This window comes from Mesobacillus persicus, assembly GCF_900109925.1.
In the GTDB taxonomy this organism is placed as follows: Bacteria; Bacillota; Bacilli; order Bacillales; family Cytobacillaceae; genus Mesobacillus_B; species Mesobacillus_B persicus.
Window position 1 is genome coordinate 1 of the sequence record NZ_FOBW01000003.1, and the last position, 115,343, is coordinate 115,343.

Below are 115,343 nucleotides of genomic sequence, written 5' to 3' on the forward strand. Positions count from 1 at the left end.
AAATGAAGAGTAACTTTGAAAAACTGTCCCCAATGAGAGATGCCTAACTGCCATCCCCTGCATCTATTAACCAAGACTAATACTCCATAGAAATCACTAGCATTAAAGGCACTACCTAGTTAAACCAATCCCCAACTTTAATAGAAATCCCCAATAGTCTCTAGATAAAATGTGACAAATATCGGATAGAAAAGTGAAAATTTTCGATGGTTTGTATACAGAAAGTGACACACTTCATTAAGGAATGTACGTTATACTTTGTCGTAAGCATATAGTAGAAAGCTGAGGTAATGGCAATTAATCGTGCACAATGAACCAAGTCAAGGAGCTGAGGTTGGCAAAAGAATGTATGGGAGTTTAGGAGGGTAGGGACTTTGACTGTCTATCTTGATGTGATTTGGGCCTTGAATTTGTGTTTTGACTCCCTTCTTCTCTATTTAACGGCTGTGATATTAAAGCGAAGGGTGAAACCTTGGAGGGTGTTTTTAGGAGGACTAATAGGGTCACTATTAATTTTATTAACAATCACTCCGTTCGAGCATACGGGGCACCCAGTCGTAAAAATGGGCTTTTCAATTATGATGGTCCTAGCTGTTTTTGGGTTTAAACGGTTGCGGTTCTTCCTAAAAAGCTTAATGACGTTCTATATGATGACCTTTTTAATCGGTGGTGCCTTAATCGGTACCCATTATTTTATCCAGTTTGACCTAGATATGGCAACATCCGTTGCTATAGCAAATATTAAAGGGTTTGGGGATCCGATTAGTTGGTTATTTGTATTTTTAGGGTTTCCGCTGGCCTGGCATTTTTCAAAGCGAAACCTAGAAGGTATTGAGATAGCAAAGATTCAATACGACCAGATTGTCGACGTCAGTATTTCATTTAATGAAATAAAGTTAAACCTAAAAGGACTTGTGGATAGTGGCAACCAATTATATGATCCAATTTCTAGAAAGCCTGTCATGATTGTTTCATTGGAAGCATTGCCGCCTGAATTTCCAGATGAAATCAGGAGAGTAGCAGAGAACCCGGAGTTAATTATGACTGGAGAGGCAAGCCTTCCTGGTGAATATGAAAGTAGAATGAAAATTATCCCATATAAGGTAGTCGGACAAGAGCATCAATTGATTATTGCGATTAAACCAGATCTACTTAAGATTCATAGTAAGGGAGAAACCTTTGTCGTTGACAAGGCATTGGTTAGTTTTAACGCCCAGAAGCTATCCTCTGATGACAGCTTTGAGTGTATTGTTCACCCTAAAATGCTCTCGGGAACATCCACTCAGGAAACTGGTGTAATGGTAAGTTAATATTACTATACTCAAAAAAACAAAAATTAGAAGGAGGACAATTCATGAAAAGTTTACGGCTGCGCTTATCCTATTACTGGTATAAACTATTACACAAGCTAGGGCTAAAAACAGATGAAATATATTATATCGGCGGTAGTGAAGCCCTGCCTCCTCCTTTGAATAAAGAAGAAGAAGAGCTACTACTTAAAAAATTGCCAAATGGAGATAAAACGGCAAGATCAATTCTGATTGAAAGAAATTTAAGGCTAGTTGTTTATATTGCAAGGAAGTTTGAGAATACAGGAATCAACATTGAGGACCTCATTTCCATTGGTACAATTGGACTCATTAAGGCGGTTAACACATTTAATCCTGAAAAGAAAATCAAACTTGCTACATATGCTTCACGTTGTATCGAGAATGAAATCTTGATGTATTTAAGGCGGAATAATAAGATTCGTTCCGAGGTTTCATTCGACGAACCGCTTAATATTGATTGGGATGGAAATGAGTTGCTATTATCTGATGTTATGGGAACAGATGATGATATTATTACAAAAGACTTGGAGTCCAACGTAGATAAAAAGCTTTTGATTAAAGCTTTAGAGCAGCTATCAGACAGAGAAAAACAAATCATGGAGTTACGTTTTGGGCTTGGAAGGGATGAGGAAAAAACCCAAAAAGATGTAGCCGATATGTTAGGTATTTCACAATCCTATATTTCTCGACTTGAAAAAAGAATCATTAAACGGCTTCGAAAAGAATTTAATAAAATGGTGTAAAAATTTTTAGAGGATTAGAGTCAATGATGGCAATGGTTTCGAGCCTATATTTTCCTTTTTAGGAAGAGCTAGTCCAATTGTCATATGCATATTTTTCCTTCCTGCGGAGATACTGAATTTTGTACAGCAGCTCCTGTAAGGAGGGAAAAGGATTGACTCGAAACAAAGTAGAAATTTGCGGTGTGGATACTTCAAAATTGCCAGTTTTGAAAAACGAGGAAATGCGAGAGCTTTTCAAACAGATGCAAAGTGGTGAGTTAGCAGCAAGGGAGAAGCTAGTAAATGGAAACCTACGGCTAGTGTTGAGTGTCATACAGCGCTTTAACAACCGTGGAGAATTTGTAGACGATCTATTCCAGGTGGGCTGTATAGGACTTATGAAATCAATAGATAATTTTGATTTAGGCCAGAATGTTAAGTTTTCAACTTATGCTGTCCCAATGATCATTGGGGAAATCAGAAGGTACCTAAGGGATAATAACCCGATTCGAGTTTCACGCTCACTGCGCGATATCGCCTATAAAGCATTGCAGGTTAGAGAAAAGCTTATGAGCGAGAGATTAAGAGAACCAACTGCCGAAGAAATTTCTAAAGTACTTGATGTACCACATGAAGAAATCGTCTTCGCGTTGGACGCTATTCAAGATCCAGTGTCACTATTTGAACCCATCTATAATGACGGTGGAGACCCAATTTATGTGTTGGACCAACTTAGTGATGAGCGAAACAAAGATGTCAACTGGATTGAAGAAATTGCCCTTAAGGAAGGGATGCGTCGTTTGAATGAACGCGAAAAATTGATCTTGAGGAAGCGATTCTTCCAAGGGAAAACCCAGATGGAAGTTGCTGAAGAGATTGGTATTTCCCAAGCTCAAGTATCAAGGCTTGAAAAAGCGGCAATTAAACAAATGAATAAAAATATTCAAAACTAGTCTGGTTTTGGGTGAAAATTAAGCTGCCATATGGCGGCTTTTTATTTTGTTAGGGCAAAGCTAGTCATGAATGGCTTACCTACTCTCATATATTCTAATAAGTGAGGGTGGGGAGGAATATAGATGTTGAAAGTCTCGGAGTTTCAAATAAAAGATGTGGTAAACGTCTCAGATGGAAAACGGCTTGGAAATATAGATGATATTGAAATCAATTTAGATACGGGCAAAATAGAAGCGGTTATTGTTGGTGGGGCTGGCAGGGTCCTTGGTTTATTTGGAAAAGATGATGAAGTTGTCATTCCTTGGCAACATATTTTAAAAATTGGCGAGGATGTAGTTCTTGTTCGATACAAGGGGTTTGGCGATATTAAGGACGAAAATGAAAAGGAATAGAATATGATTTGCAAGCTGGATAGTGGTTTATGTAAACTAGTAGTAGCTTTATTAAAAAATAGTTCTGTAGGATATCGATTTTTCACTTAATAAAAGTAGATTGAGGTACGCAATGGAGCCTTTTGTTATAAAAGAAAAAGAGTATTTAGAAATTGAATCATGGATGAAGGAGAATCCAGGGTTGTTAGCTGGATTCTCTACGAAGAACGGGGGAATTAGCCGAGGAGCAATCTCAGGGTTAAACTTCGGATTCCATGTTGGGGATGACCCTTTATCTGTGTGTAGGAATCGCGAACTCCTTGCAACACAAACGGGGTTCCCTTTAGGCGATTGGGTAGGTGCGGAGCAAACACATGAAAACAAAATTAAAAAGATAACGAGGGCGGACCAGGGAAAAGGCTCTGATCGGTATGAAACCTCATTTCTAGGCACTGACGGTTTCTTTACTGATGAAAAAGGGGTATTATTGACGTTATGTTTTGCAGACTGTGTGCCCCTTTATTTTCTCGATAAAAATAAGGGGTTTATTGGTCTGGCTCATGCCGGGTGGAAAGGAAGCGTTAGCGGGATTGCGAAGGAGATGGTATCCGTTTTTGTTCAAAATGGGAGTAATCCTGCGACGATTTCTGCCAAAATTGGTCCCTCTATATGCAAAAAATGTTATATTGTAGATAACAGAGTTATCACTTTCGTACAAAAAATACTAGAAGGTGTCGAAAAAAAACCATATAATCAAGTTAACAATGATCAGTATTCACTTGATTTAAAAGAATTGAACAAACAAATTCTTTTAAGTGCCGGGTTACGAGAAGAAAATATCTCTCAAACCAACTATTGTACGAGTTGTCATGGTGAACACTTTTATTCACATCGAAGGGACCAAGGGAATACTGGACGAATGATTGCTTTTATTGGTTGGAAGGAGGATCTTCATCCATAAAATGAATGTCAAAGAAAAGCTTAGTAAGATTCATTCAAACATTGCAGAGGCCTGTCAGAATGTAGGTCGTAATCCAGAAGAGATAAACATTATTGCTGTCACAAAATATGTCAGTGTCGAAAGGGCCTCTGAAGCGATTGATGCAGGAATCGTTCATCTGGGTGAAAATCGAGATGAAGGATTGCTACAAAAGTGGGAAGTGTTAGGGGACAAGCCAACATGGCATTATATTGGGACTCTGCAAACACGTAAGGTGAAAAATATCATTGATAAAATTAGTTATCTCCACTCTTTGGACAGGTTGTCTTTGGCTAAGGAAATAGACAAGCGAGCCAGCGGAGTCGTAAAATGCTTTGTCCAAGTGAATGTTTCCGGAGAAGAAACGAAGCACGGACTTGAACCTGATTCCGTTCTTACATTTATTGAAGAGCTAAAGCCGTTTCAACACATTCAGGTTGAGGGGTTAATGACAATGGCACCTTATACCGATAATGAGGCTCAGCTACGTAATTGTTTTCAAACATTAAAAAAGCTACAACTGGAAATACAGAATTTGAATCTAGCCTATGCGCCATGTAGCGAGCTTTCAATGGGAATGTCGAATGATTACCAAATTGCAATTGAGGAAGGAGCTACCATGGTGAGAATAGGCACCGCACTGGTGGGTGAGGAATCGGAGGTGGAGTAGAAAATGAGTCTAAAGTCAAAAATCAAGACATTTTTCTTTCTTGAAGATGAATATGACTATAAAGAAGAGGATAACATCGAAGAAGAAGCCGAGCCTGTTAAACAAGCAAAACAGCAGCCCCAGCAGAAACAAAATGTAGTAAGTCTTCAAAGTGTTCAAAAAGCTTCAAAGGTCATATTAATGGAACCCAGGGTCTATGCTGAGGCCCAAGAGATTGCCGATCACTTAAAAAATCGGCGTGCTGTTGTGGTAAATCTGCAGCGCATTGAACAAGATCAAGCGAGAAGAATCGTTGATTTCTTAAGTGGGACTGTGTATGCCATTAGTGGTGACATTCAAAAGATTGGGGCAAATATAATTTTGTGTACGCCGGATAATGTGGAAGTTTCAGGGAATATATCTGAACTGATGCAGGAACGGGATTTACAAGAATCGAGGTGGTAGATTTTAATGGATTTTCTTCTAGGGATTTTACTTCAATTAGTCCAACTATATCAATGGGCGTTAATTATTTATATTTTTATGTCATGGTTTCCGAACGCGCGTGAATCAGCAATCGGGCAATTTCTTTCACGTATTTGTGAACCATATCTTGAGCCATTCCGGAAATTTATTCCGCCACTTGGCATGATTGATATTTCTCCAATTGTTGCTTTCTTAGTCTTACGCTTTGCGGCATCAGGACTTCAACAACTTTTCATGTGGTTCTAATTGAATTGACGAGTAAAGGGTCTCTTGTAGGCCCTTTTTGTATTAAAGGAGAATAGTACAATGAACATCTACCAGCATTTCCGTCCGGAAGAACGAGATTTTATTGATCAAGCGCTTGGATGGCGTGATTATGTCGAGCAAACTTATGCACCAAAGTTAACGGATTTTCTCGACCCACGAGAACAGCAGATTGTTAAAACGATAATCGGAACAAGGGATGTAAAGTATAGCTTATTCGGTGGCTATGAATCAGCAGAGCGACAAAGAGCGTTGCTATACCCCGAGTATTTTGAAGCTAGCCATGAGGAATTTCAGATAAGCTTATTTGAACTAGAGTATGCGAAAAAGTTCATATCGATTGAGCATCGGCAAGTTCTAGGGAGCCTCATGTCTTTAGGCTTAAAGCGTGGAAAATTTGGAGATATTGTATTAAAGGGCGATCAGGTACAGTTCTTTGCAGCAGCAGAAGTTTCTGACTATGTACGTCTTCAGCTTGATAGTATTGGGAGAGCTGGGATTACTTTAAAAGAAATTCCACTACAGAACGCTATTCAACCGGAAGTAAGTTGGCGCGAAGTTTCAACAACGGCCTCGTCACTACGGTTAGATACAATCATGTCAGCTGTTTATAATATATCAAGGCAAAAATCCCAAACCTATATTCAGCAGGGAACCGTTAAGGTGAATTGGACAACCATTGAAAATACGGCTTTTGAATGTGGAGAAGGGGATATTCTTTCCGTTCGCGGGCTAGGGCGCGCGAAGATTGTGACAATTGAAGGAAAAACCAAAAAAGATAAATGGCGAGTTATTGCCGGACGACAAAAATAAAGATATAGTAGAAATTAGCAGGATTTTTTGTTTTCCTGTCGAATTATCCTCAATACATAATGTCTATACAAAATAGGAGGTGGCGTCATGCCTTTAACGCCGTTAGATATACACAATAAAGAGTTTACTAAAGGGTTTCGAGGTTATGATGAGGATGAAGTAAATGAATTCCTCGATCAAGTCATTAAAGATTATGAAATGATTATACGTGAGAAAAAGGAACTTGAAGAAAGACTAAATGATATGAACTCCCGTCTGGGCCACTTCACTACTATTGAGGAAACGTTGAATAAATCAATTGTCATAGCTCAAGGAGCTGGAGAAGAAGTGAAACGAAACGCCCAAAAAGAAGCAAAGTTGATTATTAGAGAAGCAGAAAAAAATGCTGATCGAATCGTCAATGAGTCCCTATCGAAGGCGCGGAAAATTGCCATAGAAATTGAAGAGCTGAAAAAACAATCCAAGGTTTTTAGAAATCGGTTTAAAATGCTAATTGAAGCCCAACTAGATATGCTGTCAAATGATGATTGGGACCATTTGCTTGAATATGAATTAGATTCCACTGAATTAAAATCAGCTACCAAGGAAGAAGAAGATTCACTAGCTTGACGCTCTTATAGTAATTATCATATAATTTCATAAAAGTACATTACATGATGAAACCATGACAGGGACAGTACGATTTTTTCTAATGCTTATTAAAAGCGAATGGGGATGGTGAAAGCCCATAGTAAGCGAAAAATCGGAAGATCACCCTTTAGTTCCGAGCTGAACGTCTTTTAACGACTATTAAGTGTAGGCGAGTCATTCACGTTAAGAATGCTTAAGTGGACATTTATATGTCTTAACTAGGGTGGTACCACGGGAAACCTTCTCGTCCCTTTCCAGGGATGGGGAGGTTTTTTTATTTGGTTGTTTTCTAAAAGATTATTGCGGTTCATTGTCTCTATGAATAAGAACTTTGGATGAACCGGTTGATTGGAGCGGAAGGCGCTTGACTCCTCGAAAATGAAAGTACGCATTTTCTCGTGCGTGGGCGTAATCGAGGGAGCCATTCAGTGTCCTGCGGGAGCAGCGGGACAGGTGAGACCCCGCAGGAGCGAAGCGACGAGGAGGCTCAGCGCCCGCCCCGCGGAAAGCAAGCGCCTGGAGCGGAAATCAACCTCTCATGGTTCAATAGCAACAAAGTTTACGAAAACAGCCTTTTATCTTGTCAGATTGAATCATGATATTTCGTAGGAGGAAAAGAAATGGATTTTAAAGATACATTATTGATGCCAAAGACAGAATTCCCAATGCGCGGGAATTTGCCTAAGCGCGAACCGGACCTTCAGTCTAAATGGGAGGAAATGAACATTTACGAAAAGGTTCAAAAGCGTACAGAAGGTCGACCACATTATATTTTGCATGATGGACCTCCATATGCAAATGGCGATATTCATATTGGTCATGCTTTAAACAAAATTTTAAAAGATATGATTGTTCGTTATAAGTCAATGAGTGGTTATTCTTCCCCTTATGTTCCTGGATGGGATACGCATGGTCTTCCAATTGAGCAGGCTTTAACGAACAAAGGGGTAAAAAGAAAGGAAATGACGATTGCTGAATTTCGTAAGCTCTGTGAAGAGTATGCGTATGAGCAAATTGAGAGCCAACGCTCACAATTCAAACGTCTCGGTGTTCGTGGCGATTGGGAAAACCCTTATATCACTCTAAAGCCAGCCTATGAAGCACAACAAATTAAGGTTTTCGGTGAGATGGCGAAAAAAGGATATATCTACAAAGGGTTAAAACCAGTTTACTGGTCTCCATCAAGTGAATCTGCATTGGCGGAAGCGGAAATTGAATACCAGGATAAACGTTCCCCTTCAATCTACGTTGGGTTTAAAGTGAAACAAGGCAATGGCGTTCTAACCGATGATGTTGAAATTGTCATCTGGACGACGACTCCATGGACGATCCCTGCTAATCTCGGTATTTCTGTACACCCGGAACTAACTTATGTAGTTGTCGCGGTTGATGACAAGAAATATCTAATTGCTGAAGCATTACTTGAATCCGTATCAAAAGAGATTGAGTGGGAGAATCCTTCCATCGTTCAAAAAGTACAAGGGAAAGAATTAGAAAATATTTTAGCAGAGCATCCGCTATATGGTCGGGACTCCCTGGTGATGTTGGGTGAGCACGTAACGACTGATGCTGGTACGGGTTGTGTCCATACAGCACCTGGTCATGGGGAAGATGACTTTATCATTGGGCAAAAATATGGCCTTGATGTGTTAAGTCCGGTTGATGATAAAGGTTGTATGACAGCTGAAGCTGAAGGGTTTGAAGGGTTATTTTATGACGAAGCCAATAAGCCAATTACTGAAAAACTTCAGGAAGCAGGCAAATTACTTAAGCTTTCGTTCATGACTCACTCCTACCCACATGACTGGAGAACGAAAAAGCCAGTTATTTTCAGAGCAACAGCGCAATGGTTTGCGTCAATCAAAGATTTCCGTGGTGATTTGCTTCAGGCAATCAATGATACTAAATTTGTTCCGGCCTGGGGTGAAACTAGACTCTACAATATGGTCCGTGACCGTGGGGACTGGTGTATTTCTAGACAGCGTGCTTGGGGTGTTCCAATCCCGGTATTCTACGCTGAAAATGGCGAACCAATTATCACAGATGAAACCATTGACCATGTTTCAGACTTATTTAGAGAGCATGGGTCTAATATCTGGTTTGAGCGTGAAGCACAAGAATTGCTTCCTGAAGGTTTCACACATCCTAAGAGCCCGAACGGTCAGTTCACTAAGGAAACGGACATCATGGACGTTTGGTTTGACTCTGGTTCATCGCATCAGGCAGTTTTACTTGAGCGTGATGATTTAGAACGCCCAGCTGACCTTTATCTTGAAGGTTCTGATCAATACCGTGGATGGTTTAACTCATCGTTATCAACAGGAGTGGCTGTGACTGGAAAAGCACCGTATAAAGGAATTTTAAGTCATGGGTTTGTTCTTGATGGGGACGGCCGAAAAATGAGTAAATCACTGGGTAATGTTGTTGTCCCAGCGAAAGTAATGAACCAGCTTGGAGCAGATATCCTTAGACTATGGGTAGCTTCTGTTGATTATCAAGCAGATGTGCGTGTATCAGATCCGATTCTAAAACAGGTTGCTGAAGTGTATCGCAAAATCCGTAATACATTCAGATTCTTACTTGGAAACTTATCTGATTTTAATCCACAAACAGATGCAGTCCCATTTGAAAAATTGCGTGAAGTTGATCAGTTTATGCTTGTAAGATTAAACAAATTAATCAAAAATAGTCATTCTGCTTATGATAATTATGAGTTCGCTAGTGTGTATCATGCAGTTAATAACTTCTGTACGCTTGAACTAAGCTCGTTCTATCTTGATTTTGCTAAGGATATCTTATATATCGAAGCGGCAGATCATGCCGATCGTCGTGCCATTCAGACGGTTCTTCATGAAAGCTTGCTTGCGCTTGTTAAATTGGTGGCACCAATCCTTCCACATACAGCAGATGAGGTATGGTCGTTCATTCCTTCTGTTCAAGAGGAAAGTGTTCAATTAACGGATATGCCTGAGGCAAAAGAGATTTCTAATGGAAAGGAACTCGAAACGAAGTGGAATTCTTTCCTAAAGCTTCGTGACGATGTTCTAAAAGCACTTGAGGAAGCTAGAAATCAAAAAGTGATTGGAAAGTCATTGACTGCAAAAGTAACACTTTACGTAAATGAAAAGACGAAAGAACTTCTGAATTTAATTGAAGAAGATCTTGCTCAGTTATTTATCGTCTCAAGTTTTGAAGTAGCTGGCAATTATGACGCAGCCCCAGAAAACGCAATTAAGCTTGACCAAGCGGCGATTGTCGTTACAAAAGCGGAAGGTGAAACTTGTGAACGTTGCTGGGTCGTTACACCTGAAGTTGGGAAAGTAGAAGAATACCCAACAATCTGCCCACGATGTGCGAGTGTTGTTAAGAATCTTTCAGCAAAAGAGTAATTCCGCTACTGCATGAGATTTTTAAAAAAAGTTTGACGTGAATCAAATACTGATTCACGTCTTTTTTTTAGTTTGGAGTTGTCCTCCATATGTAGATGAGGGGAAATCCAGCCCCCGAAACGCAGAAACTTTCGTAATTTGGTTGGTGAATTTGAAATGGGGATGAAACTAATCGCTAATTTATTACTCCTGGCTAATGAAGATTAAAACGAGTCGTAATCCTGAGTCGGATGAATCTGTTAAAGAACACTGATGCAATTCAAATTGCATATATGATTTGTTTTTACCATAAAATAACGTTTGGTGATTTGGACATTAAGAATCACGTTTACTGATTAACGACTTATTATGTATGGAGAAACGATTTTTGCGGTACACTTTTACATTTAAATATTTCCTACTCCGACAATTCTTGTACTGCTTGTCAAATGTTTATCCGAGTTAACGGAATAGAACGGGTAATAATAGCTGTAAACAGGAACGGAGGCAGTGATATATGAAGCGATATCATTTTATCTATGAAGAGCTCCGTCGTACTAAGGAGGAACTGCTTAATCGTATACAGATGGCAGAGCAAAACAGTCCAATCCTTCTCTATATCAAAGCGGAGCTTGATGATGTGGAACGAGCGTTAGCGAAGATAGAAGCCGGAGATTTTGGCAGATGTGAGATGTCAGGTGAACTGTTGCCAGATGGATTGCTTGGAATGGTTCCAACAGCCAGGACAGAGGAAGATCTGAAACTGATGGAGGCTTACCTCCGTAAGCCGCTCTACTCGTAGTGTGATAAAGCCAAAGTATTGCTGTCGTTTTTTGATGCGTTATGCTAAAATGCAAAAGTAATCCATTTGATTTGGAGGTTACTTTTGTGTTTTATTACATAATTGCCTTAATAACCATTTTGGTGGACCAGCTGACAAAATGGTGGGTTGTGAAATACATGGAGCTGGGTGAAAGTATTAAAGTAATCGAGAACTTTCTTTATATTACATCCCATCGCAATCGTGGTGCAGCATGGGGAATTCTTCAAGGGCAAATGTGGTTTTTCTATATCATCACAGTCATTGTAATGATAGCCCTAGTTTATTTTATCCAAAAAGAAGTAAAAGGAAATAAGTTTCTTGGTGTTTCCTTAGGGCTAATGTTAGGTGGCGCCGCTGGGAACTTTATTGATCGTGTATTCCGAAAAGAAGTGGTTGATTTCGCAAACACGTATATTTTCGGGTATGATTTCCCAATCTTTAATGTCGCAGATTCAGCTCTAGTTATCGGAGTAGGGCTAATTATGGTACAAATGATTAGGGAAGAGAGAGAGGCGAAAAAAAACGCAAATGGAAAAAGTGGAAATAGTAATTGAAGAAAACAGCGTAGGCGATCGGATTGATAAAGCCATTTCAACACTCAATGGTGAATGGTCTCGTAGCCAGGTTCAGCAATGGATGAAAGATGGACAAGTTTTGGTTAACGGTAGGTCTGTCAAGGCCAACTATAAATGTGTTTTAAACGATGTCATCGCAATTGAAATTCCAGAGCCGGAAGCACTAGATGTTATTCCTGAAGAAATGGACTTGGAAATTTTTTATGAAGACGCAGATGTTTTAGTTGTCAATAAACCTAAAGGAATGGTCGTCCATCCTGCTCCGGGACATCTAACAGGAACCCTGGTAAATGGGTTAATGGCCCATTGTAAGGATTTATCTGGGATTAACGGTGTATTAAGACCAGGGATTGTCCATCGAATTGATAAGGATACATCAGGGTTGTTAATGGTTGCTAAAAACGACCTAGCTCATGAGAGCCTTGTAAACCAACTTGTGGCCAAAACCGTTAATCGGAAATATAAAGCAATTGTTCATGGGATTATTCCACATGATTATGGAACGATTGAAGCTCCATTAGGACGAGACCAGAAGGACCGTCAAAGCATGGCAGTGGTGGACAATGGCAAACATGCAGTCACTCATTTTAATGTTTTAGAACGCTACAAGGACTTTACTTTTGTTGAGTGTAAACTTGAGACGGGAAGAACGCATCAAATTCGTGTTCATATGAAATATATTGGGTATCCGCTTGTAGGAGATCCAAAATACGGTCCAAGAAAAACCCTAGATCTTGGAGGCCAAGCGCTTCATGCAGGTATCCTTGGATTTGAACACCCAAGGACAGGGCAATACTTGGAGTTTGAAGCACCTCTTCCAACCTATTTTGAACAGTTACTTGAGGATTTTAGAAATAATCGTTGACAACAAGGTAAGGATAGAATAAGATTGCTTTAGTTGAATAAGAACCTTTAAAACAGTCCCGTGAGGCTGAGAAGGAAACGGACCGTGAGCTAGGCTCTTAACTGAACCTACTTACATTTTGATGGTATTCGTCTATCCTCTCACCTTATAGGTGAGAGGATTTTTCGTTTTAACCGTTTCTTAACAAGGTTGAAAGGATGAAAGGAATTGACACAAAAAGCAGTTGTACTTGATGAACAAGCCATTCGAAGAGCACTAACGAGAATTGCTCATGAGATTATCGAGAAAAACAAAGGAATTGAGGGCTGTATTCTAGTAGGAATTCGCACGCGAGGAATTTATTTAGCTAGCCGCCTAGCTGAGCGAATTCAACAAATCGAAGGCAAAGAGATTGCAGTAGGTGAGCTAGATATCACGCTTTACCGTGATGATTTGTCGAAGAAAACAGCCGATCAAGAGCCTTTAGTAAAGGGCTCAGATATTCCTTATGATATTTCAAACCAAAAAGTGATTTTGGTAGATGATGTTCTTTATACGGGGAGAACTGTCAGAGCAGCCTTGGATGCATTAGTGGACATTGGCCGACCATCCGCTGTTCAATTAGCCGTACTTGTTGATCGCGGACATCGTGAACTGCCAGTGAAAGCAGACTATGTTGGGAAAAACATACCAACCTCAAGCTCGGAAAAGATTGTTGTCCAGCTAACAGAAGTAGACAAACAAGATCAAGTAAGTATTTACGAAAAGTAAACTTTTTAGCGAACCCGTTGATTGAAGCGAGCATCCTGGAGCGGAAATCAACCTCCCGTTCTCAATAACAACTAGGTTTGCGAAAACATCCAATAAAATAGATACCTTTTAAAGAAAGTCCAGAGAGGCTTTTAAGGGGAATAGTAAAAGCATTTTTACACTTTCCTTAGCCCTCTTTGTCTAAATTCAAAGAGGGCCTTTTAATACACTTAGGAGATGTGACAACTATGACGAGACCAATCTTGGATATTAACGAAAAACCAACGACACCACAATGGATAACATTAAGCTTTCAACATATGTTCGCCATGTTTGGAGCAACGATATTAGTACCTAAATTAGTAGGGTTAAGTCCTTCGATTGCCTTGTTAACCAGTGGAATTGCAACCATCATTTTTCTCTTGATCACACAGTTTAAAGTGCCGGCCTATTTAGGATCATCATTTGCCTTTATTGCCCCGATAATAATTGCCTCAAATGGCGGCGAGAATCCGGGGAATGCTATGATTGGAGCACTCGCAGTCGGGGTAACGTACGGAATTGTCTCCCTGATTATCTGGAAAGCAGGATATAAGTGGCTAATGCGTCTTTTGCCACCAATTGTTGTAGCACCTGTAATCATGGTCATCGGTTTAGGGTTAGCAGGTACGGCCGTAGACATGGCGATGAATGTTGAAGGTGAATATAATTTCTTGCATTTCTCTGCAGCGTTAGTTACCTTATTTTCAGCCATAATCTTTAATGTTTATTTTAAAAATATTTTAAGTGCGATGCCGGTGCTATTAGGATTGATTGTTGGCTATATCTACTCAAGTATTATTGGGATCGTAGACTTTACCGCGGTAAGAGAAGCGTCTTGGTTTGCAATGCCAGAATTCTTAATTCCAGGAATACATTATGAATTTAACATTACCTCAACCATCATACTTGCGATGGTGCCAATCGTTTTCGTAACAATTTCTGAGCATATTGGTCACCAATTAGTTTTAGGAAAAATTGTTAACCGCAATTATATTAAAGACCCAGGCCTGCACCGATCCATTGTCGCGGACGGTTTAGGTACATTTGTCAGTGCACTTGTTGGTGGACCGCCAAAAACAACTTATGGTGAAAACATCGGCGTACTAGCGATTACACGAGTATATTCCGTTTATGTCATCTTAGGAGCAGCAGTCATTGCGATTCTATTCTCCTTCATCGGCAAGGCAATGGCATTAATTCAAACTATCCCAACAGCTGTACTTGGCGGAATCTCCATCCTCTTATTCGGGATTATTGCCTCAAGTGGATTGCGGATGTTGGTTGATCAAAAAATTGATTTTGGCAATAACAGAAACCTGGTTATTTCATCCGTCATCTTGGTCATCGGGATTGGTGGTGCAGCACTAGAAATCACAGAAGCATTTGCACTTGAAGGAATGGCTCTTGCTGCGATTATTGGAGTAATTTTAAATCTTGTTTTACCAGGAAGAGACAAGTTAACTGAAGAGGATTTTGAAGAACAACCTACAGCTTAATAAACGATCACCTTTTAATTAAGTCCGAGAGATTTAAAAGGGTGGAAAATGAGTTAGCTCTATTTAACTGTAAAAGAGGGAGTCTTTTACATGGCTAACAATACTTTTATACACCCTGACCTTGTTCAGGGTGTTTTTTTATAGAAATGATCAATTGAACCAAAGGGGGCTTTAACATGAAACATTTGTTAACGACTGCAGAGTTATCCGTTGAGGAAATGAATGACATCTTGGAAGAGGCACAAAAATTTGCCGAAGGTGGTTCATGGCAGCCAAAGAAACAAACGTTTGTAGCCAATCTATTCTTCGAATCAAGTACACGAACCAAATCTAGTTTTTACATGGCAGAAAGAAAGCTTGGCTTGGATGTCATCCCCTTTGAAACCAGTACATCCAGTGTCCAAAAAGGAGAAACACTTTATGACACAGTACGAACACTAGAGTCGATTGGGCTTGACGCTGTAGTCATCCGTCATCAAGATGATCAATATTTTGATGAATTGGTCGGGAAAATTAACATTCCCATCCTAAATGCCGGGGATGGATGTGGGAATCACCCAACACAATCTCTTTTGGACTTATTTACGATAAAAAGCGAATTTGGAGGTTTTAGTGGACTGAAGGTTGCCATCATTGGTGATTTAAGACATAGCAGAGTAGCAAGGTCAAATGCAGATGCATTAAAAAGACTTGGAGCGGAAGTGGTCTTTTCAGGGCCGGAAGAGTGGTTTGATGAAGATTTGTTGAAGTACGGACTCTATGAGGAAGTCGATGAAGCGATGCAAACAGCGGATGTCGTGATGTTGTTACGTATCCAGCATGAACGTCATGGAGTTGGTGCAACTAATTCTCCTGAACAATATCACCGGGAGTATGGCTTGACCATCGAAAGAGAACGAAGGATGAAGCGAGGAAGCATTATTATGCATCCAGCTCCAGTCAATCGTGGTGTTGAAATTGCTGATTGTTTAGTCGAATGCGAGCGCTCGCGAATCTTTAAACAAATGGAAAACGGAGTTTATGCTCGAATGGCTGTATTAACAAGAGCACTTGAAAATATCAGAGGGGGTAATAAATATGTCATTGCTAATCAAAAATGGCCAGTTGCTTACTGAATCAGGTGAATTAACAAAGGTAGATGTTTTTATAGAGAATGGAAAAATCAGTGAAATCGGAACAGGTTTAGAGATAGAAGCGGAAGAAATTATCGATGCGGACGGCCAGTTACTTGCTCCAGGTTTTGTCGATCTTCACGTTCACCTTCGAGAGCCGGGCGGGGAGAAAAAAGAAACAATCGCTACTGGAACGATGGCTGCAGCAAAAGGTGGTTTCACAACGGTTGCTGCGATGCCGAATACTAGACCGGTACCTGATTCAAAAGAACAGCTTGAGAAAATTCAGGAGCGAATCAATGAGACAGCAGCAATAAGAGTCCTACCTTATGCTTCGATCACAATTAGAGAACTTGGCCAGGAGTTAACAGATTTTGCTGGACTGAAAGAAGCAGGGGCGTTTGCTTTCACTGATGATGGTGTTGGTATCCAGGAAGCTGGAATGATGCTGAAAGCGATGAAAACAGCAGCTGCTCTAAACATGTCGATTGTGGCTCACTGTGAAGATAATAGTTTAATTAATAAGGGTTCACTTCATGAAGGAAAGAAATCAGCTGAATTATGGCTAAATGGAATCCCTTCCGCATGTGAAGCCGTACATATTGCGCGAGATGTGCTGCTTGCTGAGGCTGCCGACTGTCACTATCATGTTTGCCATATAAGTACGAAAGAGTCGGTTCGTACGGTTAGAGACGCGAAGCGAAATGGAATTAAAGTGACAGCGGAAGTAACGCCACATCATTTATTACTTAACGAAGAACATATCCCAGGAAATGACGCCAATTTTAAAATGAACCCTCCTTTAAGAAGTAGAGAAGACCATGAAGCATTAATCGAGGGACTTCTTGATGGAACGATTGATTTTATCGCAACCGATCATGCACCGCATACAAGGGAAGAAAAAGCAGAAGGCTTCGAATTAGCCCCATTTGGAATCGTTGGACTTGAGACGGCATTTCCGCTTTTATATACAGAATTAGTAGAAAAAGATGTCCTTACTTTAAAACAATTGATTGACTTTTTAACGGTTAAGCCAGCAGAGACTTTCAACTTACCTTACGGAAAAATCGCTGTAGGTGCACCTGCTGATCTTGTTTTATTAGATTTAGAACAGGAAGAACAAATTGATCCGGAAACGTTTTTATCAAAAGGAAAAAATACTCCGTTCGCAGGGTGGAATTGTAAAGGCTGGCCAGTGATGACAATCGTAGACGGTAAAGTGGTTTGGAATAAAGGGAGGGTAACAGCATGAAAAGACAATTAATTCTAGAAGATGGAACGATTTTTAAGGGAAATGGATTTGGAAGTGAAACAGGTGTGATTGGAGAAGTTGTGTTTAACACCGGGATGACGGGCTATCAGGAAATTCTTTCAGATCCTTCCTATTGTGGGCAAATCGTTACTCTTACTTACCCACTTGTCGGAAACTACGGAATCAACCGTGATGACTTTGAGTCGATTACGCCTGCGTTTTCTGCTTTTGTTGTCAAAGAAGTCGCTGATTTCCCTTCGAACTGGCGGAGCAAATGGAGCCTTGATGAGTATTTAAAAATGAAAAACATCCCTGGAATCGCAGGTGTCGATACGAGAAAATTAACGAAAATTATCCGTCAACATGGAACGCTAAAAGGGGCTATCTGCAGTGTCGATGAGAATCCTTTAGAGATTATGGAGAGAATGAGGGCAACCAAGTTGCGCAGCGATCAAGTAAAGCAAGTTTCAACTAAAAGCGCCTATGCTAGCCCAGGTCGTGGAAATCGGATTGTGCTAGTCGATTTTGGAATGAAGCATGGAATTCTTCGGGAATTGAATGAGCGCAATTGCGATGTGATTGTGGTTCCTTATCATACAACAGCAGAAGAAATCCTTGCGTTATGTCCAGATGGAATCATGCTTTCAAATGGACCTGGAGATCCAAAGGATGTTCCAGAAGCGATTGAAATGATTAGGGGCATTTTAGGGAAGGTTCCAATGTTTGGAATTTGTCTAGGACACCAACTGTTCGCATTAGCTTGTGGTGCAGATACGGCCAAGATGAAGTTTGGACACCGGGGTTCAAACCATCCGGTCAAGGACCTCAAGACTGGAAAAGTAGCAATAACTTCGCAAAATCACGGTTATACAGTTGAAGAGGATTCAATCAGCGGAACGGAGCTTGAAGTAACTCATGTGGCCTTAAATGACCAAACCATAGAAGGACTTGCACATAAAACAGCGTCCGCCTTTACGGTTCAGTATCATCCTGAGGCATCACCCGGCCCTGAAGATGCGAATCCATTGTTTGACGAGTTTATTAGTTTAGTAGAAAAAGCGAAACAGGGGGATGCAAACTATGCCAAAGCGTAAAGACGTCAAAAGTATTCTAGTCATCGGGTCAGGTCCAATCATCATTGGGCAGGCTGCAGAATTTGATTATGCAGGTACGCAGGCCTGCATCGCCCTTCGTGAAGAAGGTTATAAAGTGATCCTTGTTAACTCTAACCCAGCTACAATCATGACGGATACCGAAATGGCAGATGTTGTCTACATTGAGCCAATCACTCTTGAATTTGTTAGCCGAATCATTCGTAAGGAACGTCCAGATGCACTGTTGCCAACACTAGGTGGTCAAACTGGTCTAAATATGGCGGTCGAACTTGCGAATTCAGGAATTTTAGAAGAATGCGGCGTTGAAATTCTTGGCACAAAGCTTGATGCTATTGAAAAAGCGGAAGACCGTGAGCTTTTCAGAAATCTAATGAATGAATTAGGGCAGCCAGTTCCAGAAAGTGATATTATCCACACACTTGATGAGGCATACAAGTTTGTTGAGCAGATTGGCTACCCAGTCATCGTCCGTCCAGCTTATACACTTGGCGGAACGGGCGGTGGAATTTGTAGCAATGAAGAGGAACTAATTGAAATCGTTACAAGTGGATTGAAATACAGTCCTGTTTCACAATGCTTACTTGAAAAAAGCATTGCTGGCTTTAAAGAGATTGAATATGAGGTCATGCGCGATAGCAATGATAACGCAATTGTCGTTTGTAATATGGAAAATTTCGACCCAGTCGGAATTCATACAGGGGACTCAATTGTTGTCGCACCAAGCCAGACGCTAAGCGACCGTGAATACCAATTGCTTCGAAATGCATCCCTAAAAATCATCAGGGCCTTAAAAATTGAGGGTGGCTGTAATGTTCAACTTGCACTTGATCCAGATAGCTTTAATTACTATGTGATCGAAGTGAATCCAAGGGTAAGCCGTTCCTCCGCACTAGCTTCAAAGGCGACCGGCTATCCAATTGCCAAATTAGCTGCGAAAATTGCAGTCGGACTTACACTTGATGAAATGATCAATCCAGTGACAGGTAGTTCCTATGCTTGTTTCGAGCCAGCTCTTGATTATATCGTGACAAAGATTCCGCGTTGGCCATTTGACAAGTTTGAATCCGCCAACCGTAAGCTTGGTACGCAGATGAAGGCAACTGGGGAAGTAATGGCGATTGGTCGGACGCTTGAAGAATCACTATTAAAAGCCATTCGTTCGCTAGAAGCTGGAATCTATCACTTTGAGTTAAAGGACAGTGCCAATTTTGATGATGCCATCATTGAAAAAAGGATTCGAAAAGCTGGAGATGAGCGCTTATTTTACATTAGTGAAGCCCTTCGTCGTGGCGTAACAATCGAAGCCATTCATGAATGGAGTAAAATTGACTTCTGGTTCCTTCATAAATTACAAAAGTTAATTCAGTTTGAGGAACAATTAAAGAACGCTGCTTTCGATGGAGAATTAGGAAGAAAAGCGAAGGAATTAGGATTCTCAGATAAAGCTCTTGCTAAGTTATGGAAGTCAAATGAAAAAGCGGTCTATCTATGGAGAAAAAAAGCAGGGATCATTCCAGTCTTCAAAATGGTTGACACTTGTGCAGCAGAATTTGAATCAAATACACCTTACTTCTATAGCACGTATGAGGAAGAAAATGAATCAATCAAGACAGACCGTGAGAGCGTGGTTGTCCTTGGTTCGGGCCCCATCCGAATTGGTCAAGGGGTTGAGTTTGACTACGCTACTGTGCACTGTGTAAAAGCAATTAAAGAGGCTGGGTATGAAGCGATTATCATCAATAATAACCCAGAAACCGTGTCGACGGATTTCAGTATCTCCGATAAGCTCTACTTTGAACCATTAACAGTTGAAGATGTAATGAGTATTATTGATTTGGAACAACCAAAAGGGGTTGTCGTTCAGTTTGGTGGACAGACTGCAATCAACCTTGCGGATGGTCTATCAGACTTAGGGGTTCAGATATTAGGAACATCACTTGAGGCGGTCGATCGTGCTGAAAACCGTGACAAATTTGAACAGGCAATGCTAGAACTAGATATTCCACAGCCTTTGGGGAGAACAGCGATGAGTGTCGAGCAGGCCGTTGCGATTGCCACAGAAATTGGCTACCCGGTCCTTGTCCGTCCATCATATGTTCTTGGTGGTCGCGCGATGGAGATTGTCTATAAAGAAGATGAACTTCTTCACTATATGGAAAATGCGGTAAAGGTAAATCCAGAGCACCCAGTACTGGTTGACCGTTATTTGACAGGAAAAGAAATCGAAGTCGATGCAATCTGTGATGGAGAAACAGTTGTGATTCCGGGAATTATGGAACATATCGAACGTGCGGGAGTACACTCTGGTGATTCGATCGCGGTATACCCGCCACAAAGCTTAACAAATGAAGTGAAGGCGAAATTAGTTGAATATACACAGAGGCTGGCAAAAGGATTGAATATAGTTGGACTGTTAAACATCCAGTTCGTTGTTTCAAAAGGAGAGGTATTTGTCCTTGAAGTGAATCCACGATCAAGCCGAACGGTTCCATTTTTGAGTAAAATTACTCATGTTCCAATGGCAAGTATTGCAACAAAAGTAATATTAGGACACTCGCTTCATGAACAAGGTTATGAATCTGGACTTGTCCCTGAGAAAGACGGAGTGTATGTAAAAGTTCCTGTTTTCTCTTTTGAAAAATTAAGAAGGGTAGATATTACACTCGGACCTGAAATGAAATCAACAGGAGAAGTAATGGGTAAAGATATCACGCTCGAAAAGGCACTTTATAAAGGGATGATAGCAGCTGGGATGAAATTTAAAGAGCATGGAAATGTTCTGTTAACGGTTGCCGATAAAGATAAGGAAGAAGCTTTAACTCTCGCGAAACGATTCGCTGATATTGGTTATCAGCTTGTAGCCACTAGTGGTACGGCAAGTTATCTTGAAGCTGCAGGAGTGAAGGTGAAGACCGTCGGGAAAATTGGTTCGGAAGGTCCGAATTTGATTGATCAGATTCGTGGAGGGAAAGCCCAGCTTGTTATTAATACCCTTACAAGGGGCAAGCAGCCTGCACGTGATGGCTTTAAAATCCGTCGCGAATCCGTAGAAAATGGTGTCCCATGTCTAACTTCTCTTGATACAGCTGAAGCGATTTTAAGAGTGCTTGAATCAATGACTTTCTCAGCTGGAGCAATGATTCAACCGGCTTCTCGCAAAGAGGGTGTCTTAGTATGAGGAAAGAATTATGTGAAGTAGTCAGCAATCTCTGCATTGCTGACTCTATCTATGAATTGACATTGTCCGGGGCAATGGTCAATGAAATGAATGAACCAGGTCAATTTGTTCATGTAAAAGTGTCAAATGGCCTTGATCCAATGCTGCGACGCCCAATCTCGATTGCATCAATTAACAAGGACGAAGGAAAATTCACGATTATCTATCGTAAGCAGGGGCGGGGAACCTCCATCCTTGCTGAAAAAAAACAGGGTGAGATGGTCGATATTTTAGGACCACTTGGCAATGGTTTTCCTGTTGAAGAGGCTGCTCCTAGGGAAACCGCTATTCTTGTCGGCGGAGGTATCGGAGTGCCGCCACTTTACGAATTAGCAAAACAGCTTGTCAATAAGGGGGTACAGGTGATTAATATCCTGGGCTTCCAAAATGAGAGTGCTGTTTTCTATGAGTCGAAGTTTGCTAAGTTAGGTGAAACATATATTGCGACGGTAGACGGGGCTTATGGAACAAAAGGGTTTGTGACGGATGTGATTACCGAGAAAAGTATCAATGGTGATATCCTCTATTCTTGCGGTCCAACACCGATGTTAAGAGCTCTTGAAACAGCTGGATATGCTCCTAAAGTCTATTTGTCACTAGAGGAAAGAATGGGCTGCGGGATTGGCGCTTGCTTTGCTTGCGTATGCCATGTGAAAGATGATCCAAGTGGTTATGCTTATAAAAAAGTTTGCAGCGACGGACCGGTATTCCGCGCGGGGGAGGTGGCAATATGAGTTCATTATCAATAGAGCTACCTGGTTTATCATTGAAAAACCCAGTTATGCCTGCTTCAGGCTGCTTTGGATTCGGAAAAGAATATAGTCAGTTATTCGATTTAAATGTTCTTGGCTCGATGATGGTAAAAGCGACCACGCCAGAGCCGCGTTTTGGGAATTCAACTCCAAGGGTAGCAGAAACGCCGGGTGGGATGCTGAATGCGATTGGCTTGCAAAATCCTGGCCTAGAAAAGGTTGTTATGGAAGAACTTCCTTGGCTTGAGAAGTTTGATGTCCCAATCATTGCTAATGTAGCAGGGTCGACTGAGGAAGATTATATCCGGGTTGCTGAACGAATCTCAAAAGTACCGAATGTTCATGCACTTGAATTGAACATTTCTTGTCCAAATGTCAAGACCGGTGGGATTGCCTTTGGAACAGATCCAGAAATGGCCAAGGAGTTAACGAAAAAAGTAAAAGCGGTCTCTGAGGTTCCGGTATACGTGAAGCTATCTCCTAATGTGACCGATATTGTTAAAATTGCGAAAGCGGTCGAAGCTGGTGGTGCCGACGGGTTAACGATGATTAACACTCTCGTTGGAATGAGAATTGACCTCCATTCGGCGAAGCCAATTCTGTCTAATCGGACAGGGGGGCTTTCTGGTGCAGCTATCAAACCGGTGGCTTTACGGATGATTTACGAGGTAAGTCAACAGGTTAGGCTTCCGATTATCGGCATGGGCGGAATCCAATCAGCTGAGGACGTAATCGAATTCTTCTATGCTGGAGCAAGTGCGGTGGCCGTTGGCACACAGAACTTTGTCGATCCTTTTGTTTGTCCAACCATTATTGAAGAGCTTCCGGAACTTTTGACGAAGTTGGGAATTAGTCATATTTCTGAGTGTACAGGAAGGAGCTGGGGGAAGCATGAACAACTCGCTTATCATCGCGCTTGATTTTCCTGAAAAGCGGAAGGTTGAAGAGTTCCTACAGGAATTTGGGGACGAAAAATTATTTTTAAAAGTAGGCATGGAATTGTTTTATGCTGAGGGTCCGGATATGGTTCGGTACTTAAAAGATAAAGGACATGACGTTTTTCTAGATATGAAGCTTCATGACATTCCGAATACGGTAAAGGGTGGAATGAAGAATCTGGCGAGACTCGGTGCGGATATGGTCAATGTCCACGCAGCTGGTGGCCGTGAAATGATGGAAGCGGCGCTTGAAGGGCTCGACGCTGGAGTGAGTGCAGGTGCCGAACGGCCTTATTGTATTGCTGTTACTCAATTGACTAGTACATCGGAAGAGCAGATGAAGCGTGAGCAGCTTATTTCTGTACCGCTTCAAGACTCGGTTATTCATTATGCAAAGGTTGCACGTACTGCTGGATTAGATGGTGTGGTTTGTTCAGCCTATGAGGCAGGGATAATCCGTTCTGAACTTGGATTGGACTTCTTAACGGTTGCCCCGGGAATTCGCCCAAGCGGGAATGTTGTTGGGGACCAAAAGCGTGTAGCAACGCCAAAGTTTGCCAAGGACAAAGGATGTTCAGCAATTGTTGTTGGGAGGCCAATTACGAAAGCAGAAAATCCTCTTGAAAGCTATTTAGCGATTAAAAATGAATGGGAAGGTGTATTGTTGTGAAAAAACAAATTGCAGGTAGACTACTAGATATTCAAGCGGTTTCGTTAAAACCGAATGATCCTTTTACATGGTCATCAGGATTGAGGTCGCCGATTTATTGTGATAATCGCCTTACTCTTTCCTATCCAAAGATTCGCAAGGAGATAGCTCAGGGGTTACAGGAATTGATTTTGACACACTTTCCTGAAGCGGAGATGGTGGCTGGAACAGCAACTGCCGGGATTCCTCATGCGGCTTGGGTAAGTGATCTTCTTGAGTCACCGATGTGCTATGTTCGCTCAAAGGCCAAAGGTCATGGAAAAGGCAATCAAATCGAAGGTGCGGTTTTACCGGGTCAAAAGGTTGTGGTTGTTGAAGATTTAATTTCAACAGGCGGAAGCGTGATTAGTGCTGTAGAGGCGTTAAGAGAAGCTGGGTGTGAAGTTCTTGGTGCGGTTGCTATTTTTACTTACGAGCTTGAGAAGGGGAAAGAACTGCTTCGTGAGGCGGGAGTGGAGGTTTATTCGTTAACGGATTTCACAACTCTGTCTGAGGTTGCCTGTGATCGTGAGGAAATTAGTTCTAGTGATCTTGAGAAACTTGCTGAGTGGCGGAAGGATCCGGCTGAGTGGGGAGTAACATTAATTAAAAAAGAAGCTTGATAAGGAAATGATTTTTGCGCCATGAGATGGAGGTTCATGGCGGTTTTTTGATGGCTCAGATAAAACTGCACCAAGAGAGGTTGTTGGCGTAATTTTAGGGGGACTACGAGAAAAAACTGCACCAAGAAAGGCTGTTGGCGTAATTTTAGGGGGACTACGAGAAAAAACTGCACCAAGAAAGGCTGTTGGTGTAATTTTCAGGCAAACACCAGAAAAAACTGCACCAAGAGAGGTTGTTGACGTATTTTTTTAGGAAAACGCAGAAAAAACTAATCCAAGCGAGGACACAAGTACTGGTTATACTAATCGGATTATCAAAAAAAAGCGTGGAACCTAATCACAAAGGATTAAGCACTCCACGCTTTGTAAAACTCAGTTCTTCCCCTCTTTTAACGCCAAGACCGCATCCTCGTTTGGAGTCACATAAACCGTTTGCTGCTGATCATAGATGACAAAGCCTGGCTTGGCGCCAGCTGGCTTTTTAACATGACGTACCTTTGTGAAATCGACAGGTACAGAGCTTGAATTACGAGCTTTGCTAAAATACGCTGCGAGTCCCGCTGCTTCGAGTATCGTTTGCTTGGAAGGCTCCTTGCTTCGAATAACCACATGGGATCCAGGGATATCCTTTGTATGGAACCAGATATCATCCCTAGCTGCTGCTTTATTGGTTAGATAATCATTTTGTTTGTTGTTCTTGCCGACAAGAATTTCCGTCCCATCTGACGAGGTGTAGCGTTCTAAGACGACTTTAACTACCTGTTTCTTTTTATTTCCGCGTTTTTGCCTCTGCCTGATGTAGCCGCCTTCAACTAATTCATCTCGTATTTCCTGAATATCCTTTGGAGAGGCTGCTTCAATTTGCTGATGAAGTCCTTCGAAATAAGTAACCTCTTCGCGAGCGTGTTGAATTTGTTCTTCAACAATAATCAACGCGTTTTTCGCTTTTTGATAGCGAGTAAAATACTTTTGTGCATTTTCAGAAGGCGATTTCCTAGTATCCAACGGGATGGTTATGCTAGCGCCGTCTTCAGAATAGTAATTCACTACACTAATTTCCTTCATCCCTTTTTCGACAGCATATAAATTAGCTGTTAATAACTCTCCATAGAGCTGGTATTTATCAGCGTTTTTTGCTTCGACTAACGTGCGTTCCAACTTTTTAATTTTTTTCTCGTTCTTATCTTTTTCATTTAAAATCAGTCGTTCTAGGTCATTGGCTTGTTGTTTGACCCGATCCCGTTCCGCTTTACCGAAATAGTAGCGGTCCAGTAATTCTCCAGTTGCCTCAAAGGACTTTACCTCTCCGTCCAAGTGCTCAAGCTGAGTGAAAGAGAAATACTCTTTCACTTTAGCCGAGATAATGGATGGTTGATAACGATGATCTTTCAGCTCAGTCATAAGCGACAAAAAGGCTTTTGGAAGTGTTACTCGGTTTGCCAACCCGGCCCGGTAAACGATTTCCTTTGCTACCAGTGGGGAAAGACCAGCAAAACTCTGAACAAGCTGTTTATCTAAAAGACCAGCATTGAAATCGATACTGCGCAAAACCCCTTGCTCATCTACCTCAAATGGATTTTGTTTTTCCTGCGCTGGGGGCATGATGTATTCTTGTCCAGGCTGGATGGCACGATGAGTATTTACGGCAAATGAGACATGTTTGATGCTGTCAAGAATCATATTCCGTCCTTTATCAACAAGAACAATATTGCTGTGTCGACCCATGATTTCAACAATCAGTTGTTTGTACGATAGGTCCCCAATTTCATTTCGACCTTTTACCTCAAAAATAATGATTCTGTCGAGGCCGACTTGATGAATATCCTCAATAATATACCCTTCGAGATGCTTTCGAAGCAGCATGCAAAACATCGGTGGTTCACTTGGGTTTTCATATTGTTCATTGGTTAATTGTACTCTGGCATGGTTTGGATGGGCTGAGAGTAGGAGTTTGTGATTGACGCTGCCTGCTCTGATGACCATCAGTATTTCATTTTTATATGGTTGGTGTATTTTATTTACCCGACCACCTTTTAATTTCGTGGTGAGTTCATTGGTTACCGCTCGTGTGAATAGTCCGTCAAATGACATTGCAAAACATCCTTTTCATTTTCTTCTCTATCATCATAGCATTTTTTTGGACAGGGCTGAATAAGCTTTCACTAGAGTATTTACGACTGATATGAATGTCGCTGAAAGGGGAAGTGAGTTGGCCCGATGAAGTTCCATGAAATGAATGAAAGAGAAATAGTTGAAGTCCTAGACACTGATTTTACAGAAGGGCTTGCAGAAAGGGAAGTAATAAAGCGCCAAAAGCAGCACGGGCTAAATGCATTGGAGGAAGGCGAAAAGCCGTCTGCCTTACTGATTTTCTTTAATCAATTTAAAGATTTTATGGTTTTGGTCCTGCTTGGAGCTACTTTGATATCGGGGCTCCTAGGCGAAGTTGTTGATGCGATTGCCATTATTGCCATTGTTGTCATCAATGCGTTCCTCGGTTTTTTTCAGGAGCGAAAAGCAGAAAGATCACTCGATGCCCTCAAAGAGCTGTCCGCTCCTCAAGTAATGGTCCTTAGGGATGGCAAATGGGGGAAAGTTCTATCTAAGGATGTTGTACCAGGAGACATAATAAAATTCTCCAGTGGTGACCGTATTGGGGCAGATGTTCGATTAATTGAAGCAAAGAGCTTAGAAATCGAGGAGTCGGCTCTTACTGGTGAATCGGTACCAGTACAAAAACATACAGACGGTTTAAGAACTCCAAACCCTGGAATTGGGGATATGGAGAATATGGCCTTTATGGGTACGCTCGTGACAAGAGGAAATGGTGTCGGAGTTGTTGTAGCCACTGGAATGAAAACAGCAATGGGGCAAATTGCCGGATTACTGCAAAGTGCAGAAACGATGGAGACGCCATTACAACGTCGCCTCGAGCAGCTTGGGAAAATTTTAATTACCGTCGCCTTATTACTGACAGTTCTCGTGGTTGGGGTTGGGGTCTTACAGGGCCATGATCTCTATACAATGTTCCTAGCTGGGGTCTCGCTCGCGGTAGCAGCGATTCCTGAAGGTCTACCAGCAATTGTTACGGTTGCCTTGTCGCTTGGGGTCCAAAGAATGATTAAGCAAAAGGCCATTGTTCGTAAGCTTCCTGCCGTTGAAACGCTTGGCTGTGCATCCGTTATTTGTTCCGATAAAACAGGGACATTAACTCAAAATAAAATGACCGTTACCCACGCTTGGAGCGGAGGGAACACATGGACGGTCGATGGGGTTGGGTATAATCCAGTAGGGGAGTTTTATTCGGAAGGGAACCAAGTGAATCCAAATAGAGTAAAACCTCTTCAACAGCTCTTAACCTTTGGAATGCTTTGTAATCATGCGAATCTGATTGAAAAAAATAGTGAAAAGGTCATTGACGGGGATCCTACCGAAGGAGCGCTTTTGGTTTCCGCAATGAAAGCAGGTTTAACAAGGGAAGGCTTATCAAATCAGTTCGAAATTGTGAATGAATTTCCATTTGACTCACAGCGGAAGATGATGAGCATAGTCGTTAAGGATAAAAATGGTCGTCAGTTTATTGTCACAAAAGGAGCCCCGGATGTCCTAATTGGCCATAGCCAATCCATCCTGTGGGAAGATAAGCAGCAGCCGTTGACGAAAGAGATGTCACAAAAGGTTCAAGGTGCGATTGATGGATTAGCTGAAAAGGCTTTAAGGACGATTGCGATCGCGTATAAGCCGTTACCAGGAAATAATATCATTTTAAGTGAAAAAGAAGCAGAAAAAGATTTAACCTTTATCGGCCTGCAGGGGATGATTGACCCGCCAAGGCCAGAGGTGAAACAGGCTGTTAAAGAATGTCGTGACGCAGGGATAAAAACCGTCATGATTACCGGGGATCATCTGATTACCGCGAAAGCGATAGCTACTGAACTGGGGATTCTTACAAGAGGAAGTAAGGTCATGGACGGAGCAACTCTTTCTGGCCTAACGGTCGAAGAACTGGAAGATGTTGTGGATGAAGTAACAGTCTTTGCCCGTGTGTCTCCTGAACATAAGCTTAAAATTGTGAAGGCCCTTCAAAACAAGGGGCATATTGTTGCGATGACAGGGGATGGAGTCAATGACGCTCCAGCAATTAAAGCGGCAGATATTGGGGTTGCCATGGGGATTACGGGTACCGATGTGGCGAAAGAAGCGTCGTCTCTCGTCCTCCTCGATGATAATTTTGCAACCATTAAGGCAGCAATAAAAGAAGGAAGAAATATATATGAGAACATCAGGAAATTCGTTCGTTACCTTCTAGCTTCAAATGTTGGAGAAATTCTTGTCATGCTTTTTGCAATGCTACTTGCCTTGCCATTACCGCTAGTTCCGATCCAGATTCTTTGGGTGAACTTAGTAACAGATGGTTTGCCAGCGATGGCTCTTGGACTAGACCGACCTGAGGACAATGTGATGAAGCGTGGGCCACGACATCCAAAGGAAGGGGTATTTGCGAGAGGGCTTGGCTGGAAAGTCATCTCTAGAGGGTTCTTAATTGGGATTGCTACACTGATTGCGTTTATGACTGCATATCATAAAAATCCCGACGATCTTGCCTATGCTCAGACGGTTGCCTTTGCAACCCTTGTACTTGCACAATTGATACATGTCTTTGATTGTCGTAGTGAAAAATCAATTTTTGCACGGAATCCGTTCGGAAATAAATACTTAGTTTGGGCTGTCATTTCGTCTCTTGTCATGGTATTAGGTGTCATTTATTATCCACCACTTCAACCGATTTTCCACACGGTAAGCATTGTGCCAAAAGATTGGTTATTAATTATCGGAATGTCCGCTTTACCGACTTTTTTACTAGCTGGATCATTTTTAGCAAGTAAATCAAAGAAGAATATGATATAATCCGTAAGGTAATAGAGTTGTCTCTATTGCCTTTCTTTTTTGCTGTCTTCTTTCTAAAATAGAAATGGAGAGAGCGACACTAAGAGAATGGATGTGTTATGCATGGTCGTAAGTATGACCGGCTTTGGTCGAGGTAAGATGGAAGTGGGGCAATTCGGGGTGACTGTAGAAATTAAGACGGTCAACCATCGTTTTTGTGAGTTCCATATCCGAATGCCAAACCAGCTTTTAAAGATTGAAGCCAACTTGAAAAAAAACCTCGCCACACATATTAAGAGAGGAAGAGTTGAGGTTTTTGTGACGCTTGAAGGTCAAGCGGCTGTTAACCGAGGAGTCCACATTGATTGGGAGGTCCTTGATCAATTTTTCCACTACATAACTGAAATTAAGGATAGATATTCTTTAACCGGTGAGGTGACGCTCCAAGAGTTAGTCAGTCGGCAAGAGCTTATTCAAGTTGAAGAGAAAGAGGCTGCAAATGAAGAGTTAGAAACACTTGTGTTGCAAGCCGTTTCTCTAGCGAAGGAAGAGTTATTGCAGATGAGGCTTCTAGAGGGAAAGGCACTTGAAACGGATGTAAAAGCGAATATCCAACTTTTACAAGAGCGTGCACATAAAGTAAGACAATTTGCTCCTGTTGTTGTCGAACAATACCGTGATAGGTTGACGAAAAAAATGGCTGACTTTGTTGGTGGCCAATTAGATGAAACACGCATTTTAACAGAAGTAGCTGTTTTTGCTGATAAGGCGGATATAAATGAGGAACTTACAAGGCTTGAGAGTCATATAGAGCAATTCTTTAAAATTCTCCTTTTACAGGAACCGATTGGTCGGAAATTAGATTTCTTACTTCAAGAAATGAATCGAGAAATTAATACCATCGGCTCAAAGGCAAATGATTCAAAAATCGCTATGGAAGTAGTGGAAATGAAAAGTTTGCTTGAAAAGGTAAAAGAGCAGGTACAAAATATTGAGTAAAGTTTAGGAAGCCTCCTATAGGGGCAAAATAAAAGAATGATATTGGGGGAGCCATCATGGGGATTAAGCTTATAAATATCGGTTTTGGCAACATTGTTTCAGCCAACCGCATTATTTCAATTGTTAGTCCAGAATCAGCACCGATTAAACGGATTATCCAAGATGCCCGGGATAGGGGTTCATTAATTGATGCAACCTATGGAAGACGTACGCGGGCAGTGATAGTTATGGATAGTGATCATGTCATTTTATCTGCCGTACAGCCGGAAACGGTGGCAGCTCGATTAAATGACCGCGATGATATATTGGATGAAGGGTAGGATTTAATTAATGCAAGAAAAAGGATTATTGATCGTTCTTTCCGGACCATCAGGAGTTGGAAAAGGAACAGTCAGAAAAGAAATATTCTCCCAGCCGGATACTTCATTTGAATATTCTGTTTCCGCAACAACGAGGAAACCAAGGGAAGGCGAAGTCGATGGGGTCGATTATTTCTTCAAAACTAGGGAAGCGTTTGAAGAAATGATAGAGAACGATCAACTGCTTGAGTATGCAGAGTTTGTAGGTAATTATTATGGCACCCCCGTAGATTATGTAAGGAAAACATTGGATGAGGGAAAAGATGTCTTCTTAGAGATTGAAGTTCAGGGAGCCGGTCAAGTGAGAAAGAAGTTCCCAGAAGGACTTTTTATTTTCCTCGCACCACCAAGTCTGTCTGAACTCGAGAATCGAATTACCATAAGAGGGACAGAAACGGCCGAACTGATTCAATGTCGGATGAAAGCAGCTCGTGATGAGCTTGAAATGATGGAATTATACGATTATGTCGTTGAAAACGACCAAGTGGAACTAGCTTGTGAGCGTGTAAAATCGATTGTCGTTGCCGAACATTGTCGCAGGGAAAGAGTTCAATATCGTTATAAAAAAATGCTGGAGGTCGATTGATTTGTTAAATCCTTCTATTGATTCTTTGTTAACTAAGATTGATTCAAAATATTCATTAGTGTCTGTTGCAGCTAAGCGTGCAAGAAATATGCAATTGCAACAAAACCTACTCCTTGATAAATATGTCTCCCATAAATTTGTTGGCAAGGCGCTCGAGGAAATCGATGCTGATAAGCTACATTACCATACAACAGCTTCGGACCAGGATGCTTTATATGCAGCTAAATAACAACCTATTTTAGGTTGTTATTTTTTTATTGTTAGGAATTTATAATTTACGCTTTTGTTCTTTACACTAGAATTTAAGATTATTTTGTAAACGATTGGTTTTAATAGGTGAAAAAAACAGCTTGTTCAATCATAATAAAAATTAGAAATAGGCGAGCAAATTGGGGGGATTAGGATGCTGAACGGGAAGAAGATAGTGCTATGTGTGTCTGGGGGAATTGCGGTTTACAAAGCTGTGGCGCTTACGAGCAAATTAACGCAAGCAGGTGCTGAAGTAAAGGTTATTTTGAGCGAGTCGGCAGCCAAATTTGTTACACCTCTAACCTTTCAAGCGATGTCAAGGAATGAAGTATTTACTGATACATTTGATGAAAAAAATCCACAGGTTATTGCTCATATAGATTTAGCTGACTGGGCGGATTTAATTTTAGTTGCTCCAGCGACAGCCAATACAATTGGAAAGCTAGCTAATGGAATTGCTGACAATATGATAACGACAACAATCCTTGCTGCAACTTCGCCAGTTTGGATTGCTCCAGCGATGAATGTTCATATGTATGACCACCCAGCTGTCAAGAAAAACATGAGCCTACTAGCTGATTTTGGTTATGAATTCATTGAACCAGGTGAAGGTTATTTAGCGTGTGGATATGTTGGAAAAGGGAGATTAGAGGAGCCAGAAACAATTGTCTCATTGCTTCAAAATCGCTTCAGTGTTCCTAATAAACGTTTAAACGGGAAAACAATCGTGATTACGGCTGGCCCAACTAGAGAAAAAATTGATCCAGTGCGCTTTTTGACAAATCATTCAACAGGAAAAATGGGCTATGCGATTGCAACCGAAGCAAAGAAAATGGGGGCAAAAGTCTGCTTAATCAGCGGTCCCGTTGCTCTTACTCCGCCAGCTGGGATTGAAACGATACATGTTGAAAGTGCGGAAGACATGTACCACGCGGTGCTTGATAGATTTGAATCGGCCGATGTTGTTATTAAAACCGCAGCAGTAGCTGACTACCGCCCGAAAACCAGCTATGACAGTAAGGTGAAAAAACAAGAAGGCGGGCAAATGTTAGAGTTAGAGCGAACGAAGGATATCCTTTTAGAGCTTGGTCAAAGAAAAACTCATCAAGTGTTAGTTGGCTTTGCAGCAGAGACCAATGATGTCGAGGAGTATGCACGTAAGAAATTGGCTAAGAAAAACGCTGATATGATTGTCGCGAATAATGTAACACAAGCTGGTGCTGGGTTTGGGTTTGATACAAACATCGTTACAATCTTTAAACGGGATGGAAAAGTGACAGAATTGCCATTAATGACGAAAAATGAAGTGGCTACTCAATTGTTAACAGAGATTAGTCACGAACTTGAGAAGGACGAGCAGAAATGAAGATTGCTAGTGTGATTGTGGATGTACCAGCAAAACAAACAGATAAGACATTCGATTATCTAATTCCTCAACGATTAGAAAATGTTGTTGTCCCGGGAGTTCGAGTGAATGTCCCGTTTGGGCCCCGAAATATTCAAGGGTTTGTAACAGGTATAAAAACAGAATCAGATTTCAAAAAGCTCAAGGAAATTGTTGAACCACTGGATTTGACTCCAGTTCTAAATAAAGAGTTGCTTACACTTGGAGATTGGTTGACAGAGCATACGCTTTGTTATAAAATTTCGGCCTTTCAGGTGATGCTTCCGGCTGCTTTAAAAGCAAAGTATGAAAAGAAGGTTATTTTACCTGATGATCGTAAACGGAATGAGTTAGAAGAGGAAATTCAGACCCTGTTTAATGGGGCTACAGAAATAGGCTGGCAAGAGGTTGTTGATAACAATCTTGTTGCACTTTTGAAGAAAGAGTCAGATAGGGGCTTGGTTGAGGTTGTTTACCAAGTAAAAGACCGATTGCGAAAGAAGCGATTAAAGCATATTAAGGCCACTTTAAATCGATCCGAGTTGCAAGTGGAAATCGACTGTCTTACACCACAGGCAAAGGGACAAAAAGTGGTGCTCGAATATTTTTTAGAGAATCATGATGATCAAGTAGACATGCGAACCCTGCTTTCTGCAACAGGAGCTTCACAAGCAACAGTAAAAACATTGGTAAAAAAAGGTCTGCTTAGTGAAAAATATATTGAGGTTTATCGAGATCCCTATGGTGAACGGGAATTTGCGCATCATGAGCCGTTACCACTTACTAACGCTCAAGAACAAGTAATTACCCCGATTCTTTCATCGATTGAGGATGATCGTCATGAAGTTTTTTTGCTTTATGGAGTCACAGGGAGTGGAAAGACCGAAATCTATCTTCAATCGATTCAACGTGTACTTAATAAGGGAGAAGAAGCAATTGTTCTTGTACCTGAAATCTCGTTGACCCCACAGATGGTGAAACGATTTAAAGAACGGTTTGGGGATTTGGTAGCGGTGATGCACAGCGGACTCTCCGCTGGAGAAAAATACGATGAATGGCGGAAAATTCAGCGTCGAGAAGTAAAGGTAGTAGTGGGGGCACGTTCAGCCATTTTTGCTCCTTTTGAAAACCTTGGAATTATTATTATTGATGAAGAACATGAGACGAGCTATAAACAGGAGGAAAACCCACGCTATCATGCCAGAGATGTTGCGATTCAACGTGCATCGACCCATGGTTGTCCAGTCGTTCTTGGTAGTGCTACCCCTTCATTAGAGTCGTTCGCAAGGGCTCAGAAGGGAGTGTATACGCTCCTTAACCTTCCAAAACGTATGAATGAACAGCCACTGCCTACAGTCGATATTGTCGATATGAGGGAAGAACTACGTGAAGGCAATCGGTCCATGTTTTCCCGGAACCTGTTTGAAAAACTTCAAGACAGGTTAGAAAAAGGGGAACAAACGGTATTGTTTCTAAATAAAAGAGGCCATTCTTCATTTGTCATGTGTCGGGATTGTGGGTTTGTCGTCAACTGTCCAAACTGTGAAATTACGCTTACCTATCATCGTTTCCAGGACCTCATGAAGTGTCATTATTGCGGACATGAAGAAAAGGTCCCAACAACTTGCCCCGAATGCACAAGTGAACACATCCGATATTTTGGAACAGGGACACAAAAAGTGGAGGAAGAGTTAACGAAGCTTTTGCCAGAGGCCCGTGTGATTCGGATGGATGTCGATACCACTGGACGAAAAGGGTCCCACGAAAAGCTCTTGAATGCCTTTCAAGAGGGAGAAGCCGACATTTTACTAGGGACTCAAATGATTGCCAAGGGATTAGATTTCCCGAATATCACACTTGTTGGAGTTTTAAGCGCAGATACGATGCTCCATCTTCCTGACTTCCGGTCCTCGGAAAAAACGTTTCAGCTCCTAACTCAGGTGAGTGGAAGAGCCGGGCGACATGAGCTTCCAGGTGAAGTGGTGGTTCAGACGTATACTCCAGAGCATTACAGTATTGAATTAGCGGGTCCTCAAGATTATGATCGCTTCTATAATCAGGAGATGATGGCGAGAAAAGTCCATAAGTACCCACCTTTTTATTATCTTTCATTAGTAACAGTGAGTCATGAAGAATTAATGAAGGCTGTTTCCGTTACTGAAAAAATCACTCGATTTATCTCTTCTCGGCTTTCATCGGAGGCGGTTATTCTTGGCCCTGTAGCCTCGCCAATCCCAAGGATCAAAAATAGATATCGATATCAATGTCTGATAAAATACAAAAAGGAACCAGAACTAAGGACGTCATTAAAATCAATATTGGACCATTACCAGCAAGAAACAGCATCCGGAAGCCTGCAGATCTCAATGGATTTAAATCCTTATATTTTAATGTAAAGGTTGTTTTCTAAAAGGTTGAACAAGGAGAGGTTGATTTCCGCTCCAGGTGCTTGCTTTCCGCGGGGCGTGCGGTGAGCCTCCTCGTCGCTTGCGCTCCTGCGAGGTCTCACCTGTCCCGCTACTCCCGCAGGAGTCAAGCGCCTTCCGCTCCAATCAACCGGTTTCGTACAAAGTCTCAGACACAATAACAATGTAAAAACAAAAAACGCTTAGAAATGTACAAAAGACCTTTTTAATATAAAAAACTGAATCAGCGAATCATTACTAAATAACAACAAACAGCCAAAATAGTATGAGAACCACTAATTAAGTGGAAATATGTATATAACAAAGTAAAGAAATATTGGAGGAACAAAATTGACAGTAAGGAAGCTAGTAACCCATCCAGCGGATATTTTGGAGCAGGAGTGTAAACCTGTAACCGTTTTTGATAAGAAACTTGGAAAGCTTTTAGACGATATGTATGATACAATGATTGAATTTGATGGGGTTGGATTGGCTGCTCCACAGATTAATATTGATCAACAAATCGCGATCGTTGATGTCGATGATCAGCATGGAACGATTGAACTAATTAACCCAGAAATTCTCGAAACATCCGGAGAACAAACTGGCCCAGAAGGCTGTCTAAGCTTTCCGGGACTTTTTGGTGAAGTGACCCGCCCTTTCAAGGTCAAGGTCCGTGCGCACAATCGAAAAGGAAAAATATATGAGTTGGAGGCAGAGGACTTTCTTGCTAGAGCTATCCAACATGAAATTGACCATCTACATGGCATATTGTTCACTTCTAAAGTTAGCAAATACATAGATGAAAATGAGTTAGAGGAGTTGAACAAAGAATGACCAAAATTGTCTTTATGGGGACTCCAGACTTCTCCGTACCTGTACTAAAGCAGCTTATTGAAGATGGATATAACGTGGCAGCGGTAGTTACCCAGCCTGATCGGCCGGTAGGGCGAAAGAAGGTTTTAACTCCACCTCCAGTTAAAGTGGAGGCTTTGAATCAAGGGATTCCTGTTTTTCAACCAGAGAAAATTCGCCAGCAAGAGGAACTTGATCCAATTTTAGCCTTAGAGCCGGACCTTATCGTGACCGCTGCCTTTGGGCAGATCTTACCAAAGGCGTTGCTTGATGCTCCGAAACACGGCTGTATTAATGTACATGCTTCCTTACTACCGGAACTACGTGGTGGTGCACCTATCCATTATGCCATCATCAATGGCAAAGAGAAAACGGGCATTACGATTATGTATATGGCTGAGAAACTAGATGCTGGGGATATTTTAACCCAGGCAGAAGTAATCATTGAAGAAACAGATAATGTCGGGACACTTCATGACAAACTAAGCGCAGTGGGTGCTAATCTTCTATCCGAAACCGTACCTAAACTATTGAAGGGTGAGGTTACACCGGTTAAACAAAATGATGACGAGGCAACGTTTGCTTGGAATATTAAGCGTGAGCAAGAAAAAATTGATTGGACAAAATCGGGGGAAGCTATCTATAACCACATTCGTGGGATGAATCCTTGGCCAGTTGCTTACAGCACTCTTAACAAATCTGTTTTAAAAATCTGGAAAGCAGAAAAACTAGAAGTATCAGATACTGCCGAACCGGGAACCATCCTTTCGATTGAAGAAGATGGACTCGTGGTCGCCAGTGGCAATCAGATGGCCATTAAAATCACGGAGTTGCAACCATCTGGTAAGAAACGGATGGAGGCAGGGCAGTTTCTGCGTGGTGCTGGTTCCCAGATAGAAGCAGGAATGAAGTTAGGAGAGAGTTATGAAGGGTAAACGAAAAAATGTGAGAGAAGCCGTGCTTGATATTTTAGAATCCATTGAAAAAAATCAAGCTTACAGCAATCTTTTGCTAAATAATGCTATAGAAAAAAACAACATAGATCCAAAAGATATAGGGCTGCTTACGGAGCTTGTTTATGGGACGCTCCAGCGGAAATTGACTTTGGATTTTTACCTAAAACTATTTATTAAAGACAGTCGGAAGCTGGAAAACTGGGTTTTACAGCTACTCCGAATGACCTTATATCAGATGGTGTATCTTGATCGTATTCCGGACCGGGCGGCAATTTTTGAAGCGGTTGAAATTGCGAAGCGCCGTGGTCACAAAGGAATAGCTGGTGTTGTTAACGGTGTGTTACGTAGTGTGCAAAGAGAAGGTCTTCCCTCATTAGATACAATTAGCGACCCAGCCGAGCGACTGGCGATTGAAACGAGTCATCCGGAGTGGCTAGTCAAAAGATGGGTCCATCAGTTTGGACTTGATAAAACGAAAGAAATGTGTGAAATCAATCTTACCGCACCGATGCAAACGGCTAGGGTGAATTTGACGAGAGTCTCTGTTGAGGATTGCCTTGCCGCTTTAGAGGAGGAAGGCTTTGCGGTTGAGCCAAGTCCGATTCTTCCAGAAGCGATTAAATGCTTACGAGGAAATCTCGCCTCTTCAACAGCTTTCAAATATGGAATGTTAACGATTCAGGATGAAAGTTCTATGCTTGCAGCTCATGCCCTAGGTGTGGAAAAGGAGGAAAACATCCTCGATGCTTGTGCTGCCCCAGGTGGGAAATCCACTCATATTGCCGAGAGACTTGACGATTCAGGCAAGGTGATATCCTTAGACCTTCACGAACATAAAGTGAAATTAATTGGTCAAAATGCACAGCGGTTAGGACTTGATAATATCGACGCTAGAAAGCTTGATAGCCGCAGTGTTCAAGAACATTTTGAACCAGCTTCATTTGATCGAATTCTATTGGATGCACCCTGTTCAGGGCTAGGAGTTATGCGCAGGAAGCCGGATATGAAATATACAAAAAAAGAAGAAGATTTGACAAGGCTACAGGAAATTCAACTTTCACTGCTTGATGCTGTTGCTCCTTTGTTAAAAAAAGGTGGCACCCTTGTTTATAGTACTTGTACCCTTGACCGTTCGGAGAATCAAGAAACGGTTCAATTATTTTTAGAAAAGAATCCTGAATATACTGGGGATCGCGCGTTTCAGGAGAGAATGCCTGAAGCTGTCCGTCCTTTAATTGATGATTTCGAATTGCAAATCATGCCCCAGGACTTCGGGTCAGACGGATTTTATATTGCTTGCTTAAGAAGGAAGGTGGACTAAAAATGGAACAACCAGCTACAACAACATCGAAGAGGAAAACGACAGCTTATGAACCCGAAAAGCCTTCCATTTATTCACTTCAGCTAGATGAATTGAAGGAATGGCTAGTAACTCATGAAGACAAGGCCTTCCGTGCGGAACAAATCTTTGATTGGCTTTATAAGAAAAGAGCAACTTCCTTTGATGAAATGACCAATCTTTCTAAATCCCTTCGTGAAAAACTTGAAGAGAGCTTTATACTAACGACGCTAAGTACAATTATCCAGCAAACATCATCTGATGGAACCATTAAGTTTTTATTCGAACTTCAAGATGGGAAATCCATCGAGACCGTTCTAATGAGACATGAATACGGCAATTCTGTTTGTGTCACAACCCAAGTAGGGTGTCGAATTGGTTGTACATTTTGTGCATCCACACTTGGCGGCCTGAAAAGAAATCTAGAAGCTGGTGAAATTGTTGCTCAAGTTGTAAAAGTTCAACAAGCACTAGATGAAACGGACGAACGTGTAAGTTCTGTGGTTATCATGGGAATTGGAGAACCGTTTGACAATTACGATCACATGATGTCTTTCCTAAAAATTATTAACCATGATAAAGGGTTAAATATTGGGGCAAGACATATTACCGTATCAACAAGTGGAATCATCCCTAAGATCTATCAGTTTGCCGATGAAAATATGCAAATCAATTTTGCAATTTCCCTTCATGCACCTAACAATGAAATTCGTAGCAGCCTTATGCCAATCAATCGGGCTTATAAGCTTCCAGACCTCATGGAGGCAATTAAGTATTATATTGAAAAGACAGGCAGAAGGATTTCCTTTGAATACGGCTTATTTGGCGGAGTAAATGATCAGGTGGAACATGCAGAAGAACTAGCTAAGTTAGTTAAAGGTATAAAATGTCATATAAATTTAATTCCAGTCAATTATGTACCAGAACGGGACTATGTTCGAACTCCAAAAGCTCAGATTTTCAAATTTGAAAAGACATTGAAAGAGCGTGGAGTGAATGTAACAATACGAAGGGAACAAGGTCATGATATTGACGCAGCCTGTGGGCAACTAAGGGCGAAGGAACGGAAGGAAGAGACGACATGATGAACGCTGTTTTTATGACAGATAAGGGGAAAGTTCGCATCCATAATGAAGATAATGGTGGGATTTTCATCAACCAGGACGGTCAGCACCTTGCCATCGTAGCAGATGGCATGGGTGGCCATCGTGCTGGAGACGTGGCTAGTGAAATGACCATCAATTCATTAAAAGATGAATGGGAAAAAACGGAGAAGATTGAGACCGCGGAAGCAGCGAAGGAATGGCTAACGACCAAGATTCTACATGTGAATAAGCTTGTTTTTGAACATTCTAAACAAAATACAGATTGTGAAGGAATGGGGACAACTGTTGTCGCTGCTATCTGTACAGATTTGTTTGCAACTGTTGCCAATATTGGTGATAGTAGAGGATATATTTTAAATGAAGTAGGCTTTCAGCAATTGACAGAAGACCATTCTCTTGTCAATGAATTGGTACGTTCTGGCCAAATTTCGAAGGAAGACGCTGAGCATCATCCTCGTAAAAATGTTCTTACAAGAGCATTGGGAACCGAGGAAACAGTAGCAATGGATACGAAAACGATTATGTTTGAGGAAGGTGACTTTCTATTACTATGTTCGGATGGCTTATCGAACAAAGTCACGGAAGACGAATTGAAAAGCGCCCTCACTCATAATGAAAGTTTAGAAGATAAAGCAACTGGGCTAATCACACTTGCTAACGAGAATGGCGGAGAGGATAATATCACGCTCGTAATTGTGTACTATTCCAACGTCTCAGAAGGCAGGTGAGCACACAATGATTGGGAAAATTATAAGTGGACGATATAAAGTTCTAAATGTTATTGGTGGCGGGGGCATGGCGAATGTCTATCTTGCCCATGATAAGATCCTTGACCGGGATGTTGCCGTTAAAATGCTTAGACTTGATTTTGCTAACGATGATGAGTTCATCCGAAGGTTCCATCGCGAGGCACAATCTGCAACAAGTCTTGCTCATCCAAATATCGTCTCTATTTATGATGTTGGAGAAGAGGCAGATTTATACTATATAGTTATGGAGTATGTTAGCGGGCAAACATTGAAACAATACATACAGCAGAATGCACCTGTCCAAGTCGACAAGGCATTAGACATCATGAAACAACTTACCTCGGCGATTGCCCATGCTCATCAAAATCAAATCATTCATAGAGATATAAAGCCACATAATATTTTAATCGACGATAATGGAAATGTGAAAATTACTGATTTCGGGATTGCGATGGCCTTGAGTGCAACTAGTATTACCCAAACAAATTCGGTCCTAGGGTCCGTTCATTATTTATCGCCAGAACAGGCAAGGGGTGGGATGGCGAATAATAAGTCCGATATCTATTCACTCGGCATTGTTATGTTTGAGCTCTTAACCGGACGTCTTCCCTTCTCAGGGGAATCGGCGGTTTCCATTGCCCTTAAGCATCTGCAATCAGAAACACCATCATTGAAGAGATGGAATCCAACCATCCCTCAAAGTGTTGAAAATATCGTCCTAAAAGCTACCGCAAAGGATCCTTTCCATCGTTATAATGATGTGTATGAAATGGAACAAGATTTAGAGACGTCGCTAAATCCTGAACGCCTAAAGGAGAGTAAGTTTGCCATCCCTGAGGATAGTGAAGCAACGAAAGCCATCCCAGTCATAACTGATGAGCGACCTTATCGAAACCTTGATGAGACAATGGTCCATGGGGAGCAAAATTCTCAACAAGAACAAATGGAAAATGTGAAGAAAAAGGGTAAAAAGAAACCTGTTAAAAAGAAACGGAAGAAATGGCCAATTGTTTTGACATCCATTTTTGCGCTTCTAGTTTTAGCTGGATTCTTGCTAGTTGTAATGGGACCTGAATGGTTTGGTCCTAAAGAAGTAGCTGTTCCAGAAGTAGAAGGGCAGGAGCTTGATGATGCAATAACGGATCTTTTATCTGCTGGATTTGTTATTGGGGATAAAAAAGAAATCAATGATGACAATATTGAGGAAGGTTTGATCATCCGAACGAATCCAAAAGCTGGGAAAGTGGTAAAAGAGGGAACCGAAATTGATCTTTATATTAGTCTTGGTAAGGAACGCTTTGAGCTTTCTGATTATCGAGGTAGGATGTATGATGAGACTGTCCGCAGGCTTGAAAGTCATAATTTCAAGGATATTATTCCCATTCAAGAGTTTGATGAAAGTGAGCCAGGAACCATTCTTGAACAAAATCCTGACGAAGGGGAATCAGTTGTTCCTAGTGAAACCATTCTTGAGTTTACAATAAGTAAAGGTCCTGAAATAAAACGAGTGACTCTAACAGATTTAACGGGGTTTAATGCTAAGGGTCTTAATGATTACGCGAAAAGTCACGGTTTAAACATTGAACCTACTCAAGAATTCCATGAAACGGTTGAAGAAGGTTTAGTGATTTCACAGGAGCCTAAAGCGGGTATTGAATTAGAAGAAGGTAGCACAGTTAAGGTAGTTATCTCCAAGGGGAAAGAAGAACTGCCTCCTAGGACGGTTACCAAGGAAATAGCGATTCTCTATGATGAAAGTTTAGAAGAAGGACAACCACAGGTTGTTAGGATTTACATTGAAGATATGAATAGATCTGGATTCGTTGAAGAATTTGAGATTACGCAGACAACCAATAAAACATTATCCTTCACAATCGCTCCTGGTGGAAAAGCTTATTTTAGGGTAGAAAGAGAAGGTTCGGTCGTTGAAGAGGATGAGGTTCTTTACCCGGCAAATGATTAGTGCTGAAGTTAATTAGTTCGTAGAAATTCATGACGGGCGATGGAACACCCCCAAATCTCTTGTTCAAAAAGATTCAAAGGGTAGATGTCCTAAAACAAAAAAGTTTCAAAAGGAGTAATGCTATGCCGCAGGGCAAAATTATCAAGGCGTTAAGCGGGTTCTATTATGTTTTTGGAGAGGAAGGAACCGTACAGTGCCGTGGGCGGGGGATCTTTAGAAAAAATAAAATAACCCCTCTCGTAGGCGATGAGGTCGTTTACCAGGCGGAAAATAAAACAGATGGCTATATTATGGAGGTAAAAGATAGGAAGAATGAACTAGTACGACCGCCTATTGCCAATGTTGATCAAGCCATTCTCGTCTTTTCTGCGGTTGAACCTGAGTTTAGTACGACCCTTCTTGATCGGTTTCTTGTTTTGGTGGAATACAACCATATTCAACCGTTAATTTGTATTACAAAGGTTGATCTTATGAAGGAAGGATTCAGCAAACTAGAACAATATGCTGTAGAGTACCGAAAAGCAGGGTATGAAGTCATCTTTACCTCTTCTGAAACAACCGAGGGACTTGAGGAACTTTCACCTTATCTTGAGGGGAAAATTTCCGTATTTGCTGGTCAATCAGGGGTAGGAAAATCTTCACTTCTCAATGCATTAAGACCAGAGTTAGATTTAAAAACAAGTGACATTTCTCAACATCTAGGTCGTGGTCGTCATACGACTCGTCATGTCGAGTTAATTAAAATTGGGGACAATGGTCTGGTTGCGGATACTCCTGGTTTCAGTTCACTAGAGTTCACGGAGATTGATCCTCCTGAATTGACGTATTGTTTCCCAGAAATTGCTCGGTTGAGTGAGGACTGCAAGTTTCGGGAATGTCTCCATGTTTCAGAGCCTAAGTGTGCAGTAAAAGCAGCAGTAGAAGCTGAGGAACTCCCTGCTTACCGTTATAAACACTATAAAGATTTTTTACAAGAAATTAAAGATAGAAAGCCGAGGTATTAGGTATGGTGAAAATTGCACCTTCGATTTTATCAGCTGATTTTTCACGGCTGGGTGAAGAAATCAAGGATGTTGAACGGGGAGGGGCAGATTACATTCATGTTGATGTCATGGATGGACATTTTGTTCCGAATATTACCATTGGTCCTTTGATCGTTGAAGCGATTCGTCCAGTTACAAAATTGCCACTCGATGTTCATTTAATGATTGAAAACCCTGACCAATATATTGAAGCGTTCGCTAAGGCAGGCGCAGATTACATTACTGTACACGTTGAAGCAAGCCGTCACCTGCACAGGACCATTCACCATATAAAGTCATTGGGAGTAAAAGCTGGGGTTGTCTTAAACCCAGCAACGCCGGTTGACTCAATCAAACATATCATCGAAGACCTTGATATGGTCCTGTTAATGACGGTAAATCCTGGATTCGGCGGCCAAAAGTTCATTCATTCTGTCTTGCCTAAAATCAAACAGGTGAAAGAGATGGCTATGATGCATAATCCTGAACTAGAGATCGAAGTTGATGGTGGGGTAAATACTGAAACGTCCAAGCTATGCATTGATGCAGGAGCAACTGTGTTAGTTGCAGGATCGGCTGTCTATAACGAGCAGGATAGAGGGCGAGCAATAGCTGCATTAAAAGGAATTGAAGTGTAACAAAAAAACATAATACTTATTGGCGTGAATTCACATAGTTAATTCACGCCTTGTTTTTGTTGATTTGTATTATTTTACATAACAGACGACTGAAGGGGAATTGTCTTTAGGCTTATGAGATGAAAACTCCCAGAAATCGAAGCGAAATCATCTTCATCAGGCTTATGAAAATGAAAACTAGTCAAGAATTGAAGCAAAACCATCATCATCGGGGGTATGACCTGAACTCGACAAGATTTTTACTTTTAATACATTCTCCACAAGCAAGGGGTGTTTCCAATGATTATTAATATACTAGGTGGTGGACCAGCTAACTACCATCCCGATCTCAAGGAATTCGATAGCGGAGATTCCTGGTGGTTAGGTGTGGATAAGGGGGTCTTTACGCTGTTAGCTACAGGCATTAAGCCCGATTATGCCTTTGGTGACTTCGATTCCGTTACGGATGAAGAGTGGATGAGGATAAAAAGAGAGGTTTCGAACCTTCACACGTTTAAGCCTGAAAAAGACGAAACGGACATGGAACTGGCACTAGATTGGGCATTAACTAAAGGACCCGAGAAAATTCGCATTTTTGGAGGAACGGGAGGCAGGCTTGACCATTTTTTAGGAAACGTACAAATACTTTTAAAGGCAGAGCTGAATGGGTTATCTACACAAATTGAAATGATTGACCGTCAAAATCAGCTTTTTGTAAAAGGCCCTGGAAGCCACACAGTTGAGAAAATGGCTAATCTAAAATATATTTCCTTCGTTCCTGTCACTCCTCTAGTTAAGGGTTTGACCCTCGAACAGTTTAAATATCCCTTGAACAATTGTCATATTTCTTTGGGATCCACACTATGTATAAGTAATGAACTAGTAAGTGATTTTGGTACTTTTTCATTCACAGAAGGCATAGTATTGGTGATAAGAAGCAATGATTGAAATGTCTTCTGCTTTAAGCAATTATTTCATTTTCCTGAATATAATGTAAAGGCGAAAATTTCTTCGGCTCAGGTTTTCAAGGACAGTGAGGAGGGACAGAATGAAATTTTATACAATTAAATTGCCAAAAGTGTTGGGTGGCCTTGTCAAGGCAATGCTTGGTGCATTTAAAAAGGGTTAATAGACAAAAGATTACATTCAAATGGAGCACCCGAATAAAGCGGGTGCTTTATTTTTAATAAGATTGTTGTCACAATCCTGAGGCCGAATTTAACGTGCGAGAACGATATTTTGTACGTTTAAAATTAAATTTGCAAGCTCTTTTCTCATAATTAGTGGCTGTTTTCTGTAAAAAGATAACCCATGGCACTAAGTATTCAGCTTAAACTTAAAGTTTGAGAAAAGAGCCTTTAATAAAGGTAATGACTGGCAATCGCTTAGTTTAGTTTTGGAATTAAAGATCAATAAAAAAACACCCAGCGAAGGGTGCTTTTTTGATGTCTAGCTTTAGCGACGGCCCTAGAGGCTGTGCTTCTACTTATTATACGCGTTCAACTTTACCTGATTTTAAAGCTCTTGCAGATACCCAAACACGCTTAGGTTTACCATTAACAAGAATGCGAACTTTTTGAAGGTTTGCGCCCCATGTACGCTTGTTTGCGTTCATAGCGTGGGAACGTGCGTTACCTGAACGAGTACCTTTACCTGTTACAACACATTTACGTGGCATGTTTATTTCCCTCCTAACTTACACAAGCTAATACTATTTCGATGCAAGAATGCATTTTTTTCGTCAGAACAGCTAAAAGGAATTTCTGACAGTCAAACATACTTTAATAATTTATCATACAACTTTTTGGAATGCAATACTATTATCGAAGGATATCAAGAAAAAAACCTTGACATAGAAGCTGTATTCCTGCTCTATAATAAGATGGGGGCATAATAACTTTTAAATTTATTGCGCTTATAGTAAAATAATTGTAGTCTATAGCAATTTTCCAAAAGGGGGAACGACCATGTCCATTGAATTGCAAACAAAATACGGACAAATTGATATTTCTAATGATGTGATTGCTACAATTGCAGGTGGTGCCGCGGTAGATTGTTACGGTATTATCGGAATGGCTTCAAAACATCAGCTAAAAGACGGAATTGCTGAAATGCTTCGCAGAGAAAATTTTTCACGCGGGGTAGTCGTTCGCCAGGAAAACGAGGAAGTACATATCGATATGTATATTATTGTAAGTTATGGAACGAAAATTTCTGAAGTAGCCCATCAAGTACAATCGAAAGTGAAGTATACGCTTAACCAAACGGTTGGACTCGCGGTAGATTCGGTTAATATTTACGTTCAAGGAGTTCGCGTAACGAACCCGTAAGTTCGCGTAACGAACCCCAGTGAGGAGGAAAGATTAGTGTCAATTACAGTTTTAGATGGGAAACGTTTTGCAGAAATGGTTATTCAAGGTGCCAATCATCTTTCAGCAAATGCAAAGATGGTGGATGCCTTAAACGTTTTCCCCGTTCCTGATGGCGATACCGGAACAAACATGAATCTATCAATGACATCTGGTGCCAAGGAAGTAAAAAATAATGTTCAGGAACATATCGGCAAGGTAGGAATTGCCCTTTCAAGAGGTCTTTTAATGGGGGCTAGAGGAAACTCTGGAGTTATCCTATCTCAGTTGTTCCGAGGGTTTTCCAAAGCGATTGAACAAAAGCAAACAATCTCCGCTAAGGAATTTGCTCTAGCTCTTGAGGCTGGAGTGACAACGGCTTATAAAGCAGTTATGAAGCCGGTTGAGGGTACGATTTTAACGGTGGCAAAAGATGCTGCCAAAAAAGGCGTACAAGTGGCGAAAAATCAAGAGGATATTATCCTTTTAATGGAAGAAGTTCTAAAGGAAGCTCGTGCATCGTTAGAGCGAACTCCTGATTTGTTGCCTGTCCTTAAAGAAGTGGGCGTGGTAGATAGTGGTGGAAAAGGTCTTGTCATCGTGTATGAAGGATTCCTTGCCGTCTTAAAAGGGGAGGCACTTCCTGAATCTCCATCCGTCATTGATACAATGGATGATATGGTTCATGCGGAACATCACAAAAGTGTTCAAGGTCATATCAACACGGAAGATATTGAGTTTGGCTATTGTACAGAATTTATGGTTAAGCTCGAAGGCAAGAGACCATTTACTGAAGATGACTTCCGTCTAGATCTAAGTGAATATGGGGATTCTCTTCTTGTGATTTCTGATGATCAAGTGGCAAAAATTCATGTTCATACTGAACGCCCAGGTGAAGTATTAACTTATGGGCAAACTTACGGTAGTCTCATTTCGATGAAAATCGAAAATATGCGCCAGCAGCACACGGATATAGTCGGAGAAGCGCCGAAAGCACCAAAAGAAACAAAGCCTGTTTCCAAGGAGAAAAAAGAGTACGGAGTTGTCACGGTTTCCATGGGTGCCGGAATTGGCAATTTGTTCAGAAGCATCGGAGCGAATGTAGTCATTGAGGGCGGACAAACAATGAATCCAAGCACGGAGGATATTGTTAAGGCTGTTAAGGAAGTTCATGCCCGTAAAGTGATTATTCTACCTAATAATAAGAATATTATTATGGCAGCGGAACAAGCGGCTGAATTAGCAGAGGAAGACGTTCTTGTGATTCCTTCTAAAACGGTACCACAGGGGATGTCTGCTCTATTAGCCTTTAATCCAGGTGAAGACTTGGCAGGGAATGAAGCTGGAATGAACGAGGCCATGCAACAGGTGAAAACTGGACAATTAACCTATGCTGTACGCGATACTAGCATTGATGGCTTGGAAATAGAGACAGGCGATTTCATGGGAATCTCTGAAGGGAAGATTGTTTTAAAGGACAAAGATAGAGTTCATGCTGCAACAGCCCTTTTAGAAAACATGCTTACTGATGATGATGAAATTCTCACGATTCTTAAGGGTGAAGACGCTACTCAAGAAGATGTCGAAAAACTAATAGAGTTCGTAGGAAAGAAGTTTGAAGATGTAGAAGTGGAAGTCCATGATGGAGGACAGCCGCTATATCCATTCATTTTTGCGATTGAATAGAAGGGGATCCCCCTTCTATTTCTTATTTTCAGGATAATAAAATTGGAGAAATCGGCAAGGAGGGTTTGTGGTACCGAACCGGAAAACGGAGACGGAGAGAAAATTTCGGCTACCGCAAAAGATATCGTGAGTGATTTATTAAACCAATCTGTCACAGCTGTAAAGGGTATTGGTGCTGAAATGGCCACAGGGCTTGCAGATATGAATATCCTAACGATAAAAGATTTGCTCGAACATTTCCCTTACCGCTATGAGGACTACCGCCTTCGCGATTTGGCAGAGGTGAAGCATGAAGAAAGAGTAACCGTAGAAGGTGTCGTTCACGGCGAACCCTCCCTTATGTACCATGGGCGAAAAAAATCCCGACTAACGGTAAGGATTCTTGTGGACCGCTATTTAATTAAGGTTGTTTTTTTTAATCAGCCATATTTAAAACAGAAAATCATTGTGAATGAAACAATCACAGTAACTGGCAAATGGGATCAGCATCGACAAACAATAACTGGAACATCGATGACCGTTGGGGGTTATTCAAAAGACAAGGAGTTTGAACCGGTCTACGCCGTTAAGGGGAAGGTGACTGTGAAAGTCATCCGAAGACTGATTCAAAATGGTTTTACGCAGTATGGCCACGAGATTGATGAGATTCTTCCGGGAGAGCTTGTGCAGCGCTACAAGCTGATGCAAAGAAGGGATGCCTTGAAGGTGATGCACTTTCCGTCAGGTGCAGAGGATGTCAAACAAGCGCGAAGAAGGTTTGTATACGAAGAGTTCCTTCAGTTCCAATTGAAGATGCAAGCCTTAAGAAAGTTTGAGCGGGAGCAGTCGCCTGGGATTCTTGTGAATTATGAACTTGCTAAGGTAAAAGAGTTTATTGAGGGTCTACCCTTTCCGTTAACGAATGCTCAAAAGAGAGTGGTTAATGAAATACTTGCTGATATGAAATCAGCCTACCGCATGAATCGCCTTCTTCAAGGTGATGTTGGGTCAGGGAAAACAGTTGTCGCGGCTATTGCTCTGTACTCAGCGATTACTGCTGGTTTCCAAGGGGCTTTAATGGTGCCAACTGAGATCCTTGCAGAACAGCATCACGAATCTTTAACAAGTTTGCTTTCACCTCTTGGTGTCCAGTGTCGTCTTTTGACAAGTTCGGTCAAGGGAAAGCGTCGTCGCGAAATTTTAGGGGAGTTACAGGACGGGACAATCGATGTGTTAATTGGTACTCATGCGCTTATTCAGGATGAAGTCAGCTTTCAAAGGTTGGGGCTTGTTATCACTGATGAACAGCATCGTTTTGGTGTTGAACAACGACGGGTTCTCCGTGAGAAAGGAGAAAATCCTGATGTTTTATTCATGACAGCCACACCAATCCCAAGAACCTTGGCAATCACTGTTTTTGGTGAAATGGATGTCTCAATCATTGACGAATTGCCTGCGGGTCGGAAGACGATTGAAACGTATTGGGCTAAACATGACATGCTTGATCGAGTGCTTAGTTTTATGGAAAAAGAATTAGTACAGGGAAGACAGGCTTATGTGATTTGCCCGCTCATTGAGGAATCAGAAAAGCTTGACTATCAGAATGCAGTTGATGTGTATAATACGTTAAACGTTTATTTTGGTTCGAGATACAAAGTAGGTTTGATGCATGGGCGTCTTAGTTCAGCTGAAAAAGAAGAGGTTATGCAGGAGTTTACTGCCAATCAGGCTCAGGTACTTGTTTCAACAACGGTTGTTGAAGTTGGGGTAAATGTACCGAATGCTACGTTTATGCTAATTTATGATGCTGAACGCTTTGGTCTTTCGCAGTTGCATCAGTTGCGTGGGCGAGTTGGAAGAGGAAGTGAACAAAGTTATTGCATTTTGCTAGCCGACCCGAAGAACGAGGTAGGGAAGGAACGAATGAAGATTATGACGGATACAAATGATGGATTTGTTTTAAGTGAAAAGGATCTAGAGCTTCGTGGCCCAGGTGATTTTTTTGGTAAAAAGCAAAGCGGCATGCCTGAATTTAAAGTTGCTGACATGGTCCATGATTACCGCGCACTTGAAACGGCGAGAAATGACGCAGCCATCCTTGTTCAGTCAGAAGCCTTTTGGCAGAGTGAAAATTACCAAAGCTTAAGGAAATATATACAAGATAGTGGTGTGCTTTCTGGTGAGAAACTAAATTAAAGTTATCCTTTGGCAGACGCAAGAGAAAAACTGCTCTTACATTTCTACTTGCAATCTGCCTTTCTTTTATTTATATTACTATTAGGACCTAGTCATAATACTGCGGAAGTGATGATTGATGAGACGAAATAAACGTGAGCGGCAACAGATGCTAGTTGATACGATTGCAGAGAACCCGTTCATTACAGACGAAGATTTAGCAGAGTTTTTTGGTGTAAGTATTCAAACGATAAGGCTTGACCGACTTGAACTTTCCATTCCCGAATTACGTGAGCGAATCAAACACGTAGCGGAAAAACGTTTTGAAGATGAAGTTCGATCTTTACCACTTGAGGAAGTAATCGGTGAAATAATTGATATAGATTTGGATAGTAGTGCCATCTCATTATTAGATATTAAAAAAGAACATGTCTTTATTCGAAATAAAATTGCTCGTGGTCACCATCTATTTGCTCAGGCGAATTCTCTGGCTGTTGCGGTGATTAATGATGAGCTTGCGCTAACAGCGAAAGCAAACATCCAGTTTACTCAGTCGGTTAAGGAAGAGGACCGTGTGATTGCCAAGGCGAAAGTAACGAAGATTGATGAACTGACGGGAAGAACGTTTATTGAAGTCAATAGTTATGTGAATAACGAACTTGTTTTTAAAGGTGACTTTGAAATGTATCGTTCGCAAAAAAATACTAAAGGATGAAGCACAAATGAGAATAGCAGTTGATGCAATGGGTGGCGACAACGCACCGAAAGAAATCGTCCTTGGAGCTATGAAGGCTGTACAAGCCTATAAAGACTTACATATCATCCTCATCGGAGATGAAAGCCAGATACGCGAACATCTTTCCAATGAGGAGAGAATTGAAATAATCCATACTGAAGAAGTTATTCTTGCAACGGATGAGCCGGTACGTGCCGTACGTCGAAAAAAGGATGCTTCAATGGTAATAGCTGCAAGGAAAGTGACAGAGGGAGAAGCGGATGCCTGTCTTTCTGCCGGAAATACCGGAGCACTAATGGCAGCAGGACTCTTTGTGGTTGGTCGAATAGACGGAATTGAACGTCCAGCGCTTGCCCCTACATTACCAACGATTGGTGGCGAAGGGTTTCTTCTCTTAGATGTAGGAGCAAATGCAGACGCAAAACCAGAACATCTTTTGCAATACGCAATTATGGGTTCGATCTATAGTGAAAAGGCCAGAGGGATAACTAGCCCAAGAGTTGGCTTGCTAAATATTGGGTCTGAGGAAAAAAAGGGAAATGAGTTAACAAAAAACACCTATTCGCTCCTTAAAGAGGCAAACATTAACTTCGTAGGAAATGTTGAGGCCAGGGATTTACTCGAAGGTGCTGCTGATGTTGTCGTAACAGATGGTTTTACTGGAAACATGGTGTTAAAGACAATCGAAGGTACGGCGATGTCTGTGTTCAAAATGCTAAAACAGACACTAATGTCTAGTATGAAAACAAAGCTGGCGGCGGCGGTTCTGAAGCCGGACCTAGCAACCATCAAAGGGAAAATGGATTACACGGAATATGGGGGAGCAGGATTGTTTGGTCTTAAGGCCCCTGTTATCAAGGCACATGGTTCATCGGATGCAAATGCTATTTACAATTCAATTCGTCAAGCGCGAGAGATGGTTGCAAATGATGTCGCTGGAACAATTAAAAAAGCGATTGAACAGTATGATTCACAAACCCAAAAATGATAATTAGGGGGATGGAATATGGGGAAGATTGCGTTTTTGTTTCCTGGACAAGGATCACAGCAAGTAGGAATGGGAAAAGAGCTTGCTGAAGCAAACGAAAATATCATGGGTTATTTTAAAAAAGCAGATGAGGTACTAGAAGATCATTTAAGCGCGACAATCTTTGAGGGCCCTCAGGAAAAATTGACATTAACGGTCAATGCACAACCAGCCTTGCTAACTACAAGTATAGCCATTCTTGATTATTTTAACCTATCGGGAGTAAAAGCTGACTTTGTCGCTGGCCATAGTCTTGGTGAATACTCTGCGCTTGTCGCAGCAGGAGCTTTACGTTTTGAAGACGGAGTTTATGCCGTCCGCAAGCGTGGAGAGTTGATGGAAAAGGCTGTACCAAATGGGGAAGGAACCATGGCGGCTGTTCTAGGTTTAGCCCGCGAGCCTTTGACAGAAGTTTGTGAGGATATCACGAGTAACGGAAACCCAGTTCAATTGGCTAATTTAAATTGTCCAGGTCAAATCGTGATATCTGGATCAAGAAAAGGTGTGGAAGAAGCTTCCCTTAAAGCCAAAGAAGTGGGGGCTAAACGTGTGCTTCCACTTAATGTTAGTGGGCCTTTCCATTCTTCGTTGATGAAACCGGCAGCGGTTGAATTTGAGAGTATTCTAGATAGTATCGAGATTCAAACTGCGCAAATACCGGTGATTGCAAATGTAAACGCAGAGCCGATGCAGGATGCGGCAGAAATAAAGGGGAAGCTCCTTGAACAATTGTATTCTCCAGTTTTATGGGAAGATACAGTGGCCAGAATGCTTGAGCTTGGGGTCGATACATTTGTTGAAATCGGTCCAGGAAAAGTATTATCCGGATTGGTGAAAAAGGTTGACCGAAAAGCCAAAACATTTGCTGTCTATGATATAGAGAGCTGTGAAGCAGCAATTGCTGCGTTGAAGGAGGGAAACTAAATGAAACTTGAAGGAAAAGTAGCACTTGTTACAGGTGCCTCTCGAGGTATCGGCAGAGAAATTGCCCTCGAACTTGCTAGAGAAGGTGCGAATGTCGCTGTTAATTATGCTGGAAGTGAAGCAAAAGCTTCTGAAGTTGCAGAAGAAATAAGAGCGATGGGGAGAGAAGCCATCCTTGTACAGGCTGACGTCTCTCAGTCTGTCTCTGTCGACGCAATGATCAAGCAAACGACTGAAGCCTTTGGAAGAATTGATATTCTTGTCAATAATGCTGGGATCACTAAAGACAATCTTTTAATGAGAATGAAAGAAGCAGATTGGGATGATGTCATCAACATCAATTTAAAAGGTGTCTTCCTTTGTACAAAAGCGGTAACGAGACAAATGATGAAACAGCGTAGTGGTCGGATTATCAATATTTCTTCGATTGTTGGTGTTAGTGGGAACGCAGGTCAGGCGAACTATGTAGCTGCAAAATCAGGCGTGATTGGTTTGACAAAAACAACAGCTAAGGAGCTTGCCACACGAGGAATTACTGTAAATGCGGTCGCCCCAGGTTTTATTACGACTGATATGACAGATAAGCTGACTGAAGAGCAAAAGAGCGAGATGTTAAAGCAAATTCCTTTAGCACGTCTAGGCGAGCCTACGGATATTGCGAAAACAGTATTGTTCTTAGCTTCAGAGGATAGCCGTTACATGACGGGGCAAACTCTTCATATTGATGGTGGCATGGTAATGTAAGAGTTAGGCCCTTTTTAGGGGACCTAGTTGATGTTTGTTAATTTTGATTGGAGCGTCCTGGACCGTGGAAACGAGTGGTCAGTGCTGAAAATCGATTGAACAATATAAGCGATATAACCTTTATTTATAAAGGGGTATCATCTATAATGACTTGAGGGGAGGTGACAGGCATGGCAGAAGTTTTAGAACGCGTAACAAAAATTATTGTCGACCGTTTAGGAGTAGATGAGGCTCAAGTTTCTTTGGAAGCATCTTTTAAGGATGATCTTGGTGCTGACTCTTTAGATGTTGTTGAACTTGTAATGGAACTTGAAGATGAGTTTAACATGGAAATCTCTGATGATGATGCTGAGAAAATCGCTACAGTTGGTGACGCTGTAAATTACATAAATGGCAAAATGTAACTGTTGGATTTGCTCTAAAAGCTCCGTTTCTTAACGGGGCTTTCTTCTATATAGGAGACTAACGCGTTTTTTTGGAAAAGGTTACTGTCTTTTTATATTATTGACAATAAAAATTTACAGGTTTTTTTGCCTTTTCCACTTTCTTTTTTGTAAACTAGTACTAGTGTGTAAATTTTGAGCAAGGTGGAATTTTGAATGCGCCATACCGGTAGAGATAGGGATAAAAAATATTTTCGGGCAAATGATCAGAAATTTAAAGAATTTCAAACGAGAATCGGAATTCATTTTCAAAATGAAAAACTCTTAAAGCAAGCCTTCACCCATTCATCCTATGTGAATGAGCATCGCCGAAAGCCATATGAAGACAATGAAAGGCTAGAATTCCTTGGAGACGCTGTTCTTGAATTGACTGTTTCCCAGTTTTTGTATAAAAAATATCCGATGATGAGCGAAGGGGAGCTGACAAAGCTTAGGGCAGCCGTCGTTTGCGAACCATCTTTAGTAGAATTTGCGAATCAGTTGAATTTTGGGGAAGTCGTTTTACTAGGTAAAGGGGAAGAAATGACCGGTGGACGTTCAAGACCGGCACTCTTAGCCGATGTGTTTGAAGCATTCATTGGCGCCTTATATCTCGACAAAGGCATTGAAACAGTCCTTTCTTTTTTAGAAGAAGTCGTGTTTCCAAAGATAGATGCGGGTGCTTTTTCTCATGTGATGGATTTCAAAAGTCAGCTGCAAGAACTTGTACAACGCGATGCAGCAGGTACACTTGAGTATAAAATCTTATCAGAAACAGGACCGGCGCATAACCGTGAATTCGAATCCCTTGTGGCTCTCAATGGACAAGAACTTGGGACTGGAAAAGGCCGCTCCAAAAAAGAGGCGGAACAACACGCCGCTCAAATGGCCCTTGGAAAACTAAAAGCACATATGGAAGCGATCTCGAAGCCAAATGACATCAAGAGTAAAGATTAACTAAAAAGGGAGAGCTTGAAAGTGTTTCTAAAACGTTTAGATGTAGTGGGCTTTAAATCCTTTGCCGAGCGGATTGGTGTCGAGTTTGTCCCAGGAGTGACCGCTGTTGTTGGTCCAAATGGGAGCGGTAAGAGCAATATTACCGATGCCATCCGCTGGGTACTTGGAGAACAATCAGCAAAGTCACTAAGAGGGGTAAAAATGGAAGATATTATTTTTGCTGGTAGTGATACAAGGAAAGCCCTGAACTTTGCTGAGGTTACGCTCACCCTAGACAACGAGGACCAGTCGTTACCGATTGATTATAATGAGGTCAGCGTTACTAGGCGGGTTTACCGGTCAGGAGAAAGTGAATTCTTGATCAATAAACAGAACTGTCGATTAAAGGATATCGTCGAATTATTCATGGATTCAGGCTTAGGGAGGGAAGCTTTCTCGATTATTTCTCAAGGGAAAGTCGAGGAAATCCTTAACAGTAAGCCTGAAGATCGACGAACCATTTTTGAGGAAGCAGCTGGCGTTCTCAAATATAAAACTAGAAAAAAGAAAGCAGAAACAAAACTTTTTGAAACTCAGGAAAATTTAAATCGAGTGGCGGATATCCTTTATGAACTTGAGGGACAGGTAGAACCATTAAAAATTCAGGCTTCAATGGCAAAGGATTATCTCGAGAAGAAAGACGAACTTGAAAAAATCGAGGTTGCACTCACGGCTTTTGAAATAGAGGAACTGCATGGTAGATGGGAACAACTTTCTGAGGAGTTAAAGCAGCATAAAGAAGGCGAAATGCAAATGGCTGCCACCCTACAAAAAAAGGAAGCTTCCATTGAAAAGCTACGTGATGAACTAACAGCTGTTGATGAATCCATTAGTAGTTTGCAAAACGTCCTTTTACATGCAAGTGAAGATTTGGAGAAGTTAGAAGGACGAAAAGAGGTCCTAAAAGAACGGAAAAAGAATGCTGCTCAAAACAAAGGTCAACTAGAACGAACAATCACAGAGATTTCAACCAGGATTGGTCAGTTAGAGACCACGAAAGAAACACAAAAAAGTGCAGTCGATATCCTTAGTTTAGAGGCGGAAAAGCTGCACAAGGATCTAAGTGATCGCCAACAGCAGTTAAAGCTTTATAGCGAGGATATTGAACTGAAAATTGAGTCGCTGAAGAGTGACTATATTGAAGTACTTAATCAACAGGCAGGCGCCAAAAATGAACTAACTTATATCGAGCAACAACTTGCACAGCAGGCGGTAAGAAGTACAAAGGTAGGCGGAGAAAACGACCGCTTCCTCCAGCTCCGGGAAGAAATCAACCAGAAAAAAGCGAAAACCAAAGACGAGCTTAACCAAGTTCAACAAGCGCTTGAATTAGAAGTGCAGAAATATTTACAAGTCCAGCGTGAGTTGGAAGGAATGCGTAATCATCTGGATAATCAGGAAAAGACCTTGTATCAAGCTTATCAATATGTCCAACAGGCAAAGTCGAAGAAAGAAATGCTTGAGGACATGGAAGAAGAGTACACAGGATTTTTCCAAGGAGTTAAAGAAGTTCTAAAAGCTCGTGGTACTAAGCTTCAGGGCATTGAAGGGGCAGTTGCAGAATTAATTAAAGTTCCAAAGGCCTATGAACTTGCATTGGAAACAGCTCTTGGTGGTGCGATGCAACATATTGTCGTTGCGAATGAAGAAAATGGACGAGCAGCCATTCAATACTTAAAACGACATTCCTACGGTCGGGCTACCTTTTTACCCCTTAGTGTCATAAAGGGGAAGACCATTGCCACTCATCTAATCCAGGCAATTGAAGGGCATCCCTCTTACGTGGGAACAGCTGTAAGCTTAATAGAATTCAATGATAAATATAGAGAGGTCATTCATAATTTGCTTGGTAATATGGTCGTTGCCAAGGATCTAAAGGGTGCAAATGAGCTGGCACGTATGCTTCAGTACCGCTCGAGGATTGTTACTCTCGATGGTGATGTCGTTAATCCTGGAGGTTCGATGTCTGGTGGAGCTGCCAAGAAAAATGCTTCCTCGCTTCTAAGCCGTAAAGGAGAGTTAGAGGAATTAAAGTTAAAGCTCTCAGAAATGGAAGAGAAGACAAATCAGCTGGAAGCAAAATTTAAAACATCAAAAAAAGAGCTCCAGACACGAACAACTCATTTTGAAGACCTTCGAAAAATCGGAGAAGACCTGCGGTTAAAGGAACAGTCGCTTAAAGGGGAACTTCGCGAAATTGAGATTGAAGAAAGAAATATTAATGAGCGTCTTGCTGTTTACGATTCTGAACAATCTCAGTTCAATGAGGAAAGAGTAAGGCTTACTCATAGAGAGGCCGAACTAGTAAAACAAAACGCCCAGCTAAAGGATAACCTTAAGGAACTAGACCGGCAGATTGCTGAATTAACCAACCGAAAGAACATCAACCTAACTTCTAAGGAAACCCTTATCTCGGAGATTAGTGAATTAAAAGTGGCGCTAGCGGCTAAAAACGAACAGTTCCAGTTTGCGAAAGAAAAGCTCGAAAGTGCCACTCTGGAGCTTGAAGAACAAACAAACCGCCTAGAAGCGATTACGGACGATTTAGCTCTCCTATCATCGGAGATGACCAATAGTTCTTCTGGTGAAAACCAACTAGAAGATGCTGCCCGGAAGAAGTTAGAGGATAAGAATAATACCCTTGAGCTCATTTCAACTAGACGGGAGGAGCGACTAAACAGACAAGCTCAATTAGAAGACTTAGAACTAGAAACGAAAGAATTGAAGCGTCAGTACAAGGGGCTAAATGAGGTTGTGAAAGACGAGGAAATCAAGCTTAATCGTTTAGATGTTGAGCTTGACACACGTTTAGCACATCTCCGTGAGGAATATCTTTTATCCTTTGAAGCTGCTAAAGAACAATATCCATTAATGATTTCGGCGGATGAAGCAAGGACAAAAGTAAAACTCATTAAACTAGCGATAGAAGAGCTTGGAACCGTAAATCTTGGGGCCATTGAGGAGTATGAGCGCGTATCAGAACGCTATGAATTTCTCAATGAACAAAGAAGCGACCTTCAAGAAGCGAAGGATACCTTGTATCAGGTCATTGGTGAGATGGATACAGAAATGAAGAAACGCTTTGAAGAAACGTTTGTAGCAATACGGTCTCATTTTGAAGGAACGTTTCAAGCACTGTTTGGTGGCGGCAGAGCGGATATCAGACTTACACAACCGGATGATTTGCTTAACACTGGAGTAGACATTGTTGCTCAACCACCAGGGAAAAAGCTGCAAAATCTAGGTCTGCTTTCTGGTGGTGAACGATCTTTAACTGCCATTGCCCTGCTCTTCTCTATCCTAAAGGTACGCCCGGTGCCATTTTGTATTCTGGATGAAGTCGAGGCGGCCCTCGATGAAGCGAATGTATTCCGATTTAGTCAGTATCTTAAAAGCTATAGTTCTGAAACGCAGTTCATTGTCATTACGCATCGGAAAGGGACAATGGAAGAAGCCGATGTTCTTTATGGAGTAACAATGCAAGAATCGGGTGTATCCAAACTTGTTTCTGTAAAACTTGAGGAAACTAATAAGCTGGTGAAATCCTAATAGGAGGCTGTGAAAACATGAGTTTCTTTAAAAAGTTAAAAGAAAAGATTACACAACAGACGGAAACGGTCAGTGAGAAGTTTAAAGAGGGACTGACCAAAACTAGGGATAACTTTTCAGGAAAGGTGAATGACCTAGTCGCTCGCTATCGAAAGGTAGATGAGGAGTTTTTTGAAGAACTTGAAGAAATTCTAATCGGGGCAGATGTTGGTTTTGATACCGTGATGGAATTAATTGAAGAGTTAAAATTGGAAGTGAAACGAAAAAATATCCAAGACCCTAGAGAGGTTCAAGCGGTCATCTCTGAAAAGCTTGTGGAAATTTATGAAAATGCTGGTGAGGTTCCTAATGGATTAAATATCCAAAAGGATGAGCTTACCGTAATTTTATTTGTCGGGGTAAATGGCGTTGGAAAAACGACAACGATTGGCAAGCTTGCTCATAAATTCAAAACTGAAGGAAAAACTGTGCTCTTAGCTGCTGGAGACACGTTCCGTGCCGGAGCAATTGATCAGTTAGAGGTATGGGGAGAACGAGTTGGCGTCGATGTGATTAAACAAGGAGAAGGCTCAGATCCTGCTGCTGTTATGTATGATGCCGTGCGTGCTGCGAAATCTCGCGGAGCAGATATCTTGTTATGCGATACAGCGGGACGTTTACAAAATAAGGTAAACCTAATGAAAGAATTGGAAAAGGTTAAACGTGTCATTGAACGCGAAATACCAGGTGCGCCGCATGAGGTCCTACTTGTGCTAGATGCGACAACAGGTCAAAATGCGTTGATTCAGACGAAAACCTTTAAAGAAGTAACTGATGTCAGTGGGATTGTCCTAACTAAGCTAGATGGAACGGCAAAAGGTGGAATCGTGCTTGCGATTCGGAACGAGCTAAAAATACCGGTAAAATTTGTCGGTCTCGGTGAAAAAATGGATGACCTGCAAGAGTTTGATTCAGAGAAATATGTGTATGGCTTATTTGCCGATTTAGTGGAAATGGAAGAAGTAGAGTAACAAAGGAGGCTAAATCTAGCCTTCTCTTGTTGACACATTAAGTCTTACTGTGTACACTATTTCTATGTAAAGGTTTTTCACTTAACACATATGGGAGAGAAAGAAAATGCTTGAGAAAACAACCCGCATGAACTATCTATATGATTTTTATCAAGCACTATTAACTCCTAAGCAACAAAGCTATATGTCCCTCTATTATCTAGATGATTATTCACTTGGAGAGATTGCAGAGGAATACAAGGTCAGCCGCCAGGCGGTCTATGACAATATTAAAAGAACAGAAGCAATGCTTGAAGAGTATGAGGAAAAGTTGTTGCTTTTTGAAAAGTTTCAGGAGCGCAAGCGTTTGATTGCAAGAATGAAAGAATGCTTGAGCGGGGAGTCTGATCATCAAACTCTTACTGAATTTGTCGCAGCGATTGAGAAATTAGATTAGGGAGGCGGCACGAAAATGGCATTTGAAGGATTAGCCGACCGACTGCAAAATACGATGCAAAAAATCCGTGGAAAAGGAAAAGTTTCCGAAGCGGATGTCAAAGAAATGATGCGTGAGGTCCGTCTTGCCCTACTTGAGGCAGACGTAAACTTTAAAGTGGTAAAGGACTTTGTTAAGAAAGTCAGCGAACGTTCAGTTGGTCAGGAGGTCATGAAAAGCTTGACTCCTGGGCAACAGGTCATTAAGGTCGTTAAAGAAGAACTGACTGAGTTAATGGGTGGAGAGGAAAGCAAAATTGCTGTGGCCAATCGTCCTCCAACTGTCATCATGATGGTCGGTCTTCAAGGGGCCGGTAAAACCACGACTACTGGGAAGCTTGCGAACCTTTTACGTAAGAAGTATAACCGCAAACCGATGCTAGTAGCGGCTGATATTTACCGTCCAGCGGCGATTAAGCAGCTTGAAACACTAGGAAAGCAGTTAAGTATGCCAGTTTTCTCGCTCGGAGATCAAGTAAGTCCAGTGGAAATTGCCCGCCAAGCAATCGCAAAAGCGAAGGAAGACCATCATGATTATGTCTTGATTGATACCGCGGGTCGTTTGCACATTGACGAAAAACTGATGGACGAGTTAAAGGAAATCAAGGAACTGTCAAACCCGAATGAGATTTTCCTTGTCGTCGATGCCATGACGGGGCAAGATGCTGTCAATGTGGCGCAAAGTTTTAACGAACTGTTAGGGTTAACAGGCGTTGTGTTAACAAAGCTGGATGGTGATACCCGTGGTGGTGCTGCGCTTTCCATTCGAGCGGTTTCAAACACACCGATTAAGTTTGTTGGTCTTGGTGAGAAACTCGACGCTTTGGAAACTTTCCATCCCGAGCGGATGGCATCCCGTATTTTAGGGATGGGGGATGTACTGACCCTAATTGAGAAGGCACAGTCAAATGTGGATGAAGAGAAAGCAAAAGAGCTTGAGAAAAAAATGCGCACAGCATCTTTTACATTGGATGATTTCCTTGAACAACTCGGTCAGGTCAGAAATATGGGACCACTAGATGAGTTGCTAAAAATGATGCCTGGGGCGAATAAAATAAAAGGCTTGGATAATTTGCAGGTTGATGAAAAGCAAATCTCTCATGTTGAAGCAATTATTCAGTCAATGACCAAGGCTGAGAAAGAGCATCCAGAAATCATTAATGCTAGTAGACGTAAACGGATTGCAAAAGGGAGTGGAAGGACCGTTCCTGAGGTAAACCGTTTGCTTAAGCAATTTGAAGATATGAAAAAAATGATGAAACAGATGACGGGGATGCAGCAAAAAGGCAAGAAAAAGGGTGGCTTTAAGCTCCCGTTTAACCCGTTCTAATCATCAAATTCCCACCAATTTTACCCTGTAAAGAAAAAACCCTTTACAACTAAAAAACAATTTGTTATCATTCTATCTTGTGTGAAACTATTCGGAGGTGCTTATTTAAAATGGCAGTAAAAATTCGTTTAAAGCGTATGGGAGCTAAAAAGTCTCCTTTCTATCGTATTGTTGTAGCAGATTCTCGTTCTCCTCGTGACGGACGTTATATTGAAGTTGTAGGAACATACAATCCGGTAACTCAACCAGCAAAGGTTGATATCAATGAAGAGCTTGTTCTTAAATGGCTTCAAGATGGAGCTAAACCATCTGATACAGTTCGTAACTTGTTCTCAAACGAAGGCATCATGGAAAAGTTCCATAATGCTAAATTAAGCAAATAATTGGTATGAAAGAATTAATTGAAACAATCGTAAAGCCTCTAGTTGACTTCCCTGAAGATGTTCAAGTGAATGTCGAAGAAGAAAGTCAGCGCATTACCTATAAGCTTTCTGTTCACAAAAGTGATATGGGCAAAGTGATTGGGAAACAGGGGCGAGTTGCAAAGGCCATTAGAACAGTAGTCTACGCAGCAGGATCATCACAACAAAAGAAGATCTTTTTAGAGATTGTTGAATAGTAACAAGAAGATGGGGGCTAGATTAGAAGATCATAAACTGATCTTTTGGTCGGCCTCTTTCTTTATTGCCTTTTCTCTACTAAGTGACGGGCTATCTATATAGAGAAAACAGCCTTCTTTATTCTTAGTATTGACACAGACTAGTATAATCCACGCATATTTCTCTTTTAACACTCGTTTCATATATAATAAACATAAAGATGAGAAAGAATGAGAGAGGATGGATCGCTGTGGAAGTAATCCAGACGGTTGTGGTCAAACAAGTCCTAACAGAAACCAGTAAGGACAGGCTCCTTGCAAAATATGAAACAAAAAAGCACCAGCTTCAAAAGGAAAGTGATCAGCTAAAGTTTGAATTGAAAAAACAGGAGAGAATGAAAAAGTTCTCATCTGAGGCTTTGCAAAAGCAGTTTGATAAAGAAGTCCGTATACGGAATGAAAAAATGAAGCTCCTTGACTTTCATATCGAACAATTACATATTCTACCCATAGGAAGCGAATTAAAAGAATCGGAGCATCAAGCCCTAGTTGTGATCAATGTGGGAGATAGATGGGATGATTTTATGCAAGAAAAAACGATTGTGGTTAAAGATGGAATCGTGGTCGAAATACGCTAGAGGTGATATAAATGGATAAATGGTTTAACGTTGGAAAGATTGTCAATACTCATGGGATTCGTGGAGAGGTAAGAGTAATTTCTCGCACGGATTTCCCTGACGAAAGGTATAAACAAGGGAATCAGCTTTTTCTCTTCAAACCTGGTACAAAAGAACCGATTGAACTTGTGGTAGCCAGTCACCGTGTTCATAAAAATTTTGACTTACTCACTTTTGAGGGCTATCACAATGTCAATCAAGTTGAACCGATGCGAGATGGAATTTTGAAGGTTCCTGAGAGCCAAAGAGGGGATTTAACTGAAGGTGAATATTATTTTCAAGATATCATCGGTTGTCTCGTCGCGACCATCGAAGGAGAGGAAATTGGGAAGGTTGTCGAAATCCTTACTCCGGGTGCCAACGATGTGTGGGTTGTAAAGGGTGGTAAGGGGAAGGAAATTTTGATCCCCTATATCGAAGACGTTGTGAAAAGGGTAGATATCAAGGACAAAGTGATTTTAATTGAGCCGATGGAAGGGCTCTTGTCATGATGAAAATTGATGTTCTTTCCATCTTTCCAGAAATGTTTTCTGGTGTCTTAGGACACTCGATTCTGAAAAAGGCGGAGGAAAAACAGGCTGTAAGCTATCAAGTAGTTAATTTCCGCGACTTCGCTGATAATCGTCACCAAACAGTCGATGATTATCCATATGGAGGCGGAGCAGGGATGGTATTGAAGCCGCAGCCGATTTTTGACGCAGTCGAGAACTTGGTTCAAAAGGCTGAGGGGAAAAAGCCACGGGTTGTCCTGATGTGCCCACAAGGGGAACGCTATACTCAAAAGAAGGCAGAAGAACTTTCACAAGAAGAACATCTTATTTTCATTTGTGGTCATTATGAGGGATATGACGAACGGATTCGTGAGCACTTAATTACCGATGAAATTTCGATTGGTGACTATGTGTTGACTGGTGGTGAATTAGGGGCAATGGTCGTCATTGATAGTGTCGTGAGGCTTTTGCCAGGAGTATTAGGTAGTGAAGAGTCCCATATTCAAGATTCATTTAGTACAGGCTTGCTAGAACATCCACATTATACAAGACCAGCTGATTTCCGTGGAATGAAAGTACCTGATGTGCTTGTTTCCGGGAACCACCGTTTAATCGAGGAGTGGCGAAAAAAAGAATCACTGCGAAGGACGCATCTCCGCCGTCCGGATTTGCTAGAAGAAATAGAACTTCCGTCGGATATGAAAAAATTACTAGCTGAAATCAGAAATCAATCTGAATAATTGTTGCAGGTGTTAGTTCAATATGGTATGATGTTTCTTGTGACTTGAGCTGAATAGCCAGTCTTTATAACGGTGTTCCGCTGCAAATGAACGTGCAAGAGCATCTGTGGGAGGAGTTGAAAACGATGCAAAATCTAATTGCAGAAATTACAAAAGAACAACTTCGTTCTGATCTACCTTCATTCCGTCCTGGTGATACTGTACGTGTACACGTAAGTATTGTTGAGGGAACTCGTGAGCGTATTCAGATTTTCGAAGGTGTTGTAATTAAGCGTCGTGGTGGTGGAATTAGCGAAACTTTTACAGTTCGTAAGATTTCTTACGGTGTAGGCGTTGAGCGTACATTCCCTGTACACACACCAAAAATTGCGAAGCTTGAAGTATTGCGCCGCGGTAAAGTACGCCGTGCGAAACTTTACTACTTACGTGAACTACGTGGTAAAAAAGCTCGTATTAAAGAGATTCGATAGAACCATAAGTAAGTTTCAAAAAAAGAGCTTGTCTGACAAGCTCTTTTTTCATAGAAATAAACAGGTTGAATCTCACTTTTGTTGAAATTTATATACAAAATTATAAATTTATTGTAAAAAAAACACTCCCATCGTGTTTATGCTTTTCAACTTATGTAAAATAGAATTATATTGCTAATGATTCTGAGATTGGTGGGGAAAGAATGGCACAGAAAAAGAATGAATTATGGGAATGGATAAAAGCACTTATTATCGCTGTTTTACTTGCGGCATTGATCAGATATTTTCTATTTGCACCAATCGTGGTGGACGGATTATCAATGATGCCGACCCTTCATGATCAGGATAGAATGATTGTTAATAAGCTTAGCTATCAGATTGGTGAGCCTGAACGGTTTGATATAATTGTATTCCATGCCCCAGAGAACAAAGATTACATAAAAAGAGTGATTGGTCTTCCTGGTGATACAATTGAATACAGGAACGATACCCTTTATGTGAATGGAAAAGCTTATGAAGAGCCATACTTGGAAGAGTACAAACAACAAGTAATTGACGGTCCTCTCACAGATCCTTTTACGCTTGAGGAAAAAATCGGTAGAGATACGGTGCCGGAGGGTCATATTTTTGTAATGGGAGATAACCGCCGTTTTAGCAAAGACAGTCGTCATATTGGTACAGTGCCAATTGACGAGGTGTTAGGAAAAACAAACCTCATTTATTGGCCGGTTGAGGATATACGTTTCATTGATTAAGATTAGGTGCCCGTTAACAAAGCACATTGGCTGGAGTAAGAATGTATTCTTCCTCAAGATTTTAACGGATTTAAAAACGTATAATAAAGCGCCTTGTTAATCCCCTGCCGAGGCTGCAGGGCGTCAACAAGGCGCTTATTTGTTATAGGAGGTTTTAAAATGACCATACAATGGTTTCCAGGCCATATGGCAAAAGCGCGTAGAGAAGTTACAGAAAAGCTTAAGCTTGTTGATATCATATTTGAATTAGTAGATGCTAGAATTCCTCATTCATCCCGAAATCCAATGATTGATGAAATCATTCAGCATAAGCCACGGGTTGTTCTATTGAATAAGGCGGATATGGCCGACAAAGAGATTACGGCCGAATGGATTCGCTATTTTAAAGAACGAGACATCACAGCGCTTGCAATCAACTCCCAAGCTGGGACTGGACTAAAGCAAATTGTCACGGAGGCAAAAAAGTTATTAAATGAAAAATTTGAGCGCTTGAAAGCGAAAGGCGTTAAGCCTAGAGCGATTCGTGCCATGATTGTTGGGATTCCCAATGCCGGTAAATCTACGCTTATCAATCGTCTACATGGCAAAAATATTGCGAAAACGGGAAATATGCCTGGTGTGACAAAATCACAGCAATGGATTAAGGTCGGGAATGAATTAGAACTATTAGACACTCCCGGGATTCTTTGGCCAAAATTTGAAGATCAGGAAGTCGGCTATAAGTTAGCCGTAACCGGCGCGATAAAAGATGCGATTTTAAATATGGATGATATTGCCGTTTACGCATTAAGGTACCTAGGGACCCGTTATCCTAGCCGAGTAAAGGAGAGGTTTCACCTTGATGAGGTTCCTGAAGATATTGTGGAAATGTTTGACAAAATCGGGCTATCAAGAGGGTTTAAACAAGGCAATGAAATCGATTATGATAAAGTAGCTGAAACAGTTATTAGGGAGATTCGTGGAGAGAAGCTGGGGCCTTTATCCTTTGAACGCCCAAGTGATCTTGAAAAACTGGAAATTGAGCTGAATAATTAGCCAACAGAGGCTCTATTAAAGGACGGTTTTTATTTTACTAAACCGCGTTGACTCCTCAAAAATGAGCGGCATATTTTCTCGTACAAGGGACTGCTCAAGGAAGCTATTCAGTGTCCTGTGGGAGCAGCGGGACCGGCTCCTCGCCCGACCCGCTATTTGCTGAGCTTGTGAAGCACAAATCAACATTGTTTAAAGATGCCATAAAAAAAGTGAAAGTGATTTAATAAAAAATGAAAAAATTGACGATTGAAGAAATAAGCCAAACGTTAGTAAATCAGGTTGAGGCTGATGAAGAATTCATCCAAACACTAAAAAAGGATGAACGAAAGGGAGTCCAGCGGATTCTCGAAAGATGGGAAAAGCAGCAGGAGAAAGAGCAACAGTTACATAAAAAGTATATCGAGATGACCTCATTCGAACGCAGTTTACGGACGCAAGGCTTTCAATATATTGCTGGTATTGATGAGGCTGGGCGAGGCCCACTTGCAGGACCAGTTGTTGCTGCAGCGGTCATATTACCTGAGGATTTTTATCTGCCCGGAATTGATGATAGCAAAAAGTTAAATGAGCAAAAAAGAGATGAGTATTTTGAGAAGATTACGACTGAAGCCCTGGCATTTGGTGTTGGAATCATTGATGCAGCCGAAATCGATCGAATCAATATTTTGGAGGCGGCTAAGAAGGCGATGCTCTCTGCCATCATCCAATTAAGACCTAATCCAGACTATTTACTGATTGATGCGGTAAAACTTGATGTACCTTACCCATATGAGGCTTTGATAAAGGGAGACGCCAGAAGTGCTACAATAGCGGCAGCCTCTATTATCGCAAAAGTCACACGAGATCGAATGATGATAGAGATTGATAGGGAGTATCCTCAATACAATTTCGCATCAAATATGGGGTATGGGACTGCCGAACATCTAGAAGCCTTAAAACGGTATGGAGCGACACCTTATCACCGTAAAACCTTTGCCCCTGTAAAGCAATATCTTTAAAATATATTGAGATAATAAATAGCCGAAGTTAATAAAAAGACAATTGCCTAACTACTAGAACCCTGGACAACCTTTGTCCCGGGTTTTTTTCACTTATAATTCATTTTTGTAATTTTTAAAAAGGCGAAATATTTCAATCATAAAGGTAGACAAGAAATATATCATTATATACAATGAAAGCGTTGGTTTATTATTTGTAACAAAATGAGAGTTTAAATAATCTTTGCAAAATGGCCTAACTCTTTTTGTTTGCGCTTTCTTGTAAGGATTGATAGGAGGATGGGAAAATGAATATCCATGAGTATCAAGGCAAAGAGGTCCTCAGACAATATGGGGTATCGGTACCTAACGGCAAAGTTGCATTTACAGTAGAAGAAGCTGTAGAAGCTGCTAAAGAATTAGGAACCCAAGTTTGTGTTGTAAAAGCACAGATTCATGCAGGCGGCCGTGGGAAAGCGGGCGGAGTAAAAGTTGCAAAAAATCTGGACGAAGTCCGTACATATGCGAGTGAAATCTTAGGGAAAACCTTAGTAACTCACCAAACTGGACCAGAAGGCAAAGAAGTTAAACGTCTTTTAATCGAAGAAGGCTGTGACATTAAAAAGGAGTACTATGTCGGTCTTGTTCTTGACCGTGCTACTTCCCGCGTTGTTTTGATGGCTTCAGAAGAAGGCGGAACGGAAATTGAAGAAGTGGCTGAAGCAACTCCTGAGAAAATTTTTAAAGAGCAAATCGATCCGGTTGTTGGATTGACAGCTTTCCAAGCACGTCGAATCGCTTTTAACATCAATATCCCTAAAGAGCTTGTTAACCAAGCAGTTAAATTTATGATGGGATTATACAGCGCGTATGTTGAAAAAGATTGTTCGATTGCTGAAATCAACCCATTAGTGGTAACTGGTGATGGGAAAGTCATGGCGCTTGATGCGAAATTAAACTTTGATTCAAACGCTCTATACCGTCATAAAGATATTCAAGCATACCGTGATCTTGATGAAGAGGATCAAAAGGAAATTGAAGCTTCTAAATATGATCTAAGCTACATTTCCTTAGACGGAAATATCGGCTGTATGGTCAACGGGGCTGGACTAGCTATGTCTACAATGGACATTGTTAAACATTACGGCGGCGACCCGGCTAACTTCCTTGATGTTGGGGGCGGTGCAACAGCTGAAAAGGTTACCGAAGCATTTAAAATCATTCTATCCGATGCGAATGTAAAAGGCATTTTTGTCAATATCTTTGGTGGAATCATGAAATGTGACGTCATTGCAGAGGGTGTCGTTGCGGCTGCAAAACAAGTTGGTCTTCAAGTTCCTCTAGTTGTTCGTCTTGAAGGAACAAACGTTGATTTAGGTAAAAAGATTCTAAATGAATCTGGTTTAAATCTTGTTGCAGCAGAATCAATGGCTGACGGCGCACAAAAAATCGTTTCACTAGTTAAGTAGGATAGGAAGGAGAATCGTTGTCATGAGTGTATTCATAAATAAAGATACAAAAGTCATTGTCCAAGGGATTACCGGTTCAACGGCCCTTTTTCATACAAAACAAATGCTTGAATATGGAACTAAAATTGTTGGTGGGACAACTCCAGGTAAAGGCGGCCAAGAGGTCGAAGGAGTACCTGTTTTCAATACGGTTCAAGAGGCTGTCGCCGCAACTGGTGCAACTGCTTCTGTTATCTATGTTCCTGCTCCATTCGCCGCTGATGCGATCATGGAAGCAGTAGATGCAGAGCTTGACCTTGCAATCTGTATCACAGAGCATATCCCTGTTCTTGACATGGTAAAAGTAAAGCGTTATATGGAAGGCAAGAAGACACGTCTAGTAGGCCCTAACTGCCCTGGTGTGATTACGGCTGATGAATGTAAAATTGGTATCATGCCTGGTTACATCCACACAAAAGGTCATGTTGGCGTTGTATCCCGCTCAGGAACTTTAACGTATGAAGCGGTTCACCAGTTAACACAAGCTGGACTTGGCCAAACAACTGCGGTTGGAATCGGCGGAGACCCTGTAAACGGAACGAACTTTATTGATGTTCTTAAGGCTTTCAATGAAGACCCAGACACTTACGCTGTCATCATGATTGGTGAAATTGGCGGAACGGCTGAAGAAGAAGCAGCTGAATGGGTGAAAGCGAATATGACAAAGCCTGTTGTAGGCTTCATCGGTGGAGTAACTGCACCTCCTGGAAAGCGCATGGGACATGCTGGTGCGATCATTTCTGGTGGTAAAGGAACAGCTGACGAGAAAATCCGTGTTATGAACGAATGCGGTATTAAAGTAGCTGAGACTCCATCTGTAATGGGTGAAACATTAATTGAAGTCCTTAAAGCAGAAGGACTATACGACAAGTGTAAAACACACTAAGCTAAATGAAGGTAAGCAAACAGTCTCTCTTTTTAGAGGGGCTGTTTGCACATTCTTTTAATCTTGTAATCCCTACGAAAAAAGCCTTAAAAAAGCCTTAAAAAACCCTTAGGAGGTCCCAATGGATGAATTTAAAAAAAGGCTAATCCACTTAATCCACGCTAGCCCATTAAGTTGGAAAACGGTTTACACTTTATTAAAAGCAGATCCTTGTCTATCCTCACTTTACTCTCCTTCTTTTGCTCAATCGAGTAACGATAACGTAAAAATATCACTCGCTAAACTTCAAAAAATTTCTATTGATGCCCTGCTAGACTACTATCACTCCAATGATATTCATCTCATTTCACTTTTTGACGAAGACTATCCTATGCATTTGAAAGCTATCCATCAACCACCTTGGATTTTATTTGCAAAAGGGGATATATCCCTGCTAGGGCAGCCGTTTCCACTTGCAGTTGTGGGGAGCCGGGAGGCGACTCCTTACGGAAAGCAAGCCATCGAAATACTGTTTCCGGAGTTAATAAAATATAAGGCTGTTATAATAAGTGGATTAGCTAAAGGAATAGATGCGCATGCTCATAAAATGGCGATTAAATTAGGTGGTAGGACGATAGGGGTTATAGCCGGTGGAATACATCACCTTTATCCGAAGGAAAATCTTGAATTAGCCAAGTTTATGATGAAAGATCACCTCGTCTTGTCTGAATACCCTCCAGATACTAAACCGGAAAAGTGGCAATTTCCACTAAGAAATCGTATTATCGGTGGGCTAGCAAAAGGTACTTTAGTGATTGAGGCCAAAAAAAGGAGTGGATCGTTCATAACAGCTGACTTTGCATTAAATGAAGGAAGAGAAGTATTTGCTGTACCAGGGAGTATCTTAACTCCGTCCTCAGTTGGAACAAATGAACTAATTCAACTCGGAGCAAAATTAGTTAAGGAACCGAAGGATATAATAGAAGAAATTTTTTCAGGTCTATAAAGCACTCAATAACCTAAAAAAATAGGTCATTTTAAGCATATATTTCCATAAAAATGAATGTAATTTGGAAATTTTACTACAAAATGGTTGAAATTATTCGAAATCTGTTATACATTTTGCATCAGAACAAAAAAAGCGGAAGCGCCTTGGTCAGCCCCGAAAAGCGCTGGAGGGCCGGCAGATGAAGTCGTTCTTTGACTTCTATGGGTTAGGCGCAGGAGCTGTATGAATAAATGTAGAAGCGCCTCTATTAGCCCTTCGGGGTTGATAGAGGCGCTACAACTAGAGTCTATTAATAAATAACAAGTATAATAAAATCAAAACCAGCGAAGGCTGGTGCTGGATATAGAAAAGCGGGAAGTGCAAATGCTAAGCCTGAACTTAAATTAAGGGCTTAAACACAAAAAAATAAAACGCTTACTTTACCCAGGTATTGACAATGGGGAACCGCATATTAAATAATAGTGGTAATTTTATTCCCTCTAAGGAGGACTTACAGAATGTCGGACTATTTAGTCATCGTTGAGTCGCCAGCGAAAGCAAAGACGATTGAACGTTATTTAGGAAAAAAATATAAAGTCAAAGCTTCCATGGGGCATGTAATAGACTTGCCGAAAAGTCAAACAGCAATTGACGTAGAACATGGATACGAGCCGAAATATATAACGATTCGTGGAAAAGGCCCAATTTTAAAAGAATTAAAGACAGCTGCAAAAAAAGCAAAGAAAATTTACCTCGCGGCTGACCCTGATCGCGAAGGGGAAGCAATTGCTTGGCATTTGGCGCGTAGTCTTAACGTGGATATAGATTCAGACTGCAGGGTTGTATTTAATGAAATCACCAAAGATGCCATTAAAGATTCTTTCAAACACCCACGACCAATTAATAGAGACCTTGTTGATGCGCAACAAGCACGACGTGTTTTAGATCGACTTGTTGGTTATAACATCAGCCCGTTACTTTGGAAAAAGGTCAAAAAGGGTCTTAGTGCAGGAAGAGTACAATCTGTCGCATTAAGGATGATTATTAATCGGGAGACAGAAATTCAAAACTTTGAGCCAGAAGAGTACTGGACAATAGGTGTGGAATTTCTAAAAGGAAAGACCAAGTTTGAAGGATCATTCTATGGAGTCAATTCAAAGAAAACCGAATTAAAATCAGAAGAAGATGTTCAAAAAATCCTTAAACAGGTAAAAGGAAATGAATTTAAGGTTGAAACTGTTACAAAGAAAGAACGGAAACGCAACCCGGCACTTCCGTTTATTACTTCATCCCTACAGCAGGAATCAGCGCGAAAGTTAAACTTTAGAGCGAGAAAAACGATGATGCTTGCGCAGCAATTGTATGAAGGGGTTGACATTGGTAAAGAAGGCACCGTCGGTTTAATCACTTATATGAGGACGGACTCTACGAGAATCTCGGAAGTCGCTCAGGAAGAAGCAAGTGGTTATATTACGAATGAATACGGAAAAGAATTTTTAAAGAGTGGGGATAAAAAGGAAAAGAAGCAAGCGAATGCCCAAGATGCCCACGAAGCGATTCGACCAACGAGTGTTTTAAGGACACCTGCGGAAATAAAGCAATATTTATCTAGGGACCAGTTACGTTTGTACAAATTGATTTGGGAGCGCTTTGTTGCTAGTCAAATGGCGCCAGCAGTAATGGATACGATGAGCGTTGATTTGGTTAATTCAGGCGTAATCTTCCGAGCAACAGGGTCAAAGGTAAAGTTTCCTGGTTTCATGAAAGTATATGTTGAAGGCTCAGATGATGAAGTAGATGAAAAAGACAAGCTTCTTCCTAATCTAAAGGAAGGAGACGCGGTGATAAAAAAGGACATCGAACCGAAACAGCATTTCACCCAACCGCCGCCAAGATATACAGAAGCAAGGTTGGTTCGAACCTTGGAAGAACTCGGAATAGGGCGACCTTCGACTTATGCGCCAACACTTGATACGATTCAGAAACGAGGGTATGTTAGCCTCGACAATAAACGATTTGTACCAACAGAATTAGGGGAAATTGTTGACCAATTAATCATTGAGTTCTTCCCAGATATTGTTAATGTTGAGTTCACTGCCAAGATGGAACAGGATCTAGATAACATAGAAGAGGGTAGTGTGAACTGGGTAAAAATCATTGATGAATTCTATAAAGAATTCGAAAAAGATCTGGAAAAGGCTGAAAAGGAAATGCAGGAAGTAGAAATTAAAGATGAACCTGCAGGAGAAGATTGTGACCAATGCGGAAACGCTATGGTCTTTAAAATGGGACGTTACGGGAAGTTCATGGCTTGTAGTAATTTTCCGGATTGCCGTAATACAAAAGCAATTGTGAAGGAAATTGGTGTGAAGTGTCCAAACTGTAAAGAAGGAAATATTATTGAACGCAAGAGTAAAAAGCGCCGCATTTTCTATGGATGCGATCGCTATCCTGAATGCGAATTCCTTTCATGGGACAAACCGATTGCAAGAAGTTGTCCAAAATGTGAACATCTCCTTGTTGAGAAAAAGCTTAAAAAAGGTGTTCAAGTTTCATGTACTGAATGTGATTATAAAGAAACCCCACAACAGTAGAGTGAGCATAAGCTCACTCTTTTCTGTTGTCTAGGAATTTTGGTCTTGTGAGAAAATATAAATGCAAACATCTTCTTTGTAGGAATCTCGACTTTGTGATAAAATCATTTCTTGTTCAATTTTTTGAAACTTTTTTCTTTTAAATTCGTATCCTTAAGTGCAAAATGGACAATTGAGGGCAAGAATATAAAGGATGAAGCGTATAGATAAATGTAAGCAATGGAGGACTGTAATGACAGAAACGGTAGTAAATGTAGTTGGAGCCGGACTTGCTGGAAGTGAAGCAGCCTGGCAGCTAGCGAAACGTGGGATCCAAGTTCGCCTCTATGAAATGAGACCCATTAAACAAACGCCGGCACATCATACGGATAAATTTGCAGAACTAGTCTGCAGCAATTCATTGCGGGCGAACAATCTTACCAATGCAGTTGGAGTTCTTAAAGAAGAAATGCGACTACTTGATTCGGTCATTATCGGATCAGCAGATGCAAGTTCTGTACCTGCTGGAGGCGCACTTGCCGTCGATCGTCATGATTTTGCTGCTCGGGTGACAGAACAAGTGAAAAATCACCCCAATGTGACCGTAATTAGTAAAGAGGTTACTGCAATCCCAGAAGGACCAACGATTATTGCGACAGGTCCATTGACAAGCGAAGCGCTAGCTCAAGAATTGAAGGAGCTCACCGGAGAGGAGTACCTCTACTTTTATGATGCGGCAGCTCCAATTATTGAAAAAGACAGCATTGATATGGATAAGGTCTACTTAAAGTCACGTTATGACAAAGGGGAAGCAGCTTATCTTAATTGTCCAATGAATGAAGAAGAGTTCAACACTTTTTATGAAGCACTGATTGCTGCTGAGACAGTCCCGTTGAAAGAGTTTGAAAAAGAAATTTTCTTTGAAGGATGTATGCCAATTGAGGTCATGGCTAACCGAGGAAAGAAGACGATGTTATTTGGACCTATGAAACCTGTGGGTTTGGAAGATCCCAAAACAGGGAAACGGCCATATGCGGTTGTTCAACTCCGTCAAGATGATGCAGCTGGAACGCTCTATAATATTGTTGGCTTTCAAACACACTTGAAATGGGGACCGCAAAAAGAGGTTCTTCGATTAATTCCGGGACTAGAAAATGCAGAAATTGTGCGTTACGGGGTTATGCATCGAAACACATTTATTAATTCACCAAAGGTATTAAAGGCTACTTATCAATTTAGAAACAGGGAAGATCTTTTCTTCGCAGGACAAATGACAGGGGTAGAAGGGTACGTGGAATCAGCAGCTAGTGGTTTAGTTGCAGGAATCAATGCGGCAAAATTAGTTATGGGAGAATCACCAGTTGATTTTCCAACCGAGACAACGATGGGAAGTATGGCGCATTATATCACAACGACAAATGCGAAAAACTTCCAACCTATGAATGCCAACTTCGGTTTACTGCCAAATCTCCCATCCAAGATAAAGAACAAACAGGATCGAAATGAAGCATATGCTAACCGGGCGTTGGAAACAATTCAGAAATTTGTGAAAAATTTGTAAACTTATTGCAATCGGCCGCTAAGTTATGATACCATTTAGTAGCCTCTGTGGGGTGATGGGTATTGACGGAAAGTGTGAACATTTCTTTAAAATTATTTATTGAGTATTTACAGATTGAGAAAAATTGTTCACAATACACTGTTGAGCATTATCATCATGACATCAATGATTTCTTTGTGTTTATGGCAGAAGAAGCTATTTCGGATCTAAAAGACGTTGAATATTCTGATGTCAGAATCTATTTGACTAAGTTATATGAAAAACAACTCTCAAGGAGAACGGTAGCGCGTAGGATTTCTTGTCTACGTAGTTTTTATAAGTTTCTACTTCGGGAAAAACTAGTAGATGAAAATCCGATTGCTCTTGTTTCCATCCCAAAAGGTGAAAAACGATTACCTGACTTTTTTTATGAGCAGGAGCTCGAGTTGCTCTTCGAGTCATGTGAGACAGAAACGGCCCTTGGGAAAAGAAATAAAGCTTTGCTTGAATTGCTTTACGGTACAGGTATCCGTGTAAGCGAATGCTGCAAAATCCGCTTAACAGATTTAGACTTTTACTTATCGACTGTATTGGTACATGGGAAAGGTCAAAAACAGAGATATGTACCTTTTGGCAGCTTTGCCCAAGATGAGCTTGAAAGCTACATACAAACTGCTCGAAAAGAACTGTTAAAAAGCAAAGAGGATCATGGTTTTCTGTTTGTTAATTTCAGAGGGGGGCCTTTGACGGATAGAGGCGTGCGTGAAATATTAAACAAAATGTTTGATCATTCAGCACTACATGGGAAGATCCATCCGCATAAGCTCAGACATACATTTGCAACCCATTTGCTAAACAATGGGGCAGACCTGAGGACGGTACAGGAATTACTTGGTCATGCATTCCTTTCGTCCACTCAGGTATACACACATGTAACCAATGAACATTTAAGACGAACCTATATGTCCACACATCCGAGGGCATAAGTCTTTAGGAGGAGGAAACGGGATGTCTCAATTTCATGCAACGACTATTTTTGCAGTTCAACATAAAGGGAAATGTGCGATGTCAGGGGATGGCCAAGTTACATTTGGCAACGCAGTTGTGATGAAACACACGGCACGTAAGGTGCGTAAATTGTTTAATGGAAAGGTAGTAGCAGGTTTTGCTGGTTCTGTTGCCGATGCCTTCACTTTGTTTGAAATGTTCGAGGCCAAGCTTGAAGAGTACAATGGAAGTCTCCAGCGTGCCGCAGTGGAACTGGCGAAGCAATGGCGTGGGGATAAAATGTTAAGGCAGCTAGAGGCAATGTTGATTGTTATGAACGAAGAGACAATTTTACTTGTTTCAGGAACAGGCGAAGTGATTGAGCCTGACGATGGGATTTTAGCCATCGGTTCTGGTGGGAACTATGCACTAGCAGCGGGCCGCTCATTAAAACAGTATGCAGGCGAACATTTGTCAGCAGTGGAAATTGCCAAGGCAGCCCTAGAAATTGCGGCTGATATTTGTGTGTATACCAATACCAACATTATTGTGGAAGAATTGTAGGGAAGGAGTGTGTATGCATGAATAATTCAAACAATCTAACACCAAGACAAATTGTTGAACGACTTGACCAGTTTATTATTGGTCAAAACGAGGCAAAAAAGGCAGTAGCAATCGCACTTAGGAACCGGTATCGTCGAAGTCTCCTCGATGAAGGGATCCGGGATGAAATTAGTCCCAAAAATATTTTAATGATGGGACCTACAGGTGTAGGTAAAACCGAAATCGCTAGAAGAATGGCCAAGATGGTTAGAGCCCCATTTATTAAAGTCGAAGCGACTAAATTTACTGAAGTCGGCTATGTTGGCCGAGATGTTGAATCAATGGTTCGTGACCTTGTTGAAACTTCTGTTCGAATTGTAAAAGAAGAAAAAATGGTAAGTGTCAAGGAACGAGCGGAGGAAAATGCCAACCGTCGTTTGGTTGAATTATTGGTTCCATCAGCTAAGAAGAATACATCCTATAAAAACCCGCTAGAAATGTTATTCGGTGGAGGAAATCCACAGGCAGAACAAGATTCTACGACTTCTACGGAAGAAATGAATCTAAAAGAGAAAAGAAAAGCAATCCAGTCAAAGTTAGAAGCTGGCGAACTAGAAAATGAAGTCATTACGGTCGAGGTAGACGAACAAGCTCCTTCCATGTTTGATATGCTTCAAGGTTCTGGTATGGAACAAATGGGTATGAACATGCAGGATGCATTTAGTAATCTTATGCCGAAGAAAAAGAAGAAAAGAAAGCTTCCGGTTAAAGAAGCTAGAAAAGTAATAGCGAATGAGGAAGCACAAAAATTAATTGATATGGATGAAGTGACTCAAGAAGCCATCGTCCGAGCTGAGCAGTCAGGGATTATTTTCATTGATGAAATCGATAAAATCGCCAGTAAAAGCTCCGGTGGCTCGTCTGCTGATGTTTCTCGTGAAGGAGTCCAGAGAGATATCCTGCCGATTGTTGAAGGATCTACCATTGTAACCAAATATGGTCCGGTAAAGACAGACCATGTGTTATTCGTTGCAGCGGGTGCCTTCCATATGGCAAAACCATCTGATCTGATTCCTGAACTACAAGGGAGATTCCCAATCCGTGTAGAATTAACAAAGCTTACAGTTGATGACTTTTATCGAATTCTAGTTGAACCAGATAATGCGTTAATTAAACAATATAAAGCTTTATTAGAAACAGAAGGTATACAAATTGAATTTTCTGACGATGCTATTCGTAAAGTAGCGGAAGTTGCCTATGAGGTTAACCAAAATACGGATAATATTGGCGCAAGGCGTCTTCATACCATTTTGGAAAAACTGTTAGAAGATTTAAGCTTTGAAGCTCCAGATATTTCAATGGGTGAAATCCTAATTACCCCTCAATATGTTGAGGAAAAGCTAGGTGCCATTTCTAGAAATAAGGACTTAAGCAGATTTATTTTATAAATCGTTCTACCTGGGGACTGAATGAACATTTAAATCAAGCAATTTGCCGGTTAAATGGCTGTAATTAAATAAAATACATCATATAGTTTTGTTTATGCAAAATAGGAGGAAGAACAAATGGACTTACTATCAAAAACTAGAAAAATTAATGCACTACTTCAGAAAGCAGCTGGAAAACCTGTTAACTTCAAAGAAATGTCAGAGACACTATCTGAAGTGATTGAGGCTAATATCTTCGTTGTCAGTCGTCGAGGAAAGTTATTAGGGTTTGCTGTAAACCAACAGATTGAGAATGACCGGATGAAAAAAATGCTTGAAGACCGTCAGTTCCCAGAAGAATATACCAATGGTTTGTTTAATATCAAAGAAACATCATCAAATTTAGATGTGGAAAGCCAATATACAATTTTCCCTGTTGAAAACAAAGACTTGTTTAAAAGTGGACTAACAACAATTGTCCCAATTATTGGTGGCGGTGAGCGTCTTGGTACCTTGCTTCTTGGTCGCGTAACAGCACCTTTTGAAGATGATGACCTTATTCTTGCAGAATACGGTGCTACTGTTGTTGGGATGGAGATTCTTCGCGAAAAGGCAGAAGAAATTGAAGAAGAAGCTCGTAGCAAAGCGGTTGTTCAAATGGCGATTAGCTCACTTTCTTACAGTGAATTAGAAGCGATTGAACATATTTTTGAAGAACTAAACGGTAAAGAAGGCTTACTAGTTGCTTCTAAAATTGCAGACCGAGTGGGAATCACACGTTCAGTTATCGTTAACGCACTACGTAAGCTTGAAAGTGCTGGTGTCATTGAATCACGTTCCCTTGGAATGAAAGGAACGTACATTAAAGTATTAAATGACAAATTCTTGTTTGAATTGGAAAAGTTAAAGTCCAACTAAACAAGTAAATGCTTGAGATGAAATCCTGTTCCTGCTTGAACGGGATTTTTATTTTCGCCGAATATAATAAAATTGATGTGATAGACTTGATTGTCAAATTTACATATGCTATATTATTAAACGGTGTTAATACACACGATCATGGATTTATGCGAATGGTGCTGATTAATTCAGTTTTCGCTAAAGACGATATGATCGGAGGAAAACAAACCATTAGGAGGAAACAAACATGTCAGTAATTTCTATGAAGCAATTGCTTGAAGCTGGTGTACACTTCGGTCACCAGACTCGCCGTTGGAACCCTAAGATGAAAAAATATATTTTCACTGAGCGTAACGGCATCTACATCATCGATCTTCAAAAAACAGTTAAAAAGGTTGAGGAAGCTTATAACTGGGTAAAGGAACTTGCTGCTGAAGGCGGAACAGTTCTTTTCGTTGGTACAAAGAAGCAAGCTCAAGATTCTGTTAAAGAAGAAGCAGAACGTTCTGGAATGTACTATGTAAACCAACGTTGGTTAGGTGGTACATTAACAAACTTCGAAACAATTCAAAAGCGTATTAGACGCCTTAAAGATATTGAGAGAATGGCTGAAGATGGAACATTTGAAGTCCTTCCTAAAAAAGAAGTTGTTCAACTTAATAAAGAATTAGATCGTTTAGAGAAATTCTTGGGTGGAATTAAAGATATGAAGGGCCTTCCTGATGCTCTTTTCATCATCGACCCACGTAAAGAGCGTATCGCTGTAGCTGAAGCACGCAAACTTAACATTCCAATCGTAGGTATCGTTGATACAAACTGTGATCCGGATGAAATCGATGTTGTGATTCCAGCAAACGATGATGCAATCCGTGCTGTAAAACTTTTAACAGGAAAAATGGCTGATGCAATCCTTGAAGCAAAACAAGGTGAAGAAACAGCTGAGCCTGTTGAAGCGTAAGCTTTAGTCTTGGGGAAAGGTGATATAGGGATACCCTTTATCACCTTTTTTTAAAGTGAAAATGTCCTCAAAGGCATTTCGCATGAAGTTTAAGTTTAAAACTCTTCGATAATGAGAAGATATTGAATAGGTACATATAATTAAACCTTTAGGAGGAATAATCGTTATGGCAATTACTGCTCAAATGGTTAAAGAACTGCGTGAAAAAACTGGCGCAGGCATGATGGATTGTAAAAAGGCACTTCAAGAAGTAGACGGAGATATGGAAAAAGCAATTGACTTCCTACGTGAAAAAGGAATTGCGAAAGCGGCTAAGAAGGGTGACCGTATTGCTGCTGAAGGTCTTGCAAGCGTAGTAGTTGAAGGCAATGAGGCTGTCATTTTTGAAGTAAACTCTGAAACAGATTTCGTAGCGAAAAACGTAGGCTTCCAAACACTTGTAAAAGAGCTTGGTGAGCACATCCTAAAGCACAAGCCAGCTAACATCGAAGAGGCTGTTGCTCAAACGATGGACAATGGGGCCACTGTTGAAACCCATATTAACACTTCAATTTCAAAAATTGGGGAAAAGATTACTCTACGTCGTTTTGAAGTAAAAACAAAAACGGATGCAGATGCATTTGGTGCATACCTTCACATGGGAGGACGTATCGCTGTTCTTACTGTTGTTGAAGGAACAACAGATGAGGCTACTGCAAAGGATGTTTCTATGCACATTGCGGCATTAAACCCTAAATATGTTTCTCGTGATGAAGTTTCACAAGAAGAAGTTGAGCGTGAGCGTCAAGTTCTTACTCAACAAGCTTTAAATGAAGGAAAGCCAGAAAACATCGTTGCGAAAATGGTTGAAGGTCGTCTTGGAAAGTACTTTGAAGACGTGTGTCTATTAGACCAAGCTTTCGTTAAAAACCCAGATCAAAAGGTACGCCAAGTTGTTGAAGCTAAAGGCGCTACTGTTCGTGAATTCGTTCGCTTTGAAGTAGGAGAAGGTCTTGAAAAGCGTGAAGACAACTTCGCTGAAGAAGTAATGAGCCAAGTAAATAAAAAATAATTTTTAGTCATCTACTTTTCTAATTCAGGGAACACTATGTGTTCCCTGTTTTTGGAGTGAGTATGTATATGCCTTGAACAGGCGGACATTTTTAAGGTCTAGTTCGAGCGCCTTAGCCCCACGGGGTCATAAGGTACTCCCTATAAGAAGGTAATGAGTACCTTCTTATAGGGCGAGTCTTATGGCGGGTGCTTGAGCAAGGCGCTTCCATATTCTATTTCGGAGGTTTTTATGAGCAACCCAAAATACAAACGCGTGGTCTTAAAGTTGAGTGGGGAAGCATTAGCTGGTGAAAATGGCTTTGGCATTAATCCATCTGTGATTAAAAACGTGGCCGGACAAGTAAAAGAGCTTGCAGAATTGGGTGTTGAAGTCGCTGTGGTCGTTGGTGGCGGAAATATCTGGCGCGGTAAAATTGGTGAGGAAATGGGCATGGACCGGGCAACAGCAGACTATATGGGAATGCTTGCTACGGTCATGAACTCGCTGGCTCTACAGGACAGCCTTGAACATGAGGGCATTGAAACAAGGGTACAGACATCGATTGAAATGCGTCAAGTAGCGGAACCTTATATTCGTAGACGGGCAATTCGTCACTTAGAAAAAACACGAGTTGTTATTTTTGCAGCAGGTACCGGCAACCCTTATTTCTCAACCGATACAACGGCAGCATTAAGGGCGGCAGAAATTGAAGCAGAAGTCATTTTAATGGCTAAGAACAATGTGGATGGCGTTTATTCCGCGGATCCACGCTTAGATGCAAATGCTGTGAAATATGATGAATTATCTTATCTTGATGTGATTAAGGAAGGCTTAGCTGTAATGGATTCAACAGCATCTTCTTTATGCATGGACAACAATATCCCGTTAATTGTATTCTCGATAATGGAAGAGGGTAATATCAAGAGAGCAGTTATGGGAGAAAAAATTGGAACAATTGTTAGGGGGAAATAATCATGCCAAAAAGTGTCATTGATAAAGCAAAGGACAGAATGTCGAAAGCAATTCAAGCTTACACTCGTGAATTAGCATCTATCCGTGCAGGTAGAGCAAGTGCCTCACTCTTAGACAGAATTACGGTTGATTATTACGGCGCACCAACACCCATCAACCAATTAGCAGGGATTTCAGTCCCAGAAGCAAGGCTTCTTGTGGTTCAGCCTTATGACAAAACGATTCTTGGTGAAATTGAAAAAGCAATCATGAAATCTGACCTAGGGATTAACCCTTCTAATGATGGTTCGATGATCCGTTTGGCGATTCCTCAGTTAACAGAGGAACGTCGTAAGGAGCTTGCTAAGCAGGTTAGAAAAGAATCTGAAGATGCGAAAATTGCCATCCGTAATATTCGTCGAGACGGTAATGATGATTTGAAGAAGCTGGAGAAAAACGGTGAAATTACAGAGGACGGGCTTCGTGGTTACTCAGATGATATCCAGAAGTTAACGGATGAATTTATTAATAAGGTTGATCAGATCACGAAAGACAAAGAGAAAGAATTACTAGAAGTGTAAAAAACACCGGTTTATGGAAAAACTATAATGAAAAGACCCTCTATTACAGGGGGTTTTTTCATAGCCTAATGAAAAGTATTCTTTGATAGTGATTCTGTTTTTGTTTAGGTTTACATACTCTTTTTATAGAGATATCTTTTTTCATTTTTGGTATGATAGGAGCATATGCTTCAATACAAGCAAGGAGACTATTCTTTTTTTGTATATGAGTATTATCCTATTTAGGGGAGCTGTCTTATGTTAAAGAAACTTATTCCCTGGAAGTCCCAAAATCAACCTTCCAGTTTCCGTGATCAAATCATGCAACTTAAGTCTCAGGAGGTTCCGTCTCATATCGCCATCATTATGGATGGAAATGGACGGTGGGCAAAAAAACGGTCGCTTCCAAGGGTAGCTGGACATCATGAAGGGATGAAAGTCGTCCGGAAAATTACTAGTCTTGCAAACGAAATTGGTGTGAAAACATTGACGTTGTATGCCTTCTCGACCGAGAACTGGAAGCGACCGAAGATGGAAGTAGACTTTTTAATGAAGCTACCGGAAGAGTTTTTGGGAACCTTTCTCCCAGAGTTGGTTAAGGAGAATGTCCGGGTCAAGATGATGGGGAACACAGATAAACTACCAGCTCACACGTTAAAGGCAATTGAAAAGGCAATGAATGATACAAAAGAAAATACGGGACTTGTTTTGAATTTTGCTCTTAACTATGGCAGTCGTGTCGAAATATTGGATGCAGTGAAGCAGGTCTTAAATGACGTTGAAAATGGCAAACTTGATAAAGATAGCCTTAGCGAGGAAACCTTTTCAGAGTACCTAATGTCCTCTGAGTTACAGGACCCTGATTTGTTGATTCGAACAAGTGGGGAAATACGCCTAAGCAATTTTATGCTCTGGCAGCTAGCATATACAGAATTCTTCTTTACGGATGTTTTATGGCCAGATTTTAGTGAAGAACATTTTATTGAAGCAATTGAAGTGTTCCAAGGACGTCAACGTCGTTACGGAGGAGTTTAATAAAGGTGTGATGAAATGAAGCAAAGAATCATAACAGCAATCGCAGCTGCGGCCATATTCCTGCCAATTGTTATCCTTGGTGGTCTTCCATTTGTGATTATGGTCTACTTACTAGCGTCTATAGGTTTATATGAAGCATTGAAAATGCAAAACATCAGGTTAGCCTCTATTCCGGGCCTGATTTCTCTCGTGTTATTATGGATATTCTTGATCCCAAGTGAGCATATTTCCATTCTAGATCAGATAAATTATACGAAAATAGAACTGGCCCTTTTAGCTGTTTTATTGTTTTTAACTTATACCGTTGTAACGAAGAACCGATTTAGTTTTGATGAGGTAGCCTTTTCAGTATTGGCCACTCTCTATGTTGGAATCGGCTTCTACTATTTTATCGAAACAAGAGGCGCCGAGAATGGGTTAACCTTCGTTGTGTACGCGTTGTTTATTATTTGGGCAACAGATTCAGGGGCATATTTTATTGGCCGGTCAATGGGAAAGAAGAAACTCTGGCCAGAAATCAGTCCAAATAAAACGGTGGAAGGTTTTTTTGGAGGCATTGTTTGTGCGCTTATCGTGGCCGTTTTATTCTCCTTGTTCACAAATATTGGGATTTCAGTTCTTGTTCTAGTACTTGCTACGGCCATCTTGTCTGTTTTCGGTCAAGTGGGAGATTTAGTTGAGTCTGCCTTAAAGCGGCATTATCATGTAAAGGATTCTGGGGATATCCTCCCAGGTCACGGAGGTATATTGGACAGGTTTGACAGCTTATTATTCGTCTTACCACTGATCCATTTCATAAACTTATTATAATTACTGAAAAGAGAAGGTACATAGTAAGCAAATGCATCAAGCGTTTGATCGGTGATTAGGCGTGCTGTTGTTGAATTAGGAGTGAATGTTGTGAAGAAAATCAGCTTATTGGGAGCAACGGGGTCTATTGGAATTCAAACGCTAGATATCATCAGGGGGCATCGAGATGCTTTCCAGTTGGTGGCAATATCTGCTGGGCGAAATCTCGATCTTGTTCGCAAAATCATCATTGAATTCAAGCCAGAGTTTGTCTCTGTTCAAGAGAAAGCGGATGGTGAAACCTTAAGAACAGAATTTCCTGAACTATCCATTGGGTTTGGTATAGAGGGAATTGAAGAAGCAGCTATCTATCCCAAGGCAGACATCCTGGTCAATGCTGTACTAGGTAGCGTAGGGTTGTCTCCAACCTTAAGAGCCATTCAGGCTGGTAAGACGATTGCGATTGCGAATAAAGAAACATTAGTAACCGCTGGCCATCTTGTCATGGATGCGGCACGCCGTCATAATGTACAGGTTCTCCCCGTCGATAGTGAGCATTCTGCTATTTTTCAGGCCTTACAGGGGGAGAATGAAAAGAGCATTGAACAACTTATTCTGACTGCATCAGGAGGAAGTTTCCGGGACCGGACACGGGAAGAATTGCAAGGGGTAACCGTCTCTGAAGCTTTGAACCATCCAAATTGGTCAATGGGGGCAAAAATAACAATTGATTCGGCGACAATGATGAATAAGGGGCTTGAGGTCATTGAGGCGCATTGGCTATTTGCTCTTCCTTATGAACAAATCTCTGTCGTTCTTCATAAAGAGAGTATTATCCATTCAATGGTGGAGTTTCACGACACGAGCATCATTGCCCAGCTAGGAACACCAGATATGAGAGTGCCGATCCAATATGCACTTACTTACCCTGACCGCCTTCCGCTCCCATCAGGGAATCGGCTAAGTCTTGCACAGGTTGGGAAGCTTCATTTTAGTGAGATGGATTTTGAACGTTTCCGTTGCCTGAAATTTGCCTATGATGCAGGTAAGACTGGGGGCACGATGCCTACCGTTCTCAATGCGGCAAATGAAGCTGCTGTTGCTGCATTCCTAGAAGGGAAAATTTCATTTTTGCAGATAGAAGACTTAATAGAAAAGGTTCTTGAAAAGCATAATGTCATAATGAATCCGGACCTTGAAACGATTCAAGGAGTGGATGAAGAGACAAGGAAGTCAGTAATCTCACTTATTTAAAAAAAGGTGGTCATTCATTTGAGTACAGTTATTGCCTTTATCGTCATTTTTGGGGCTCTCGTTTTCTTTCATGAACTGGGTCACCTGATCTTTGCAAAGCGAGCGGGCATCTTATGCCGGGAGTTTGCAATAGGCTTTGGGCCAAAAATATTCTCACACAAGCGAAATGAAACTGTCTATACCATTCGCCTACTACCGATTGGTGGGTTTGTGAGAATGGCTGGAGAAGACCCAGAAATGATTGAACTGAAACCAGGTCAACGAATCGGATTGCTATTTGGCGAAGATAAAAAGGTTCGTAAAATCATTCTTAATAACAAAGAAAAGTTTCCAGATGCGCTTGTAATTGAAGTTGAAAAGGCAGATGTTGAGCACGACCTATTCGTGAAAGGCTACGAAGCTGGCGACGATGCTGAGGAATTAAAAACCTTCTCTATTAGCCCAAAAGCAGTGTTTGTGGAGAATGGAACAGAATCACAAATCGCACCATATGATCGACAGTTTTCCTCTAAGTCCATTGGACAAAGAACGATGGCGATTTTTGCTGGTCCAATGATGAACTTTATTCTAGCAATCGTCGTTTTTATTATCATTGCCTTATTCCAAGGGATGCCTTCTGATAAACCTGTATTAGGTGAGCTAGCCACAGATGGTTCAGCGATTGAGGCTGGTTTGAAACAAGGAGATGTTGTACAAAGTATTGAGGGTGCGGAAATATCTAGTTGGTCCGATGTGGTAGAAATAATCCAGAAAAACCCTGAAAATGAACTAGAGTTTACAATCCATAGAGGTGAAGACACGCTTGAAATTCCAGTTACTCCAGATAAAAGGGAAGTGGAACTAGAAGGTGGCACTAGCCAGACTATCGGAATTATTGGCGTGTATGCTCCGATTGAAAAGGATCCTTTAAGAGCCTTCTTGTATGGATTCCAAGAAACCTATACTTGGACAAAGGAAATCATCTTTGCAGTTGGAAAACTTGTCACTGGACAGTTTTCAATTGATGCTCTTGCTGGTCCCGTAGGAATCTATGAATCGACAAGTATTGTTGCACAATCAGGCATCTGGTATTTGATGAGATGGGCTGCGGTTTTAAGTATCAACCTAGGCATTATGAACCTTTTGCCAATACCAGCTCTCGATGGTGGAAGATTGATGTTCTTTGCTGTCGAAGCCGTTAGAGGCAAACCCATCGATCCACAAAAGGAAGGCTTGGTCCACTTTATCGGATTTGCCTTGCTGATGCTATTAATGCTAGTGGTTACCTGGAACGATATACAGAGATTCTTTTTGTAAAGCGGTGTTAAAGGAGGAATATTGCAGGTTGAATGTAACGGAAGGCACTCGACTCCTGCGGGATGACGGGGCAGGGGAGACCCCACAGGCGCTTGAAGCGCCGAGGAGGCTCCCCGGCACGCCCGCGGAAAGCGAGTGCATGGAGTGGAAATCAACCTCTTTATCGCAGCCTTTGTAAAAGTGTACCATCCCATTAGCCGGCCATTTGCCTATCTATTGGGATGGTTTATCTTAATTTATAACGTGATATTGACTTTAGATGAGGTGTAATAACGAATGAAACAAAGCATGACCTTAATTCCTACATTAAGAGAAGTACCAGCAGATGCAGAAATAAAAAGCCATCAATTGCTGTTAAGAGCAGGGTATATTCGCCAAAATGCAAGTGGGGTATACTCCTATTTACCACTAGCAAGAAAAGTATTGCAAAAGGTGGAGGGGATTGTCCGAGAGGAAATGGACAATGCAGGCGCAGTTGAATTACTGATGCCAGCCCTTCAACAGGCAGAACTATGGCAGGAATCTGGAAGATGGTATACCTATGGTCCAGAACTTATGCGTATGAGAGACCGACATGAAAGAGAGTTTGCTCTCGGTGCCACTCATGAGGAGGTTATTACGAGCCTAGTTCGTGATGAAGTAAAGTCCTATAAGCGCCTACCATTATCCTTATATCAGATCCAGACTAAGTTTCGTGACGAAAAGCGCCCTCGTTTTGGTTTGCTGCGTGGTCGTGAATTCATTATGAAAGATGCTTATTCTTTCCACTCTTCTCAGGAAAGCTTAGATGAAGTGTATGAGCGATTATTTGCCGCATACTCGAATATATTCACTCGTTGTGGATTAAACTTCCGTGCGGTCATTGCTGACTCGGGAGCTATGGGCGGAAAAGATACACATGAATTCATGGTGTTATCGGATGTTGGTGAGGACACAATTGCCTACTCGGATACTTCTAATTACGCTGCCAATATTGAAATGGCACCTGTGGTTATGGAATATGAGAAAAAGGCAGAACCAGCAAAAGAGTTGGAGAAGGTAATAACTGAAAATCAAAAGACCATTGAAGAGGTTGCTGGCTTTCTGAAGGTAGAGGCGAAGGATTGCATTAAGTCGCTGCTATTCAAAATGGATGATGACCGTTATGTTCTTACTCTTGTCCGTGGGGATCATGAAGTGAACGACATTAAGCTGAAGAACCTTTTAGGTGCTGCTAATGCAGAGCTTGCTACTGCGGAGGAAACAAAGGCAGTTCTCGGGTGTACGATTGGCTCACTAGGGCCAGTAAATGTGAAGGATGTTGAAGTTGTAGCAGACGATGCTGTGGCTGCAGTTGTTAATGGAGTTTGCGGTGCAAATGAAGAGAACTATCATTTTATCAATGTAAACCCAGAACGTGATTTTTCTGTTAACCAATATGCCGATCTCCGATTCATTCAGGAGAGAGATCCATCTCCAGATGGAGAAGGCAAAATTGTATTTGCGAAAGGAATTGAAGTCGGTCACGTCTTTAAGCTAGGAACTCGCTACAGTGAAGCGATGGGTGCGACGTATCTCGATGAAAATGGCAGAACACAGCCAATGATTATGGGATGTTATGGTATTGGCGTTTCTAGGACAATGGCTAGTGTTGTGGAACAATTCAACGATGAAAAAGGCCTAGTTTGGCCAACAGCTCTGGCTCCATTCGATTTACATTTAATTGCTGTAAACATGAAGGATACTGCACAGGCTGAATTAGCGAATGATTTATATGGGAAGCTAAAGGCTGCTCGTTTTGAAGTGCTATTTGATGACCGTCAAGAGCGTCCAGGGGTGAAATTTGCCGATTCCGATTTGATTGGGTTGCCCGTGCGAATTACCGTTGGGAAGAAAGCTTCTGAAGGCATCGTTGAACTGAAAGTTCGTAAAACAGGTGATATGCAGGAAGTACATGTGGACGAGCTTCAGGAAACGATTGAAACGATTGTTAAGTCACTTTAGCTATAAAATGAAGGATCTCCTTTTTGAGGGGATCCTTTTATTTTTTACTTGCTTAGAGAGTAGAGACAGTGATGAGGTGGGGAAGCTGATTGCTGGTTGCTTGGTGCCCTAAGTGGTTGCGAGAAGAAGGAGAAAGGTCACCAATGAGGAGTATTGGTGACCTAAGTGGTTGAGGGAAGAAGGAGAAAGGTCACTAATGAGGCGTATTGGTGACCTAAGTGGTTGAGGGAAGAAGGAGAAAGGTCACTAATGAGGCGTATTGGTGCCCTAAATGGTTGCGAGAAGAAGAAGAAAGGTCACCTATAAGTTGTCTAGTTTCCAAAATTGGAACCGGGAGAGAAAACCCACCGATCAAACCAAAAGATCACAGAATTCTGAGATAGCGATTAGCATATCTATCAATTGAAACGCCCTTCAAACCACCCTAGAATTCAAAATCCAAACTTCTAATCATTTCCTTCATTATTCTCAAATCCTGTAACCAATCACTAAGTCTTTTTGTGTTATAATTACCCTTGCTAAAAAAAATAATCTACCAAAGAAATTTTTAAATTTAATAATAGATAGGAGGGAAATAATGACCGATCTTTCCTCTAAAAAGAAAGAGAGCTTCCTTGTTTTACTGCAGCAGCTCCAATTGACGGAGGATGCAATGGTTCAACATTTTAAAGATGCCTTGATCGACCGGGTAGTAGTGGACAAGAAGCAAAAGAAATGGCATTTTTACTTTCAGTTTGAACGCATCCTTCCATGCAGCCTATTAACTCGGTTTACGACTCAGTTGGAAAGAAGTTTTTCTCATATTGCAAATGTCTCAAGTAGCATTCATGTTGTGGATACTTCTATTACTGAGCAGGTTGTTCATGATTATTGGAAGCACTGCGTTCAGGAAATCGATGGGATTGCTCCTCCTTTGTTAAAGCTTTTAAACGAGCAACTGCCGAAGGTCCAGGGCTATAAAATGGTCCTAAATGTTCGAAATGATATGGAAGGCATGGCGATTAAGAAAAAATACAGCGGCATAATTGCTGACATTTTTCAATCCTATGGATTTCCTAGTTTAACTATTGATACAGAAGTTACTCAAGCAACCTCAACGACTGAATTCGAGGAATTCGAAAAGGCCAAGGCAAAAGAGGACCAGGAACGTGCACTTCTTGCTATGGTAGAAATGCAGAAAAAGGATTCAGAAAAAGATTCTGCAGACGGTGTACCGACGGATGGTCCAGTGACAATCGGACTAACGATTAAAGACGATGCAGATTTCAGGCGCCTTGAAGAAATAGTTGATGAAGAGCGCCGAGTCGCGGTCGAAGGGTATGTTTTCTTTGCGGAAACAAAGGAACTTCGAAGTGGCCGAACGCTTTTAACCTTTAAAATTACCGATTATACAAGCTCTATCATGGTTAAGATGTTTTCTCGAGACAAGGAAGATGCAGCTATATTCCAACGCGTGAAAAAAGGCCTATGGTTAAAAGTACGGGGCAGCATCCAAAATGATACTTTTGTCCGTGACCTTGTCATGATCGGAAATGATGTGAATGAAATAAAACCAAAGCTTCGGCAAGATACGGCTCGTGACGGTGAAAAACGTGTCGAGCTTCATTTGCATACACCAATGAGCCAAATGGACGCGGTTAGCAGTGTAGGGGATCTCGTTTCTCAGGCGGCAAAATGGGGCCATAAAGCAATCGCGATTACTGACCATGCAGGTGCGCAATCTTTCCCGGAAGCTTTTGGAGCAGGAAAGAAAAACGGGATTAAGATTCTTTACGGTGTGGAAGCGAATCTTGTGGATGATGGAGTACCGATTGCTTATAACTCGGCACACCGTCTCCTTGCAGACGACACGTATATTGTCTTTGACGTTGAAACAACCGGTCTTTCAGCTGTTTACGATACAATCATAGAACTTGCGGCAGTCAAAGTTAAAAATGGTGACATCGTTGATCGATTTGAATCATTCGCGAACCCGCACCGAAGATTATCAGCAACCATCGTCGAGTTAACGGGCATTACCGATGATATGGTCGAGAATGCTCCAGAAGTAGATGATGTACTAAGGAAATTTCACGAGTGGATTGGTGACTCGATTCTTGTCGCCCATAATGCTTCATTCGATATGGGCTTTTTAAATACAGGATGTAAAAAGATTGGAATTGGAAAATTACCGAATCCAGTCATCGATACACTTGAACTTGGTAGACTACTCTATCCAGATATGAAAAATCACCGGCTTAACACACTGGCGAAAAAATTAGAAGTCGAGCTTACCCAGCATCACCGTGCCATTTATGATGCCGAGGCGACTGGTTACATTCTAATAAAGATGCTAAAAGAGGCAGCGGAAAAAGGCATCGAGTATCATGATCAAATGAATGATTACATGGGTCAAGGTGGCGCATATAAACGTGCAAGGCCCCATCATATAACTCTAATCGCACAAACAGAAGTTGGTCTTAAGAATCTATTCAAACTGATCTCGATTTCTCATCTTAACTATTTTTATAGGGTGCCGCGAATCCCGAGGTCTGTTTTACAAAAGTACCGCGATGGAATTTTAGTAGGTTCGGCTTGTGATAAAGGCGAAGTATTTGAGACAATGATGCAAAAGTCCATGGAAGAGGCAGAGGAAGCTGCTCATTTTTACGATTATTTAGAGGTTATGCCAAAGGCCGTTTACTCTCATTTAATTGAACTAGAGCTGGTACGTGACGAAAAATCATTAGAAAACATTATTTCTAATATTGTTAAACTTGGAGAAAAGCTCAATCTTCCAGTTGTTGCGACCGGGAATGTTCATTATTTAAATGAAAATGATAAAATCTATCGTAAAATCTTGGTCAATTCCCAAGGTGGAGCCAATCCACTAAATCGTCATCGACTTCCAGATGTTCATTTTAGGACAACAAACGAAATGATTGATGCGTTTTCGTTCCTAGGGTTAGAAAAGGCGAAAGAAATTGTCGTAACAAACACAAATAAAGTTGCCGATATGATTGATGACATCAAGCCAATTAAAGATGATCTGTATACCCCGAAAATTGAAGGGGCAGATGAAGAGATGCGCCATATGAGTTATGCGATGGCACAAAGCATCTACGGAGAAGATCTTCCAGAAATTGTAGAGGCGCGACTTGAAAAAGAATTGAAGAGTATTATCGATAACGGTTTTGCCGTTATATATCTTATTTCACATAAGCTCGTTAAAAAATCTCTTGATGATGGGTACCTAGTTGGTTCGCGTGGATCGGTTGGTTCTTCTTTCGTCGCAACCATGACGGAGATTACCGAGGTAAATCCATTGCCGCCACACTATGTCTGCCCGAAGTGTAAGAAATCCGAGTTCTTCGATGATGGTTCAGTAGGGTCCGGCTTTGACCTTCCAGACAAGGATTGTCCTACCTGTGGAATTCGATACACCAAAGACGGCCATGACATCCCGTTTGAAACCTTCCTTGGATTTAAGGGTGATAAGGTTCCCGATATTGATCTCAATTTTTCCGGGGAATACCAACCGCGTGCGCATGACTATACAAAAGTATTGTTTGGTGAAGACAATGTCTATCGTGCGGGAACGATTGGAACCGTTGCTGAAAAGACGGCTTACGGTTATGTAAGGGGTTATCAAAATGATAATAATTTGCATATGCGCGGAGCAGAAACAGATCGTCTTGTTGCGGGTTGTACGGGAGTTAAAAGAACAACAGGGCAGCACCCTGGTGGGATTATTGTTATTCCGGACTACATGGATGTGTATGATTTCTCGCCGATTCAATTCCCGGCGGACTCACTAACGTCTGAATGGCGGACAACCCATTTCGACTTCCACTCCATTCATGATAATGTCTTAAAGCTCGATATCCTTGGTCACGATGATCCAACGGTGATTAGGATGCTTCAAGATTTAAGTGGGATTGATCCGAAAACGATTCCTACGGATGATCCGGAGGTCATGAAAATTTTCTCGAACACCGAGTCCCTTGGTGTAACAGAAGAACAAATCATGAGTAAAACGGGCTCCCTAGGTATCCCGGAATTCGGGACAAGATTCGTTCGTCAGATGCTTGAGGATACGAAGCCGACCACTTTCTCAGAATTGGTACAGATTTCTGGGCTCTCCCATGGTACTGACGTTTGGCTTGGAAATGCCCAAGAGCTGATTCACAATAATGTTTGTACACTGAGTGAAGTAATTGGTTGCCGTGATGATATAATGGTATACCTTATTTACCAGGGACTTGAGCCATCGTTTGCTTTTAAAATCATGGAATCCGTACGTAAAGGGAAAGGCCTATCGGATGATATGGAAGAAGAAATGCGCAAAAACAAAGTTCCAGAATGGTACATCGATTCATGTAAAAAGATAAAATACATGTTTCCTAAGGCTCATGCTGCAGCTTATGTCCTAATGGCTGTAAGGATTGCTTATTTCAAAGTACATCATCCACTTCTGTACTATGCAGCGTATTTTACAGTAAGAGCCGAGGACTTTGATGTTGACGCCATGGTCCGTGGGTCACAAACCATTCGGGCTAAGGTTGAAGAAATCAGTGCTAAGGGTCTTGATGCTTCTACGAAGGAAAAAAACTTGATGACCGTGCTTGAATTGGCAATGGAAATGTGTGAGCGGGGCTACTCTTTCAAGAAAGTGGATCTCTACCGCTCAAGTGCGACAGATTTTATTATTGATGGCGACGCGCTTATTCCACCTTTCAATTCAATTCCAGGATTGGGAACGAATGCAGCGATTAACATTGTGAAAGCACGTCAACAAGGGGGATTCCTGTCGAAGGAAGACCTTCAGCAACGTGGGAAAGTCTCAAAAACTATTATTGAGTTTTTAGACAATCACGGCTGTCTAGAAGCATTACCAGATCAGAATCAGTTGTCGTTGTTTTAGCATAATGGGTGCTCCTTAAGATGGTTTGTATGGAGCACCCATTTTTTTATTTGTGGTACTTAATCTAGGCTCAAGAGGTCGAACGGAAAAATAGAGGTTATGGGGTCATTAAAATTAATGACCAAAACCCTTTTAATCCCATCTCTATTAAAGTAAGAAGGCTTACCCTAAATTGAGTAAATAGCAGAAGTAAAATAAGCGGAGGTTTTCCGGTTAATTTCAAATTGGAGCTCGTTTTGGGGGATATAAGGGGAGATTTTCCGGTTATGCAAATAAAAACACTCCATTTTTATGATTTTGGAGTTAATAGTCGGAGTTTCTCCGTTTATTTATGCTATTTTCATTTTAATTTACCAATTAAGCGGAATTCTTCCGTCTATTCTTGTTAAGAAAAAACTCTCATACCCGGTCTGGTTGATAGAAGATTAAAATGGTAAAAGGAAAAACATTTACTTGTTTGCAAAGTGGCAAAAGATTGTGCCTGTAAAATAAAAAATGTAAATTCTGTGACCAAGTAAAGGCAAATTTGGTAGTTTATAGTGCTAATTTAAATCTTCTAAACCAAAATCCATGACGAAGAGGAAGAAGCGCTCATAAGTGCTTGGGCGCCTAATCCGTTTGCATTAAAAATCTGGTTATGTTATATTTTTATTGGAAATACTACGGATAACTCTGGCAGATAAGAGTGGGGAAACCCGCTCTTTCTTGTTTGTATGCCCTTTTCGGGATGTAATTGAATAAATACGAAGAGAGCCCATTCCAAAAGGAGGGATAAAAAATGAGCAAAGTGACAGAAGTTGTCGAAGACCTTTTGACACCGATTTTAACCGACTTAGAACTTGAATTAGTGGACATAGAGTATGTAAAAGAAGGAAAGAACTGGTTTCTGCGAATTTACATAGACAAAGATAATGGCGTCGATATCGAAGAATGTGGCGTAGTTAGTGAACGTCTAAGTGAAAAGCTTGATGAGCTTGATCCAATCACACATAACTATTTCCTTGAGGTTTCTTCACCTGGAGCAGAACGTCCACTGAAGAAAGAGAAAGATTATGAAAAAGCCGTTGGGAAAAATGTTTTTATAAAAACGTATGAACCTATTGATGGAGAAAAAACATTCGAAGGTTTATTAAAAGCATTTGATGGTGAGACGGTCACCGTTGAAGTGAAAATTAAAACACGAAAAAAAGAATTCGTTTTGCCATTCGATAAGATTGCCAGTGCTCGTTTGGCAGTCATATTCTAAACAAATATTGGTATGAATGAACAGCCTTATGAAAAATATAATGTAAGAATTTAAAGGGGGATAAAAATCTCATGAGCAGTGAATTGTTGGATGCTCTGACAGTGCTTGAAAAAGAAAAGGGCATATCCAGGGATGTATTGATTGATGCGATTGAAGCAGCGTTAGTCTCAGCATACCGGCGTAATTTTAATCAGGCTCAGAATGTACGTATTGATATGAATTTTGAGAATGGATCAATGCGTGTGTTCGCTAGAAAAGAAGTCGTGGAGGAAGTATTTGATCCGCGTCTCGAAATTTCCCTTGAAGAAGCTCATCAAATAAACCCTAACTATACAGTCGAAGATGTGGTCGAATTAGAAGTAACTCCAAAGGATTTTGGACGAATTGCTGCTCAGACTGCAAAGCAAGTTGTTACTCAACGAGTTCGTGAAGCGGAGAGAGGCATCATTTACTCTGAATTCATTGACCGTGAAGAAGATATCATGACGGGGATTGTTCAAAGGTTGGATTCGAAGTTTATCTATGTCAGCCTTGGCAAGATTGAAGCAATACTGCCAGTAAACGAGCAAATGCCAAATGAACAATATAAGCCACATGATCGGATTAAGGTTTTCCTAACGAAAGTAGAAAAGACAACCAAAGGTCCGCAAATCTTTGTATCTAGAACACATCCTGGACTGTTAAAAAGGTTGTTTGAAATTGAAGTTCCTGAAATTTACGATGGTACAGTAGAAATTAAATCTGTAGCACGTGAAGCAGGGGACAGATCAAAAATCTCGGTCCATTCAGATAACCCTGAGGTCGATCCGGTTGGTTCTTGTGTTGGCCCTAAAGGCACGAGAGTACAGGCGGTCGTGAATGAGTTAAAGGGCGAGAAGATTGATATTGTTAAATGGTCAGAAGATCCTGTCGTGTTCGTTGCTAATGCTTTGAGTCCTTCAAAGGTTCTTGACGTAATTGTTAGTGAGCAGGAAAAGGCGACAACCGTCATTGTTCCGGACTATCAGCTTTCTCTAGCGATTGGAAAACGCGGTCAGAATGCAAGGCTTGCGGCCAAGTTAACTGGTTGGAAAATTGATATCAAATCTGAAACAGATGCTCGTGAGGCTGGAATCTTCCCTCGTGAAGATGGTGCACTTTTAGAAGGATACGAGGAAGATTATTCAGACGAGGAGTTAGATTAAGGGAAGAGGTGGATGAGCGTGAACAGCCGAAAAAAAATTCCGATGCGCAAATGTGTTGCAACCGGTGAAATGAGACCAAAAAAGGAACTCATCAGGATTGTTCGCTCAAAAGAAGGGGAAGTATCCATTGACCCGACTGGTAAGAAATCTGGACGTGGTGCTTATCTATCAAAGGATAAGGAAACTGTCCTGCTTGCAAAGAAAAGAAACATCCTTTCTAAACAGTTGGAAGCGAACATAGAAGACTCTGTTTATGAAGAGCTTCTAGACCTTATCGAAAAGGAGAACGGACAAATCTGATGAACGATCAGTGGATGTCATTGCTTGGCTTAGCCAATCGAGCACGTAAAATCATTTCAGGGGAAGAGCTATCCGTAAAAGAAATCAGAAGCGGTAAGGCAAAGTTAGTATTATTGTCTAAAGATGCATCTTTCAATACTCAAAAGAAGATTACAGATAAATGTAATTCCTATCAAGTTCCATATAAATTGGTCGAGGATCGGTATAAGCTTGGCCAAGCAATTGGGAAAGAGGCCCGTGTGGTTGTCGCCCTTTTGGATGATGGGTTTGCCAAGAAACTGTTGACGTTGCTCGATTAATTCTAGCGGGGGTGAAAATATGAGTAAAACGCGCGTGTACGAATACGCCAAAAAGCATAATGTATCGAGTAAAGACGTTATTACCAAATTAAAAGAAATGAACATCGAGGTTTCAAACCATATGACGGCTATTGAAACGGAGACGGTGAGGAGATTAGACGCCATTTATAATAAAACAACGGAAAAGCAACCACAGTCACAGCAGTCAAATCAACAACAAACAGGTCAAGGCCAACAGCGACCATCAGGTCAAGGGCAACAACGACCATCAGGTCAAGGCCAGCAGCGACCATCAGGTCAAGGCCAGCAGCGACCATCAGGTCAAGGCCAGCAGCGACCATCAGGTCAAGGCCAGCAGCGACCATCAGGCCAAGGTCAACAACGACCATCAGGCCAAGGTCAACAACGACCATCAGGCCAAGGTCAACAACGACCATCAGGTCAAGGTCAACAACGACCATCAGGTCAAGGCCAACAACGACCATCAGGTCAAGGCCAGCAGCGACCATCAGGTCAAGGCCAGCAGCGACCATCAGGCCAAGGTCAACAACGACCATCAGGTCAAGGTCAACAACGATCATCAGGCAATCAACGTGGTGGAAATAATAACAATAGATCAAAACAAAACAACAATCGCGGCAAACAAAATCAGACCCACGCTCCACAACCGCAAGTGAAAAAGGAAAAAGAGCTTCCAGCAAAAATTACCTTCAGTGATTCCTTAACGGTTGGTGAGCTTGCTAAGAAGCTCTACCGTGAACCATCTGAAATTATTAAAAAGTTATTTATGCTTGGTGTAATGGCTACGATTAACCAGGACCTAGATAAAGATGCGATTGAATTAATTTGTACCGATTATGGGGTTGAAGTTGAAGAGGAAATCCTCGTTGATACAACAGACCTTGAGGTATATTTTACAGAAGATAAAGAAGACCTACTTGGTGAGCGCCCACCAGTTGTTACGATTATGGGACACGTTGACCATGGGAAAACGACTTTACTTGACTCGATTCGTCATACGAAGGTAACCGCAGGAGAAGCAGGTGGAATCACTCAGCATATCGGTGCTTACCAGGTAGAAGCGAATGGAAAGAAAGTTACCTTCCTTGACACACCAGGTCACGCTGCTTTTACAACGATGCGTGCTCGTGGTGCGAAGGTTACAGATATAACAATCCTTGTTGTAGCAGCAGATGACGGGGTTATGCCTCAAACGGTTGAAGCAATCAACCACGCAAAGGCAGCCAATGTACCAATTATCGTCGCTGTTAATAAAATGGATAAAGAGGGAGCTAACCCTGATCGTGTGATGCAGGAACTGACTGAGCATGGTCTTGTTTCAGAAGCTTGGGGAGGCGAAACCATCTTTGTTCCAATTTCAGCTCTTAAAGGAGAAGGAATTGACAGTCTACTTGAAATGATTCTCCTAGTAAGTGAAGTTGAAGAATACAAGGCGAATCCAAATCGTCCGGCGATTGGAACGGTTATTGAGGCTCAGTTAGATAAAGGCCGAGGATCCGTTGCTACTTTACTTGTTCAAAATGGTACTTTAAAGGTTGGGGACCCAATCGTTGTTGGAAATACTTTTGGACGTGTAAGGGCAATGGTGAACGACCTAGGCCGCCGTGTTAAAGAAGTAGGACCATCTGCTCCTGTTGAGATTACTGGTCTTAACGATGTTCCTCAAGCTGGTGACCGTTTTGTCGTCTTTGAAGATGAAAAGACAGCTCGCCAAGTTGGTGAAGCTCGTTCAAGCCAGGCACTTCAGGCACAAAGATCCGAAAAAACAAAGGTCAGCCTTGATAACTTATTTGAACATATGAAGCAAGGCGAAATGAAGGACTTAAATCTAATTGTAAAGGCTGATGTTCAAGGTTCCGTAGAGGCCGTTGCAGCAGCGTTACAAAAATTAGATGTAGAAGGAATTAATGTCCGGATTATTCATACTGGTGCTGGTGCCATCAATGAATCTGATATTACCTTAGCGGCTGCGTCAAACGCGATTGTCATTGGATTCAATGTTCGTCCAGATAATAATGCAAAACGTGCAGCAGAAACTGAGGAAGTTGATATTCGTCTTCACCGTATCATCTATAAAGTTATTGAAGAGATTGAATCGGCGATGAAAGGGATGCTTGATCCTGTTTACCAAGAGAAAACAATCGGTCAAGCGGAAGTACGTCAGACGTTCAAAGTATCAAAAGTTGGTACAATTGCGGGGTCTTATGTTACAGATGGTAAAATTACCCGTGATAGTGGCGTCCGCCTAATCCGTGATGGCATTGTTATTTTTGAAGGCCAAGTGGATGCTCTTAAACGTTTCAAGGATGATGCAAAAGAAGTAGCCCAAGGTTACGAATGCGGAATTACGATTAAAAACTTCAATGATATGAAAGAAGGCGACGTTATCGAAGCATATATCATGGAAGAAGTGGAACGTTAATGATTGTAGGGCTCGCTGCCTGTGAGTGTATCGTTTATGATGCCCACTCTTTAAAGGATAAAAGAGCAGTCTTGCAGCGTATCATAACAAGACTGAAGCAGAAGTATAATGTTTCAGTTTCAGAAGTGGATTTCCAGGATGCTTGGCAGCGGACGAAAATCGCAATTGTGACGGTCTCGTCCGCACGGCAGGCAACGGAAAGGGAATTACAAAATGCCCTTCAAATGATTGATTCGTTTCCTGAAATAGAACGAACTATTACTGACATTGAATGGCTTTAATTTGACGAGGTGATCGAACATGGGCCATCGAGTAAATCGTGTTGGAGAACAAATGAAAAAAGAGCTGGGTGACATTATCGGCCGTAAGATTAAGGATCCGCGTATTGGTTTCGTTACGGTAACAGATGTCGAGGTAACCGGTGATCTTCAACAAGCAACAGTTTATATTTCTGTTCTAGGTGATGAAGCACAAAAAGAAAACACGTTAAAGGCACTTGCGAAAGCAAAAGGATTTATACGGACTGAAATCGGTCAGCGAATCCGCCTTCGCAAGACACCTGAAATTAGTTTTGAATTTGATCCATCTCTCGATTATGGAAATCGGATCAATACGCTTCTTCATCAAGTTCATAATCATAATGATAATAATGATGAGAAAGAACGGGAAAATTAGAATACAGAATAGATGGATAGACATAATGTCTATCCATTTTTTCAATAGGTAAGGAAAATAGGATTTTACTTTGGAAACTGTCTAGCTCCAGCGCCTAGGGGCTCGGGTCATAAGCCACACCCTGTAAGAAGGGAAAGAACACCTTCTTTTAGGGTGCGTCTTATTCCTTTCGTCCCTGGGCAAGGCGCTTACGCTTTTCGTTTTAGGAGGAAAAATGGAAGGGATTCTACCGTTATATAAACCAGCGGGAATGACATCGCATGATTGTGTTTTCCGCCTCAGAAAAATTTTTAAAATGAAACGCATTGGTCATACAGGTACTCTAGATCCAGACGTTACTGGAGTGCTCCCTATCTGTTTAGGGAGAGCGACAAAGGTGGCTGAGTACATTACAGATGCAGGTAAAGCATATGAGGGGGAAGTAACCATTGGATTCTCGACAACCACAGAGGATGCTTCTGGTGAAACCGTAGAAACCAAAGTGGTGGACAAAATCATCACAAGGGAAGAAATTCTTGCTATCTTTCAAAATCTGACGGGTGAGATTGAACAGACACCACCGATGTTTTCTGCAATAAAAGTTAACGGGAAAAGACTTTATGAGTATGCTCGTCAGGGAATTGAAGTGGAACGTCCTTCAAGGAAGGTACAAATTTACAACATGACCTTGCTTGATGAGCGAACTCAATTTGAAGGAGATACGATTTCCTTTCGGTTTCGAGTAAGTTGTGGGAAAGGTACATACATTAGGACCCTAGCTGTAATGATTGGGGAGAGTTTGGGCTATCCGGCTCATATGTCTTATCTTCAACGTATTCAATCTGCTTCGATGACTCTTGATGATTGTTATACTTTAGAGCAGGTAGAAGAATTGGCTCTTGCGGGTGAGGTTCAGAGTGTGTTAAAACCTCTTGAGGACGGGATTTCTGATTTGCCGAAATATGAAATAAGTGATAAAGTAGCAGAGAAAGTGAAAAATGGTGTAGTATTGGAAATTCCTACGCACTTAGAAATGGTCGAGGGCCCAATAGCAGTATGTCTAGCCGACGGAACGGTGTTGGCTATTTATAGAAAACACCCTCGGAAGCCAGGTCTACTAAAGCCAGATAAAGTGCTAAGGAATGAACAGTAACGATCTCTAGGCTAGTCAGAAAAGGTGAATATTAAAAGTGGAACTAATCAAACTGAATCATCCTCATTCATATAAGATAGAAGATTTCCCCTCCCAGGTAATGGCACTTGGATATTTTGACGGCGTCCACCTCGGTCATCAAGAGGTAATTAAAACAGCGATTAAGATTGCTAGTGATCATGGAATTAACAGCGCAGTTATGACCTTTGATCCTCATCCATCCGTTGTCCTTGGGAAACGTTTGCAACATGTTGAATACATAACGCCAATTGAAGAGAAAATCCGAGTGATTGAAAACATGGGTGTGGACCGTTTATTTATTGTTCATTTTACTCCAGAGTTTGCAAACCTTTTGCCGCAAGAATTTATCGATGACTATATGATTAAGCTTAATGTCAAGCATGTTGTAGCAGGTTTTGATTATACTTACGGAAAAATGGGAAAAGGAACAATGGAAACGATGCAGTTCCATTCAAGAGGGAAGTTTGAGTACTCAGTCGTCCCTAAGCTATCGGTCGCTGATGAGAAAATCAGTTCAACGTTAATCCGGTCCTCTCTAAGGGAAGGGAAGATGGATGTTATACCTACGTTATTAGGGAGATTCTATACGACAACTGGTACCGTTATCCATGGGGATAAACGTGGGAGAACTATTGGCTTTCCAACAGCGAATGTGGATGTTTGGGAAGACTTTATTTTACCACCAACGGGGGTTTATGCAGTAAGAATTCAGCTATCAGGAGACTGGTATCAAGGAGTTTGTAATGTCGGCTATAAACCAACATTTAATAATGAAAAACCGTCAAAACCATCTGTTGAAGTCCATATATTTGACTTTAATAAAGATATTTACGGAGAAGTAGCTGTCGTTGAATGGCATTTGAAGATTCGTGAAGAGCAGAAGTTCTCAGGAATCGATCAATTGGTGGCGCAAATCGATAAAGATAAACAAAAAGCAATACATTACTTTGAAAAACACCAAGGTTAGACTTGCTTTTTATCTAAAAAAGATGTATTCTAATTAACGTATCAAAAAGAACCTTTGCTTGGCAAGTCGAGTCACCGACGCTTGCTCGGTAACAGGGGATATTAAGTAGGAGGTGAATCGGATGGCAATCACAAAAGAACGTAAAAATGAACTAATCAATGAGTTCAAGACACACGAAAACGATACTGGTTCTCCAGAAGTTCAAATCGCTGTCCTGACTGCAGAAATTAATGCATTGAATGATCATTTACGTACCCACAAAAAGGATCACCACTCACGTCGTGGCCTTTTAAAAATGGTAGGTAAGCGTCGTAACCTTTTAACGTACCTTCGTAATAAAGATGTTACACGTTACCGTGACTTAATCAACAAGCTTGGTTTACGTCGATAATTTGTAAAAAGCGGGATTTTTCCCGCTTTTTTATTGTGTAAATAAAAGGTTTAGGTATAAAATTATTACATAATTCCTCTTTAAATTTTAGAGTTTGTTTTTTCTGTACATAATACTAGTGGAATGAGTCGTTTGGACAGGCTATTTCTGAAAAAAATATTTACTAATAATTTTGAAATGACCAGCTTTTAAAGCTGTCACTATACATTGAATTGTACATGCAATCACGGGAAAAGTTATACCCATGGAATGCAAAAGGATTCAGTAAGAGAGGGGCTTAATGAATGAATCAGGAAAAACAGATATTTTCAATGGACTGGGCCGGTCGTGAACTAAGTGTTGAAATCGGTCAGTTGGCAAAACAGGCGAATGGCGCAGTCCTAGTACGTTACGGAGACACGGCTGTATTGAGCACAGCTACAGCTTCAAAAGAGCCTAAGAATTTAGATTTCTTTCCGTTAACCGTAAACTATGAGGAGCGTCTTTACGCGGTAGGGAAAATCCCAGGTGGTTTTATTAAAAGGGAAGGTCGACCTAGTGAAAAAGCGATTTTATCAAGTCGTCTAATTGACCGTCCAATTCGCCCGCTATTTGCCGATGGTTTCCGAAATGATGTTCAAGTTATTTCAATTGTAATGAGTGTCGATCAGAATTGCCCATCAGAAATGGCAGCAATGCTTGGATCATCTTTAGCACTTAGTGTTTCAGATATCCCGTTTCAAGGTCCGATTGCCGGAGTGATTGTTGGTCGTATTGATGGCAAATTTGTCATCAACCCAACGATTGATGAAGCTGAAAAGAGCGATATGCACTTGACGGTTGCCGGAACGAAAGATGCAATCAACATGGTAGAAGCTGGGGCCAATGAGGTACCAGAAGAAGTGATGCTAGAAGCAATCATGTATGGCCATGATGAAATTAAGCGTTTAATTGCTTTCCAAGAAGAGATTGTTGCAAAAGTTGGCAAAGAAAAAATGGAAATCAAACTATTCGAACTTGATACGGATCTTGAGGCAGAAGTTCGCGGTCTATGTGAAAGCGATATGATTCCCGCGATTCAAGTACAAGAAAAACATGCACGCGAAGCGGCAATTAAGGAAGTTAAAAATGCAGTACTCGCGAAGTATGAAGAAGAAGAAGCAGCTGATGACAAGTTAAAGCAAGTGAAACTAATCCTTGATAAGATGGTAAAGGGTGAGGTTCGCCGCTTAATTACGGAAGATAAGCTACGTCCAGATGGTCGTGGTGTGGATGAAATCCGCCCTCTATCTTCAGAAACTGGTATCCTTCCTAGAACGCACGGTTCTGGTTTATTTACAAGAGGACAAACGCAAGCTTTGAGCATTTGTACCTTAGGTGCAATGGGCGAAGTACAGATCCTAGATGGACTAGGAGTTGAAGAAGAAAAGCGTTTTATGCACCACTACAATTTCCCATTGTTCAGTGTTGGGGAAACTGGCCCAATTCGTGGTCCAGGCCGCAGGGAAATTGGTCACGGAGCACTGGGAGAAAAAGCTCTAGAAGTGGTCATTCCTTCAGAAAAAGATTTCCCATACACGATTCGCTTAGTATCAGAAGTTCTTGAATCGAATGGATCGACTTCACAAGCAAGTATTTGTGCAAGTACATTAGCGATGATGGATGCAGGCGTGCCACTAAAGGCTCCAGTAGCTGGAATTGCCATGGGCCTTATCAAATCAGGTGAACATTATACAATCCTTACAGATATTCAAGGGATGGAAGACCACCTCGGAGATATGGACTTTAAAGTTGCCGGAACAGCAAATGGCGTAACAGCTCTGCAAATGGATATTAAAATTGATGGACTATCTCGTGAAATTTTAGAAGAAGCCCTTCAGCAAGCGAAAAAAGGCCGCATGCAAATTCTTGAATCAATGCTTGCAACGATTTCGGAACCACGCGGACAGCTATCAAAATATGCACCTAAAATTATGATGATGTCTATCAATCCAGATAAGATTCGTGATGTGATTGGGCCAAGTGGAAAGCAAATCAATAAGATCATTGAAGAAACAGGCGTTAAAATCGATATCGAACAAGATGGTACAGTCTTTATTGCTTCTACTGACGAGGAAATGAACCAAAAGGCTAAGAAAATTATTGAAGATATCGTTCGCGAGGTAGAAGTTGGACAGATGTACCTTGGTAAAGTAAAACGCATTGAGAAATTTGGATGCTTTGTTGAAATCTTTAATGGAAAAGACGGTCTTGTTCATATTTCTGAGCTTGCTGAGGAACGTGTCGGCAAAGTCGAAGACGTAGTCAAGATTGGCGATGAACTTCTTGTGAAGGTTACAGAAATCGATCGTCAAGGACGTGTGAACCTTAGTCGTAAAGCAGTACTAAAGGAACAACGCGAAAAAGCAACACAAAGTGAATAAGAATCATTTAAAAACCCGGGGCAACCCTGGTTTTTTTTATTTCTGTTTGAAAGGGAATGCCTATCCTCGTTCTACCTTGTCCCTCCGTCACATATTCTTATCTATAGGGATATTGGACAGGGCTGTCGCTCAGCTAATGAAGGAGGCAAAGGGAATGAAAAAGTTATCTTATATTGTCGCTATCCTAATGGGTGCGTGGCTTTTGGTGAGCAATCCTTTTTCTGATCATTATTTATCATATTTAAAAGCCGAATCAATTACGGTTTCTACGAGTGAAGACTCTCTTTATAGGGTAATAGTAGAGAAAGCACCTGAATATGAAGTAAAGCCCGTAGATGCGAAAATGGATCCGGTCTGGAAAGCGATTCCTGGTTACAATGGGATGAAAGTCAATGTTGACAAGTCGTATAAAAAAATGAAAAAAGAAGGCAAATTCTCAGAGAATCTGCTTGTATTCGATGAATTAAATCCAAAGGTTCATTTATCCGAACTGCCACCTGCTGCCATTTATAAAGGGAACCCTGAAAAGCCAATGGTAAGCTTTATTATCAATGTTGCTTGGGGGAATGAATATTTATCTGATATGCTATCAACGCTAAAAAAGCATCATGTGACAGCAACCTTTTTTCTTGAAGGAAGATGGGTGAAAAATCATCCGGAGCTTGCAAAGATGATTGTTGAAGCAGGACATGAGGTCGGTAATCATTCATTCACTCACCCGGATATGAAAAGTTTATCCGTTTCAAGAATTCATGATGAAATTAAACGAACCAATGAAGTGATTGAGGCAACCACAGGTGAAAAACCTCGTTGGTTTGCCCCTCCGAGTGGTAGTTATAAGGAGGACGTTGCTAAAGTCGCTTCAGTATACGGTCTAGGTACAGTGATGTGGAGTGTTGATACAATTGATTGGAAGAAACCTGCACCGGATGCCCTTATTCAAAGAGTCACAGGGAAACTCCACAATGGGGCGATGATTTTGATGCATCCAACGGACTCGACAGCTAAATCACTTGATCGGTTAATTTCCGAAATCAAAGCCAAGGATATGGAAATTGGAACAGTTTCAAAATTGTTAAGCGAAGAACGAATCATGGAGAAGAATAAAGATAAAGATGAAGATTCTTGATTTGTTAAGAACCGGTTTTTTTGAACATATTAATAAAATCATGAAAAAAAAACCTTCATTTTGGAAAAAGTAACTAAAATGAAATATACTAAGGTATTGCAGGAATAGTTTTTTAAGCTATTTCCAAAGGAGGGGTCAATTTGATAAACAAATATACTTGTCAGAACGGAGTACGTATCGTACTTGAGCAAATTCCGACCGTTCGCTCTGTTGCGATTGGTGTTTGGATTGGGACTGGATCCCGTAATGAAATACCTGAGAATAATGGGATTTCTCATTTTCTTGAGCATATGTTTTTTAAAGGGACGAAAACGAGATCCGCAAGGGAAATTGCTGAGTCCTTTGATAGCATCGGTGGTCAGGTGAATGCGTTCACATCTAAGGAATATACTTGCTACTACGCAAAGGTCCTTGATAATCACTCCCAGTATGCGCTTGAAGTTTTATCCGATATGTTCTTTAATTCCACGTTTGTTGCAGAAGAACTGGATAAAGAAAAAAATGTCGTTTATGAAGAAATCAAAATGTATGAAGACACCCCAGATGACATCGTTCATGATTTACTAAGTAAGGCCATTTACAATGAGCACGCACTCGGGTACCCAATTCTGGGAACGGAAGAGACGTTAAAGACCTTTACTAGTGACACGTTAAATCAGTATATGTTCGATACATATACTCCGGAAAATGTTGTCATTTCGATTGCCGGAAACGTACCAGAGACGTTTATAGCCGAAGTAGAAAAGCTTTTTGGGAACTATGAAGCGGGAAAAGAAAAGATCGAGTACCAGGCGCCATCTTTTAATGCAAATCATATTGCTCGCAAAAAAGAAACAGAGCAAGCGCATCTTTGTCTCGGATATGAAGGCTTACAAATCGGACACTCTGATGTTTATAGCCTAATTACCTTAAACAATGTACTTGGCGGTAGCATGAGCAGTCGTTTATTCCAGGATGTCAGGGAGCAGCGTGGCTTGGCTTATTCGGTCTTCTCCTATCACTCTGCCTTCAGAGATACCGGTGTCGTAACGATTTACGGAGGTACAGGGGCAAAGCAGCTTGATGTGTTATTTGAGACCATTCAGGATACGCTTAGTAAGTTGAAGCAAGAAGGAATTACCGATAAAGAGTTAAGTAATAGCAAAGAGCAGCTTAAAGGAAGCTTAATGCTAAGTCTTGAAAGCACAAACAGCCGTATGAGTCGAAATGGTAAAAACGAACTTCTACTTGGACGCCATCGTTCCCTCGATGAAATCGTCGAACAAATTGATGAAGTATCGAAGGAAAGTGTCAACCAACTAGCCAATAAGATCTTTACGGACAATTACTCTGTTTCTTTAGTTAGTCCAATGGGAGAACTGCCTAAAGGTTTATAAGTAAATGAAGGAACAGTCTGAGGTGCATGCTCAGGCTGTTTTTTTGTGTTTGCTTCTAAAAGATAGGAAAAGTTGATACATATATAGTAAGACAAAGGAAGGGGGAGACACATGAGGTTAAGTGAATTAGGCGGGAAGGAAATCGTTGATGTTAAAAAGGCGGAAAGGCTAGGTGTTCTCGGGCAAACGGATTTAGAAATCGATGAACGCACTGGTCAGATCAAAGCATTAGTGATTCCCTCTGTTAAATGGTTTGGTTTGAAAAGGCAAGGGGGCGAAATGAGAGTACCCTGGCGGCAAATTAAGAAAATTGGTACGGACATGGTGATTGTTGACATAACAGACGAACAGTAGGCTGGCATTTGCCAGTCTTTTTTTTAGGCTCTATTTCTCAAGCTTTGATAGGACAGGCCCTGTGTGCCGGTGAGTTCTTGTTTGTGAAAGGGCTTGTCTATGTTCCCGTAATTGCTCTGGATAAGCGAGAACAGTCAAATAGAGGGGCTCTATGTGCCCGAAAAGGCTCTGGAGAAGCGAGAACGGTCAAATAGAGGGGCTCTATGTGCCCGAAAAGGTACCGGATAAGCGAGAACGGTCAAATAGAGGGCCTCTATGTGCCCGAAAAGGCTCTGGATAAGTGAGAACGGTCAAATAGGAGTGCGCAATATGTTTTTTAATATATAAATCCTGCCGAACCGCTCACACAAAAGCCCACTCAACCATATCTAATACATGTAGGAACAAAATCGACACAGTTTTTGCATAAAAGTAGTTTTTGCCAATCCGTTTCACCGACTTGTCCCCACAACTAAGGAAGGAGATGTTTTCCTTATGATAGCAGGCTCTAGCCGCTTTTTAGATGTGAAATTAGAGGATAACTCACCATCTAGACACCTGCGACATATGATGTTGGAGTAATAAGAAAAATTCCTGTTCGACTATTGAAAAGAAGGTGATTATTCTTATGCTGACAGGAATGCAGATCGCTGTATTTGGCGGTGATGCTAGACAGCTGGAGATTATCCGTCAGCTGACAGAGCATGATGCCAAACTGTCACTAATTGGCTTTGAACAACTGGATCATGCTTTTAGTGGAGCAACAAAAGAAAAAATAGATGAAATAGATTTTAGCGCACAGGATGCGATTATTTTACCTGTGCGAGGAACGGATCTTGAGGGTCATATTGATACGATTTTCTCAAGTGAGAAGATTACGCTAAAGAAAGAAATGCTGGAGGAACTACCGCCCCACGCGATTATTTTTTCCGGAATAAGTAATCCTTATCTGGATGAAATCACAAAGGAAACCAATCGGCGGTTAGTAAAGCTATTTGAACGAGATGATGTAGCGATATACAATTCGATTCCAACGGTCGAAGGAACCATCATGATGGTGATTCAACATACTGATTTTACCATTCATGGATCGAATGTCGCCGTTTTAGGCCTTGGAAGAGTTGGAGTTACAGTTGCTCGTACTTTCCAAGCGCTTGGTGCGAAGGTGAGTGTCGGAGCAAGAAAGAGTGAGCATAAAGCGAGAATCATTGAAATGGGGCTAACTGCTTTTGATTTAAATGATCTCGAAGCAAATGTAAAAGATGTTGATATTTGCATTAATACGATTCCGGCTCAAATTGTGACAGCATCCGTCATTTCAAAGATGCCGGCCCACACGCTTATCATCGATCTTGCTTCTAAGCCAGGAGGCACTGATTTCCGCTATGCGGAAAAACGCGGGGTTAAGGCCCTACTTGCACCAAGTCTACCGGGGATTGTAGCCCCGAAGACGGCAGGGCAGATTCAAGCCAGTGTCTTGATTAAGTTGCTTAGAGAAGACATGAAAAAGAGGGAGGAAAATCAATCATGAGCTTGAAAGGAAAAAGAATCGGATTCGGACTAACAGGTTCTCATTGTACGTATGATGAGGTGTTTCCTGAAATTGAAAAACTCGTTAACGAAGGTGCCGAAGTTGTACCTATTGTATCGTGGACCGTTCAATCGACAGATACAAGGTTTGGTAAAGGGGAGGACTGGGTTCAGCGGATTGTAGATTTAACAGGAAACGAAGCCATTAATTCAATTGTAAAAGCGGAGCCGCTTGGTCCTAAGTATCCGCTGGATGCGATGGTGATTTCTCCGATGACAGGGGTATCCTTAAGTAAATTTGCCAACGCACAAAACGATAGCCCTGTACTGATGGCTGCAAAAGCAACCTTAAGGAATTCAAAACCAATTATTCTTGGAATCTCGACAAACGATGCGCTTGGTCTAAATGGTGTGAATATCATGAGATTGATGTCGACTAAGAATATCTATTTTATTCCTTTCGGCCAAGATGATCCCGTGAAAAAGCCTAACTCTTTGGTAGCAAGAATGGGAGCAACAAGAGATGCGATTCTAGCAGCTATGGAAGGCCGTCAACTTCAGCCAGTTCTAGTTGAACGCTTCCGTGACGAGGAATAGATTCAGTCTATTCTTTGCTAGAATTTACTGCGATGCCGTAGGTACAATGTTTTGCTTTGGAAAATTATATTGCCATTTCCCTTTCCTTCGTGGGTGAATATGATAAAATAAATGAAAATATAAAAATGGCAGATGGATTCTATGAATAGGTCTGCCTCTTCATATTTATATCGACCCGGAACACGCCGGTTAATTCTACTTTTGGAAGGGGAACTACGAATGGCACAAGAGAGAGGATACCATGTAGCAGTAGTTGGAGCAACAGGAGCTGTTGGCCAACAAATGATTAAAACACTAGAAAACCGTGATTTTCCAATATCAAAACTAACGTTACTATCTTCTGCACGTTCAGCTGGAAAAAAGGCTGTCTACAATGGGCAGGAATTTACGATAGAAGAAGCGAAACCGGAGAGTTTTGAAGGAGTAGATATTGCTCTTTTCAGCGCAGGAGGAAGTGTGTCGAAAGCACTCGCACCTGAAGCGGTAAAGCGTGGAGCAATCTGTGTAGATAATACGAGTGCGTTCCGTATGGATGAAAATGTACCATTAGTGGTTCCTGAAGTGAATTCAGAGGACTTGAAAACTCATAATGGAATTATTGCTAATCCAAACTGTTCAACGATCCAAATGGTCGTTGCGCTAGAGCCTTTACGCAAAAAGTTTGGATTGAAGAAAGTCATTGTTTCAACTTATCAGGCTGTTTCAGGTGCCGGTGCTGCTGCAGTAGACGAAATGCATGAGCAAACGAAGGCAATCCTTGAAGGCAAGGAAGTAGAGGCAAACATTCTTCCAGTAGGCTCACTTGATAAGCATTATCAGATTGCTTTTAATGCGATTCCACAAATTGATAAATTTGAAGAAAATGGTTTTACTTTTGAAGAAATGAAAATGATTAACGAAACGAAAAAAATTATGCATATGCCAGGGCTTCAAGTCGCTGCGACTTGTGTCCGTCTTCCAGTTGGAACAGGACATTCCGAATCGGTTTATTTTGAAATCGATGCCGATGGAATCAGTTCAAATGAAGTGAAAACACTGCTTTCAGATGCACCAGGAGTTGTCCTACAGGATGATCCATCAGAGCAAATTTATCCTATGCCAGCTTTTTGTGTAGGGAAGAATGATGTTTTTGTCGGACGCATCCGTAAAGATTTGGATAATGAGCAAGGCTTCCATATGTGGGTTGTTTCTGATAACCTACTTAAGGGTGCAGCCTGGAACTCAGTTCAGATTGCTGAAACACTAATTGAACTTGGTTTAGTTAAAAAATAATCTGCAGCGAAAATTGAAGCTTTAAACTTTAAAAGAGGCGTCTTAGAGGTGTAACGATGAAAATAATCGTCCAAAAATTTGGTGGGACATCGGTTCGCAATGATGAAAGCCGAAGTCATGCCATTAATCATATTAAACAGGCAATAACAGAAGGATTTAAAGTGGTCGTTGTCGTCTCAGCGATGGGAAGGAAAGGGGAACCCTATGCAACTGATACCCTTCTTTCCCTAATTGGAGGAAATGATAATCATTTAAAGCCTAGAGAATATGATCTGTTATTGTCCTGTGGGGAAGTCATTTCAAGTGTTGTTTTTACAAATAATCTTCACGAAAATGGAGTAAATGCTACTGCACTAACAGGTTCTCAGGCTGGATTTTTAACAAATGGGGAACATACTAGTGCAAAGATTCTGGATATGAAGTGTGAGCGTCTTTTAAAAGAGCTCGAAGCAGTAGATGTAGTGGTGGTTGCTGGCTTCCAGGGTGGTGCTCCTAATGGGGATGTTACCACAATTGGCAGAGGAGGCAGCGATACATCTGCCGCTGCACTTGGAGCAGCTTTAAACGCAGAAAGAGTCGATATCTTCACAGATGTAGAAGGAATCATGACCGCTGACCCAAGAATTGCAGAGAACGCTAGACCGTTACCTGTTGTAACTTATACAGAGGTTTGTAATATGGCCTACCAAGGGGCGAAAGTGATTCACCCACGGGCCGTAGAAATTGCGATGCAAGCGAATGTGCCTATTCGTATACGTTCCACTTATTCCGATAGCCTTGGAACGCTAGTGACGGATAAAAATGGCAAACAGAATAAAGGCAGCGATATAAAGGAACGTCCTGTGACCGGAATTGCGCATGTTTCAAACGTGACACAGGTGAAAGTATTTGCAAAAAAAGATCAATACAATCTTCAATCAGAAGTATTCAAAGCAATGGCCAATGAAAACATCTCTGTCGATTTTATCAATATTTCACCAAAGGGTGTTGTGTACACCGTTTCGGAAGAAATGACCAATCGAGCGATCTCCATCCTTGAATCGCTTGGTCATGAACCGCTAGTTGAACGAAACTGTGCGAAGGTCTCTGTTGTCGGTGCAGGTATGGCTGGAGTGCCGGGGGTTACCTCGAAGATCGTTACAGCCCTTTCAGAGAAGGGGATTAGGATCCTACAGTCTGCTGACAGTCATACGACGATTTGGGTGCTTGTCAAGGAAGAAGATCTAATTCTTGCTGTGAACGCATTGCATGATGCCTTTCAGCTTGAAACGGTTCAAGAGTACTTTGATAACAGCTCACAGGGAGTTTAACTCTTTTATAGAGTTGCACTAATGTAAAGGAGTGGATCAAATGGTCCAATTTGGCCGTATTTCGACAGCGATGGTTACACCATTTGATAGCAAGGGACATGTCGATTTCGCAAAGACGACTCAGCTGGTCAATCATTTAATCAAAACGGGAACGGAATCTCTCGTCGTAGCAGGAACGACAGGGGAGTCACCCACTCTAACAAAAGAAGAGAAAATTGCTCTTTTTGACCATGTAGTGAAGGTGGTTGACAAACGAATTCCAGTTATTGCAGGTACAGGTAGCAATAATACGTACGCAACGGTTGAACTAACTAAGAAGGCTGCGAAACTAGGTGTAGATGGAATTATGATTGTTGCCCCTTACTACAATAAACCGAGCCAGGAAGGTCTATATCAACACTTTAAGGCGGTGGCAGACAATACAGATCTACCGATTATGGTGTATAACATTCCTGGTCGCTCAGCCGTCAATATTCTTCCGGAAACCATTATTCGTCTTTCGGAAATACCGAATATTGTTTGTGTAAAGGAAGCAAGTGGAGATTTGAGTGCAATGACCAAAATTATTGCGAACACTCCGGATGATTTTATGTTATATAGCGGGGATGACAGTCTTGCATTACCGGTTCTTTCGATTGGTGGTACAGGAGTAGTATCTGTGTCCTCTCATATCATTGGCAATCAAATGAAGGATATGGTTTACGCATATGTAAATGGGAAACATGAAGAAGCCGCGAAACTTCATCAAAAGTTACTCCCTGTTATGCAAGGGATGTTTAAAGCCCCAAATCCAGCTCCTGTAAAAACGGCTCTGCAGATGTTGGGACTTGATGTCGGAACCGTTCGACTTCCGTTAGTACCCCTCAATCATGAGGAACGGGCGGAAATTTATGAGTTAATCAAACAATAAAAAAATCAACCAGCTGGCCTGGTTGATTTTTTTATTGGCTAAATAGGGCCATTGTTGATCTCAGCCGAAAATTAATATGGGTTTAACAGATTCAATTTATGAGTAGGGAGTTAAATTGGCTCATTTTAGCAGAAATGGTATTTTAGTGATGGTATTTCTATTGTAAAGGGTTTCTTCCATCAAGTATAATAACGGTAACTGGTCATGGTCGGCCCGATTCAGCAAGGAGGAAATTTAAAATTGAATAATAGAGTAAACGAGAGCATCAAGGTGATCCCCATGGGGGGAGTGGGGGAAATCGGCAAAAATATGTATCTTACAGAAGTGGACGGAGATATTTTTATAGTAGATGCCGGCTTGATGTACCCAGAAGATGAAATGCTTGGGATTGACATTGTTATTCCTGACCTTACTTATCTGATGCAAAATAGAGATCGAGTTCGTGCCATCTTTTTAACTCATGGACATGAAGATCATATTGGTGCCCTAACTTATGTACTTCAGAAGATCAGTGTACCTGTTTATGGGTCGAGATTAACGATTGCGCTCGCAAAGGAAAAAATGAGAGAGCAAGAATTTGCAGGGAAAGTAGATTTTAGAATCATTCATTCTAATTCCAGGATAAAGTTTGACTCAGCTGTAATTACATTCTTCAAAACGAATCATAGTATTCCGGATTCTCTGGCTGTAAGTATACATACATCAGAAGGAGCCATCGTTCATACGGGTGACTTTAAATTTGATCAAGCTGCCTCCGAACTTTATCGTCCAGAAATAGGCAAGATGGCGGCTCTTGGTGAAAAAGGAGTTCTATGTTTGTTGTCAGATAGCACCGGTGCGGAAAAGCCTGGATACACGAAGTCTGAGGCAGTCATTGCTCGGGAATACTCTTATCGTTTTACGCATGCTGAAGGAAGAGTCATTGCCACGTGTTTTGCAACAGATATAAGTAGAATTCAGCATATTTTCAACAGTGCGTTAGAAAGTCAACGAAAAATCGTTTTAGTTGGGAAAAGCCTTAAGCGAACCCTAGAAAAGGTGATTGAACTAGGATACCTTGCAGTAGAAGAAGATCAAATCTGTTCGATTTCAGATGCAAAACAGTATGAAGACCATCAATTGATTTTCCTTATTACCGGGAATCAAGGGGAGCCAATTGAAGCGTTAGAGAAAATGGCGAAACAATCACACCAAGCGGTGAACATTCAAAAGGGAGATACTGTTTTAATTCCTGTTTCACCTTTTATTAATAGTGAGGTATTCCTCAATAAAACCATTGATTTGCTTTGTCGTGCAGGTGCAGATGTTGTTTACGGTAAAGGAATGATGGATGTTTCTAGCCATGGAAGTCAGGAAGAACTGAAGTTCATGATTAATCTCATGAATCCTAAATTTTTCGTTCCTGTCCATGGTGAATATAAAATGCTAAAAGCACATGCAAAGGTCGCAAAAGAGAGCGGGATTCTCAATGGAAATATTATCATCCCTGAACGTGGGGATGTCATTGAGTTTACAGAAGGCAAAGCTCTTGTTGTAGATCGTATTCCTGCAGGAAATGTCCTCATTGATGGAAGTGGAATAGGGGATGTGGGTAATATTGTCCTCCGTGATCGTAAGCTTCTTTCTCAGGATGGGGTTCTAATTGTTGTTGTCACATTGAATCGTGCTGAACGCAGGATTGTTACTGGCCCAGAAATCATTTCGAGAGGCTTTGTCTATGTTCGTGATTCGGAAGAACTAATGAGAGAATCTGAAGAAATTGTCAGAACTATTGTAGAAAAAGTAATCGCACGGGATACCTTTGACTGGGCGAGTTTGAAGCAAGAAATGAGAGAAGCACTAAGTTACCAGCTATATAATAAAACAAAGCGTCGGCCAATGATTATGCCAATTTTAATGGAAGTTAGAAGGTAATAGGAAAAGAGGGGAGCGGTGTAAATCACTGGCTTTCCTTTTTTTGTCTGATTTTATCAATGTTTGAAAGGAATCGGTCCAGATTCGATTTAGGTTAACCGCATGAAATATCCAGTATTGACCATACTAATTGATATCATGTCTGTAGGGGGTAATATTGGATGCAAATGAATGAAAACAGTACAGAGAAGCAGGAAGGAAACAAAGAAGAAAAATCTAGCCTGATGGAAAAAATTCAACAGTTAGGTCAAACAAATGTACCACAGCTTTCACAGGATTCTAAGATTCACTGTTTGACAATTGTCGGGCAGATTGAGGGGCATGTACAGCTACCTCCTCATAATAAAACAACGAAGTATGAGCACTTAATTCCTCAGTTGGTTGCGATTGAGCAAAATCCAAACAT

Annotated in this window: 105 protein-coding genes and 1 other annotated feature (1 of these 106 running past the window's edge); of the genes, 103 read left to right on the forward strand and 2 right to left on the reverse strand. The window is 41.2% G+C overall.

Annotated features, from left to right (window positions below; genetic code table 11):
* The first annotated feature begins 374 nt into the window (after positions 1-374).
* From spoIIGA to pyrE, 24 genes are all read left to right on the forward strand, one after another.
* A complete protein-coding gene (gene spoIIGA / locus BMX30_RS05175; RefSeq protein ID WP_090741863.1) occupies positions 375-1,310 on the forward strand; it encodes a sigma-E processing peptidase SpoIIGA in 936 nt (311 codons plus the stop codon).
* Between the two features lie 44 nt (positions 1,311-1,354).
* Positions 1,355-2,074, forward strand: a complete 720-nt coding sequence (gene sigE, locus BMX30_RS05180; RefSeq protein ID WP_090741865.1) for an RNA polymerase sporulation sigma factor SigE — start codon at positions 1,355-1,357, stop codon at positions 2,072-2,074.
* Positions 2,075-2,226: 152 nt separating this feature from the next.
* Positions 2,227-3,006: an RNA polymerase sporulation sigma factor SigG gene (sigG, locus tag BMX30_RS05185; RefSeq protein ID WP_090741867.1), complete on the forward strand. Its 780-nt coding sequence runs from the start codon at positions 2,227-2,229 to the stop codon at positions 3,004-3,006.
* A 123-nt stretch (positions 3,007-3,129) separates the two neighbouring features.
* Complete coding sequence (locus tag BMX30_RS05190; protein WP_090741869.1) at positions 3,130-3,399, forward strand: YlmC/YmxH family sporulation protein; 270 nt, start codon at positions 3,130-3,132, stop codon at positions 3,397-3,399.
* Positions 3,400-3,511: 112 nt separating this feature from the next.
* A complete protein-coding gene (gene pgeF, locus BMX30_RS05195; protein WP_090741871.1) occupies positions 3,512-4,339 on the forward strand; it encodes a peptidoglycan editing factor PgeF in 828 nt (275 codons plus the stop codon).
* A 1-nt stretch (position 4,340) separates the two neighbouring features.
* Positions 4,341-5,027 carry a YggS family pyridoxal phosphate-dependent enzyme gene (locus tag BMX30_RS05200; RefSeq protein WP_090741872.1) on the forward strand — a complete coding sequence of 229 codons (687 nt, stop codon included), beginning with the start codon at positions 4,341-4,343 and terminating at the stop codon, positions 5,025-5,027.
* A gap of 3 nt (positions 5,028-5,030) precedes the next feature.
* Entirely contained in the window at positions 5,031-5,471 is a 441-nt protein-coding gene (locus BMX30_RS05205; RefSeq protein WP_090741874.1) for a cell division protein SepF, read from the forward strand.
* Positions 5,472-5,477: 6 nt separating this feature from the next.
* Positions 5,478-5,738 carry a YggT family protein gene (locus BMX30_RS05210; protein WP_090741875.1) on the forward strand — a complete coding sequence of 87 codons (261 nt, stop codon included), beginning with the start codon at positions 5,478-5,480 and terminating at the stop codon, positions 5,736-5,738.
* 60 nt (positions 5,739-5,798) lie between these two features.
* Positions 5,799-6,569, forward strand: coding sequence for a YlmH family RNA-binding protein (locus BMX30_RS05215; protein ID WP_090741877.1), 771 nt, complete (start codon positions 5,799-5,801; stop codon positions 6,567-6,569).
* A gap of 87 nt (positions 6,570-6,656) precedes the next feature.
* Positions 6,657-7,178: a DivIVA domain-containing protein gene (locus BMX30_RS05220; protein WP_090741879.1), complete on the forward strand. Its 522-nt coding sequence runs from the start codon at positions 6,657-6,659 to the stop codon at positions 7,176-7,178.
* 46 nt (positions 7,179-7,224) lie between these two features.
* Positions 7,225-7,454, forward strand: a binding site (T-box leader).
* 365 nt (positions 7,455-7,819) lie between these two features.
* Positions 7,820-10,588 carry an isoleucine--tRNA ligase gene (gene ileS, locus BMX30_RS05225; protein WP_090741881.1) on the forward strand — a complete coding sequence of 923 codons (2,769 nt, stop codon included), beginning with the start codon at positions 7,820-7,822 and terminating at the stop codon, positions 10,586-10,588.
* A gap of 496 nt (positions 10,589-11,084) precedes the next feature.
* Positions 11,085-11,369 carry a hypothetical protein gene (locus BMX30_RS05230; RefSeq protein WP_090741883.1) on the forward strand — a complete coding sequence of 95 codons (285 nt, stop codon included), beginning with the start codon at positions 11,085-11,087 and terminating at the stop codon, positions 11,367-11,369.
* A gap of 86 nt (positions 11,370-11,455) precedes the next feature.
* On the forward strand, positions 11,456-11,944 hold the full coding sequence (lspA, locus tag BMX30_RS05235; RefSeq protein ID WP_090741885.1) for a signal peptidase II: 489 nt from the start codon (positions 11,456-11,458) through the stop codon (positions 11,942-11,944).
* The gene (locus tag BMX30_RS05240) at positions 11,919-12,830 is read left to right on the forward strand and encodes an RluA family pseudouridine synthase (RefSeq protein WP_090741886.1); all 912 of its coding nucleotides are present in this window, start codon (positions 11,919-11,921) and stop codon (positions 12,828-12,830) included. The genes lspA and BMX30_RS05240 overlap by 26 nt, the downstream gene beginning before the upstream one ends.
* Before the next feature lie 207 nt (positions 12,831-13,037).
* Positions 13,038-13,580: a bifunctional pyr operon transcriptional regulator/uracil phosphoribosyltransferase PyrR gene (gene pyrR / locus BMX30_RS05245; RefSeq protein ID WP_090741888.1), complete on the forward strand. Its 543-nt coding sequence runs from the start codon at positions 13,038-13,040 to the stop codon at positions 13,578-13,580.
* A 227-nt stretch (positions 13,581-13,807) separates the two neighbouring features.
* Complete coding sequence (locus tag BMX30_RS05250; protein WP_090741890.1) at positions 13,808-15,097, forward strand: uracil-xanthine permease family protein; 1,290 nt, start codon at positions 13,808-13,810, stop codon at positions 15,095-15,097.
* A 176-nt stretch (positions 15,098-15,273) separates the two neighbouring features.
* A complete protein-coding gene (locus tag BMX30_RS05255) occupies positions 15,274-16,212 on the forward strand; it encodes an aspartate carbamoyltransferase catalytic subunit (protein WP_090741892.1) in 939 nt (312 codons plus the stop codon).
* The gene (locus BMX30_RS05260) at positions 16,175-17,461 is read left to right on the forward strand and encodes a dihydroorotase (protein WP_090741894.1); all 1,287 of its coding nucleotides are present in this window, start codon (positions 16,175-16,177) and stop codon (positions 17,459-17,461) included. The genes BMX30_RS05255 and BMX30_RS05260 overlap by 38 nt, the downstream gene beginning before the upstream one ends.
* A complete protein-coding gene (locus BMX30_RS05265; RefSeq protein ID WP_139195379.1) occupies positions 17,458-18,555 on the forward strand; it encodes a carbamoyl phosphate synthase small subunit in 1,098 nt (365 codons plus the stop codon). Before BMX30_RS05260 ends, BMX30_RS05265 begins: the two co-directional genes overlap by 4 nt.
* A complete protein-coding gene (gene carB, locus BMX30_RS05270) occupies positions 18,542-21,754 on the forward strand; it encodes a carbamoyl-phosphate synthase large subunit (protein ID WP_090741896.1) in 3,213 nt (1,070 codons plus the stop codon). The genes BMX30_RS05265 and carB overlap by 14 nt, the downstream gene beginning before the upstream one ends.
* Entirely contained in the window at positions 21,751-22,527 is a 777-nt protein-coding gene (locus BMX30_RS05275) for a dihydroorotate dehydrogenase electron transfer subunit (RefSeq protein WP_090741897.1), read from the forward strand. The genes carB and BMX30_RS05275 overlap by 4 nt, the downstream gene beginning before the upstream one ends.
* Positions 22,524-23,465 (forward strand): dihydroorotate dehydrogenase, encoded by a 942-nt coding sequence (locus tag BMX30_RS05280; protein WP_090741899.1) that lies wholly within the window; start codon positions 22,524-22,526, stop codon positions 23,463-23,465. The genes BMX30_RS05275 and BMX30_RS05280 overlap by 4 nt, the downstream gene beginning before the upstream one ends.
* Positions 23,437-24,153: an orotidine-5'-phosphate decarboxylase gene (gene pyrF, locus BMX30_RS05285; RefSeq protein WP_090741901.1), complete on the forward strand. Its 717-nt coding sequence runs from the start codon at positions 23,437-23,439 to the stop codon at positions 24,151-24,153. Before BMX30_RS05280 ends, pyrF begins: the two co-directional genes overlap by 29 nt.
* Positions 24,150-24,794 carry an orotate phosphoribosyltransferase gene (gene pyrE, locus BMX30_RS05290; RefSeq protein WP_090741903.1) on the forward strand — a complete coding sequence of 215 codons (645 nt, stop codon included), beginning with the start codon at positions 24,150-24,152 and terminating at the stop codon, positions 24,792-24,794. The genes pyrF and pyrE overlap by 4 nt, the downstream gene beginning before the upstream one ends.
* Positions 24,795-25,166: 372 nt before the next feature.
* Here the strand turns inward: pyrE and BMX30_RS05295 are convergent, their stop codons facing one another.
* Positions 25,167-26,885, reverse strand: coding sequence for an Rqc2 family fibronectin-binding protein (locus BMX30_RS05295; RefSeq protein WP_090741905.1), 1,719 nt, complete (start codon positions 26,883-26,885; stop codon positions 25,167-25,169).
* A 126-nt stretch (positions 26,886-27,011) separates the two neighbouring features.
* Here BMX30_RS05295 and BMX30_RS05300 point away from each other — a divergent pair, with 126 nt between their 5' ends.
* The 17 genes from BMX30_RS05300 to spoVM all read left to right on the forward strand — a co-directional run bounded on the left by BMX30_RS05300 (position 27,012) and on the right by spoVM (position 45,399).
* Entirely contained in the window at positions 27,012-29,702 is a 2,691-nt protein-coding gene (locus BMX30_RS05300; RefSeq protein ID WP_090741907.1) for a calcium-translocating P-type ATPase, SERCA-type, read from the forward strand.
* 102 nt (positions 29,703-29,804) lie between these two features.
* The gene (locus tag BMX30_RS05305; RefSeq protein ID WP_090741909.1) at positions 29,805-30,680 is read left to right on the forward strand and encodes a YicC/YloC family endoribonuclease; all 876 of its coding nucleotides are present in this window, start codon (positions 29,805-29,807) and stop codon (positions 30,678-30,680) included.
* A 56-nt stretch (positions 30,681-30,736) separates the two neighbouring features.
* Positions 30,737-31,000: an extracellular matrix/biofilm regulator RemA gene (gene remA, locus BMX30_RS05310; protein WP_090741911.1), complete on the forward strand. Its 264-nt coding sequence runs from the start codon at positions 30,737-30,739 to the stop codon at positions 30,998-31,000.
* Between the two features lie 10 nt (positions 31,001-31,010).
* Positions 31,011-31,625, forward strand: coding sequence for a guanylate kinase (gene gmk / locus BMX30_RS05315; protein WP_090741913.1), 615 nt, complete (start codon positions 31,011-31,013; stop codon positions 31,623-31,625).
* A gap of 1 nt (position 31,626) precedes the next feature.
* On the forward strand, positions 31,627-31,854 hold the full coding sequence (gene rpoZ, locus BMX30_RS05320; RefSeq protein ID WP_090741915.1) for a DNA-directed RNA polymerase subunit omega: 228 nt from the start codon (positions 31,627-31,629) through the stop codon (positions 31,852-31,854).
* Positions 31,855-32,028: 174 nt separating this feature from the next.
* On the forward strand, positions 32,029-33,240 hold the full coding sequence (gene coaBC / locus BMX30_RS05325; RefSeq protein WP_090741917.1) for a bifunctional phosphopantothenoylcysteine decarboxylase/phosphopantothenate--cysteine ligase CoaBC: 1,212 nt from the start codon (positions 32,029-32,031) through the stop codon (positions 33,238-33,240).
* Positions 33,237-35,654, forward strand: coding sequence for a primosomal protein N' (gene priA / locus BMX30_RS05330; RefSeq protein WP_090741919.1), 2,418 nt, complete (start codon positions 33,237-33,239; stop codon positions 35,652-35,654). Before coaBC ends, priA begins: the two co-directional genes overlap by 4 nt.
* Before the next feature lie 360 nt (positions 35,655-36,014).
* Positions 36,015-36,500: a peptide deformylase gene (gene def / locus BMX30_RS05340; RefSeq protein WP_090741921.1), complete on the forward strand. Its 486-nt coding sequence runs from the start codon at positions 36,015-36,017 to the stop codon at positions 36,498-36,500.
* Positions 36,497-37,453, forward strand: a complete 957-nt coding sequence (gene fmt / locus BMX30_RS05345; RefSeq protein ID WP_090741922.1) for a methionyl-tRNA formyltransferase — start codon at positions 36,497-36,499, stop codon at positions 37,451-37,453. Before def ends, fmt begins: the two co-directional genes overlap by 4 nt.
* Positions 37,443-38,795, forward strand: coding sequence for a 16S rRNA (cytosine(967)-C(5))-methyltransferase RsmB (gene rsmB / locus BMX30_RS05350; protein ID WP_090741924.1), 1,353 nt, complete (start codon positions 37,443-37,445; stop codon positions 38,793-38,795). The genes fmt and rsmB overlap by 11 nt, the downstream gene beginning before the upstream one ends.
* A gap of 2 nt (positions 38,796-38,797) precedes the next feature.
* Positions 38,798-39,898: a dual-specificity RNA methyltransferase RlmN gene (gene rlmN, locus BMX30_RS05355; RefSeq protein WP_090741926.1), complete on the forward strand. Its 1,101-nt coding sequence runs from the start codon at positions 38,798-38,800 to the stop codon at positions 39,896-39,898.
* Entirely contained in the window at positions 39,898-40,647 is a 750-nt protein-coding gene (locus tag BMX30_RS05360) for a Stp1/IreP family PP2C-type Ser/Thr phosphatase (protein WP_090742708.1), read from the forward strand. The genes rlmN and BMX30_RS05360 overlap by 1 nt, the downstream gene beginning before the upstream one ends.
* 7 nt (positions 40,648-40,654) lie before the next feature.
* Positions 40,655-42,631 (forward strand): Stk1 family PASTA domain-containing Ser/Thr kinase, encoded by a 1,977-nt coding sequence (gene pknB / locus BMX30_RS05365; protein ID WP_090741928.1) that lies wholly within the window; start codon positions 40,655-40,657, stop codon positions 42,629-42,631.
* Between the two features lie 122 nt (positions 42,632-42,753).
* The gene (gene rsgA, locus BMX30_RS05370; protein ID WP_090741930.1) at positions 42,754-43,635 is read left to right on the forward strand and encodes a ribosome small subunit-dependent GTPase A; all 882 of its coding nucleotides are present in this window, start codon (positions 42,754-42,756) and stop codon (positions 43,633-43,635) included.
* 2 nt (positions 43,636-43,637) lie between these two features.
* Entirely contained in the window at positions 43,638-44,291 is a 654-nt protein-coding gene (gene rpe, locus BMX30_RS05375) for a ribulose-phosphate 3-epimerase (protein WP_090741932.1), read from the forward strand.
* Between the two features lie 279 nt (positions 44,292-44,570).
* Positions 44,571-45,218 carry a thiamine diphosphokinase gene (locus BMX30_RS05380; protein WP_090741934.1) on the forward strand — a complete coding sequence of 216 codons (648 nt, stop codon included), beginning with the start codon at positions 44,571-44,573 and terminating at the stop codon, positions 45,216-45,218.
* Between the two features lie 100 nt (positions 45,219-45,318).
* The gene (gene spoVM / locus BMX30_RS05385) at positions 45,319-45,399 is read left to right on the forward strand and encodes a stage V sporulation protein SpoVM (RefSeq protein WP_034302035.1); all 81 of its coding nucleotides are present in this window, start codon (positions 45,319-45,321) and stop codon (positions 45,397-45,399) included.
* Between the two features lie 360 nt (positions 45,400-45,759).
* Here spoVM and rpmB read toward each other — a convergent pair whose 3' ends face one another.
* Positions 45,760-45,948 (reverse strand): 50S ribosomal protein L28, encoded by a 189-nt coding sequence (rpmB, locus tag BMX30_RS05390; RefSeq protein WP_090741936.1) that lies wholly within the window; start codon positions 45,946-45,948, stop codon positions 45,760-45,762.
* Positions 45,949-46,237: 289 nt separating this feature from the next.
* Here rpmB and BMX30_RS05395 point away from each other — a divergent pair, with 289 nt between their 5' ends.
* From BMX30_RS05395 to BMX30_RS05705, 62 genes are all read left to right on the forward strand, one after another.
* The gene (locus tag BMX30_RS05395; protein ID WP_090741938.1) at positions 46,238-46,600 is read left to right on the forward strand and encodes an Asp23/Gls24 family envelope stress response protein; all 363 of its coding nucleotides are present in this window, start codon (positions 46,238-46,240) and stop codon (positions 46,598-46,600) included.
* A gap of 36 nt (positions 46,601-46,636) precedes the next feature.
* Positions 46,637-48,304 (forward strand): DAK2 domain-containing protein, encoded by a 1,668-nt coding sequence (locus tag BMX30_RS05400; protein WP_090741940.1) that lies wholly within the window; start codon positions 46,637-46,639, stop codon positions 48,302-48,304.
* 126 nt (positions 48,305-48,430) lie between these two features.
* On the forward strand, positions 48,431-50,479 hold the full coding sequence (gene recG / locus BMX30_RS05405; protein WP_090742711.1) for an ATP-dependent DNA helicase RecG: 2,049 nt from the start codon (positions 48,431-48,433) through the stop codon (positions 50,477-50,479).
* A 118-nt stretch (positions 50,480-50,597) separates the two neighbouring features.
* On the forward strand, positions 50,598-51,173 hold the full coding sequence (fapR, locus tag BMX30_RS05410; protein WP_090741942.1) for a transcription factor FapR: 576 nt from the start codon (positions 50,598-50,600) through the stop codon (positions 51,171-51,173).
* A gap of 7 nt (positions 51,174-51,180) precedes the next feature.
* Positions 51,181-52,182 carry a phosphate acyltransferase PlsX gene (plsX, locus tag BMX30_RS05415; protein WP_090741944.1) on the forward strand — a complete coding sequence of 334 codons (1,002 nt, stop codon included), beginning with the start codon at positions 51,181-51,183 and terminating at the stop codon, positions 52,180-52,182.
* Positions 52,183-52,200: 18 nt separating this feature from the next.
* Positions 52,201-53,145, forward strand: coding sequence for an ACP S-malonyltransferase (gene fabD, locus BMX30_RS05420; protein WP_090741945.1), 945 nt, complete (start codon positions 52,201-52,203; stop codon positions 53,143-53,145).
* Entirely contained in the window at positions 53,146-53,889 is a 744-nt protein-coding gene (gene fabG, locus BMX30_RS05425; protein ID WP_090741947.1) for a 3-oxoacyl-[acyl-carrier-protein] reductase, read from the forward strand.
* A 170-nt stretch (positions 53,890-54,059) separates the two neighbouring features.
* The gene (gene acpP, locus BMX30_RS05430) at positions 54,060-54,293 is read left to right on the forward strand and encodes an acyl carrier protein (RefSeq protein WP_090741949.1); all 234 of its coding nucleotides are present in this window, start codon (positions 54,060-54,062) and stop codon (positions 54,291-54,293) included.
* Positions 54,294-54,488: 195 nt separating this feature from the next.
* Complete coding sequence (rnc, locus tag BMX30_RS05435) at positions 54,489-55,268, forward strand: ribonuclease III (RefSeq protein ID WP_090741951.1); 780 nt, start codon at positions 54,489-54,491, stop codon at positions 55,266-55,268.
* Between the two features lie 21 nt (positions 55,269-55,289).
* Positions 55,290-58,856, forward strand: coding sequence for a chromosome segregation protein SMC (gene smc / locus BMX30_RS05440; RefSeq protein WP_090741953.1), 3,567 nt, complete (start codon positions 55,290-55,292; stop codon positions 58,854-58,856).
* A gap of 17 nt (positions 58,857-58,873) precedes the next feature.
* Entirely contained in the window at positions 58,874-59,866 is a 993-nt protein-coding gene (ftsY, locus tag BMX30_RS05445; protein ID WP_090741955.1) for a signal recognition particle-docking protein FtsY, read from the forward strand.
* A 106-nt stretch (positions 59,867-59,972) separates the two neighbouring features.
* The gene (locus tag BMX30_RS05450; RefSeq protein WP_090741956.1) at positions 59,973-60,302 is read left to right on the forward strand and encodes a putative DNA-binding protein; all 330 of its coding nucleotides are present in this window, start codon (positions 59,973-59,975) and stop codon (positions 60,300-60,302) included.
* A 15-nt stretch (positions 60,303-60,317) separates the two neighbouring features.
* On the forward strand, positions 60,318-61,670 hold the full coding sequence (gene ffh / locus BMX30_RS05455) for a signal recognition particle protein (RefSeq protein WP_090741958.1): 1,353 nt from the start codon (positions 60,318-60,320) through the stop codon (positions 61,668-61,670).
* Between the two features lie 110 nt (positions 61,671-61,780).
* Complete coding sequence (rpsP, locus tag BMX30_RS05460; protein ID WP_090741960.1) at positions 61,781-62,053, forward strand: 30S ribosomal protein S16; 273 nt, start codon at positions 61,781-61,783, stop codon at positions 62,051-62,053.
* A gap of 5 nt (positions 62,054-62,058) precedes the next feature.
* Positions 62,059-62,289 (forward strand): KH domain-containing protein, encoded by a 231-nt coding sequence (locus BMX30_RS05465; RefSeq protein WP_090741962.1) that lies wholly within the window; start codon positions 62,059-62,061, stop codon positions 62,287-62,289.
* A 230-nt stretch (positions 62,290-62,519) separates the two neighbouring features.
* A complete protein-coding gene (locus BMX30_RS05470; RefSeq protein ID WP_090741964.1) occupies positions 62,520-62,906 on the forward strand; it encodes a YlqD family protein in 387 nt (128 codons plus the stop codon).
* Between the two features lie 11 nt (positions 62,907-62,917).
* Complete coding sequence (rimM, locus tag BMX30_RS05475; RefSeq protein WP_090741966.1) at positions 62,918-63,436, forward strand: ribosome maturation factor RimM; 519 nt, start codon at positions 62,918-62,920, stop codon at positions 63,434-63,436.
* Positions 63,436-64,176, forward strand: coding sequence for a tRNA (guanosine(37)-N1)-methyltransferase TrmD (gene trmD, locus BMX30_RS05480; RefSeq protein ID WP_090742714.1), 741 nt, complete (start codon positions 63,436-63,438; stop codon positions 64,174-64,176). Before rimM ends, trmD begins: the two co-directional genes overlap by 1 nt.
* Before the next feature lie 125 nt (positions 64,177-64,301).
* Positions 64,302-64,646 carry a 50S ribosomal protein L19 gene (gene rplS / locus BMX30_RS05485; RefSeq protein ID WP_090741967.1) on the forward strand — a complete coding sequence of 115 codons (345 nt, stop codon included), beginning with the start codon at positions 64,302-64,304 and terminating at the stop codon, positions 64,644-64,646.
* Positions 64,647-64,849: 203 nt separating this feature from the next.
* On the forward strand, positions 64,850-65,401 hold the full coding sequence (gene lepB, locus BMX30_RS05490; protein ID WP_090741969.1) for a signal peptidase I: 552 nt from the start codon (positions 64,850-64,852) through the stop codon (positions 65,399-65,401).
* 159 nt (positions 65,402-65,560) lie between these two features.
* Complete coding sequence (ylqF, locus tag BMX30_RS05495; RefSeq protein ID WP_090741971.1) at positions 65,561-66,436, forward strand: ribosome biogenesis GTPase YlqF; 876 nt, start codon at positions 65,561-65,563, stop codon at positions 66,434-66,436.
* Positions 66,437-66,666: 230 nt separating this feature from the next.
* Entirely contained in the window at positions 66,667-67,434 is a 768-nt protein-coding gene (locus BMX30_RS05500; protein WP_090741975.1) for a ribonuclease HII, read from the forward strand.
* 287 nt (positions 67,435-67,721) lie between these two features.
* Positions 67,722-68,882: an ADP-forming succinate--CoA ligase subunit beta gene (gene sucC / locus BMX30_RS05505; RefSeq protein ID WP_090741978.1), complete on the forward strand. Its 1,161-nt coding sequence runs from the start codon at positions 67,722-67,724 to the stop codon at positions 68,880-68,882.
* Positions 68,883-68,904: 22 nt separating this feature from the next.
* Entirely contained in the window at positions 68,905-69,807 is a 903-nt protein-coding gene (gene sucD / locus BMX30_RS05510) for a succinate--CoA ligase subunit alpha (protein WP_090741981.1), read from the forward strand.
* A 121-nt stretch (positions 69,808-69,928) separates the two neighbouring features.
* Positions 69,929-70,792, forward strand: coding sequence for a DNA-processing protein DprA (dprA, locus tag BMX30_RS05515; RefSeq protein ID WP_090741984.1), 864 nt, complete (start codon positions 69,929-69,931; stop codon positions 70,790-70,792).
* Between the two features lie 500 nt (positions 70,793-71,292).
* Positions 71,293-73,368, forward strand: a complete 2,076-nt coding sequence (gene topA, locus BMX30_RS05520; protein WP_090741986.1) for a type I DNA topoisomerase — start codon at positions 71,293-71,295, stop codon at positions 73,366-73,368.
* A 232-nt stretch (positions 73,369-73,600) separates the two neighbouring features.
* Entirely contained in the window at positions 73,601-74,908 is a 1,308-nt protein-coding gene (gene trmFO / locus BMX30_RS05525) for an FADH(2)-oxidizing methylenetetrahydrofolate--tRNA-(uracil(54)-C(5))-methyltransferase TrmFO (protein WP_090741989.1), read from the forward strand.
* A 62-nt stretch (positions 74,909-74,970) separates the two neighbouring features.
* Positions 74,971-75,873, forward strand: a complete 903-nt coding sequence (gene xerC, locus BMX30_RS05530; RefSeq protein WP_090741991.1) for a tyrosine recombinase XerC — start codon at positions 74,971-74,973, stop codon at positions 75,871-75,873.
* Positions 75,874-75,895: 22 nt separating this feature from the next.
* Positions 75,896-76,438, forward strand: a complete 543-nt coding sequence (hslV, locus tag BMX30_RS05535) for an ATP-dependent protease subunit HslV (RefSeq protein WP_090741994.1) — start codon at positions 75,896-75,898, stop codon at positions 76,436-76,438.
* A 17-nt stretch (positions 76,439-76,455) separates the two neighbouring features.
* Positions 76,456-77,865, forward strand: a complete 1,410-nt coding sequence (gene hslU, locus BMX30_RS05540) for an ATP-dependent protease ATPase subunit HslU (protein ID WP_090741996.1) — start codon at positions 76,456-76,458, stop codon at positions 77,863-77,865.
* A 117-nt stretch (positions 77,866-77,982) separates the two neighbouring features.
* Positions 77,983-78,762: a GTP-sensing pleiotropic transcriptional regulator CodY gene (codY, locus tag BMX30_RS05545; RefSeq protein ID WP_090741999.1), complete on the forward strand. Its 780-nt coding sequence runs from the start codon at positions 77,983-77,985 to the stop codon at positions 78,760-78,762.
* A 229-nt stretch (positions 78,763-78,991) separates the two neighbouring features.
* Positions 78,992-79,702, forward strand: a complete 711-nt coding sequence (rpsB, locus tag BMX30_RS05555; RefSeq protein ID WP_090742005.1) for a 30S ribosomal protein S2 — start codon at positions 78,992-78,994, stop codon at positions 79,700-79,702.
* A 166-nt stretch (positions 79,703-79,868) separates the two neighbouring features.
* Entirely contained in the window at positions 79,869-80,753 is an 885-nt protein-coding gene (gene tsf / locus BMX30_RS05560) for a translation elongation factor Ts (RefSeq protein ID WP_090742008.1), read from the forward strand.
* Positions 80,754-80,984: 231 nt separating this feature from the next.
* A complete protein-coding gene (gene pyrH, locus BMX30_RS05565) occupies positions 80,985-81,707 on the forward strand; it encodes a UMP kinase (RefSeq protein ID WP_090742011.1) in 723 nt (240 codons plus the stop codon).
* Between the two features lie 2 nt (positions 81,708-81,709).
* Positions 81,710-82,267 carry a ribosome recycling factor gene (gene frr, locus BMX30_RS05570; protein WP_090742014.1) on the forward strand — a complete coding sequence of 186 codons (558 nt, stop codon included), beginning with the start codon at positions 81,710-81,712 and terminating at the stop codon, positions 82,265-82,267.
* Between the two features lie 237 nt (positions 82,268-82,504).
* Positions 82,505-83,281: an undecaprenyl pyrophosphate synthase gene (locus BMX30_RS05575; RefSeq protein WP_090742017.1), complete on the forward strand. Its 777-nt coding sequence runs from the start codon at positions 82,505-82,507 to the stop codon at positions 83,279-83,281.
* Positions 83,282-83,296: 15 nt separating this feature from the next.
* A complete protein-coding gene (locus BMX30_RS05580) occupies positions 83,297-84,091 on the forward strand; it encodes a phosphatidate cytidylyltransferase (protein WP_090742020.1) in 795 nt (264 codons plus the stop codon).
* Positions 84,092-84,181: 90 nt separating this feature from the next.
* Entirely contained in the window at positions 84,182-85,324 is a 1,143-nt protein-coding gene (gene dxr, locus BMX30_RS05585; protein WP_090742023.1) for a 1-deoxy-D-xylulose-5-phosphate reductoisomerase, read from the forward strand.
* Between the two features lie 18 nt (positions 85,325-85,342).
* On the forward strand, positions 85,343-86,620 hold the full coding sequence (gene rseP, locus BMX30_RS05590; protein ID WP_090742026.1) for an RIP metalloprotease RseP: 1,278 nt from the start codon (positions 85,343-85,345) through the stop codon (positions 86,618-86,620).
* Positions 86,621-86,896: 276 nt separating this feature from the next.
* Entirely contained in the window at positions 86,897-88,603 is a 1,707-nt protein-coding gene (locus BMX30_RS05595; protein ID WP_090742030.1) for a proline--tRNA ligase, read from the forward strand.
* A gap of 577 nt (positions 88,604-89,180) precedes the next feature.
* Complete coding sequence (locus BMX30_RS05600) at positions 89,181-93,506, forward strand: PolC-type DNA polymerase III (RefSeq protein WP_090742033.1); 4,326 nt, start codon at positions 89,181-89,183, stop codon at positions 93,504-93,506.
* A gap of 778 nt (positions 93,507-94,284) precedes the next feature.
* A complete protein-coding gene (gene rimP / locus BMX30_RS05605; protein WP_090742035.1) occupies positions 94,285-94,752 on the forward strand; it encodes a ribosome maturation factor RimP in 468 nt (155 codons plus the stop codon).
* A gap of 71 nt (positions 94,753-94,823) precedes the next feature.
* Positions 94,824-95,936, forward strand: a complete 1,113-nt coding sequence (nusA, locus tag BMX30_RS05610) for a transcription termination factor NusA (protein ID WP_090742037.1) — start codon at positions 94,824-94,826, stop codon at positions 95,934-95,936.
* 18 nt (positions 95,937-95,954) lie between these two features.
* On the forward strand, positions 95,955-96,236 hold the full coding sequence (rnpM, locus tag BMX30_RS05615) for an RNase P modulator RnpM (RefSeq protein WP_090742040.1): 282 nt from the start codon (positions 95,955-95,957) through the stop codon (positions 96,234-96,236).
* Positions 96,236-96,535 carry a YlxQ family RNA-binding protein gene (locus BMX30_RS05620; RefSeq protein WP_425283736.1) on the forward strand — a complete coding sequence of 100 codons (300 nt, stop codon included), beginning with the start codon at positions 96,236-96,238 and terminating at the stop codon, positions 96,533-96,535. Before rnpM ends, BMX30_RS05620 begins: the two co-directional genes overlap by 1 nt.
* Before the next feature lie 19 nt (positions 96,536-96,554).
* Positions 96,555-98,978, forward strand: coding sequence for a translation initiation factor IF-2 (gene infB, locus BMX30_RS05625; RefSeq protein ID WP_090742045.1), 2,424 nt, complete (start codon positions 96,555-96,557; stop codon positions 98,976-98,978).
* On the forward strand, positions 98,978-99,259 hold the full coding sequence (locus BMX30_RS05630; RefSeq protein WP_090742047.1) for a DUF503 domain-containing protein: 282 nt from the start codon (positions 98,978-98,980) through the stop codon (positions 99,257-99,259). Before infB ends, BMX30_RS05630 begins: the two co-directional genes overlap by 1 nt.
* 19 nt (positions 99,260-99,278) lie before the next feature.
* Positions 99,279-99,653 (forward strand): 30S ribosome-binding factor RbfA, encoded by a 375-nt coding sequence (rbfA, locus tag BMX30_RS05635; RefSeq protein ID WP_090742049.1) that lies wholly within the window; start codon positions 99,279-99,281, stop codon positions 99,651-99,653.
* A 214-nt stretch (positions 99,654-99,867) separates the two neighbouring features.
* Positions 99,868-100,785: a tRNA pseudouridine(55) synthase TruB gene (gene truB / locus BMX30_RS05640; protein ID WP_090742052.1), complete on the forward strand. Its 918-nt coding sequence runs from the start codon at positions 99,868-99,870 to the stop codon at positions 100,783-100,785.
* Positions 100,786-100,822: 37 nt separating this feature from the next.
* The gene (gene ribF, locus BMX30_RS05645) at positions 100,823-101,773 is read left to right on the forward strand and encodes a bifunctional riboflavin kinase/FAD synthetase (protein ID WP_090742054.1); all 951 of its coding nucleotides are present in this window, start codon (positions 100,823-100,825) and stop codon (positions 101,771-101,773) included.
* A gap of 121 nt (positions 101,774-101,894) precedes the next feature.
* On the forward strand, positions 101,895-102,164 hold the full coding sequence (gene rpsO, locus BMX30_RS05650) for a 30S ribosomal protein S15 (protein WP_090742057.1): 270 nt from the start codon (positions 101,895-101,897) through the stop codon (positions 102,162-102,164).
* 284 nt (positions 102,165-102,448) lie between these two features.
* Positions 102,449-104,566, forward strand: a complete 2,118-nt coding sequence (gene pnp / locus BMX30_RS05655) for a polyribonucleotide nucleotidyltransferase (RefSeq protein WP_090742060.1) — start codon at positions 102,449-102,451, stop codon at positions 104,564-104,566.
* A gap of 154 nt (positions 104,567-104,720) precedes the next feature.
* The gene (locus BMX30_RS05660) at positions 104,721-105,695 is read left to right on the forward strand and encodes a polysaccharide deacetylase family protein (protein ID WP_090742063.1); all 975 of its coding nucleotides are present in this window, start codon (positions 104,721-104,723) and stop codon (positions 105,693-105,695) included.
* Between the two features lie 140 nt (positions 105,696-105,835).
* Complete coding sequence (locus BMX30_RS05665) at positions 105,836-107,071, forward strand: M16 family metallopeptidase (RefSeq protein WP_090742066.1); 1,236 nt, start codon at positions 105,836-105,838, stop codon at positions 107,069-107,071.
* Between the two features lie 111 nt (positions 107,072-107,182).
* On the forward strand, positions 107,183-107,425 hold the full coding sequence (locus BMX30_RS05670) for a YlmC/YmxH family sporulation protein (RefSeq protein WP_090742069.1): 243 nt from the start codon (positions 107,183-107,185) through the stop codon (positions 107,423-107,425).
* A gap of 607 nt (positions 107,426-108,032) precedes the next feature.
* Positions 108,033-108,935: a dipicolinic acid synthetase subunit A gene (gene dpaA, locus BMX30_RS05675; protein ID WP_090742072.1), complete on the forward strand. Its 903-nt coding sequence runs from the start codon at positions 108,033-108,035 to the stop codon at positions 108,933-108,935.
* A complete protein-coding gene (locus tag BMX30_RS05680; RefSeq protein ID WP_090742075.1) occupies positions 108,932-109,531 on the forward strand; it encodes a dipicolinate synthase subunit B in 600 nt (199 codons plus the stop codon). The genes dpaA and BMX30_RS05680 overlap by 4 nt, the downstream gene beginning before the upstream one ends.
* Before the next feature lie 219 nt (positions 109,532-109,750).
* Positions 109,751-110,803, forward strand: a complete 1,053-nt coding sequence (gene asd, locus BMX30_RS05685) for an aspartate-semialdehyde dehydrogenase (RefSeq protein ID WP_090742078.1) — start codon at positions 109,751-109,753, stop codon at positions 110,801-110,803.
* 56 nt (positions 110,804-110,859) lie between these two features.
* Positions 110,860-112,113 carry an aspartate kinase gene (gene dapG, locus BMX30_RS05690; RefSeq protein ID WP_090742081.1) on the forward strand — a complete coding sequence of 418 codons (1,254 nt, stop codon included), beginning with the start codon at positions 110,860-110,862 and terminating at the stop codon, positions 112,111-112,113.
* Positions 112,114-112,153: 40 nt separating this feature from the next.
* Positions 112,154-113,023 carry a 4-hydroxy-tetrahydrodipicolinate synthase gene (gene dapA / locus BMX30_RS05695; protein WP_090742084.1) on the forward strand — a complete coding sequence of 290 codons (870 nt, stop codon included), beginning with the start codon at positions 112,154-112,156 and terminating at the stop codon, positions 113,021-113,023.
* A gap of 240 nt (positions 113,024-113,263) precedes the next feature.
* Positions 113,264-114,937, forward strand: a complete 1,674-nt coding sequence (locus tag BMX30_RS05700; protein WP_090742087.1) for a ribonuclease J — start codon at positions 113,264-113,266, stop codon at positions 114,935-114,937.
* Between the two features lie 167 nt (positions 114,938-115,104).
* A protein-coding gene (locus BMX30_RS05705; protein ID WP_425283738.1) for a ClpP family protease crosses the window boundary here: on the forward strand, positions 115,105-115,343 show its 5' end (the start). Its footprint extends 490 nt past the window's final position; only the first 239 of its 729 coding nucleotides appear in the window; its start codon is at positions 115,105-115,107; its stop codon lies off the right edge, out of view.

Excerpts from the sequence above, each read along its gene's own strand:
- sigE (WP_090741865.1), top strand. The coding sequence starts at position 1,355 with ATGAAAAGTTTACGGCTGCGCTTATCCTATTACTGGTATAAACTATTA.
- BMX30_RS05190 (WP_090741869.1), top strand. The coding sequence starts at position 3,130 with ATGTTGAAAGTCTCGGAGTTTCAAATAAAAGATGTGGTAAACGTCTCA.
- pgeF (WP_090741871.1), top strand. The coding sequence starts at position 3,512 with ATGGAGCCTTTTGTTATAAAAGAAAAAGAGTATTTAGAAATTGAATCA.
- BMX30_RS05200 (WP_090741872.1), top strand. The coding sequence starts at position 4,341 with ATGAATGTCAAAGAAAAGCTTAGTAAGATTCATTCAAACATTGCAGAG.
- BMX30_RS05205 (WP_090741874.1), top strand. The coding sequence starts at position 5,031 with ATGAGTCTAAAGTCAAAAATCAAGACATTTTTCTTTCTTGAAGATGAA.
- BMX30_RS05210 (WP_090741875.1), top strand. The coding sequence starts at position 5,478 with ATGGATTTTCTTCTAGGGATTTTACTTCAATTAGTCCAACTATATCAA.
- BMX30_RS05215 (WP_090741877.1), top strand. The coding sequence starts at position 5,799 with ATGAACATCTACCAGCATTTCCGTCCGGAAGAACGAGATTTTATTGAT.
- BMX30_RS05220 (WP_090741879.1), top strand. The coding sequence starts at position 6,657 with ATGCCTTTAACGCCGTTAGATATACACAATAAAGAGTTTACTAAAGGG.
- ileS (WP_090741881.1), top strand. The coding sequence starts at position 7,820 with ATGGATTTTAAAGATACATTATTGATGCCAAAGACAGAATTCCCAATG.
- BMX30_RS05230 (WP_090741883.1), top strand. The coding sequence starts at position 11,085 with ATGAAGCGATATCATTTTATCTATGAAGAGCTCCGTCGTACTAAGGAG.
- BMX30_RS05240 (WP_090741886.1), top strand. The coding sequence starts at position 11,919 with ATGGAAAAAGTGGAAATAGTAATTGAAGAAAACAGCGTAGGCGATCGG.
- BMX30_RS05250 (WP_090741890.1), top strand. The coding sequence starts at position 13,808 with ATGACGAGACCAATCTTGGATATTAACGAAAAACCAACGACACCACAA.
- BMX30_RS05255 (WP_090741892.1), top strand. The coding sequence starts at position 15,274 with ATGAAACATTTGTTAACGACTGCAGAGTTATCCGTTGAGGAAATGAAT.
- BMX30_RS05260 (WP_090741894.1), top strand. The coding sequence starts at position 16,175 with ATGTCATTGCTAATCAAAAATGGCCAGTTGCTTACTGAATCAGGTGAA.
- BMX30_RS05265 (WP_139195379.1), top strand. The coding sequence starts at position 17,458 with ATGAAAAGACAATTAATTCTAGAAGATGGAACGATTTTTAAGGGAAAT.
- carB (WP_090741896.1), top strand. The coding sequence starts at position 18,542 with ATGCCAAAGCGTAAAGACGTCAAAAGTATTCTAGTCATCGGGTCAGGT.
- BMX30_RS05275 (WP_090741897.1), top strand. The coding sequence starts at position 21,751 with ATGAGGAAAGAATTATGTGAAGTAGTCAGCAATCTCTGCATTGCTGAC.
- BMX30_RS05280 (WP_090741899.1), top strand. The coding sequence starts at position 22,524 with ATGAGTTCATTATCAATAGAGCTACCTGGTTTATCATTGAAAAACCCA.
- pyrF (WP_090741901.1), top strand. The coding sequence starts at position 23,437 with ATGAACAACTCGCTTATCATCGCGCTTGATTTTCCTGAAAAGCGGAAG.
- BMX30_RS05295 (WP_090741905.1), bottom strand. The coding sequence starts at position 26,885 with ATGTCATTTGACGGACTATTCACACGAGCGGTAACCAATGAACTCACC.
- BMX30_RS05300 (WP_090741907.1), top strand. The coding sequence starts at position 27,012 with ATGAAGTTCCATGAAATGAATGAAAGAGAAATAGTTGAAGTCCTAGAC.
- BMX30_RS05305 (WP_090741909.1), top strand. The coding sequence starts at position 29,805 with ATGGTCGTAAGTATGACCGGCTTTGGTCGAGGTAAGATGGAAGTGGGG.
- remA (WP_090741911.1), top strand. The coding sequence starts at position 30,737 with ATGGGGATTAAGCTTATAAATATCGGTTTTGGCAACATTGTTTCAGCC.
- gmk (WP_090741913.1), top strand. The coding sequence starts at position 31,011 with ATGCAAGAAAAAGGATTATTGATCGTTCTTTCCGGACCATCAGGAGTT.
- coaBC (WP_090741917.1), top strand. The coding sequence starts at position 32,029 with ATGCTGAACGGGAAGAAGATAGTGCTATGTGTGTCTGGGGGAATTGCG.
- priA (WP_090741919.1), top strand. The coding sequence starts at position 33,237 with ATGAAGATTGCTAGTGTGATTGTGGATGTACCAGCAAAACAAACAGAT.
- fmt (WP_090741922.1), top strand. The coding sequence starts at position 36,497 with ATGACCAAAATTGTCTTTATGGGGACTCCAGACTTCTCCGTACCTGTA.
- rsmB (WP_090741924.1), top strand. The coding sequence starts at position 37,443 with ATGAAGGGTAAACGAAAAAATGTGAGAGAAGCCGTGCTTGATATTTTA.
- rlmN (WP_090741926.1), top strand. The coding sequence starts at position 38,798 with ATGGAACAACCAGCTACAACAACATCGAAGAGGAAAACGACAGCTTAT.
- BMX30_RS05360 (WP_090742708.1), top strand. The coding sequence starts at position 39,898 with ATGAACGCTGTTTTTATGACAGATAAGGGGAAAGTTCGCATCCATAAT.
- pknB (WP_090741928.1), top strand. The coding sequence starts at position 40,655 with ATGATTGGGAAAATTATAAGTGGACGATATAAAGTTCTAAATGTTATT.
- rsgA (WP_090741930.1), top strand. The coding sequence starts at position 42,754 with ATGCCGCAGGGCAAAATTATCAAGGCGTTAAGCGGGTTCTATTATGTT.
- rpe (WP_090741932.1), top strand. The coding sequence starts at position 43,638 with ATGGTGAAAATTGCACCTTCGATTTTATCAGCTGATTTTTCACGGCTG.
- BMX30_RS05380 (WP_090741934.1), top strand. The coding sequence starts at position 44,571 with ATGATTATTAATATACTAGGTGGTGGACCAGCTAACTACCATCCCGAT.
- spoVM (WP_034302035.1), top strand. The coding sequence starts at position 45,319 with ATGAAATTTTATACAATTAAATTGCCAAAAGTGTTGGGTGGCCTTGTC.
- rpmB (WP_090741936.1), bottom strand. The coding sequence starts at position 45,948 with ATGCCACGTAAATGTGTTGTAACAGGTAAAGGTACTCGTTCAGGTAAC.
- BMX30_RS05395 (WP_090741938.1), top strand. The coding sequence starts at position 46,238 with ATGTCCATTGAATTGCAAACAAAATACGGACAAATTGATATTTCTAAT.
- fapR (WP_090741942.1), top strand. The coding sequence starts at position 50,598 with ATGAGACGAAATAAACGTGAGCGGCAACAGATGCTAGTTGATACGATT.
- plsX (WP_090741944.1), top strand. The coding sequence starts at position 51,181 with ATGAGAATAGCAGTTGATGCAATGGGTGGCGACAACGCACCGAAAGAA.
- fabD (WP_090741945.1), top strand. The coding sequence starts at position 52,201 with ATGGGGAAGATTGCGTTTTTGTTTCCTGGACAAGGATCACAGCAAGTA.
- fabG (WP_090741947.1), top strand. The coding sequence starts at position 53,146 with ATGAAACTTGAAGGAAAAGTAGCACTTGTTACAGGTGCCTCTCGAGGT.
- acpP (WP_090741949.1), top strand. The coding sequence starts at position 54,060 with ATGGCAGAAGTTTTAGAACGCGTAACAAAAATTATTGTCGACCGTTTA.
- rnc (WP_090741951.1), top strand. The coding sequence starts at position 54,489 with ATGCGCCATACCGGTAGAGATAGGGATAAAAAATATTTTCGGGCAAAT.
- ftsY (WP_090741955.1), top strand. The coding sequence starts at position 58,874 with ATGAGTTTCTTTAAAAAGTTAAAAGAAAAGATTACACAACAGACGGAA.
- BMX30_RS05450 (WP_090741956.1), top strand. The coding sequence starts at position 59,973 with ATGCTTGAGAAAACAACCCGCATGAACTATCTATATGATTTTTATCAA.
- ffh (WP_090741958.1), top strand. The coding sequence starts at position 60,318 with ATGGCATTTGAAGGATTAGCCGACCGACTGCAAAATACGATGCAAAAA.
- rpsP (WP_090741960.1), top strand. The coding sequence starts at position 61,781 with ATGGCAGTAAAAATTCGTTTAAAGCGTATGGGAGCTAAAAAGTCTCCT.
- BMX30_RS05465 (WP_090741962.1), top strand. The coding sequence starts at position 62,059 with ATGAAAGAATTAATTGAAACAATCGTAAAGCCTCTAGTTGACTTCCCT.
- rimM (WP_090741966.1), top strand. The coding sequence starts at position 62,918 with ATGGATAAATGGTTTAACGTTGGAAAGATTGTCAATACTCATGGGATT.
- trmD (WP_090742714.1), top strand. The coding sequence starts at position 63,436 with ATGAAAATTGATGTTCTTTCCATCTTTCCAGAAATGTTTTCTGGTGTC.
- rplS (WP_090741967.1), top strand. The coding sequence starts at position 64,302 with ATGCAAAATCTAATTGCAGAAATTACAAAAGAACAACTTCGTTCTGAT.
- lepB (WP_090741969.1), top strand. The coding sequence starts at position 64,850 with ATGGCACAGAAAAAGAATGAATTATGGGAATGGATAAAAGCACTTATT.
- ylqF (WP_090741971.1), top strand. The coding sequence starts at position 65,561 with ATGACCATACAATGGTTTCCAGGCCATATGGCAAAAGCGCGTAGAGAA.
- BMX30_RS05500 (WP_090741975.1), top strand. The coding sequence starts at position 66,667 with ATGAAAAAATTGACGATTGAAGAAATAAGCCAAACGTTAGTAAATCAG.
- sucC (WP_090741978.1), top strand. The coding sequence starts at position 67,722 with ATGAATATCCATGAGTATCAAGGCAAAGAGGTCCTCAGACAATATGGG.
- sucD (WP_090741981.1), top strand. The coding sequence starts at position 68,905 with ATGAGTGTATTCATAAATAAAGATACAAAAGTCATTGTCCAAGGGATT.
- dprA (WP_090741984.1), top strand. The coding sequence starts at position 69,929 with ATGGATGAATTTAAAAAAAGGCTAATCCACTTAATCCACGCTAGCCCA.
- topA (WP_090741986.1), top strand. The coding sequence starts at position 71,293 with ATGTCGGACTATTTAGTCATCGTTGAGTCGCCAGCGAAAGCAAAGACG.
- trmFO (WP_090741989.1), top strand. The coding sequence starts at position 73,601 with ATGACAGAAACGGTAGTAAATGTAGTTGGAGCCGGACTTGCTGGAAGT.
- hslV (WP_090741994.1), top strand. The coding sequence starts at position 75,896 with ATGTCTCAATTTCATGCAACGACTATTTTTGCAGTTCAACATAAAGGG.
- hslU (WP_090741996.1), top strand. The coding sequence starts at position 76,456 with ATGAATAATTCAAACAATCTAACACCAAGACAAATTGTTGAACGACTT.
- codY (WP_090741999.1), top strand. The coding sequence starts at position 77,983 with ATGGACTTACTATCAAAAACTAGAAAAATTAATGCACTACTTCAGAAA.
- rpsB (WP_090742005.1), top strand. The coding sequence starts at position 78,992 with ATGTCAGTAATTTCTATGAAGCAATTGCTTGAAGCTGGTGTACACTTC.
- tsf (WP_090742008.1), top strand. The coding sequence starts at position 79,869 with ATGGCAATTACTGCTCAAATGGTTAAAGAACTGCGTGAAAAAACTGGC.
- pyrH (WP_090742011.1), top strand. The coding sequence starts at position 80,985 with ATGAGCAACCCAAAATACAAACGCGTGGTCTTAAAGTTGAGTGGGGAA.
- frr (WP_090742014.1), top strand. The coding sequence starts at position 81,710 with ATGCCAAAAAGTGTCATTGATAAAGCAAAGGACAGAATGTCGAAAGCA.
- BMX30_RS05575 (WP_090742017.1), top strand. The coding sequence starts at position 82,505 with ATGTTAAAGAAACTTATTCCCTGGAAGTCCCAAAATCAACCTTCCAGT.
- BMX30_RS05580 (WP_090742020.1), top strand. The coding sequence starts at position 83,297 with ATGAAGCAAAGAATCATAACAGCAATCGCAGCTGCGGCCATATTCCTG.
- BMX30_RS05595 (WP_090742030.1), top strand. The coding sequence starts at position 86,897 with ATGAAACAAAGCATGACCTTAATTCCTACATTAAGAGAAGTACCAGCA.
- BMX30_RS05600 (WP_090742033.1), top strand. The coding sequence starts at position 89,181 with ATGACCGATCTTTCCTCTAAAAAGAAAGAGAGCTTCCTTGTTTTACTG.
- rimP (WP_090742035.1), top strand. The coding sequence starts at position 94,285 with ATGAGCAAAGTGACAGAAGTTGTCGAAGACCTTTTGACACCGATTTTA.
- nusA (WP_090742037.1), top strand. The coding sequence starts at position 94,824 with ATGAGCAGTGAATTGTTGGATGCTCTGACAGTGCTTGAAAAAGAAAAG.
- BMX30_RS05620 (WP_425283736.1), top strand. The coding sequence starts at position 96,236 with ATGAACGATCAGTGGATGTCATTGCTTGGCTTAGCCAATCGAGCACGT.
- infB (WP_090742045.1), top strand. The coding sequence starts at position 96,555 with ATGAGTAAAACGCGCGTGTACGAATACGCCAAAAAGCATAATGTATCG.
- BMX30_RS05630 (WP_090742047.1), top strand. The coding sequence starts at position 98,978 with ATGATTGTAGGGCTCGCTGCCTGTGAGTGTATCGTTTATGATGCCCAC.
- rbfA (WP_090742049.1), top strand. The coding sequence starts at position 99,279 with ATGGGCCATCGAGTAAATCGTGTTGGAGAACAAATGAAAAAAGAGCTG.
- truB (WP_090742052.1), top strand. The coding sequence starts at position 99,868 with ATGGAAGGGATTCTACCGTTATATAAACCAGCGGGAATGACATCGCAT.
- rpsO (WP_090742057.1), top strand. The coding sequence starts at position 101,895 with ATGGCAATCACAAAAGAACGTAAAAATGAACTAATCAATGAGTTCAAG.
- pnp (WP_090742060.1), top strand. The coding sequence starts at position 102,449 with ATGAATCAGGAAAAACAGATATTTTCAATGGACTGGGCCGGTCGTGAA.
- BMX30_RS05660 (WP_090742063.1), top strand. The coding sequence starts at position 104,721 with ATGAAAAAGTTATCTTATATTGTCGCTATCCTAATGGGTGCGTGGCTT.
- BMX30_RS05670 (WP_090742069.1), top strand. The coding sequence starts at position 107,183 with ATGAGGTTAAGTGAATTAGGCGGGAAGGAAATCGTTGATGTTAAAAAG.
- dpaA (WP_090742072.1), top strand. The coding sequence starts at position 108,033 with ATGCTGACAGGAATGCAGATCGCTGTATTTGGCGGTGATGCTAGACAG.
- BMX30_RS05680 (WP_090742075.1), top strand. The coding sequence starts at position 108,932 with ATGAGCTTGAAAGGAAAAAGAATCGGATTCGGACTAACAGGTTCTCAT.
- asd (WP_090742078.1), top strand. The coding sequence starts at position 109,751 with ATGGCACAAGAGAGAGGATACCATGTAGCAGTAGTTGGAGCAACAGGA.
- dapG (WP_090742081.1), top strand. The coding sequence starts at position 110,860 with ATGAAAATAATCGTCCAAAAATTTGGTGGGACATCGGTTCGCAATGAT.
- dapA (WP_090742084.1), top strand. The coding sequence starts at position 112,154 with ATGGTCCAATTTGGCCGTATTTCGACAGCGATGGTTACACCATTTGAT.